Annotated in this window: 96 protein-coding genes, 3 tRNA genes and 2 pseudogenes (2 of these 101 running past the window's edge); 54 read left to right on the top strand and 47 right to left on the bottom strand. The window is 55.6% G+C overall.

The annotated features are described in order from the left end of the window. Positions 1-261, bottom strand: the beginning of a protein-coding gene (locus tag HMPREF1292_RS05495) for a sulfurtransferase (RefSeq protein ID WP_023019067.1). The gene continues 630 nt to the left of window position 1, outside the view; the window shows 261 of its 891 coding nt (coding positions 1-261); it begins with the start codon at positions 259-261; its stop codon lies off the left edge, out of view. Positions 262-381: 120 nt separating this feature from the next. Between HMPREF1292_RS05495 and HMPREF1292_RS05500 the strand changes: the two genes are divergently transcribed. Then, positions 382-1,545, top strand: a complete 1,164-nt coding sequence (locus HMPREF1292_RS05500; protein ID WP_051137449.1) for a Cj0069 family protein — start codon at positions 382-384, stop codon at positions 1,543-1,545. Between the two features lie 17 nt (positions 1,546-1,562). Here HMPREF1292_RS05500 and HMPREF1292_RS05505 read toward each other — a convergent pair whose 3' ends face one another. The 11 genes from HMPREF1292_RS05505 to HMPREF1292_RS05550 all read right to left on the bottom strand — a co-directional run bounded on the left by HMPREF1292_RS05505 (position 1,563) and on the right by HMPREF1292_RS05550 (position 11,411). Then, positions 1,563-2,045 carry a DUF3151 domain-containing protein gene (locus tag HMPREF1292_RS05505; RefSeq protein WP_023019069.1) on the bottom strand — a complete coding sequence of 161 codons (483 nt, stop codon included), beginning with the start codon at positions 2,043-2,045 and terminating at the stop codon, positions 1,563-1,565. A 59-nt stretch (positions 2,046-2,104) separates the two neighbouring features. Then, positions 2,105-2,743: a nucleoside triphosphate pyrophosphatase gene (locus tag HMPREF1292_RS05510; RefSeq protein ID WP_024272631.1), complete on the bottom strand. Its 639-nt coding sequence runs from the start codon at positions 2,741-2,743 to the stop codon at positions 2,105-2,107. Then, positions 2,736-2,939 carry an acyl-CoA carboxylase epsilon subunit gene (locus HMPREF1292_RS05515; RefSeq protein WP_021351839.1) on the bottom strand — a complete coding sequence of 68 codons (204 nt, stop codon included), beginning with the start codon at positions 2,937-2,939 and terminating at the stop codon, positions 2,736-2,738. The genes HMPREF1292_RS05510 and HMPREF1292_RS05515 overlap by 8 nt, the downstream gene beginning before the upstream one ends. A 45-nt stretch (positions 2,940-2,984) precedes the next feature. Continuing rightward, positions 2,985-4,577 carry an acyl-CoA carboxylase subunit beta gene (locus HMPREF1292_RS05520; protein ID WP_023019071.1) on the bottom strand — a complete coding sequence of 531 codons (1,593 nt, stop codon included), beginning with the start codon at positions 4,575-4,577 and terminating at the stop codon, positions 2,985-2,987. Between the two features lie 52 nt (positions 4,578-4,629). After that, positions 4,630-4,848 carry an acyl-CoA carboxylase subunit epsilon gene (locus tag HMPREF1292_RS05525; protein ID WP_023019072.1) on the bottom strand — a complete coding sequence of 73 codons (219 nt, stop codon included), beginning with the start codon at positions 4,846-4,848 and terminating at the stop codon, positions 4,630-4,632. A 53-nt stretch (positions 4,849-4,901) separates the two neighbouring features. Further along, positions 4,902-6,521 (bottom strand): acyl-CoA carboxylase subunit beta, encoded by a 1,620-nt coding sequence (locus HMPREF1292_RS05530; protein ID WP_023019073.1) that lies wholly within the window; start codon positions 6,519-6,521, stop codon positions 4,902-4,904. Between the two features lie 160 nt (positions 6,522-6,681). After that, on the bottom strand, positions 6,682-6,855 hold the full coding sequence (locus HMPREF1292_RS11245) for a hypothetical protein (RefSeq protein ID WP_023019074.1): 174 nt from the start codon (positions 6,853-6,855) through the stop codon (positions 6,682-6,684). A 5-nt stretch (positions 6,856-6,860) separates the two neighbouring features. Continuing rightward, a complete protein-coding gene (locus HMPREF1292_RS05535) occupies positions 6,861-7,733 on the bottom strand; it encodes a carbohydrate ABC transporter permease (protein WP_023019075.1) in 873 nt (290 codons plus the stop codon). Continuing rightward, positions 7,734-8,792, bottom strand: a complete 1,059-nt coding sequence (locus HMPREF1292_RS05540; RefSeq protein WP_023019076.1) for a carbohydrate ABC transporter permease — start codon at positions 8,790-8,792, stop codon at positions 7,734-7,736. A gap of 1 nt (position 8,793) precedes the next feature. Continuing rightward, positions 8,794-10,026 carry an ABC transporter substrate-binding protein gene (locus HMPREF1292_RS05545; protein WP_232218038.1) on the bottom strand — a complete coding sequence of 411 codons (1,233 nt, stop codon included), beginning with the start codon at positions 10,024-10,026 and terminating at the stop codon, positions 8,794-8,796. Positions 10,027-10,289: 263 nt separating this feature from the next. Next, positions 10,290-11,411 (bottom strand): ABC transporter ATP-binding protein, encoded by a 1,122-nt coding sequence (locus HMPREF1292_RS05550; protein WP_023019078.1) that lies wholly within the window; start codon positions 11,409-11,411, stop codon positions 10,290-10,292. 32 nt (positions 11,412-11,443) lie between these two features. On the opposite strand from HMPREF1292_RS05550, the gene HMPREF1292_RS05555 reads away from it, so the two are divergent. The 7 genes from HMPREF1292_RS05555 to HMPREF1292_RS05585 all read left to right on the top strand — a co-directional run bounded on the left by HMPREF1292_RS05555 (position 11,444) and on the right by HMPREF1292_RS05585 (position 19,196). Next, positions 11,444-12,193, top strand: a complete 750-nt coding sequence (locus HMPREF1292_RS05555) for a biotin--[acetyl-CoA-carboxylase] ligase (RefSeq protein ID WP_021351829.1) — start codon at positions 11,444-11,446, stop codon at positions 12,191-12,193. Then, positions 12,193-12,708, top strand: a complete 516-nt coding sequence (locus HMPREF1292_RS05560) for a hypothetical protein (protein WP_021351828.1) — start codon at positions 12,193-12,195, stop codon at positions 12,706-12,708. The genes HMPREF1292_RS05555 and HMPREF1292_RS05560 overlap by 1 nt, the downstream gene beginning before the upstream one ends. A 158-nt stretch (positions 12,709-12,866) precedes the next feature. Continuing rightward, on the top strand, positions 12,867-14,114 hold the full coding sequence (locus HMPREF1292_RS05565) for a 5-(carboxyamino)imidazole ribonucleotide synthase (RefSeq protein ID WP_027017588.1): 1,248 nt from the start codon (positions 12,867-12,869) through the stop codon (positions 14,112-14,114). Positions 14,115-14,190: 76 nt separating this feature from the next. Beyond that, positions 14,191-14,739 carry a 5-(carboxyamino)imidazole ribonucleotide mutase gene (purE, locus tag HMPREF1292_RS05570; RefSeq protein ID WP_021351826.1) on the top strand — a complete coding sequence of 183 codons (549 nt, stop codon included), beginning with the start codon at positions 14,191-14,193 and terminating at the stop codon, positions 14,737-14,739. Between the two features lie 185 nt (positions 14,740-14,924). Continuing rightward, positions 14,925-15,920 carry a bile acid:sodium symporter family protein gene (locus HMPREF1292_RS05575; RefSeq protein ID WP_023019080.1) on the top strand — a complete coding sequence of 332 codons (996 nt, stop codon included), beginning with the start codon at positions 14,925-14,927 and terminating at the stop codon, positions 15,918-15,920. A 59-nt stretch (positions 15,921-15,979) separates the two neighbouring features. Then, entirely contained in the window at positions 15,980-17,605 is a 1,626-nt protein-coding gene (locus tag HMPREF1292_RS05580; protein ID WP_023019081.1) for a succinic semialdehyde dehydrogenase, read from the top strand. 280 nt (positions 17,606-17,885) lie between these two features. Then, complete coding sequence (locus HMPREF1292_RS05585; RefSeq protein WP_369707194.1) at positions 17,886-19,196, top strand: alpha/beta fold hydrolase; 1,311 nt, start codon at positions 17,886-17,888, stop codon at positions 19,194-19,196. A 36-nt stretch (positions 19,197-19,232) separates the two neighbouring features. Here the strand turns inward: HMPREF1292_RS05585 and HMPREF1292_RS05590 are convergent, their stop codons facing one another. The 8 genes from HMPREF1292_RS05590 to HMPREF1292_RS05625 all read right to left on the bottom strand — a co-directional run bounded on the left by HMPREF1292_RS05590 (position 19,233) and on the right by HMPREF1292_RS05625 (position 29,888). After that, positions 19,233-20,762 carry an ABC transporter ATP-binding protein gene (locus HMPREF1292_RS05590; RefSeq protein ID WP_023019083.1) on the bottom strand — a complete coding sequence of 510 codons (1,530 nt, stop codon included), beginning with the start codon at positions 20,760-20,762 and terminating at the stop codon, positions 19,233-19,235. Next, a complete protein-coding gene (locus tag HMPREF1292_RS05595; protein ID WP_023019084.1) occupies positions 20,759-21,595 on the bottom strand; it encodes an ABC transporter permease in 837 nt (278 codons plus the stop codon). Before HMPREF1292_RS05595 ends, HMPREF1292_RS05590 begins: the two co-directional genes overlap by 4 nt. Further along, positions 21,592-22,554: an ABC transporter permease gene (locus HMPREF1292_RS05600; RefSeq protein ID WP_023019085.1), complete on the bottom strand. Its 963-nt coding sequence runs from the start codon at positions 22,552-22,554 to the stop codon at positions 21,592-21,594. The genes HMPREF1292_RS05595 and HMPREF1292_RS05600 overlap by 4 nt, the downstream gene beginning before the upstream one ends. Next, positions 22,551-24,083, bottom strand: a complete 1,533-nt coding sequence (locus HMPREF1292_RS05605; protein WP_023019086.1) for an ABC transporter substrate-binding protein — start codon at positions 24,081-24,083, stop codon at positions 22,551-22,553. Before HMPREF1292_RS05605 ends, HMPREF1292_RS05600 begins: the two co-directional genes overlap by 4 nt. 30 nt (positions 24,084-24,113) lie before the next feature. Beyond that, positions 24,114-25,166 (bottom strand): LLM class flavin-dependent oxidoreductase, encoded by a 1,053-nt coding sequence (locus tag HMPREF1292_RS05610; RefSeq protein WP_023019087.1) that lies wholly within the window; start codon positions 25,164-25,166, stop codon positions 24,114-24,116. A gap of 75 nt (positions 25,167-25,241) precedes the next feature. Then, entirely contained in the window at positions 25,242-26,645 is a 1,404-nt protein-coding gene (gene brnQ / locus HMPREF1292_RS05615) for a branched-chain amino acid transport system II carrier protein (RefSeq protein WP_023019088.1), read from the bottom strand. A 106-nt stretch (positions 26,646-26,751) separates the two neighbouring features. Next, a complete protein-coding gene (locus HMPREF1292_RS05620) occupies positions 26,752-27,900 on the bottom strand; it encodes a MalY/PatB family protein (protein ID WP_034645920.1) in 1,149 nt (382 codons plus the stop codon). Between the two features lie 104 nt (positions 27,901-28,004). Next, positions 28,005-29,888: an ABC transporter ATP-binding protein gene (locus HMPREF1292_RS05625; RefSeq protein WP_027017597.1), complete on the bottom strand. Its 1,884-nt coding sequence runs from the start codon at positions 29,886-29,888 to the stop codon at positions 28,005-28,007. Positions 29,889-30,120: 232 nt separating this feature from the next. On the opposite strand from HMPREF1292_RS05625, the gene HMPREF1292_RS05630 reads away from it, so the two are divergent. Next, entirely contained in the window at positions 30,121-30,684 is a 564-nt protein-coding gene (locus tag HMPREF1292_RS05630; protein WP_023019091.1) for a hypothetical protein, read from the top strand. Positions 30,685-30,773: 89 nt separating this feature from the next. Here HMPREF1292_RS05630 and HMPREF1292_RS05635 read toward each other — a convergent pair whose 3' ends face one another. The 5 genes and pseudogenes from HMPREF1292_RS05635 to HMPREF1292_RS10830 all read right to left on the bottom strand — a co-directional run bounded on the left by HMPREF1292_RS05635 (position 30,774) and on the right by HMPREF1292_RS10830 (position 37,717). After that, positions 30,774-32,105, bottom strand: coding sequence for a carboxylesterase family protein (locus HMPREF1292_RS05635; RefSeq protein WP_023019092.1), 1,332 nt, complete (start codon positions 32,103-32,105; stop codon positions 30,774-30,776). Positions 32,106-32,108: 3 nt separating this feature from the next. Continuing rightward, entirely contained in the window at positions 32,109-32,873 is a 765-nt protein-coding gene (locus HMPREF1292_RS05640; RefSeq protein ID WP_023019093.1) for a hypothetical protein, read from the bottom strand. A gap of 5 nt (positions 32,874-32,878) precedes the next feature. Next, a complete protein-coding gene (locus tag HMPREF1292_RS10490) occupies positions 32,879-34,537 on the bottom strand; it encodes an LGFP repeat-containing protein (RefSeq protein ID WP_051137371.1) in 1,659 nt (552 codons plus the stop codon). A gap of 980 nt (positions 34,538-35,517) precedes the next feature. Further along, complete coding sequence (locus HMPREF1292_RS11065; RefSeq protein WP_021351808.1) at positions 35,518-35,769, bottom strand: helix-turn-helix domain-containing protein; 252 nt, start codon at positions 35,767-35,769, stop codon at positions 35,518-35,520. A gap of 668 nt (positions 35,770-36,437) precedes the next feature. Beyond that, a pseudogene (locus tag HMPREF1292_RS10830) lies at positions 36,438-37,717 on the bottom strand (IS256 family transposase). Between the two features lie 408 nt (positions 37,718-38,125). Here HMPREF1292_RS10830 and HMPREF1292_RS05675 point away from each other — a divergent pair. From HMPREF1292_RS05675 to HMPREF1292_RS05685, 3 genes are all read left to right on the top strand, one after another. Next, the gene (locus tag HMPREF1292_RS05675; RefSeq protein ID WP_023019099.1) at positions 38,126-38,380 is read left to right on the top strand and encodes a hypothetical protein; all 255 of its coding nucleotides are present in this window, start codon (positions 38,126-38,128) and stop codon (positions 38,378-38,380) included. A 293-nt stretch (positions 38,381-38,673) separates the two neighbouring features. Continuing rightward, positions 38,674-40,503, top strand: a complete 1,830-nt coding sequence (locus HMPREF1292_RS05680; RefSeq protein ID WP_023019100.1) for a long-chain fatty acid--CoA ligase — start codon at positions 38,674-38,676, stop codon at positions 40,501-40,503. 319 nt (positions 40,504-40,822) lie between these two features. After that, positions 40,823-41,506: a hypothetical protein gene (locus tag HMPREF1292_RS05685; protein WP_023019101.1), complete on the top strand. Its 684-nt coding sequence runs from the start codon at positions 40,823-40,825 to the stop codon at positions 41,504-41,506. A 22-nt stretch (positions 41,507-41,528) separates the two neighbouring features. On the opposite strand, the gene HMPREF1292_RS05690 is transcribed toward HMPREF1292_RS05685, so the two are convergent. Both HMPREF1292_RS05690 and HMPREF1292_RS05695 read right to left on the bottom strand, forming a co-directional pair. Next, on the bottom strand, positions 41,529-42,569 hold the full coding sequence (locus tag HMPREF1292_RS05690; protein ID WP_023019102.1) for a CNNM domain-containing protein: 1,041 nt from the start codon (positions 42,567-42,569) through the stop codon (positions 41,529-41,531). A 3-nt stretch (positions 42,570-42,572) separates the two neighbouring features. Next, positions 42,573-44,033, bottom strand: coding sequence for a hemolysin family protein (locus HMPREF1292_RS05695; protein WP_023019103.1), 1,461 nt, complete (start codon positions 44,031-44,033; stop codon positions 42,573-42,575). Between the two features lie 167 nt (positions 44,034-44,200). On the opposite strand from HMPREF1292_RS05695, the gene hemW reads away from it, so the two are divergent. The 4 genes from hemW (at position 44,201) to HMPREF1292_RS05715 (ending at position 48,576) form a co-directional block, all read left to right on the top strand. Then, positions 44,201-45,460 carry a radical SAM family heme chaperone HemW gene (gene hemW / locus HMPREF1292_RS05700; RefSeq protein WP_023019104.1) on the top strand — a complete coding sequence of 420 codons (1,260 nt, stop codon included), beginning with the start codon at positions 44,201-44,203 and terminating at the stop codon, positions 45,458-45,460. Further along, complete coding sequence (gene hrcA / locus HMPREF1292_RS05705; RefSeq protein ID WP_023019105.1) at positions 45,460-46,491, top strand: heat-inducible transcriptional repressor HrcA; 1,032 nt, start codon at positions 45,460-45,462, stop codon at positions 46,489-46,491. Before hemW ends, hrcA begins: the two co-directional genes overlap by 1 nt. A gap of 168 nt (positions 46,492-46,659) precedes the next feature. Beyond that, positions 46,660-47,805 carry a molecular chaperone DnaJ gene (gene dnaJ, locus HMPREF1292_RS05710; RefSeq protein WP_021351797.1) on the top strand — a complete coding sequence of 382 codons (1,146 nt, stop codon included), beginning with the start codon at positions 46,660-46,662 and terminating at the stop codon, positions 47,803-47,805. 30 nt (positions 47,806-47,835) lie between these two features. Further along, complete coding sequence (locus HMPREF1292_RS05715) at positions 47,836-48,576, top strand: 16S rRNA (uracil(1498)-N(3))-methyltransferase (RefSeq protein ID WP_023019106.1); 741 nt, start codon at positions 47,836-47,838, stop codon at positions 48,574-48,576. A gap of 98 nt (positions 48,577-48,674) precedes the next feature. Here HMPREF1292_RS05715 and HMPREF1292_RS05720 read toward each other — a convergent pair whose 3' ends face one another. Continuing rightward, positions 48,675-50,291: a cytochrome c biogenesis protein CcdA gene (locus HMPREF1292_RS05720; protein ID WP_023019107.1), complete on the bottom strand. Its 1,617-nt coding sequence runs from the start codon at positions 50,289-50,291 to the stop codon at positions 48,675-48,677. A gap of 239 nt (positions 50,292-50,530) precedes the next feature. On the opposite strand from HMPREF1292_RS05720, the gene HMPREF1292_RS11250 reads away from it, so the two are divergent. The 10 genes from HMPREF1292_RS11250 (at position 50,531) to HMPREF1292_RS05770 (ending at position 58,757) form a co-directional block, all read left to right on the top strand. Next, entirely contained in the window at positions 50,531-50,875 is a 345-nt protein-coding gene (locus HMPREF1292_RS11250) for a hypothetical protein (RefSeq protein ID WP_023019108.1), read from the top strand. A gap of 11 nt (positions 50,876-50,886) precedes the next feature. Further along, positions 50,887-51,468 (top strand): sigma-70 family RNA polymerase sigma factor, encoded by a 582-nt coding sequence (locus HMPREF1292_RS05730; protein WP_023019109.1) that lies wholly within the window; start codon positions 50,887-50,889, stop codon positions 51,466-51,468. Then, positions 51,461-52,189 (top strand): anti-sigma factor, encoded by a 729-nt coding sequence (locus tag HMPREF1292_RS05735; RefSeq protein WP_023019110.1) that lies wholly within the window; start codon positions 51,461-51,463, stop codon positions 52,187-52,189. The genes HMPREF1292_RS05730 and HMPREF1292_RS05735 overlap by 8 nt, the downstream gene beginning before the upstream one ends. An 84-nt stretch (positions 52,190-52,273) precedes the next feature. Continuing rightward, positions 52,274-53,233 (top strand): PhoH family protein, encoded by a 960-nt coding sequence (locus tag HMPREF1292_RS05740; RefSeq protein WP_023019111.1) that lies wholly within the window; start codon positions 52,274-52,276, stop codon positions 53,231-53,233. Between the two features lie 90 nt (positions 53,234-53,323). Then, positions 53,324-53,989 (top strand): rRNA maturation RNase YbeY, encoded by a 666-nt coding sequence (ybeY, locus tag HMPREF1292_RS05745; RefSeq protein ID WP_023019112.1) that lies wholly within the window; start codon positions 53,324-53,326, stop codon positions 53,987-53,989. Positions 53,990-54,073: 84 nt separating this feature from the next. Next, positions 54,074-54,955, top strand: coding sequence for a pyridoxal kinase PdxY (gene pdxY, locus HMPREF1292_RS05750; RefSeq protein ID WP_021351789.1), 882 nt, complete (start codon positions 54,074-54,076; stop codon positions 54,953-54,955). Positions 54,956-54,958: 3 nt separating this feature from the next. Further along, the gene (era, locus tag HMPREF1292_RS05755) at positions 54,959-55,885 is read left to right on the top strand and encodes a GTPase Era (RefSeq protein ID WP_023019113.1); all 927 of its coding nucleotides are present in this window, start codon (positions 54,959-54,961) and stop codon (positions 55,883-55,885) included. A gap of 3 nt (positions 55,886-55,888) precedes the next feature. Further along, positions 55,889-56,629 (top strand): DNA repair protein RecO, encoded by a 741-nt coding sequence (gene recO / locus HMPREF1292_RS05760; protein ID WP_082936022.1) that lies wholly within the window; start codon positions 55,889-55,891, stop codon positions 56,627-56,629. Between the two features lie 44 nt (positions 56,630-56,673). Then, entirely contained in the window at positions 56,674-57,411 is a 738-nt protein-coding gene (locus HMPREF1292_RS05765; protein ID WP_034645153.1) for an isoprenyl transferase, read from the top strand. Between the two features lie 86 nt (positions 57,412-57,497). Beyond that, on the top strand, positions 57,498-58,757 hold the full coding sequence (locus HMPREF1292_RS05770; protein ID WP_051137375.1) for a VIT1/CCC1 transporter family protein: 1,260 nt from the start codon (positions 57,498-57,500) through the stop codon (positions 58,755-58,757). Positions 58,758-58,869: 112 nt separating this feature from the next. Here the strand turns inward: HMPREF1292_RS05770 and HMPREF1292_RS05775 are convergent, their stop codons facing one another. Beyond that, positions 58,870-59,307 carry a Fur family transcriptional regulator gene (locus tag HMPREF1292_RS05775; RefSeq protein ID WP_023019117.1) on the bottom strand — a complete coding sequence of 146 codons (438 nt, stop codon included), beginning with the start codon at positions 59,305-59,307 and terminating at the stop codon, positions 58,870-58,872. A 13-nt stretch (positions 59,308-59,320) separates the two neighbouring features. Continuing rightward, positions 59,321-59,608 carry a metalloregulator ArsR/SmtB family transcription factor gene (locus tag HMPREF1292_RS05780; protein ID WP_021351783.1) on the bottom strand — a complete coding sequence of 96 codons (288 nt, stop codon included), beginning with the start codon at positions 59,606-59,608 and terminating at the stop codon, positions 59,321-59,323. 493 nt (positions 59,609-60,101) lie between these two features. Here HMPREF1292_RS05780 and HMPREF1292_RS05785 point away from each other — a divergent pair, with 493 nt between their 5' ends. Beyond that, on the top strand, positions 60,102-61,481 hold the full coding sequence (locus HMPREF1292_RS05785; protein ID WP_023019118.1) for a glycine--tRNA ligase: 1,380 nt from the start codon (positions 60,102-60,104) through the stop codon (positions 61,479-61,481). 44 nt (positions 61,482-61,525) lie between these two features. Beyond that, complete coding sequence (locus tag HMPREF1292_RS05790) at positions 61,526-62,113, top strand: hypothetical protein (RefSeq protein WP_023019119.1); 588 nt, start codon at positions 61,526-61,528, stop codon at positions 62,111-62,113. Here HMPREF1292_RS05790 and HMPREF1292_RS05795 read toward each other — a convergent pair. Next, on the bottom strand, positions 62,110-64,392 hold the full coding sequence (locus tag HMPREF1292_RS05795; protein WP_023019120.1) for a TPM domain-containing protein: 2,283 nt from the start codon (positions 64,390-64,392) through the stop codon (positions 62,110-62,112). The two genes, HMPREF1292_RS05790 and HMPREF1292_RS05795, sit on opposite strands and share 4 nt — an antisense overlap. Positions 64,393-64,442: 50 nt before the next feature. Here HMPREF1292_RS05795 and HMPREF1292_RS05800 point away from each other — a divergent pair, with 50 nt between their 5' ends. From HMPREF1292_RS05800 to dnaG, 3 genes are all read left to right on the top strand, one after another. Next, complete coding sequence (locus HMPREF1292_RS05800; protein WP_023019121.1) at positions 64,443-65,213, top strand: YdcF family protein; 771 nt, start codon at positions 64,443-64,445, stop codon at positions 65,211-65,213. Further along, the gene (locus tag HMPREF1292_RS05805) at positions 65,210-66,580 is read left to right on the top strand and encodes a deoxyguanosinetriphosphate triphosphohydrolase (protein WP_023019122.1); all 1,371 of its coding nucleotides are present in this window, start codon (positions 65,210-65,212) and stop codon (positions 66,578-66,580) included. The genes HMPREF1292_RS05800 and HMPREF1292_RS05805 overlap by 4 nt, the downstream gene beginning before the upstream one ends. Positions 66,581-66,705: 125 nt before the next feature. Continuing rightward, positions 66,706-68,610, top strand: coding sequence for a DNA primase (dnaG, locus tag HMPREF1292_RS05810; protein ID WP_021352368.1), 1,905 nt, complete (start codon positions 66,706-66,708; stop codon positions 68,608-68,610). 141 nt (positions 68,611-68,751) lie between these two features. Here dnaG and HMPREF1292_RS05815 read toward each other — a convergent pair whose 3' ends face one another. Continuing rightward, on the bottom strand, positions 68,752-69,036 hold the full coding sequence (locus tag HMPREF1292_RS05815) for a hypothetical protein (RefSeq protein ID WP_023019123.1): 285 nt from the start codon (positions 69,034-69,036) through the stop codon (positions 68,752-68,754). A gap of 549 nt (positions 69,037-69,585) precedes the next feature. On the opposite strand from HMPREF1292_RS05815, the gene HMPREF1292_RS05820 reads away from it, so the two are divergent. Further along, positions 69,586-70,065, top strand: a complete 480-nt coding sequence (locus HMPREF1292_RS05820) for a hypothetical protein (RefSeq protein ID WP_023019124.1) — start codon at positions 69,586-69,588, stop codon at positions 70,063-70,065. Between the two features lie 480 nt (positions 70,066-70,545). On the opposite strand, the gene HMPREF1292_RS05825 is transcribed toward HMPREF1292_RS05820, so the two are convergent. Further along, positions 70,546-70,618: transfer RNA gene (locus HMPREF1292_RS05825), tRNA-Asn, on the bottom strand. Between the two features lie 324 nt (positions 70,619-70,942). On the opposite strand from HMPREF1292_RS05825, the gene HMPREF1292_RS05830 reads away from it, so the two are divergent. Continuing rightward, positions 70,943-72,325, top strand: coding sequence for an NAD(P)/FAD-dependent oxidoreductase (locus tag HMPREF1292_RS05830; RefSeq protein WP_023019125.1), 1,383 nt, complete (start codon positions 70,943-70,945; stop codon positions 72,323-72,325). A 120-nt stretch (positions 72,326-72,445) separates the two neighbouring features. Next, positions 72,446-72,519: transfer RNA gene (locus tag HMPREF1292_RS05835), tRNA-Ile, on the top strand. Between the two features lie 180 nt (positions 72,520-72,699). Here HMPREF1292_RS05835 and HMPREF1292_RS11385 read toward each other — a convergent pair. Beyond that, complete coding sequence (locus tag HMPREF1292_RS11385) at positions 72,700-72,912, bottom strand: excalibur calcium-binding domain-containing protein (RefSeq protein WP_232218039.1); 213 nt, start codon at positions 72,910-72,912, stop codon at positions 72,700-72,702. Here HMPREF1292_RS11385 and HMPREF1292_RS11390 point away from each other — a divergent pair. Further along, entirely contained in the window at positions 72,822-73,016 is a 195-nt protein-coding gene (locus HMPREF1292_RS11390; protein ID WP_023019127.1) for a hypothetical protein, read from the top strand. The genes HMPREF1292_RS11385 and HMPREF1292_RS11390 overlap by 91 nt on opposite strands. 523 nt (positions 73,017-73,539) lie before the next feature. Here HMPREF1292_RS11390 and HMPREF1292_RS05850 read toward each other — a convergent pair. After that, positions 73,540-75,135 carry a glutamate-cysteine ligase family protein gene (locus tag HMPREF1292_RS05850; RefSeq protein ID WP_023019129.1) on the bottom strand — a complete coding sequence of 532 codons (1,596 nt, stop codon included), beginning with the start codon at positions 75,133-75,135 and terminating at the stop codon, positions 73,540-73,542. Between the two features lie 134 nt (positions 75,136-75,269). On the opposite strand from HMPREF1292_RS05850, the gene HMPREF1292_RS05855 reads away from it, so the two are divergent. Next, positions 75,270-76,442 carry an AAA family ATPase gene (locus tag HMPREF1292_RS05855; RefSeq protein ID WP_023019130.1) on the top strand — a complete coding sequence of 391 codons (1,173 nt, stop codon included), beginning with the start codon at positions 75,270-75,272 and terminating at the stop codon, positions 76,440-76,442. Between the two features lie 27 nt (positions 76,443-76,469). On the opposite strand, the gene HMPREF1292_RS05860 is transcribed toward HMPREF1292_RS05855, so the two are convergent. Continuing rightward, positions 76,470-76,979: a DinB family protein gene (locus tag HMPREF1292_RS05860; protein ID WP_023019131.1), complete on the bottom strand. Its 510-nt coding sequence runs from the start codon at positions 76,977-76,979 to the stop codon at positions 76,470-76,472. A 46-nt stretch (positions 76,980-77,025) separates the two neighbouring features. Here HMPREF1292_RS05860 and HMPREF1292_RS05865 point away from each other — a divergent pair, with 46 nt between their 5' ends. Beyond that, the gene (locus HMPREF1292_RS05865; protein ID WP_023019132.1) at positions 77,026-77,349 is read left to right on the top strand and encodes a hypothetical protein; all 324 of its coding nucleotides are present in this window, start codon (positions 77,026-77,028) and stop codon (positions 77,347-77,349) included. 384 nt (positions 77,350-77,733) lie between these two features. Here the strand turns inward: HMPREF1292_RS05865 and HMPREF1292_RS05870 are convergent, their stop codons facing one another. Then, positions 77,734-79,098 (bottom strand): CitMHS family transporter, encoded by a 1,365-nt coding sequence (locus HMPREF1292_RS05870; RefSeq protein ID WP_023019134.1) that lies wholly within the window; start codon positions 79,096-79,098, stop codon positions 77,734-77,736. A gap of 213 nt (positions 79,099-79,311) precedes the next feature. On the opposite strand from HMPREF1292_RS05870, the gene HMPREF1292_RS05875 reads away from it, so the two are divergent. From HMPREF1292_RS05875 to HMPREF1292_RS05885, 3 genes are all read left to right on the top strand, one after another. Beyond that, complete coding sequence (locus HMPREF1292_RS05875) at positions 79,312-80,520, top strand: bifunctional alpha/beta hydrolase/OsmC family protein (RefSeq protein ID WP_023019135.1); 1,209 nt, start codon at positions 79,312-79,314, stop codon at positions 80,518-80,520. A 38-nt stretch (positions 80,521-80,558) separates the two neighbouring features. Beyond that, positions 80,559-81,380, top strand: coding sequence for an enoyl-CoA hydratase (locus HMPREF1292_RS05880; RefSeq protein WP_021352384.1), 822 nt, complete (start codon positions 80,559-80,561; stop codon positions 81,378-81,380). A gap of 69 nt (positions 81,381-81,449) precedes the next feature. Continuing rightward, positions 81,450-82,280 carry a serine hydrolase gene (locus tag HMPREF1292_RS05885; RefSeq protein WP_021352385.1) on the top strand — a complete coding sequence of 277 codons (831 nt, stop codon included), beginning with the start codon at positions 81,450-81,452 and terminating at the stop codon, positions 82,278-82,280. Positions 82,281-82,354: 74 nt separating this feature from the next. Here HMPREF1292_RS05885 and HMPREF1292_RS05890 read toward each other — a convergent pair whose 3' ends face one another. Together HMPREF1292_RS05890 and HMPREF1292_RS05895 are read right to left on the bottom strand one after the other, a co-directional pair. Beyond that, positions 82,355-83,284, bottom strand: a complete 930-nt coding sequence (locus tag HMPREF1292_RS05890) for a PHB depolymerase family esterase (RefSeq protein WP_023019137.1) — start codon at positions 83,282-83,284, stop codon at positions 82,355-82,357. Between the two features lie 398 nt (positions 83,285-83,682). Then, a complete protein-coding gene (locus HMPREF1292_RS05895) occupies positions 83,683-83,940 on the bottom strand; it encodes an acyl carrier protein (RefSeq protein ID WP_023019138.1) in 258 nt (85 codons plus the stop codon). A gap of 355 nt (positions 83,941-84,295) precedes the next feature. Between HMPREF1292_RS05895 and HMPREF1292_RS05900 the strand changes: the two genes are divergently transcribed. Further along, positions 84,296-87,652 carry a SpaA isopeptide-forming pilin-related protein gene (locus HMPREF1292_RS05900; RefSeq protein ID WP_023019139.1) on the top strand — a complete coding sequence of 1,119 codons (3,357 nt, stop codon included), beginning with the start codon at positions 84,296-84,298 and terminating at the stop codon, positions 87,650-87,652. 178 nt (positions 87,653-87,830) lie between these two features. Here HMPREF1292_RS05900 and HMPREF1292_RS05905 read toward each other — a convergent pair whose 3' ends face one another. Further along, positions 87,831-88,427, bottom strand: a complete 597-nt coding sequence (locus HMPREF1292_RS05905) for a hypothetical protein (RefSeq protein WP_021352390.1) — start codon at positions 88,425-88,427, stop codon at positions 87,831-87,833. A 330-nt stretch (positions 88,428-88,757) separates the two neighbouring features. Continuing rightward, positions 88,758-91,529, bottom strand: a complete 2,772-nt coding sequence (gene aceE / locus HMPREF1292_RS05910; RefSeq protein ID WP_023019140.1) for a pyruvate dehydrogenase (acetyl-transferring), homodimeric type — start codon at positions 91,527-91,529, stop codon at positions 88,758-88,760. 336 nt (positions 91,530-91,865) lie between these two features. Between aceE and HMPREF1292_RS05915 the strand changes: the two genes are divergently transcribed. Together HMPREF1292_RS05915 and HMPREF1292_RS05920 are read left to right on the top strand one after the other, a co-directional pair. Further along, entirely contained in the window at positions 91,866-92,309 is a 444-nt protein-coding gene (locus tag HMPREF1292_RS05915) for a DUF3052 domain-containing protein (protein ID WP_023019141.1), read from the top strand. A 95-nt stretch (positions 92,310-92,404) separates the two neighbouring features. After that, positions 92,405-92,477 (top strand) — tRNA-Val (locus HMPREF1292_RS05920). A 72-nt stretch (positions 92,478-92,549) separates the two neighbouring features. On the opposite strand, the gene HMPREF1292_RS05925 is transcribed toward HMPREF1292_RS05920, so the two are convergent. Then, positions 92,550-93,731: an IS481 family transposase gene (locus HMPREF1292_RS05925; protein ID WP_023018532.1), complete on the bottom strand. Its 1,182-nt coding sequence runs from the start codon at positions 93,729-93,731 to the stop codon at positions 92,550-92,552. A 653-nt stretch (positions 93,732-94,384) separates the two neighbouring features. Here HMPREF1292_RS05925 and HMPREF1292_RS05930 point away from each other — a divergent pair. The 5 genes and pseudogenes from HMPREF1292_RS05930 (at position 94,385) to HMPREF1292_RS11090 (ending at position 102,567) form a co-directional block, all read left to right on the top strand. Next, complete coding sequence (locus HMPREF1292_RS05930; RefSeq protein ID WP_023019142.1) at positions 94,385-96,016, top strand: SpaH/EbpB family LPXTG-anchored major pilin; 1,632 nt, start codon at positions 94,385-94,387, stop codon at positions 96,014-96,016. Between the two features lie 198 nt (positions 96,017-96,214). Beyond that, entirely contained in the window at positions 96,215-97,210 is a 996-nt protein-coding gene (locus HMPREF1292_RS05935) for a class C sortase (protein ID WP_023019143.1), read from the top strand. A gap of 10 nt (positions 97,211-97,220) precedes the next feature. Then, positions 97,221-98,030, top strand: coding sequence for a hypothetical protein (locus HMPREF1292_RS11085; protein WP_051137377.1), 810 nt, complete (start codon positions 97,221-97,223; stop codon positions 98,028-98,030). Position 98,031: 1 nt separating this feature from the next. After that, positions 98,032-101,202: a hypothetical protein gene (locus HMPREF1292_RS05945; RefSeq protein WP_023019145.1), complete on the top strand. Its 3,171-nt coding sequence runs from the start codon at positions 98,032-98,034 to the stop codon at positions 101,200-101,202. 292 nt (positions 101,203-101,494) lie between these two features. Then, positions 101,495-102,567: pseudogene (locus tag HMPREF1292_RS11090) on the top strand (IS3 family transposase). A gap of 109 nt (positions 102,568-102,676) precedes the next feature. On the opposite strand, the gene HMPREF1292_RS11095 reads toward HMPREF1292_RS11090, so the two are convergent. From HMPREF1292_RS11095 to HMPREF1292_RS11395, 5 genes are all read right to left on the bottom strand, one after another. Further along, complete coding sequence (locus HMPREF1292_RS11095) at positions 102,677-103,129, bottom strand: hypothetical protein (RefSeq protein ID WP_126850232.1); 453 nt, start codon at positions 103,127-103,129, stop codon at positions 102,677-102,679. 263 nt (positions 103,130-103,392) lie between these two features. Continuing rightward, the gene (locus tag HMPREF1292_RS05960) at positions 103,393-104,271 is read right to left on the bottom strand and encodes a DNA-processing protein DprA (protein WP_023019148.1); all 879 of its coding nucleotides are present in this window, start codon (positions 104,269-104,271) and stop codon (positions 103,393-103,395) included. 378 nt (positions 104,272-104,649) lie between these two features. Next, positions 104,650-104,832 carry an integrase core domain-containing protein gene (locus tag HMPREF1292_RS11590; protein ID WP_126850237.1) on the bottom strand — a complete coding sequence of 61 codons (183 nt, stop codon included), beginning with the start codon at positions 104,830-104,832 and terminating at the stop codon, positions 104,650-104,652. Between the two features lie 53 nt (positions 104,833-104,885). Continuing rightward, entirely contained in the window at positions 104,886-105,149 is a 264-nt protein-coding gene (locus HMPREF1292_RS11260) for a DDE-type integrase/transposase/recombinase (RefSeq protein ID WP_161970040.1), read from the bottom strand. Between the two features lie 253 nt (positions 105,150-105,402). Beyond that, a complete protein-coding gene (locus HMPREF1292_RS11395) occupies positions 105,403-105,927 on the bottom strand; it encodes a hypothetical protein (RefSeq protein WP_232218013.1) in 525 nt (174 codons plus the stop codon). Positions 105,928-106,136: 209 nt separating this feature from the next. Between HMPREF1292_RS11395 and HMPREF1292_RS10855 the strand changes: the two genes are divergently transcribed. From HMPREF1292_RS10855 to HMPREF1292_RS06005, 6 genes are all read left to right on the top strand, one after another. Beyond that, the gene (locus HMPREF1292_RS10855; RefSeq protein WP_161970039.1) at positions 106,137-108,158 is read left to right on the top strand and encodes an LPXTG cell wall anchor domain-containing protein; all 2,022 of its coding nucleotides are present in this window, start codon (positions 106,137-106,139) and stop codon (positions 108,156-108,158) included. A 2-nt stretch (positions 108,159-108,160) separates the two neighbouring features. Further along, positions 108,161-108,940, top strand: coding sequence for a class E sortase (locus HMPREF1292_RS05980; protein WP_023019152.1), 780 nt, complete (start codon positions 108,161-108,163; stop codon positions 108,938-108,940). A 507-nt stretch (positions 108,941-109,447) separates the two neighbouring features. Continuing rightward, positions 109,448-111,106, top strand: a complete 1,659-nt coding sequence (locus HMPREF1292_RS05990) for a SpaH/EbpB family LPXTG-anchored major pilin (RefSeq protein WP_023019154.1) — start codon at positions 109,448-109,450, stop codon at positions 111,104-111,106. A gap of 180 nt (positions 111,107-111,286) precedes the next feature. After that, positions 111,287-114,328: a hypothetical protein gene (locus tag HMPREF1292_RS05995; protein ID WP_156912292.1), complete on the top strand. Its 3,042-nt coding sequence runs from the start codon at positions 111,287-111,289 to the stop codon at positions 114,326-114,328. Next, entirely contained in the window at positions 114,329-115,258 is a 930-nt protein-coding gene (locus HMPREF1292_RS06000; RefSeq protein WP_023019156.1) for a class C sortase, read from the top strand. 10 nt (positions 115,259-115,268) lie between these two features. Beyond that, on the top strand, positions 115,269-115,343 hold the 5' end (the start) of the coding sequence (locus tag HMPREF1292_RS06005) for a class C sortase (RefSeq protein ID WP_023019157.1). It continues 798 nt past the right edge of the window; 75 of the gene's 873 nt are visible here — the first part of the coding sequence; it begins with the start codon at positions 115,269-115,271; the stop codon falls past the right edge of the window.

Consider the following 115,343-nt stretch of genomic DNA (forward strand, 5'->3'; position numbering starts at 1 on the left):
GCCAATGCCCAGGCGGGATAACAGCGCGGAAAAACCCTCGCCGTCGATAATGTCCAAGGTCGTGGGGTCAATCAGCTCGTCGGGGTTGATGCGCAGGGCGGACGGCAAGTGCCCGATGTTATAAAGCACGGAGTCTTCATTACACTCAACGACGTGCAAACCTTTTACGCCCAAGCGTGCGGATAGCCACGAGGCGGAAACTAACCGTCCAGGTTCCGCATATTCCCGAAACGAGGGATGGTTATCGAATGCAATAGCCACGGGTTAGCCTTTCAGACGGCGGGAAAGTACACCATTAAATCTTATCGAAAACTTCCTATGCAAGGAGCAGCCATGAGCACGGACGCCCAGAAACCTGACACCACGCGCGCAGCAGACGCAATCCACCGGGCCGTCGTAGTCTTTGAAGTGGAAGGCGGAAACGACAAAACCATCCACGGCAACCGCGTCGATACCCAGCCCATTCTTGATGCTTTGCGGGCGCAAGGCTGGCACGCGGAAGTGGTTGTGTACCGCCCGGAGTGGTCCGATAAATTATTCGACTACGTGTCCGGCTCCTTCGATGCCTATATCTCGCGAGTAAACCCGGGCAATATCCCTGGTGGCGAGGAAGGGTATTTTGCCTTGTTAGAAAGGCTTGCCGACGCCGGTCTGGCCGCATTCTCCCGCCCAGCAGAAATGCTGGCGTATGGCGCGAAAGACGCATTGGTCAAGCTGAATGACACTCCGCTGGTTCCCGCAGACACCGCAGCGTATTACGACGTAGACAGCTTCCGGCAGGCTTTCCCAATGTCCCTAGCTGGCGGTGAGCGTGTGCTCAAGCAAAACCGCGGCTCTACCGGGGAGGGCATTTGGCGGGTACAGCTTGCCGACGAATCTGCGCGGCCTGGGTCTGGGCAACCGGTGGCGGGCGGTGCCCGGGTCACCTGTACCGAGGCCGTGGACAACCATACTGAAACCCACACGCTGGCGGAATTCATGACGCAGTGTGAGGCCTATCTGGAGGGCGACAACGGCATGCTCGTAGACATGCGCTTTTTGCCGCGCATTGTGGAAGGCGAGATCCGTGTCTTGGTTGTCGGTGATACTCCGGTTTCGGTGATTCACAAGAAGCCTGCTGCGGGCGGCAACAACTTCTCGGCGACGCTATTTTCTGGTGCGCACTACACCCATGATGCCCCGGAGGCATGGCCGGATTTGTTGGCCGTGTTTGATCGTTTCCGCCCGGTGCTTGCTGAGCGTTTGGGCGGTGAATTGGGTGGCACGATGCCATTGCTGTGGACCGCTGATTTTATTCTGGCCGACGGCGACGATGGAGCAGAAAGCGTGCGTACCGAAAACACGGGCGCCGAGAGTATTGGCCAAAACAAGCAAGCCCGCGATGCTTACGTGCTCGGTGAAATCAACTGCTCTTGCGTTGGTTTTAGCTCGCAGCTGGAATCTGGCATTCAAGAAAAAATCGCCGCCGAGGTTATCTCCCGTGTGGAGGCCCGGGCGGCGAAGGCAGCGAAGGCAGCGAAGGCAGTGAAGCCAGCGAACAGCTAAACGCTGCGCGTTGAGGTTCAGCTGCTTTCGCCCAGCAGCTTTTCGACGCTGCCAGGATCTGCATCAGAAAGCATCTGGCGGCAGCGATCGTATTCGTCGTCATCACCAATGGCCTTCGAGGCCAGTGCCAGCGCGGCGATCGCACGCAACACACCCTGGTTGGGCTCGTGGGAAAACGGAACTGGGCCCCAGCCCTTCCAGCCGTTTGCACGGAGACGGTCTAGGCCACGGTGGTAGCCGGTGCGGGCGCAGGAATAAGCAATTAGTTTAGTTTCGTTCCGGGATAAACCTTCGGAAGTAGATTGTGAAGCCCACAAGGAAGAAATGGACTCGGCTTCGTCGTCGCTGATCATTTTCAGCGTCTCTTCGGCCCGGAAGGCCCACACCAGGGGGCTTTCTGGGAATTTCAGTGCGGTTTCTGCCGCTTGTAGATCCTGTGCCTGTGCCGGATCGGCAGGCAATTTCAATGGCTCTGGGGCAAGCATGTCTTTCATTTCCATGCCCATAGACTACTGGAGATTCCGCAAGAAGATGCCGCAGGTTGCGTGGTTAAAGGTGGTTAAGCATTCCAGAAGTCAGAAACGCCAAAGCCAAAGCGATACAGCGCGCGGCGCACGACTGGCAGCGATAAACCAATTACTGATGACGGGTCGCCGTCGATACGATCAATAAACCAACCACCGAGTGCTTCGAGTGTGAAAGCACCGGCGCATTGCCATGGCTCACCGGTCGCCGCGTAGGCAGCAATATCAGCTTCACTGGCTTGTGCAAAGGCGATGTCAGTTGTGGCGGCCTCAGTGTATGCTTCGTCGCCAAATATCAGGCAATGCCCGGTCAACAGCTGGGCGTTGCGGCCGGCTTGGGCACGCCACCGCGCTATCGTGGCTTGTTCAGTGTGCGGTTTACCTTGCAATACGCCGTCGAGAAGCAGCATGGAATCACCACCGATGACCACATCATTCGGGTAAATTCGCGCGATGGCTTGTGCTTTGGCGTGCGCCAGTGCAGTCACGATTTCACTGGGGCTGGCGTTGCTAAGTTCAGCCTGGATGGCGTCTTCATCCACATCGGCGGGCTCTATCACGGGCTCGACGCCGGCCGAACGCAAAATCCCAGCGCGGGAAGGCGACTGGGAAGCGAGAACTATACGCGGTACGGGATGTGCAGGCTGTGCGGGTTGTGCGTTGTGTTTAGTCAAAGTGCGCATTCCGGTAGGCGGAAGGGTTATACACTGGGCGGCCAGCAAGGGTGCGTCCCGTGCCCCAGCGGTTATGCGGGGCATAGACCCCGGCGGCTTCCGCACGGGCCCGGGCATCGACTTGTGCGAGAACGGCCGACAAAGCAGTGAGCTCACTGTCGTTTGGGGTGCCGTTGACGATAGAAAAAGATTCCACAGCTTCTCCAGGTTCTTGTAGCACGAATGCTTGTAACGCGAATTTTTATAGTGCGATATTGCCGTGTTTTTTCGGCTGTGTCGTTACCACCTTGCGGCCCAGCATGCGGAGAGCTTCTACTAGTTGGCCACGGGTTTCATTCGGAGGGATGACAGCGTCGACGTAGCCACGTTCGGCGGCAGCGTAGGGGTGGATGAATTTTTCTTCCAGCTCTGTGGCCTTTTCTGCCAGGCTCTCGGCACCGTCTGCTGCGTCTTCGAATTGGGCACCATAAATACCGCGTGCAGTTTCCTCGGCTCCGGCGATGGCGATCTGGGCGGTTGGCCACGCATAGACCAGGTCTGCGCCCAAATCCTTCGAACCCATGAATACGTACGAGGTGCCGAATGCTTTGCGCAAAATCACTGTGACCTTCGGGACTGTCGCTTCGGCATAGGCATAAGCCAACTTAGCTCCGCGGCGCAGCAGCCCGGCGCGCTCTTCGTCGGCGCTATGTACGAAGTCTGCGGAGTCCACAAACTCAATGATTGGGGTGTTGAAGGCATCGCAGGTGCGGATAAAGCGGGCGGCTTTTTCGGCTGCTTGGGAGGTGAGAGCACCGGATTGGTGTGCGGACTGGTTCGCGATAATTCCCACGGCGCGGCCTTCGACGTGTGCGAAAGCGGTGACGATATTCGGTGCGTATTCTTCTTGCAGCTCGAAAATGCCATCATCGGTGACGATATTAAGTACCTCGCGCACATCATAGGCGGCGAAGGTGTCATCTGGAATGAGATCGTCCAATTGGTAATCGGTGTCTGTGACGTTGTCTTGTACGGAGCCGACCTGGATTTCTGCTTCGGTCCGCAGCGCTTCTGCCATGTTGTTTACTGGCAGGTAGTCGACGACGGTGCGTGCTAGTTCTAATGCTTGCGCGTCGGATTCAGCGCGCAGGTGGCAGGTGCCGGACTCGGTGGCATGTACCTGTGCGCTTCCCAACGCTTGTGTATCCAGGCGAGTTCCGGTGGCATGAGCGATGGCTGCTTCGCTCGCGTGGTGCAGGCTGGCGTCGCCATCCACCATGATCGTGACATCTGAAAAAGCTGGGCCAAATGCATGCAGCCCAGTGGTTTGCCCAGTGACCACCGAAATTTGTGGGATTACGCCCGATGCTGCGGTCATGTGCGACAAGATCTTGGAGTACATCGCGAGGGTGACAATCCCTTCGGCAAAGCGCGGGCCGGTGCCTTCGTGAATAGCGATGATTGGCTGGCCGGTTTTGGTGGCCAGCTGGTAAATCTTGCAGATCTTTTCGCCATAGACTTCGCCGAGCTGCCCAGAGAAAACAGTGTTGTCTTGGGAATAGACGCATACTCGACGCCCGCCGATGGTGCCGTACCCCGTGACTACGCCATCGGTGAGTGGCTTGTTGTGCTCTAAGTCGAAATCGCTGACCCGGTGTCGAGCAAGTGCGTCGGTTTCGACGAAAGAATCGGCGTCTAATAGGCGCTCGGCACGCTCACGTGCGGTGAGTTGCCCGGCCTCGTGGCGCTTGTCGACGGCCTCAGCCCCAACGGGCCGCGCTGCGTTTTCTAGCCGCTGGGCAAGGTCGGCGAGCTTGCCTGCGGTGGTAGTCATATCCGGTTGGGAAGCAGTCATAATCTTCTAGTTTAGAGAACAGGAACCAAACCAGGAAATGATACTGGAATATTTAGTAGAAACGTACATGCGGGAATTGTAGTGGCTGGTACTCGCGTCCAATGTCGGCCACAAGGCGTCGGGTCTGTGGGGTGCGGGCTGCTGTGGTGCGGGTGGGGCGTGCTGCCAGTGAGGATACGATTGCAGATAGCGCTGCTAGCTGGTCGTCAGAAGGGTTTCCTTTGGTGATGGAAAACAGTGGGGAGCCTGTGGGGGTTACTGCGGGGAACATGGATTTGATTATCCTTTCGGAAAGCTAATTGAAAATTACGGTGGATGGCGAAATTACAGTGGTATGTTGCCGTGTTTGCGTGCCGGGCGGGCGACAGATTTATCCGCGTATAAACGCAGATTGCGTGCGATCATGCCGCGTGTTTCGCTCGGCAGGATCACGGCATCAATCAAGCCGCGTTCGGCGGCCTTGTAAGGATTGAGCATGAAATCTTCGTACTCGCGCTCAAATGATGCGGCCAGGGCAGCGGTATCCAGGCCTTCGTCGGCGGCTTTTTTCAACTCTTTGCGGTGGATGAAGCCCACGGCTCCGGCTGCGCCCATGACTGCGATCTGCGCGGTTGGCCAAGCCAAGTTCACGTCGGCTCCCAGGCCTTTCGAACCCATGACGCAATACGCTCCACCGTAGGCCTTGCGCATGGTAACGGTGATCTTGGGAACGCTGGCCTCACCATAGGCGTATAGCAGCTTCGCGCCTCGGCGTAGAATGCCGCCGTATTCCTGTGAGGCACCGGGCAAGAAGCCCGGGACGTCGACAAGCAACACGATGGGGATATTAAAGGCATCGCAAGTGCGGATGAACCGCGCGGCCTTTTCGGAAGAATCAATATCCAAACAACCTGCATAGACCTGGGGCTGGTTGGCGACGAAGCCGACGGTTTGGCCTTCGATGCGACCAAAAGCAATCACCACGTTTTCGGCGCGCTTTTCCTGGATTTCTAGGTATTCGCCGTCGTCGGTGAGCGCTTCGATAACATCGCGGACCTCATACGGCTGGGTAGGGGAATCCGGGATGATGGAATCCAGCGCTTGGTCGGCAGCAGAAAGGTGTTCTTCGATAGCGCCAGTTTCCGGAATATGGTGTTCGCGCGGCGGGCTCACTCGGTTGGATGTCGGCAGGTAGCTAACCAGGTCATGTACCCAGTCGAGGGCTTCTTCATCAGTTTCGGCGGTGAAATGTGAATTGCCGGCCAGGCCCATGTGGGCGGAGGCGCCACCGAGTTCTTCTTGCGTGATTTCCTCGCCGGTAACAGTTTTGATGACGTCCGGCCCGGTGACAAACATCTTGGATTTTTTATCCACCATGACCACGAAATCTGTCAGGGCCGGGGAATAGGCGTTGCCGCCGGCACAGGCCCCCATGATGACCGAAATCTGTGGCACGACGCCGGAGGCTTGGATGTTTTGATAAAAAGTCTGCGCAATCCAGTCCAGCGAGACCACACCATCTTGGATGCGGGCGCCAGCGCCTTCGTAGAGACCGATGAGTGGGCGGCCAGTGGTGATAGCTAGTTCTTGAATTTTCACCATCTTTTCGCCGTAGACCTCACCGAGTGCGCCGCCAAAGACTGTGCCGTCCTGCGAGAAGATGCAGACTTCGCGGCCGTCGATGGTGCCCCAGCCGGTGACGATGCCATCGGTGACTGGGCGGCGTGCCCCCATGCCGAAGTCCTGTGTCCGGTGGCGGGCGAGTTGGTCGGTTTCGACGAAAGATCCTTCGTCGAGTAGGTAATCCAGCCGGTCACGTGCGGTCAGCCGCTCTTGCGAGCGCACCTTCTCATGCGCGGCTGGGCCCATCGGCGCGTGGGCTTCTTCCCGACGGCGTTTGAGGTCAGCGATCTTTTCCGCGGTGGTTTCCGCAGCCAAGTTCTCTAAAGGTGAGGAAATAGTCATGTTTAGACTATAGGCTGGTTTTGTAAGAGAAAGCACGTTTTTCTGTAGGTGAGTTTAGTCACAAAACAAAACTGTAGCGTTCGTGGTTTCGTAGTGGGGAAGGTGAGCCACGCCAGAATCGTGACTGGAGATATGTGGCTGGAGATGTGTGGCTGGCGGGTTATGGTCGAGTACGCCAGACCAAGAAACTCAGTACAAGCATGCCTGCAAACAAAAGTGCCGGCACAACCCCCGGTTCGTCCTGGAATATGTTCCAGACTGCCTGGATGCCGGACAGCACGGTGAAAAAACCGACAAAACCGGCAATGGCTTGCCACGCGAGGTCTTCCCGCATCAGGTTTAGGCTTTCACTCCGCCGGCAGTCAGTCCAGAGACGATGCGGTGCTGGAAGACTAACACCATGATGATCAGCGGGATTGTCACCAGTGCACCAGCAGCCATGGTGGCGGCGTACGGGTATTCGAACGCAGAAGGTCCGGAGAAACGCGCGATAGCCACGGTCACCGGTTCGGTATCGCGGTTGGAGAGCTGACGCGCCAGCATAAATTCATTCCAGGTGGTGATAAAAGCGATAATTGCCGTGGTAAACAGTGCCGGGGCAGCCAGCGGCAGCAGCACCAAGCGGAAAGCTTGCCCGCGCGATGCGCCGTCGACACGCGCAGCTTCTTCCAACTCCCACGGCAGTTGTCGGAAGAAAGACACCAGCGTGTAGACGGTTAAAGGGAGAGCGAAAGAAATATTCGGGATAATCATCGCCCGGTACATCCCGATCCACTCCAGATCGCCGAACAGTTGGAACAACGGGGTAACCAGGGCGATCGCGGGAAACATGGAAGCTGCCAGAATCAGGCCGGTGATAAAGCCTTTGCCCGGAAACTCCAGACGCGCAATCGCATAAGCAGTAAACACACCGACAGCGACGGCCAGGCCAGTCGTCGCCAAGGAAATCAACAACGAATTGAAGATCGCGCCTAGGAAGTCGTTGCCCTTGTCGGTGGCCAAAGCATCGGCAAAGTTATCCAGAGTGACGTGTGTGGGCCACGGTGTAGTGTCGAAGGTGTGTTTGGAATCGCGTAGTGCGGTAACCACCATCCAATAAAACGGTGCCAGGCCCCAAAAAATGATGAACGCTAAGCCCAGGTAGTGCCATAGTTGCGAAGAACCGCGGCGGGCACGTGCGCGTGGAACTGCCTGAGATCGTGCCGTGCTCATTTAAGACACCTCCTGCGGTGTTGCGGTGCGTTCCTGTTTTGCTTGCCCTTGTTTTGCTTGCCGACGGGCAGCCTTCGCGCGTGCGCGCCGACCACGGTCAGGGCTGGTTCGACCACGTGGGCTGCCGGAGACATTAGCGCCGAAAAAGCGGATCATGAAAAACGCCACCGCGAAGATGAGCAGGAAGATCAGCGTGGAAAGGGCAGAGGCGGAATTGAAGTTACCCTGGCGCATATCTTCCACGACCAGCTGGGAAATCACCGCCGTTGGAGAATTCGAGGAACCAGAAATCATGATCACTGGCAGATCGTACATACGCAGTGCGTCTAGGGTGCGGAACAATATCGCGACCATTAGTGCTGGTTTCACCAGCGGCAATGTGATGCGAACAAAGCGTTGCATACGGCTTGCGCCGTCGACTTTGGCGGCGTCGTAGACCTCATCGGGAATCATCTGTAGACCAGCGAGGATCAACAAAGCCATAAACGGCGAAGTTTTCCACACATCGGCGATGATTACCGCGAATCGTGCAGCCCACGGGTCCGTCGTCCAGTGAATATTGGCGTCCAGCAACGAATTGACTATGCCGTGGTCTGCGAACATAAACTGCCACAACTTCGCGGTCACAGCTGTCGGAATTGCCCATGGGATCAACACAGCAGCGCGCACTAGCCCGCGGCCGCGGTATTTCCCATTCATGATCAGCGCCATCGCCATGCCCAGAATGATTTCCAGGCTGACCGTGACGACGGTGAAAAAGAGAGTAATCCCCACCGCTGGCCAAAAATCCGTGGCCAAAGAACCCGGTGGGCAGGTAATCGCCGTGCCGTCTGAACCCATGCATCGGCTATTGACCCAGTACAGGTAATTCTCTAGACCGGCGAAACCGCCTTCGGTAAAAAGCCCGGTTTCCGGGTCGAGTCGGCGGTTACCTTGAAACGACAAGAAGATCGCGCGCACCACCGGATAACCAATCACGATGGCGAGCACGATCAAAGCTGGGGCAATGAGCCAACCAGCCTGCCGAAGTTGCGAACTCCAGGTAGTGCGTGCAGGCATTTTAGTTGGAAGCGGCCTCGATAGCCTTCTTCATGTCAGCAACAGCCTGGTCCACCGGCTTGTCGCCCTGCAACGCAGCATAAGCGTTGTCCTGGATAGCCTTCGAAATGGCCTCGTAGAACGGCGAAACCGGACGTGGTGCCGCGTTCTCCAGTGATTCCTTCAGGGCTGGCAGGTATGGGAACTTCTCTACCAGCGACTCATCTTCGTAGATCGATGCCAACACTGGTGGGAAGGAGTTTTCTGCGAATGAGGTCTGGTTTTCCTCGCTGATGATGAACTTCATGAAGTCCAAAGCAGTCTTCTTATGCTCCGAATTGACGTTGATGCCGTTGTTGTAGCCACCCAGCGTGGACACACCGACGCCATCCTTGCCGACGAGCGGGGATACCTCGAAGTTGTCAGCGGTGGCGCTGGCTTCTTCAGCGTTGGTGTACATATATGGCCAGTTAATGGCATAGGCGGTCTCGCCACCGGTGAACGCCAGGTTGGTTTCTTCTTCGGTAGCAGACAGTGACGACGAGGAGATGGTGCCGTCTTCGAAGGCATCAACCAGTGCTTGCAGGCCAGCTTCGGCTTCGGCGCTATCTACGGTGACGTCGTCACCATCTAGGACAGAGCCACCCCAGCCTTCGATAAAGCCAATGGTGTTGACGGTCAAGCCCTCGTACTGCTTCAACTGCAGAGTCAGGCACTCGGCAGAATCGTCGAGATCGGCGCAGGATTGCGTCAGATCAGCAAAGTTTTCTGGTTCGGAATCCACCAGCTTGGTGTTACGGAACAGCAGTTGGCCGTTGGTGTTTTGCGGTAATGCGTACAACGTATCGCGGTACGTGGCGGATTCCACGGTGGCATCCAGCAGGTTCGAGGTATCAACCTCAAAGTCGCCCTCGAGTGGTTCCAGCCATTGGTTGGCAGCAAAATCTGCCGTCCAGACCACGTCCAGTGCCATAACGTCGTAATCCGAGTTGCCAGCCTGCAGCGACTGCACCAGGGTCTCGCGCTGGTCGTCGGCTTCACCGGCGAGTTCTTCTAGCGTGACCTGCTCATCGGGATGCTCTTCGTTCCACTTCTCGATGATGGGGGTGAGCTTGTCGGTATCGTTTCGGCCCATCGCGAAGGTGATCGGCCCGCGACCTTCTTCACCCGAAGCCGATTTCTCTGCCTTGCTGTCTGTGGAGTCTGTCATGGAGTCAGATTCTGCGGTATTTTCCACGGAACAAGCAGTAAGCATCAGCGACGATGCGAAAACCGTGGCAGCGACCTTTCCCGTGCGGCCGGTAGCGAGCGCGCGGAGCGATGGCAGCGTGGTGGTCTTGAGTGGCTGGGAAGTCATGGAAGAAGCACCTTTCTTATGGTTCTTGTGTGACGTGCCGTACGGGTGGCTCGCAAGTGGCTGTGTACACACAGGTGTGGTCTAACCTTAAGGCGAACCCACACGGGTACGAGAAGATTTCTGGCAAATCACCCCCGTGTGGGGTGTGTTGCGGTAGGAAACTAGTGGGGCTGTTGGAGCGCCTGCCCGGTTTTGGCATCGAAGCGGTGAGCTTTCGCCGGGTCAAAAGACAACGTGACCTTTTCGCCGCGTCTCGGGCGCGTATCGGCGGTCCATCGTGCGACAAAACACTCGGGGGCACCGCCCAGGGAAGCCGCAGGCCCGTCAGTTGGGGAGACATAAATATAGGATTCAGCGCCGAGCTCTTCGACAATCTCGATGGTGCCGGCGATGGTGTCATGTGCACCGGGAATCGTGCTCGCGCCTGCAACTTCTTTGCTTGCGTGAATGTGCATATCTTCCGGACGCACGCCGAAACGAATGCCTCCGCGCTCCCCGACGCTGCCGGTCGCGCCGGGGCTGTCGGCAGCGCTGCTGCCGGTGTCGGCTGAGAAAATATTCATCGCTGGTGAACCTATAAACCCGGCGACAAATTCGTTGGCCGGGTGCTCATAGAGCTCACGGGGCGGGGCAACCTGTTGTAACAAACCGTCTTTCAACACCGCCACGCGATCACCCATGGTCATGGCTTCTACCTGATCGTGGGTGACATATACCGTTGTAGTACCTAGGCGTCGTTGCAAAGCAGCCAACTCAGAACGTGTCTGCACCCGCAGCTTTGCATCCAGGTTAGATAGCGGTTCGTCCATCAAAAAAGCTTTCGGTTCCCGCACGATCGCCCGGCCCATGGCTACGCGCTGGCGCTGGCCACCGGAGAGTTCCTTCGGCTTACGCTTGAGGTATTCCGTCAGCCCTAAGATCTCCGCGGCGGCGGCAACCTTTTCGGCGATTTCACGTTTCGGCACTTTCGCCAGTTTTAACGCAAAGCCCATGTTTTGTTCGACGGTTAGGTGTGGGTACAAGGCGTAGTTCTGAAACACCATTGCTATATCGCGCTGCCCAGGTTCGGTGCCAGTGACGTCTTCTTCTCCAATGAGAATGCGTCCGGAGCTGATGTCTTCCAGCCCGGCCAGTGCGCGCAAGGTGGTGGATTTGCCGCAGCCTGATGGACCTACTAACACCAAGAATTCGCCGTCGGCAATCTCTAGATCCAACCCGGCGACCGATGGGGATGCTGCGCCGGGGTACTGGATAGTGACCGAATCAAACGTGACTTTTGCCATGCAAGCAATGTAGCACCAGTAGAATATTGACCATGAGTTTTGATGCCCACCAGCTTGCCGACGCACTCGAGTTCGCCACTGTTTCCTATGCGGAATCCACCGAATCGACGAATACCGATTTGCTTGCCGACGCCGACGCTGGGCCGTGGACTGTGCGTATCACCACTAATCAAACCGCTGGCAAAGGTCGTTTAGGGCGTGTGTGGGAAGCCCCAGCCGGGGCAAATCTGGCGATGTCGGTGCTGCTCACGCCTACCTCTCTGGACCGCATTGGCACTATCCCACTGGCTGCCGGGCTAGCAGTAGCAGATGCGATCGGTGGTACCCGGCTGAAATGGCCCAATGATGTGCTGCTAGGTGAAAAGAAACTGTGCGGCATTTTGGCAGAAGCTGGTGCCAGTGCGACGGCACCAACGGCAGCCCGCGTGGTAGTCGGCTGGGGCATCAACGTGGCCCTAAGCGAGGAGCAATTGCCTGTTCCGCATGCAACTAGTTTGCAGATTGCCGGAAAAACGACAGATCACACGCAGATCGCGGCAGATGTGTTGCGTAACTTCCACCAGCGCATGCAGCAATGGCAGGATAACGACCCGCAGTTGCTGGACGATTACCGCGCGGCATGCGCCTCAATTGGAGCGCGGGTGCGCCTGGAAACCCATTCGGAAGCCATCGAAGGCACTGTCGATACCGTCACCGATGATGGCCGCATCAGCATCGACGGCAACGCGTTTTCTGCCGGTGATGTCTCCCATTTGCGCCGTAAAGATGGGAACTATAGCTAATGGCGGGCATGCGGAAAGGCGGTAGCCGTGGCCTGTCCATAAAGCCAGACGAACAAGTGCTGGTAGATATGACCGCGCCAAACAGCAACCTGGTTTTCCCGTTTTTGGAAGTCGTGCTGCTTACCGGCCTGGCGTGGATGGGGATTGGCTGGTTGGACAATCCCCATAACCTCGCACAGTTGAATACCGAGCTGCTCGATCCGGCGCTGCTACACAACAGCGTGGTGGCGGTGTGGATGCTACTGGTGGTATGGCGTTTTGTGCTGCCACTGCTGCGCAACCGCAAACAACGCTTCATCGTCACTAACCAGCGGATCGTCGCACGCCCCGCGAAGCTGACCGCGAAAGTAGATTCTATTCCTTTGCATCAGGTATTGGATGTGGCGCGGCGTCGCAAAGGGATTTCTTTGGCAGTGCGCGGGTTTTCGTATCCGCTGTATTTCGGTGGGGTACCGAAATCGAAAAAGGTGGTTGGTGAAATCAAAAACGCCTTGCACCCGAGTCCATATTTTTAGGCCGAGTTTGTACGCGGGTTTGTACGCGGATTTTCCGCTGTCTTTTCCGCATAGTGCGAGCACGATTACAATGTGCAGTTGTGACTAACCCATCCCAGAATCACTCCTCCAATAACGTGCAAGAGAATCCGGGCGAGGCCGCCCGTGCCGCCCGGGGCGTGCCGACGCCTGCTGCTGATCTTCCTGTTGTCGCCGTCGTCGGTGATGGGCAATTGGCGCGCATGATGGCTCCGGCAGCTAGCGAATTAGGCCAATCCTTACGCGTGCTGGCAGGCAAACCTGATTCTTCGGCTGCACAGGTCACCAGCGATGTGTTTGTGGGGGATTACCGCAACCTGGATGACTTGCGCTCGGTTGCCCATGGTGTTGATGTCATTACCTTCGACCACGAGCATGTTCCACTTGCGCATCTGCGCACGCTGCAGGCAGAGGGTGTGAATATCCAACCAGGCCCCGAGGCTTTGGAAAATGCGCAGGACAAACTGGTAATGCGGCGTAACCTGGAAAAGCTTGGCGTGCCGGTGCCAGTCTTTGCGCCGATCACGGATGCCAAAACCGCCCGTGCGTTCTGGGATGAGCACGACGGCAAGGTCTGCCTGAAGGCCTGCCGTGGTGGCTACGATGGCAAAGGCGTGTGGTTCCCAGAATCGGTAGAGCACCTGGAAGCTCTTGTCGACGAATTGCTGGACGAAGCCGTGGAATTATTGGCAGAAACCAAGGTGGATTTCGTCGGCGAGCTCTCTGCCATGGTCGCGCGTGCGCCATCCGGGCAGGTGCAGACCTGGCCGGTCGTGGAATCGGTGCAATCTGGGGGAGTATGCGCCGAGGCCATCGCACCCGCTCCTGGAATCTCCGAAACACTGCGTCGGCAAGCTGAGCAGCTGGCGGTGACAGTCGCAGAAAAACTGGATGTCACCGGCGTATTAGCTGTCGAGTTGTTCTACTACCGGGATGCAACCGGTGCAGAGCAGTTGAGCGTCAATGAGTTAGCGATGCGCCCGCACAATACCGGCCACTGGAGCCAGGATGGGTGCGTGACTTCCCAGTTTGAACAGCACCTGCGTGCGGTGATGGACTATCCGCTTGGTGCTACGGAACCTACGGCGGCGGTGACTGTCATGGCTAATGTGCTGGGTGGGGAATCTGATCCCGAGATGCCGATGCGCGAACGTGTGCGTGCAGTCTGGCAGCGTTTTCCGCAGGCCAAGGTGCATTTATATGGCAAGGATTATCGTCCAGGTCGCAAGATGGGGCATGTGAACATCAGTGGTGCTGTTACTAACCCTGGCGATGCCGCAGATGCTAACCCAGGCGAAGCAGCAGACGTTGCGGAAGTTCGTCGGCAAGCCAAGCTGGCTGCTAATTTCGTGGTTAATGCCAGGTGGGACGACGGCTATACCGGCTAGTCTGAACATCAGCTAGACAGCACGAACACAGATACGGCGGAAAAGACGCCACTGTGAGCACAAGAAGGAGCCAGAGATGAGCCAAGAAGCTGCGCAGAAGGAAACGCCAAAGAATAATGGTCCTGTAATCGGGCTCATTATGGGGTCGGATTCTGATTGGGACACGGTGAAGCCTGCCGTAGAAGTCTTTGCGGAGTTCGGGGTGCCTTTTGAGGTCGGTGTGGTTTCCGCCCATCGCACCCCGGAAAAAATGTTGGCCTATGCGAAACAAGCGCACACTCGTGGCATCAAGTGCATCTTGGCCTGTGCTGGTGGCGCTGCGCATTTGCCGGGCATGGTGGCGGCGGCAACCCCGCTTCCGGTGATTGGTATTCCACGAGCGCTGAAGAACTTAGATGGTCTGGATTCCTTGCTATCTATCGTGCAGATGCCGGCCGGGGTTCCAGTGGCTACGGTCTCGATCGATGGGGCGAAAAATGCTGGTTTGTTAGCAGTGCGGATTTTGTCGGCGGGGCAGCCGGAACTTGTCGACGCCATGGCGGAATATCAGGAGAATATGGCCGCTGAGGTAGAACGTAAAGATCAACGCCTGCGCGAAAAACTCGAACGCATGGCCGATGAATAATGCTGATCTCGATTGACTCTGCAAAGACATCGTAGACAACCCGGGGGGGTGAGCACCGGGCAAGCCCAGGCATTACGGTGAGACCAAGCGTGCGCAACAAGGGGGATCGGCACTCGGTTGAATAAAAATACCCGGAAAATTGGCTGTGAACTGACACTGCGCGTGTGATCCGTCATACTATTTGAATGAAAACCTCCGAGGACCGCTCCGCAGCCATTGCCGTGACTGCCTTTCCGGCTTTTATTCTGGTCGGAACCATCATTGCGTATTTCTTCCCCGCACCTTTTGTACCTTTGAGTGGGGCGATTACCTATTTTCTGATGGTGATCATGTTTGCGATGGGGCTGACATTGACCATCCCAGACTTTCAAGAAATTGCACGTAGACCGTGGCCCGTGTTCATCGGTGTGGCGGGGCAGTTCGTGATTATGCCGCTATGTGCAATTGGTGTCGCCAAGCTATTGGGGCTGCACCCGGCCCTTGCCGTGGGGTTGTTGATGCTGGGGTCGGTGCCGGGTGGTACTTCGTCAAATGTGATCGCCTACCTTTCACGGGGCGACGTTGCGCTGTCGGTGGCGATGACATCCGTTTCCACGTTGCTTTCACCGATTGTGACTCCTCTGCTTATGCTGGCTTTGGCTGGGGAAGACATCGCTATCGATGGTGTCGGTATGGCGCTAACCTTGGCACAGACGGTGCTGGTTCCGGTGGTTGGTGGCCTGATTCTGCGCTGCATCTTTGACACTGTGATTGCGAAACTTACCCCTATTCTTCCGTGGGTATCCATTCTCGGCATCGGGGGAGTGGTGTTTCCTACAGTCGCTAATAACGGAGAGCGGCTTGCGCAGGTAGGCGTGATCGTCATTATTGCCGTTTTGTTGCACAATGTTTTTGGCTACCTCTTAGGCTATGCAGCTGGAGCTTTATTGAAGATGCCGCCATCCTATAACCGAACGATGGCGGTGGAAATCGGAACCCAATCAGCCGGATTGTCTTCGGGCATGTCTGCGAAATTTTTCACCCCTGAAGCAGCCTTGCCTGGTGCAGTCGCTGCTGTGCTGCACAACATTACTGGAGCTTTGTATTCTGCGATCGTGCGACGGTTTTCTAGCGAAATCCCGGAAAACTCGGGTAGCAACGATGCCGATGTGGTTGCTCCGGTAACACCTACAAGCAATTAAAGAAAAGTGCTTCATAAAAAATCCGGAGTAGTAGCTGGTGCCAGCTATAATTGCGGGGCATGACCTTCCAACGTGCCGTCCCGAAACGCTTGTCTTTAGAACCATTGCCGGAGAAATTCGCGGAACACCTACGTTCTTTTGCGTTTGCGGGTCACGATTCTGTAGACATGGCAGCGCCGGAGCGCATTGACGTAGCAGCGCCGGAGCGCATTGACATTGAATCCCCTTTATTGCAGCAGCCACTTGGTTGGGTGCCGAAAGTTGGTGCCGACGCCACCTGTGCTGCTTTTCGTGCCGCGCGTGCTGTGCAGCCCGAATGGCACCAATTGGGAGTGAAGAAGCGCGCGAAAATCATATCGAAGTTTCATGATCTCGTGTTCAGCAACCGTGAGCTGATCATGGACCTGGTGCAGCTGGAGACGGGCAAAGCCAGGGCAGGAGCGTTCGACGAAGTTACCGATGTGGCTAATAATGCTCGTTATTATGCCGGGCAAGCACCGAAATTGCTGCGCCCACAGAAAAAGCGTGGTGGAATGCCGGTCTTGACCAAAACCTACCTGCACCATGATCCGAAAGGCGTGGTCGGGCAGATCAGCCCATGGAATTATCCATTTAGCTTGGGTATTTCTGATGCAATTCCGGCGTTGCTGGCAGGCAATACGGTTGTTGCCAAGCCGGATTCACAAACTCCATTCACTTCCTTGCTGATTGCACATTTGTTGTCTGTAGCAGGGCTTCCCGACGGCGTGTTTACTGTGGTAATTGGCTCCGGCGGGGTAGTGGGTACCGCGATTGCCGAGAACTGTGACTTTTTGATGTTTACTGGATCGACCGCCACTGGGAAGGTTTTGGCGGAGCAAGTCAGTAAGCGCTTGGTGGGGTTTTCTGCGGAATTGGGTGGCAAAAACCCGATGATCGTCGCCAGTGATGCCCACCTGGATACCGCGGTGCGGGCGATAACGCACGCATGTCTGTCGAATACCGGCCAGCTTTGTGTGTCTATTGAACGTATTTATGTCGACCAGGATATTTACCAGGAGTTCTGTGAGCGGCTCGCAGATTCCTTCCGTGCACAAAAGCTCGGCGGCGCGTTGGACTGGAAAAACCAGGTGGGGTCGTTGGTTAGTGCAGGGCAGCTGGAAACCGTGGAAGAATTCGTCGCCGATGCCAAGCGCGCCGGGGCCCGCGTGCTCACTGGTGGGAAACCCCGGCCGGATTTGGGGAAGTATTTCTATGAGCCGACGATTCTGCTCGATGTCCCAGACAGCGCCAGGCTGCTGCGCGAAGAAGTCTTTGGCCCAGTCGTGTACATCCAGCCGGTGGCGAATGTTGACGACGCCGTCGCAGCGGCAAATGGCACCTGTTATGGGCTGAATTCTTCGATATTTGCTGCACCAAAAACTGCTTGGAAGCTCGCCCCACGTATTCATGCCGGATCGGTCAATATCAATGACGGTTATGTGGCAGGGTGGGCCTCTATTGATAGCCCCATCGGTGGGTATAAAGAATCGGGGGTGTCGCGTCGGCATGGTGCAGAGGGGTTATATAAATACACGGAGCCGAAAACAATCGCACAACAACGTGGTTTCCCCATTTGGGGGCCACAGTGGTTATCGCAAAAATCCTGGTCAAAAGTGTTGTGGAGGAGTCTTTCTTTAGGCAAGAAGACAGGTTTGCTGCGATAGCATCTTTTCGTTATAGTAGGAAATGTCTTCACAGGCCGTGGCCTTGGCCACCACCCCCCCCGAGTGGCCCTGGCCCTCCTGTTGGAGGCGCTGCCCCGTGGAATTCACCCCCCCCGAAATTCCACGGGGCCCAAAAATTTCTCTGGCCTTCCGCCCCCAAGTATTCCCGGGGCGGTGCCGCAGAGGGCGAAGTGGTGCATACTGCAGGCTCGAAGAAGAGTCCGGGCCGAACTAAAACCTTGACGCGTCGCGTATGCATCACTAGACATAAGTTATGTCTCTGAAAACCACTTCCAGTCGTCATTTTGGTCATAACCTCAAAGAACACACGCTCACCGTCCCTTGGGACCCACAGAATGCCTCCGCTGGCAGCTTCGAGCTCTACGCCCGCGAAATTTACGCCGACGGCAATGAAGATAAACCCGCCATCGTCTACCTGCAGGGTGGCCCGGGATTTCCCGCCCCACGCCCCTTTGGTGGTGCAGGTAAAGTCGCCGGTTCAGATATCGGCGGGGTGATAGGCAAAGCCCTGGAAGAATTCCGTTTCATCCTGCTAGACCAGCGCGGCACCGGCCGCTCCCACCGCATCGATAGCGCCAGCCCAGCCGAAGACTTAAGCGTCGAACGCCTATCAAAACTCCAGCAAAACTATATCGTCGACGATGCCGAAGCCCTACGGAAAGCTCTGGGCATCGAAAAATGGTCCTTGTTCGGGCAATCCTTTGGTGGCTTCTGCATCACCTCCTACCTCTCGCGCTACCCGGGGGCAATCGAGCACGCGTACCTCACCGGTGGCCTACCCGCCACCAGCGTGGGCATCGATGATGTCTACCGTTCCACCTTCGACAAAGTGCGGGCTCGCCACCACGCCATGTATCGCGAGTACCCCTGGATCGATGAGCGCATCCGGGAGGTTTGCCACCACCTGGATCAGTCCCAAGAACTCTTGCCGACGGGCGAGCGGCTGAGTTCACGCCGCCTGCGCACCGTCGGTATTACCCTGGGGCAGGGTCCGGGATTCCACACCTTGGCATACTTATTCGAAGATCCATTCCGCACTGTCGGCGGCGAAAAGCGGCTGAAGACAGACTTCTTGACCAGCGTCGCCGGCATGGTATCTTTCGCTGATGGTCCGTTGTACGCCGCGATCCACGAGTCCATCTATGGCGGTGTGGTTACCCCAGGCGCTACCAACTGGTCCGCGCACCGCATCCGCGAAGAAATCCCAGGTTTCGAAGAAAATGCCGACCCTCGTTCGCAGGAACCGTTCTACCTCACTGGCGAACACGTCTTCCCGTGGCAATTCGATGAGGACCCTGCGTTGCATGCCTTCCGGCAAGGTGCGCACGACCTGGCGCAGCATGATTTCCAGACCTCGCCTTATGACCGGGAAATTTTGGCAACTGCCCCAGTCTCGGCCGCAGCTGCATATTTCGATGACATGTATGTGCCATTCGAACTGTCGTATGACACCGCGCGTGCTTACGCGGACTGCCGCCTGCACGTGACCAACCTGTATCAACATGACGGCATCGGCTATGCTGGCGCAGAAATCTTTGACGTGTTACGCGATAAGGTGCGCGATTTTTAAAGCCGCTGTGCAAGCCTACTGTGCAGGCTATTCCGGCTATTTTCCGGCTGCTTTGCGGTATAGTGCAGCCGCTAGCAGACGGGCGGTGTAATCCTCAGCCGGATCCTGCCAGATCTTGTCGACGGCGCCGGCCTCCACAATCTGCCCGTCGCACATGACAATCACCTCATCGCAGATCTGGCGCACTACGTGCAGGTCATGGCTGACGAATACCAACGTTAGTCCGTAATCATCGACCAGCGAATCGAGCAGGTCGAGCACTTGGCAGCGCACAGAAACATCGAGTGCGGAGACAGCTTCGTCGGCAAGCAGAATATCCGGGTGACCAGCAACGGAACGGGCAATGGAAATGCGCTGACGCTGGCCGCCGGAAAACTCGTGTGGCAGACGTCCGGTGGCATCTGTTGGCAGACCGACCTCGGCCAGAATCTCGCCGCTGCGCTCATCGCTGCCGCCACCCTCGGCAATGATGCGGCCAATGCGTAGCCGTGGGTTCAGCGAAGAAAACGGATCCTGGAACACCATCTGCACCCCGGCTTTGACCTCGATATTCCCGGTGGTCGGGGCCTCTAATCCTGCTATGAGTTTCAGCAGGGTGGATTTCCCGGAACCGGACGCACCCACGATTCCTAGACGCTTACCTCGGCGCACCTGCAGGCTGATATTGCGCAGCACCGGAGTTGTGCCATAGGCGTGTGTGACTCCCTCCAGTTCGATGATCGGGTCGGCCTTGGCCAGGGCACTGAAGGAACCCTGGGAGCCCGATTTTGTGCCTGCCGTGCGGGCGGGGAGCTGATAACGAGACGCCGCCAACAGCTGTTTCGTATAAGGCTCACGCGGACTCTGGAATACCTGTGTGCTTGCACCACGCTCCACGACGTGTCCTTTGTGCAGAACGAACACGTCGTTGCACATGCGCTGAATAACATCCAAGTCATGGCTGATGAATAACAACGCCATGTCACGTTCGCGAACCAAGCGTTCGATAACACCGAGTACCTCATCTTGGGCAAGGACATCCAGTGCCGTGGTCGGCTCATCACAGACCAGGATGTCCGGATCCTGGGATATAGCCAGTGCCAACAACACCCGCTGACGCTGACCACCGGACAATTCGAAAGGGAAACGGGAAACAAAATCCGGTTCTAGACCCACCTCGGCCAACAGCTGGCGGGCATTGTGGCCTAGCATCCGACCGATTTTCATCAAAGGATCCAATGCGCTCATTGGTTCCTGAAAAACCATGCCGATGCGTGTCCCGCGTAGCTGACCCCAGCGCTTCTCTTGCCTACGGGCACGCCTGCGCACAGCCAGCATTTCCTCACCATCGATGCAGATCGAGCCGGTAGCTTGTACGCCACGCGGGCACAGCCCCAGCAGGGCCAAAGCCGTCAGTGATTTTCCCGACCCAGACTCCCCAATGATCCCAAGACGCTGACCCGGTCTAAGAGAAAAACTGAGGTCGTTGACCAGAACCTTATCCCCAGCGTGAACCTGCAGTGCATGCACGGCTAACAGACTTGGTGCCTGCGCCCGGCTCATCGTGCTTTCTTGTGCACTCATCATCGCGTCCTCCAATGTGCTGCACGGCGTGGATCCAGAACGTCGCGCAGGCCGTCGCCAAGCAGGTTAAAGCCCAACACGGTCAGAGCAATTGCCAACCCCGGCCAGACCGCCAGCAGTGGAGAAGTACCCAGTTGGGTCTGCGCTGCCTGCAGCATTAACCCCCATGATGGATGCGGTGGGCTGACACCCAGGCCTAAGAAACTTAGTGCGGCCTCGGCCAAAATCGCCAGGGAAAACGCCACCGACGCCTGCACAATGGCCATCGCGCGAATATTTGGCCAAATATGGCGCCATGCGATGACCAGCTCTGGAACCTTGGAAATGCGCGCCGCCGAAATATAATCCTGCGTGAGCACTTGCAGCGCGCCAGCACGCGCGACGCGAGCAAAGCCTGGAACCCCAGAGACCCCAATGGCTAACATCGCGGTAAGCACCGATGGCCCGAACACCGCCGCAGCAACAATCGCCAACAACAGCGCCGGGAAGGCAAGCAGTAAATCCGCACCTCGCATAATCACCACATCTGTCCAGCCACCACGCATGGCTGCCCACACCCCAAATGGAATACCCAGTAATCCAGAAATGCTCACGGCAATGACCCCAACGAATAGGCTCACCTGCGCGCCCACGAAAAGACGGGAAGCAATATCGCGGCCGAAGCGGTCCGTGCCCAACCAGTACTGTGCCGATGGTCCGTGCAAGCGATCAGCTGGGACAGCCTGCACCGGGTCGTGTGGAACCCAAAACAACGAAACCACCGCCAGCACCACGACCACACCTACAATGCTGGCCCCCAAGTAAAGGGAGAAACTTTTCTGTATGGCTGGATTCATGATGCACGCACCACCTTGCCACGCCGCAACCGCGGATCAATAAACCGGTAAGCGAGGTCCACACACAGGGTGACCGCTAAAGTGAAAAACACCAACACCATCACCAGCGATTGCACAGTTGGTAAATCCCGGGAATTGACCGCATCCAACAACATGGAACTCAAACCGGGAAGGACAAATACCCGTTCTATGACCACAGCGCTGGCCACTAGCGTCGCAAGTTGCACCCCGGCTACCGTCAATACCGGCAGGGTAGCGTTGCGCAGGCCATGCCTGCCTAAAGCCTGCAATTGGGTATACCCACTGGCCCGGGCGGTACGCACGTAGTCCTGTTCGATTACTTCTAACACGGCAGAGCGCACATAGCGCGTCAAAATTGCTGCCTGCACCAAAGCTAAAGCCACCACCGGCAACCCCAGGCGTGCCAGGAAACCAGCAAAACCATATTCCGGCGGTAACCAGCCACCAGCCGGTAACCAGCCCAAATGCACAGCAAAAATAGCGACGAGCACAACCGCTAAAAGAAACGACGGCACTGCGATGCCCAATTGCACCAGTCCGGACAACACCGCGGCATCCGGCTTACCATGCCGATATGCCAGCCAGGTGCCCACTGGTACCGCGATCACCAAGGACAACGTCATGGCCAACCCCACCAAAATCAGCGAGACCTGCGCACGGTCCCAGACCAGGGGAGTGATGTTTTCTTGCGACACCAGCGAAGTACCGAAATCACCACCGAGCAAACCGGTGATCCAATCGAGGTACTGCACCAGCAATGGACGATCCAGCCCGAGTGCCGCAGAAAGCTTCGCGACGTCTTCGTCACTAGCAGAAACCCCAAGGGCCACCCGCGCCGGGTTGCCGGGGGCTGCGCGAAGCAACAGGAAAATTAGCACTGACGCTAACGCCAACAAGACCGCGAACCGTGCGAAAACCCGGGCCAGGGCACGAATCATGATGCCTCCCGAAGGCGAGCTAACTCAATCGCATCGGTGACCATCGTTGGCTGCACCCCAGAAATTGCTGGAGAAGAAAGCACAATATTGGGCAAATTTGCAATGCTCAGTGCACCGGCATCTGCCATGATCTGCGCGATAGCCTCGGTTATTTCTTCCGCAGGGGCGGAGCTACGTCCTGCGGCGTCGAAAAGCTCGCGGACGCGAGCATTGTCATAGCCCAAATAATAATCTGGGTTGCCGAACATGTGCTCAGTGTCCCGGGCTTCCATATGCGCGATGATGGAGGCCTGATAATCCGCCGCGCCATGCACCTGGTTCAGCCACACCGCGGGAAATTCGACGGTTTCCACCGCCACGTGAAAACCCACCTCGCGCAACTGGGAATACACCAATTCTGCCAGTAATTTCGCATACGGTAGCGACGGTACAGTCAACGTCACTAGCTCTCCGTCATAGGAACTTGCAGCAAGTAATTCTCGCGCACGGTCTGGGTCGAAAGGATAAAAATCGCCAGGAGCGGAGCTTCTGGCAAGCACATCGGTGAACCACGGGTCCGTGGGCGAGACCGGCGCGCCCGCAGTATCGGTGGCATAACCAGAAAAGACCACCTCGTTGGCGGCTTGCCGGTCGATCGCGAAGGCTACAGCCTGACGCACGAGAGGATCGTCGAAAGGCACGGCGTTGTTATTCATTGAGAAAATGACCTCGCCATTGGTAGTGCCGATATCGACGTTGATCTCACTATCGAGTGAGCCCAATAGCTCGGGAGCCTGCATTGCCCACACCAGATCGACTTGCCCGGACTGTAAAGCGTTTACTGAAGAGATGGCATCGGAAAAATAGCGGATCTCCACCGACGAGCTGGCAGGAGTGCCCCAATAATCATCCCGTGGGCGGAATCGAATTGACTCCCCTGTGGCAAAACTTTCCACGAGCAAAGGGCCCGTGCCGACGGGATCGCTGGCTAATGATTCCACCCCGGTAGGCGACATCATAGCCCCGATAGTGGTGCCCATTGACCACAGCCATTGCGAATCCGGATGCTTTAGCTGCACGCGCAAAGTGTGCTCGTCCAAGGCTTCGGCCGCAGCGACGACATCCATGCCGGACTTCAAACCATTCGTCCACTCATTTTGCACATAGTGAATGCTAAAAGCTGCTGTTTCGGCAGTAAAAGGCGTGCCATCCGAAAACTTTACGTCGTGGCGCAGCTGAAAAACATACTCGGTGCGATCATCTGAAACCTGCCAATCGGTGGCCAAAAACGGGGCGATTTCGCCTGCGCTATCGATGCGTACCAGGGTTTCGTATACGTCGGGAAGCAGTGCGCTCGGAGCCGCAGAACCACCGGCGTTGGTGAAATCAAGAGAGCGTGCTGCAGAGGTGGAGGCCAACACGATCGCATCCGCGCTTCCGGGTCGCGCATAATTGGCGGTGCTGCCAGCGGAGCACCCCGCTACTAGCAGGGCAGTGCTAGCTAAGACAGACAACCAGCGAAAGCTGCCGGTGCTGAATTTCTGTGACATTGCAGATGATTCTGAGTTGATGACTCTGAGTTACAGCTTCCACGTATTAGCCAAATGCTGCATGCTAGCCGCTGTGTGCTCGTAGCTCGGGCCTTGTAAGGAAACCATCAACTCGTCAGCAGATGCGGTGGCAGCGAACTCCTGCAGATAGGCACGCACCTCGTCTTCAGTACCCATGGCCGTGTAATGAAGCATCGAGATAATTTGCTGGCCCTGCGGTGAGTTCACCAGATCGTCGAGCTGGGTATCGGTAATTTTTGCGCCCCGGGCCGCGAACATCCGCACACGTTTTCGCGCAACCTCTTCGAACTGAGCCTGGGCGCGCTCTGTCGTCTCATCAGCAACGACGTTAACTGCAGCGATGACATAGGGTTCGGCAAGATACTCGGAAGGCTGGAAGTTCTCGCGGTAGTAGCGTGTGGCGTTTTCCAAATGCTGCGGCGCAAAATGTGAGGCGAAAGCATACGGCAGGCCATATTTCGCCGCCAGGGAAGCGCCAAATAACGAAGAGCCCAAAATATAGAGCGGCACGTGGGTGTTCCGGCCCGGAATCGCGACGACTCCGGGTACTGGGGAATCTTCCGGGGCGCCCAAATAGCCCTGCAATTGGCGGACATCGTCCGGGAAGTTTTCTGCTGCGCGCGGATCGCGGCGTAAAGCACGGCCCAAAGTGTGCATATCAGTGCCCGGTGCGCGGCCGAGGCCGAGGTCGATCCGGCCAGGGTACATCTCAGCCAGGGTTCCGTATTGCTCGGCGATGGAATACGGTGCGTGGTTTGGCAGCATCACGCCACCAGCACCCAGCCGAATGGTCTCGGTATGTGCGCCCACATGCGCCATAATCAGCGAAGGCACAGAAGACGCAATCTGTGGCATGTTGTGGTGCTCGGCGTACCAAATACGCGCAAAGCCCAGTTTTTCTGCAGAACGGGCAAAATCCACTGAACGCCTCATAGTGGCGGCGGTGGATTCGCCGGGGTACATCGTGCAGAAGTCGATCAGGGACAGGGGAATGTTACGCGCGGAATCACCAGGGGTAGTGGTTGGATTAGCGGCAGCGGAGGCAGATTCGGGCTTAGACATAGTGTCCGCCAAATTAGTCCGCGTTTATGCTCCGCGCAATGTTGGTTTATGCTCCGCGCAATGTTGCACAAAGTTTTAGGCTTCGTGTACTGCTTCCTGGCGCACAGGAGCTTGCTCGCTGGCTTTGCGAGGTTTCGACATATCCAGAATGACACCGATGATTACAGCGACAATAACCGGCAACAGCCAGCCCAAGTTCACGCCGTGCAGTGGGGTCCAGCCGATGATCGGCTCCAGGCCCTCGGCGCCCTGGGAAACAGCCACCATGATCGCGGACCATACAACTGCGGTCCACAAACCGAGGCGGAAAGTGAAATAGAACTTCAGCTTGCCGGCGAAGATTGGCTCGATCAGAGTTAAGAAAATCAGGGTGATTGCTGGCGGGTACAGGAAGATGATGATTGGGACGGCGATGTTCAGCACGAAATCCAGACCCTGTGCGGCCAGTACCAGGGAGATCACGGTGAAGATGATCGCCCATGTGCGGTAGCCCATCTGTGGGGTCAGCGTGGAAAAGAACTCAGAAGTTGACGAGATCAGGCCGACGGCGGTGGTCATACAAGCCAGCAAAACGATGAAAGCCCAGATGATCTGGCCGGGGGTGCCCAGCGCGGATTCCGCAGCAGCAGACAAAATTGCAGCACCTGAATCATGGTCTGCCGCACCGGGAAGCATTTGGCCGATATAGCCCAGGCCAATGTAAATGACGGCCAAGAAAGCACCCGCGATGATACCCGTGGTGATTGTGCCGCGAACCAGCTGGCCACCTTCGGAAAAACCTCTGGTGCGCAGCGTGGAAATGATGACGATGCCGAAAGCCAGACCGGCGATGGAGTCCATCGTCAGGTAGCCTTCGAGCAGGCCGGTGGTGAATGCGGACTCCGAATATTCTTCGGAAGCCGTCAGATTTTGCGCATCAAAACCGGTGATCGCAGAGATCACCAGGATAACCAGCAAGATTGTTAAAGCTGGGGTCAAAATACGCCCCAGGGTGTCCATGATGGTGGTTGGGCGCCAGGCCAATGCCAAGGCCACACCGAAGAAAATTAGGCAGAAAACCCAGTTCGCAGCAGTGCCTTCGAAACCCAAAATCGGGGTGATCGCGGTTTCAAAGGATACGGCTGCGGTACGAGGTAATGCATAGAACGCACCGATAGAAAGGTAGGCCAACAGCGAAAAGACCAGGCCGAAGATTGCTCCGCCACGAGCAGCTAGGTCGCGGACGCTGTGACCGGAAATGGCGATGGCGATAATTGCGAGCACCGGCAAAATCACACCAGAGCCGACAAATCCGAGGATCGCTGGCCAGAAGTTTTCGCCGGACTGTACGCCTAGCATCGGCGGGAAAATCAGGTTGCCGGCGCCGAAGAACATCGAAAACAGCATCAACGAACTGAAGATGATGATGCTGATGCCGGGACCGGACTTCGCAGAACCCCTGGAAGAGCCCTGCGGAGCCTGGGTAGCAGCTGTAGCCATAGTGTGTCACCTTAACTTTTTGGGTGAGTAGTGATGAAGAATATTCAGAATACTGTACACAGACCCTAATCAGTGTGCGGTGATGGGACTAACAGATTGCCATATTTTATTCAGCAGCCCGCTTGTCGACGGCTGTTTTGATGCGAGCGATTGCCTCTTCCAAGATTTCCCGCGAGGTCGCGAAGTTTAGGCGTGCGTGCCCAGCGCCACCGGTGCCGAAGTCCGTGCCTTCATTCAGACCGACCTTCGCGTGCCGACGCAACCACTGCGCTGGGGTATCCAGATCGCCTAACGCGGTGTCACGGAAATCTAGCCACATCAGGTAGGTAGCGTGCGTGGCAGAAACCCGCAATCCTTCGACGGCCTCCGGCAAAGCCTGCACTAACCAATCGCGGGTGGCACGCAGATACTCCACCTGCGCGTCCAACTCGCCACGGGCGTCGCGGTAACAGGTTTGCGAGGCTACGATGCCTAACGTGCCGGTGCCGTCTTTGGCGACGCCGGTTAACTGTGACCATTGTTCGCGGTCTGCGTCATTGGAAAAGATGATCTGCGCGCACTTTAGCCCGGCGATATTCCAGGCCTTTGATGCGGCCGTGACGGTGAAACACACCCGGGCGGCTTTCTCAGATAGCGAGGCCGCCGGTACATGTCCGCCGTCATAGACCAGCGGTGCATGGATTTCGTCGAGTAATAACCGTGCGTCGTAGGCGTCGGCAAGCTCTACCAAGCGGGTCAGGGTTTCGCGGGAAAAGACCTCGCCCAGCGGGTTATAGGGGTTCGACAGCACCAGTGCACCGGCGCCGTTGCGGAAGGCACGTTCGATCTCATCGAGATCTAGCCCTCCATAGGCAGAGACTTCAATTTTCTCGCGGCCCGCGGTGCCCGGCAGTTCCAGCAGCGGCGGATAAGACGGGGTAGGGATAATGACCGCGGAATCCTCGCGCGTGAAATACTGCAGTCCGAGCAGCAAGCCACGCACGACATCCGCGCACCAGACGATATTGTGCGGGTCGGGCCGCCAACCAAAATAATCGGCATAAAAATCCGCGACGGAATCTGCCAGATGTGTTGTGTGCGGCGCTGGGGAATAGCCGAAGGTTTCTGCTTCTACCGCATCCCGGATGCGCTGGTGCACCGGCGCGGCGGTGGGAAAATCGCTCTCGGCGACCCACAACGGCAGCACGTCGTTATCAAAAACCGTCCACTTGCGGGTGCCACGAGCCCGGAGCTGCTCCAGATCCGGGAAGTTCAACTGGGGTTTTTCTTGCTGGTTTAGCTGTTGTTTCTGGTGTGTAGTCATGCATTCCAGCCTAGTGACAGTCGCGCATGAGCTCAGCTGGGAAGCGCTGCCACCACTTAGTTAGTGCTGTCGTGCACCATGCCGTAGCGCTGAAAATGCTGGCGTTGTTCCTCTGTGACCTGCTTATCTGGGTTTGCAGAGACCGATTCTGAAAGCTTCAACAACTGTGCATATATTCCACCACTGCGCGCCAATTCCAGCGGCGAACCTGACTCGACCACCTTGCCTTTTTCCAAGGTGAAGATCGTATCGACGTCCGCGATGGTGGACAGCCGGTGCGCGATAATGAGCGTGGTGCGATCTTTCATCAGCTCTTCCAACCCGGCCTGCACGCTGCGTTCTGCCTTGGTATCCAGCGCAGAAGTGGCCTCATCCAGGATCAACAGCGGGGCATCTTTCAACATGGCGCGCGCGACGGCCACACGTTGTTTCTGCCCGCCGGATAGTCGCAGGCCACGCTCGCCGATCACGGTGTCGTAGCCATCCGGGAACTCCGAGATGAAATCGTGTGCATTGGCCCGACGCGCCACCGCAACAATCTCGTCGTCACTGGCATTAGGCTTGCCGTACGCAATATTTTCGCGGATAGTGCCGGAAAACAGGGATGGTTCCTGGAACACCACGCCGACGGACGAACGCAATTTCTCCGGGCTTAACTCTGCGGTCTCGTGGCCAAGCACGGACACGCTGCCAGCTTGCGGCTGGTACAACCCCAGCAGCAAGTTCACCACGGTGGATTTACCGCCGCCGGATTCGCCGATCAACGCGATCTTGCTACCCTGCGGTGCCGATATGGAGATATCGTTGAGCACGGGTTTGCCTTCTTCATAAGCGAATTTCACGTTGCGGAATTCGAAACCGGGCTCGGTTTTTTGCTGCTGCAGCGGTGCCGGGATTGCCGGATCCACCTCGGGTACGTCTGGTGCGTCGATGGTGTTGCGCAGTTGCGGGTTGGCGCTGTCGTCAAGCTCTTCGTCCATGATGCGGAAATAATCCCGCGAATTGGCCATGGCTTTTTGCGCGGCGTCGACCAGAAACGACAGCATAAACACCGGGGTCTTCGCCATGTTCATCAGCTGAATGAGCATGACCATTTGGCCGAGCGAGAAATGACCTTCCAGCGTGCGCCAGAAAATCAGGGCGTAAATGCCGAAAAACAGCACGGCGGTGGTCAACCCACGCGCAATATCCATCGAATGCCACCAGCGCGACTGTGGGCGAGTGATAGAAACTGTACGACGATAACCGTTGCCGAAACTGGCCAGCTCGCGTACCTCAGAAACGAAAGATTTGGTGATTTTCACCTGGCCGATGGCCTCGGCAAAGCGCGAGTTTGCAGTATCGATTTCTTCGTTTTTCTCGTGTTCATAGCTTTGCCAGCGCTTGGACGTCAATGCGGTTAGCCACAGGTACGTGGGGAACAACAGCGCCAACAACACCGCCAATGGCCAGTAATAAAAAATGGTGATGCCCAAAATCACGAACAACTGAATGATGATCGTGAACATGTTGTTCGAGAAATACTGGATAAACTGCGTGACCGCGTGGATGGAACGATCCAGCCGGGCGATAATTGCGCCGGTGTTCTGGTTATCGTGAAAGCGCTGCGGTAATGCCAACAGCTTCGCGTAGTAGCGCGTCGACAAGATCTGCCGCAGGCGTGCCGACATCATGTCTCCCCAGTATCCGCCGAGGTTGTCGACCAGCACGCGCACCGCATCGGCGGCAAACAGCGCGACGGCCAGCCAGAGTACCGTCGTCAAGATTGCGGAGGTATCGCTGCCTTCGCGGATCCCCTCGGCGATCACGTCTGTGGCCTGGCCGACCAAAAACGGCCCGATCATCGAGACCACCGCGACCACGACTGCGGATACGATAACGCCTAAATACAGTGGCCACAGCGCCGAGGCACTGCGCATGATGCGGAAAAGGGAAGACACGAAAAATTCACGCTTTCATAAGGGTTTGCTGATCAGTCAGGGTGCAGAACTTACCATTGTGCCACTGTCCGCGAACATCTGTTGTGCTGCAGTATCCGGTTATAGCTTTCGGTTACCATAGACGGGACGTAGGAAGACATAAGACACTCGGGCGGCGAGCCCCGCCGGGGTCTCCGGCCCTCACAGTTACCTAGCAGGTGCTGAGAGGCAGTGGAAAGGCAGTGGAAAACCAATGGTGAAACCAATCGCGAAGCCACAGACAACGACGCGGGCCTGGTTCGTCGGTGTCCTTGGCACCCTGACGTTGGGCCTGGCGGCCTGTGGGGATCCGAATGGTGGTAGCAGCGCAGACCCAGCCAGCACTATTGAAGTGGAAGAAACCGAGGAACCGGATTACAAATCCAAAGATGTCGATCCGATCACACCCGACAACGTCAATGCCCAGGTGGAAGACCCAGGCTACGGGGTGAGCTTCACTTACCAGGGCGCGGTGTCGGCCTCGAATGGTGGCACGGTGGTGACCATCGCTGTGCGCAACGACAATGATGTGACCCTGCCGCCGGATGCGTTCGACGAGCCGACCCTGGAAACCGGCAACGGCGGTGGAAATTACAGCAAGGTGGATTTATTGCAATCTAACCCAGAGGACGGCGAGGCGCTCGGCGGGTTGGATCTGCCGCTGGGCGTTGGCGCCACGACGAACTTGCAGTATGTCTTCGACACCACCCCTGGCGCGCTGTGGGACGCGCGCCTGACCATTGGCAACGTGGTGTATGAAGGAAACCTGAGCAACTAGTGGCTGGTGCCTGGTGCCTAGTGGCGGGTGCCTGGTGGCGGGAGTCCAGCATCTAGTGCCTGGCGCGCCGGGGTTGTTCCGTTCTAGCCTTACTGCCCCCGGGATTCCGTAGGGAAGTATTCGGCTAACCGCGGGATGCGAGATTCTGCCATGATGGCTTGTCCAGTGCCGAAATCCAGCCGCCAGGTGCGCCCAGTGGTCGAATAACTGTCAAAGCCGGGGTTACCGGTGCGGGCGAACGACAATAAAGCCTCGTGTAGTCTTCTGCGCCCGGCATGTTCACTGGCGCTGTCATTGTCGCCGTCACTGACACCAAATAAGTACGCGATATCAGAAGAATGCTGCACGGCACCCGCGGTGCTGCGGTAGTACTCGGACAACCAGACTGGCCCGGTGGCTTTGGTGATCGCGCTGGCCGCCCAGCGTCCAATGAGAGCATCCGTGAGCAACCGGCCCATTGGGCGGTAAGGATCCAGCGCGAGCACACCTTCCATCCACGCGTCAAAATTACGGGAAAGTTGCAGATCCCGTGCGGTCTTTTTAAACAGTGCTTTGGAGCCTGGCACACTGCGCACCCACGGCTTGCTGTCGGTGGCCGCCAGCGGGTGGTGGTGAAATTCATCGTGGGTGGTAGATACCCACAGTGGGACGTCGGCAAGCTCGCCTAATTCGCGCAAGTCCGGGCCCAGTGCGACATCATTAATGTGTAGGTATTTGAAGCGCTGGTAGCCGCGGTCGAGTTTTTTCTGCGGCAGTTCGGCCAAACGGCGGCGAGTCAGCGGGACTTGCATGGCCATACGCAGGGTAGAAGTGCGGGCTTCGATTGGTTCACGCGGTGAGGCCGGCGACATAGCAATTGCCCGGCGGAACCCACCCCGATAATGATCTGGGCGGCAGAGCCACAGCACTAAATTGGCCCCAGCGGATTGTCCGGCCAGGGTAACGTTTGTGGGATCACCGCCAAAAGATTCAATATTGCGCTGAATCCATTCTAGGGCCAGTAGACAGTCGTGTACCCCGCGGTAATGACCGGGGGCATCGTTATTGAAGCGTGCAAATCCAGGTAATTTCTTACGGTAACCAATATTGACCTGCACGCAGCCAGCCTGCACGTTGGCGGTGGCATCGTGGCGCGGGTCATCGTGCGAACCAGTTTCGAATGATCCACCGTGGATAAACACGATGACCGGAAGATCGTCGTGATCGTGGGCATCGGCCGGGGTTGCGACCGTCAATGCCACAGCATCTGGGGAGGGTGTGCTGGCATCCACATCGCCGTTGGCAGTGCGCAGTTCGGCGTCGTCAAATTCCCCGGAGAAATTTGCATACGGAATGGAATAAAAGCGCCGCACCGTGTGGTTGTTGCTCCAGGCCCCGGTGATCATGCCAGTGGGAGTAACGACGTGTGGTTGTGATGTCATAAACTAAGACACTAGCTTTATCCAGTTAGGATCGTTAGCGATGTGGGAGGGATCGTCCTGGATGGCTTTCTTCTCCGGGAAAATGATTGGGGAATAAGGAAAATTATTCTGCAAGAAGTCAGATTTCCAGGGGAGCTTTACTTTGATGTAAAACATATCTCTACTGCGCACAGTATATTGAGGAGAATAATGCTGAGTAATGTTGCCTTCAAGATCTTGGTGATAAGAGGTCTCTCGTGGAGAAATTATTCCACGTTTATAGCACCGCAATAGATGCCTAATATAATCCTCATCGAAAGATGCAGCATAAGGCGCTAACGAAAATAGGTCGAAATCTTCATCTGACCGATTATCAACTTTCTCGTTTAGTTCGTCGAGGGTGGTTATGTTCTGTAAGTATTGGTTGAATCGTTCCAGAAAGTAATCAATCCGTTCTTCCTGTATTTGTTTGCCCAGAGCCCCTGCGCGTAACAATAAAGAGATTTCTTGTTTTTCCCTGTTTTGCTTCTCACAAGCTGTTGGAGGCGCAATTATCATGATGTATTCGCCTAGCTCGATGAGGAAATCCGAATCAGGGGTTTCCTCATCGAGCAGTGCGTGACCTTGGGCACGTGTGGTATAGCCGCATTCGAACATGCACCGACTGGATGTCCATCGCGGAGCTAAATCCACGACGCAAATCCGTTCGCTCTGATCCAGAAATTTGCTCTCGTAAGCCTGAATATCTTTCGTGGTGCGAAAATCTGGGTAATTTGCAGAAGTAGACATGGAAATTACTTTCTTCCTATACATTTGGTTTTGTGGGCTTTCGCAGTTTCAGCTACCGCATGAAGTGGGTCACCATAGGCTTGTTTTATTACTACCTTGGTAATGCCTTTATATGTAATTTTACCTTCTCTTATACAACGATATTCAATATCCTTTTGTTGGAATTTGATTGCGGCACCGCTGGCTACGCGTCCGCTGTCCAGCGGGACTTGCAGCCAGAGTTCTTCACTGTCTCCTAAATACTTGAGTGTATTAGTGTGTGTGACCGTGATTGCTCTGTCTGTTGTGCATGTGGTTTGGGGCTTCCAACCGATTTTCCAGTCTGGTCCGCTCTGCGGTGAACGTTTATGTATATTGTCCATCCTTACAGTGCAACGTCCGCCGAAAAGATATCCACCCATAAGGTTCGCTATCTCGCCGAGGAGTTGTCGCCGTCGCGGTTGATCACGATCATTGCGGGTATTGCGTGGTAGGAATTCATCCCGCAATTGTTCAACTTGATTGAGTGCACTATAAGCGAATTCAAAGAATTCATCGGCTGCTTCCTGAGTTTTGAAAGGCAGGAAAACGTGAGACATGACATCACTCGCTAAGTTACCAAAACTTTTTCCGTTTAGGGTTTGGTGCTCAAACACCTGGCTAACCCTATTGCGTGCGGTTTTTTGTGGTGCTTGAGTGGGGAGGCCGATCAATTTATCGTTCTCAAAATCCGTGATCCATTGGTCGAAAACTTCACCATAAACAGGTAGGGCATCACGGTGTTGGTCGGAAATGGTGATTCCTCCAGTGAAAACCTGTGTCCGCCCTTCAGGGTAAAAGGTTTCGTTGGGTAAGCCGAGTGGGTAGCCAAGTGGGCCTCGTTCGGCGCCTTGGAGCTCCCAAGTTCTGAAGGCATCGTTGAACATGGCAGATGCTCCGGCCAGAGTGAGTAATGCAGCCCCATGCTGGAAACGTTGAGAAATTGCTAATCCTTCGGTCCGGAGAATCTCTGAAGAAGCAGGATAACCTAGCATTCCAGTTTCCCAGCCGAGGTTGCTCCAGATTAATGAGGCATGGGTGCTCACAGGGTGTGCCCCAGTGTTGGGGTGCCAGTATATGAAACCATTTGCAAAACGTTGCCGGTACCCCTGAAGATCAGGGTTTATCGACTCAGCTTCAATAGGGAACAGTAGCCAACTTGTCATTCCGCCGAGTTGTTCATAAGCCTGTAATATGGCACCGCACACGCGGTGGGGTGATGGCCAAAATATCCTGCACCGTGGGGCTCGTGATTGCCAGCGACTAGCTACACCGGATTCTTGTTCTTCTGCGATCATTAATTCCGCTTGGTCTGCATCTTCCTTATCTACTGCATCGGGTAATTCAATGGAATCAGACCACATTTCACCTGGAGTCAAAGTTTCTTGTGCAGTTGTCTCATCAATATTTTGCTCGACTGTGCGAAAGAACTCTTGCATTTCTGCAACTTCTTCTTCTGAATAGCCGCCTACTCCGTCGACCGAAAGCGGGGGAAGATCACTGGCAAGGGTGACGGTCTCTGGGTCTTGGCTAGCTGGGACTGAAGGATCCGCATAAGCGATATTTGTCGTTGTTGCAGACCCGATAAGCGCTAGGAGCGCCGTGAGCGTTGTGAAAAGATGCCGTTTTAACATGTGATCCCTCATGTCTGCTTGTTATCTGTATCTCAGTTTATTTAAGTATGCCAGATGGAGCACATATTGTGTTGAAAAATTACAGATTTATGCCAGCTGCTTGGTGAAGCCCTAATGCTGGCGAGGGGCTAATGGCAGCCTTTAACAGCTCGTTGGTGTCGCGTAGCTTGTGATTTTCACGACGGTAGCCTCGCGTTCTCAGCGGCTGAATTCTTCAGGCACAGGTTCTGGATGTTTCCCGCACAGCGGGCAGGTTTAAGTCCAGTGACGGGCCGTGTGTCATGAAACTCCCAGCTTTAAAGCTACTGCCTAGCACGTGGCGTGCATTGAGATGTTTTCTGCCAAGATGCGGTCTTCTGCGAGACGGACCACACGGTCTTTGGCATCCTGGTCAATTTTTCCTTGGCATGTTCGAAGATTTTCCTATCTATTCAAACGGAACAAAACCTAGGGCACTTCACGGTGATGGATCCGTTCCACGTCGTGGATCTAGCCGCGGGCAAGCTCAACTGGCTGCCGGCAAAGACTCCAACGTGAGACCACCGAGGCGGCGTGGACGCAAAAGGAACGATCCGCTGTACACGCACCGGCGGGTCCTGCTGCCCCAGGAGGAACTACCTCACCGAGCGGCACAGCAGACAGCTGGGCCTTGTTGTGAGCCACCGATGACGAATACGTAGCACTCAAGATCACGTGGATGTTCTATCAGGACATGATCCAGGCCTTATGGGCACCCGAGGAAAACGGAGGGCAAGAAGTTGATGGAACGGATCATCAACACCCTGTATAAAAGGGCGTGCCGAAAAGGTCTGGAGGAGCTGGCACAGCTGGGCTCGGGCGTTGCGGCGTCGGCGCGAGGATGTGCAGGCTTACTTGAGGCATCGCAGCGTCCAGATGAACCGGTCGAGGCCATCAATGGCCGGTTCGAGCATCTACGGCGGAACCGCCCTGGGGTTGTGCAACCTCGAGCACTACATCGTGCGGTGCTTGATTCACTCCGGGCAGCTGCACACTCGGATCAATGCACTCCAAAACACGAAGAGCTCGTAAATAGTGGACTTGCTAATGCCCAGCATTTTCGCCACTTCCATCACCGTGTACGTCTCCGCACCCGGCTTTGATACACTCATGGCTAGTTCTCGTTCCAAAGAGCTTCCAACCCCGGTCTGCTGCCACAGGCTGGGGGCCTTCATGATTGAGGGGTGCAGGTGTCGCTTCAGCCCAGAGTTGGTACGGGCCGTCATGGGCGGACCTTGGCGCGCAGCGCCCTTCACGCTTAACACCCCAGCGTGCGTGCGAGGACTCGAACCCCGAGAAATGTACCTGTCACGCACCACCCCCGAAAATCACTCCACTAGACAGGCAAGGATGCCTTGCCGCACCATCGACTCCAAGAGACATGAACCACAGAAAAGGGGAACACATGTCTACCGCACTCAAGTCCACAACGGCTGTGGCTATCGCCACCTACCGAACCTGCATCGAGTGATGCAGGTTATTCGTACGCTGGAATGCAAAGGTGAAGCGGCAGTTACAATCAGTATGTCGCCACCCGTTCAGGACGGTAGTGAATGGGTATGCAACTGGAAAATTGACGGCTTAGATGTCCCAGCAGATTCACTTCGTTGCGTCGGCAGTGACCCAATGGAAGCGATGATATTCGCGCTCGCAACCATTGGTTCAACCATAAAAGCGTCCCCAGATGCCAAGCATCTAACATTCCTTCATCACCCAGCCTTGCGAATGTTAGAGCTAGATAACTCAGACCCTAGCCGACTTAAGGTAGGTGGAGAATTTCCCACAGCCACCTCATAGAATGCACACGGGGCAATATTTATCTATTACCCCCGTGTGCATCATCTCAAGTTCGAGCCAAGCAAGGGCGTCAGTCCGTTTGTGTACGAGGACTGATTTACAAGTATGCGGTGAACCTGTCGGGGTAGGCCACGGATAGCTGATTGATTGCCTGCTTCCAGTTGCTGGTTTTGCTGCCTTCGACAAGTTGCCTGGCTGAAGCAGACACCTTGGCACTTTCTTTAGTGCGGCGGGCAGCACGACGGTCCTCGATGTTACAGATCATTAACCACAGCGTCTTCACTGCCGCTGAATCCGACGGGAACTGAACTCGGTTTCGCGTTGCTTTCCGCAGCTTACTGTTCATCGATTCGGTGGAATTCGTGGTGTAGATAACCTTCCTTGCCGCTGGCGGGAACTGCAGGAACGCAATGAATTTGTCCCACCCGTCGCGTCAGACGTTCACTGATTACGGATACTTCTGGCCAAGCTCGCTGGCCTCAAACTCATCGAGTGCACTTCGAGCTTCATCCTCGTTGACGAGCGGTATAGATGCCTCGTAGATGCTTCGAGACCTCTTTCCGGTTGCCGTAGGCTACCCACCTGTTAGCGGCACGAATCAGATGCACCATGTTGGGTGTGGATCATGGAGTCCGGCCAGGTTGCCTGGATTGCTTCGGGAAAGCCTTTCAGTGCGTCACAGTAGATAATAAAGACATTGTTGACCCCGCGGTTGGCGATTTCTGCGCACACTTGCGACCAGAATGCTGCACCTTCATTGGTAGCTACCCACAAGCCCAAGATGTGCTTGATGCCTTCCATGTCCACACCGACAGCCATGTAGACCGCCTTGTTGACGACGCGTTCGTTGTCACGGATTTTTACACGTAGGGCATCAAGGAAGATGACTGGATAGAACTCGTCGAGTTGCTTGGTCTGCCACGCGGTGACTTCCTCTCAGACCGCATCGGTGACCGCGCTCATGGTATCTGGCGACACGTTCACGCCGATGGTGGTAGCTAGATGATGTTCGACGTCACGCACGGTCATTGCGCCCGCATACAAACTAATGATCATGTCATCGAGGTCGGTAAGTTTGCGGCTGCTCTTGGGAACCATGCGCGGCATATAGGTGCCTGCTCGATCTCAAGGGACACTGATATCAACTGGTCCGTATGCCGAGTCCACGGTTTTGGGATAGGAGCCGTTACGGCTGTTGGCTTGGCCGGCAGTTTCCTTAGCAGCCCGGTCGCTATTGGCGTAGCCTAGGTGTGCATCCATTTCCGCGCTGAGCCCACTGTTAATCGTGGCCTGCAGCAAGCCACGTACTAGCTCGTTGGCGTCGGTGGTTGATTGACCTAGCTGCTGGATCAGCTTGGCGGTTTCTGGGTTCTCCATCAGTCGGCGGCTGATATCGGCGACGCGCTCAGCGTCACCATGTTTCTTCGGGGACTTAGGCAGTCGTTGTTGCGCACTCTTCTTTGTGATTGAGGATTAAACCTCATACACAAAGCTTCCGACACCCTCGGTGCATCAACAGGGAGATTTCTTGTTTTTCCCGATTCTCTCTTTCGCACGCTGTCGGAGGTGGAACTATGTAGTATCCACCATGTTCCACAAGGAAATCTGAGTCGGGAGTTTCCGAATCATATACGGCTTGTCCTTGGGACCAGGTAACATATCCGCATTCAAACAAACACCGACTGGATGTCCACCTTGGTGCGAGGTTAACCACCCAGATGTTTTCGGAGCCGCCAGGACCTCCGTCCTTCCACCGTGTGGGGCCCTATGTCTAGAATAAGTGCAATGGACGATGCACTGATAGCCAGCACATCGCTAGCTGAGGGGACGCTAGCAGGAATAACGCAGCTGCTGGTATCGCTATCGCCGTGGTTGCAGATGCCGATTGTCGTGGTGGTCGCAGGAATCGTGGCGGCGGTCTTGGCGACGGTAATCGTGCGCGGTTTGAACTTTGTGGTAGCTGCCTGGCTGTCATTGCGGGGCAGCGCACGTGGTAAACCAGCAGCGAAAGCACAGGACAGCCAGTCGGCTGCCAGGTGACGGATTAAGCAGTGACAGGTTAGGCTAGTGGCATGGCGAAGCAGAAGAAGTACCCGCGTTCTCGTGTGCGTTTTGCACTTATTACCTTGCTGGTACTGATTGTCCTGGTGTATTTGTTCAGTCGTATTTAAGTTGTTTTTAACTACGGGCGTTTTTAACTACGAGTTTCAGTGCGAACGCCCGGTATGCGGGTGTCGGCCCGCACTAGCACGTCCGACTTCGAGGCAACGCGGGGTGGGGAGTACAGTTGCCCTGAGAGTAAGTGGAACGGCGCGTAACCACCTAGGAGAACTGTGCGAGAAGCCTTCAGCCCCGCGAAATACACCATTGAACCAGGCCAGACACTATTGACCCTGACCATCGATGCGGTGAAAGCCCAGCCGAAAGCGGAGATTTTCAGCCGTCCGAAAAACCACACTTGGGTTTCGGTGTCGCGCCAGGAATTCCTCGATGAGGTCTACGCGGTGGCCAAAGGACTAATCGACGCCGGGGTGGAACAAGGCGATCGCGTGGCGCTGATGTCCAATACTCGCTACGAGTGGATGCTCAGCAATTACGCCATCTGGGCCGCCGGTGGTGTGGTGGTGCCGGTGTATCCGTCGTCGTCCCTGTCGCAGGTCCAGTGGATCATCGAGAATTCCGGCGCAGTGCTAGGCATTGGTGAGACCCAAGAACACACCGAGATCCTGCGCATGTTGCAGCTTGCCGACGACGGCGAGCCGCGTGTGAAAGATTCCACGTCGCAGATGCGTGCGTTCTTCGAAATCAACGGCGGCGCAGTCGATGTGTTGCAAGCGGCAGGCAAGAATATCGATGATGAGGTCGTCGACAAGCGCATAGCTGCGACAGCGACGGATGATGTGGCTTCACTGGTCTACACCTCGGGTACCACGGGGCGGCCAAAAGGTTGCATGTTGACCCACCGCAACTGGAATGCGCAGATTCTAGGGCTGCTTAGCAATCCGATTGGTGGGATCGCGCGCCCCGGCAAACACGTGTTGACATTCTTGCCGCTCGCTCACGTGCTGGCGTTTTCAGTGTCCGCAGCTGCGATGATTAGCGGGTCGACGCAGAATTTTTGGCCAGATTTTGCGACCTTAGCGACGGAATTTCAGCGGTCCAAACCAAACCTGATCCTGGGCGTGCCACGGGTATTTGAAAAAGTTCGCAATGGTGCGCGGGCGAAAGCACATGATTCTGGTGCTATCCAAGGAGCATTGTTCGACCGGGCAGAAGCGACTGCAATTGCTTATTCTCGTGCGTTGGATACAGAAAAAGGCCCATCGCTGGCGCTGCGCAGCGCCCACAAAGCCCTGGATAAATTGGTGTTGTCCAAGATCCGCGCTGGCATGGGCGGCGAAGTTGACTACTGCATTTCTGGAGGCTCGGCAATGAGCCCGGAATTGATGCACTTCTTCCGCGGAATCGGAGTGCCGGTGTACGAAGGCTACGGTCTGACAGAAACTGCCGCGGCAGCGACAGTGGATTTTGAAGAGCAAAAAATCGGCACCGTGGGCCCGCCGCTGGGGGGAACCCGTGTTCGTATTGCACCAGATGGTGAGCTGCAGTTGGCCGGAGACTTAGTCTTCGCGGGATACTGGCGCAACGCGGAAGCTACCGACGAAGCCTTCGACGGCCAGTGGTACTGCACCGGTGACCTAGGTGAGATTCTGCCTTCCGGGCACGTAAAAATCGTCGGCAGGAAGAAAGACTTGATCGTGACTGCCGGCGGAAAAAACGTCGCGCCGGGTGGAATGGAAGACGGCTTGCGGTCCCATCCGCTGATTTCGCAGGCGCTCGTCGTCGGGGATGGTAAGCCGTTTGTCGCGGTATTGGTGACCTTGGATGAAGAAGCACTGGGACGTTGGAAATCGCAGCACAATATTGATGCTTCCCGCAGCGTTGCGGACGTAGCGCATGATGCCTCACTGCGTGCAGAGATCCAGGACGCCATTAATGCGGTGAACGCCACGGTTTCACACGCGGAAGCGATCAAAAAGTTCTACATTCTTGACGACGACTTCACCGAGGAATCTGGCGAGTTGACTCCGACGATGAAAGTGAAGCGCAACGTGGTGGTCGAGCGTTATTCGGAGGTTCTGGATAAACTGTATTCGCGGTAAAACGCGGAATCGCGGGTTGCGTATTTTGGGCTGTATATTTCGGGTTGCGTATTTCGGCACCGTGAAAGCCTGCCACCAGCCCCTTTCGAAGCCAGTCTCCCGCAGCCGTCGGCAAGCTTATAATCTGCTGAGTTTTTCCGGCGAGTCGAACCGTTTTTGCGCCGCTGCTGCAATAGGCTACAGCGCAGAGAAACTCTCAACCAGTACTTCAGGTTGCGAGGTTTGCAGGCTGCCTTGTGTGGCGTTGCGGGTCGAGCAGCGAGTGCGGTTGGGGATTAGGGTATTCGGTCGCGACGGTCTAGAAGGAGGCAGCCCCCTAATGCGCAAAATTGCTGCTGAACTGCGCCATCGTGAGCTCACCCAAGAGGTGTACAACATTGGCGACGAAGTGGCCGAATACATTGAGCACGTGATCGAAGCGATCGAGGATTACGACGCGGAGCTCGTCGAGGATTGCTTGGCGGAGTTGGCAGAGATCGTGGAAGATGCGCGCCGTGATTCCCGGGACGTCGTCGGTGAGCTGATTGGTTTGCGGCAGGCATTGGTATCCGGGGTAGCGTCGGGAAGTATCTCTGCGGCTGCGGATGGTATGAAGCGTTTGCGCGAGCCAGAAGCGGTGACGGTGGATTTGCTGGAGGCGTTTTTCCCACTGTCTGGCCCACCGGTCGTGGTCAACGAGCTCGTGCACACTCTGCATGAGCGCACCACGCACACCGTGGATTTCCTGCGCGAACTCGTGGAATACGTGCTCGAACAGACTGAGGCCGTAGCCCGCGATTTGGATGCGGTCTCCCTGCCGCACCTATACAACAAAGTTGGGCGGATGGCTGCGACGGCGGCGCATGCGTGGGAAACCACTGCGGTTTCTGCGCACCCTGCTTTTGCCCGCAGCATGCGTGGGCGCAAACCACCGGAATTTTTGGAAGAGCGCGCCCGCATTGACCGGATCGTCGCCAAGGTTGCCGCAAAGCGTGCGCGCTTACGCGCCGCAAGCGTGGGCTAGTCAGCGGCGGGCAGCCGAAATTCTAAGCCTCGCGCTCCAGCTGTTTCGTGATCTCTGGCCACAGCTGGCCCATGATGTCGTCCCAGTTCAGAATCCACAGCGACTCGCTGTTGTTACCGCGACCGACCACGACGATTTGCTCGCCGAGTGCGCGCATGTGCTCGATAGCGTGCTGCACCTTCGTGGAACCAGCCAGCGACAAGGCCGGGCGGGCGACATCGGCGGCTGGACTATCTGGGTCCTGTAGCAACGTATCCCGTACGTGTACCACCCGGGGCACGGCAGATTCCGCATCCGAGATCACCACGCGCAAACGATTCATCGAGCGGCTCGCCTCTTGCACATCACGCACCGTCGCATCATGCGGCAGGGGAGTGATCTCCACGCCATGTGCCCGGGCCAATGCCGAAACCGTGGAGTTCTCCAGCTCAATCACACCACTGATTTGCTGCGCGGATTTCTGATCCATCGCGCCTGTCTGCCCGGAATGCTGCACCAACGTGCGCAAGGTATCTGTGTCGTAACCCTGCGCTCCAGCACGATCGACCGGCTGCACACCCGTAGCCGCCACCAATTTATTCGCGATCAGGTTGATCCATTTCAACAACGGCCGAAAGATCCAAATGAATCCGCGAGCTGGCAACGCAATGACCCGTACAGCAAGCTCCGGGTGTGCAATTGCCCACGACTTCGGCGCCATTTCACCAACCACCAGGTGCAAAAACGTCACCAGCAGCAAAGACACCAGAAACGCGATGGTGTCTGCCAGGCCGCCGGAAATCCCGACAGCCGCAAACCCGGGCATCAGCAAATGATGCATCCACGGTTTGGTGATGGCACCCAACGCAAACGTCGCCGCAGTAATACCCAGTTGCGCGCCAGCCAACATGATGGTCAGCTCATTCAAACTCCGCAACGCCGCGCGCGAGGCTGCCGAGGTTTCCGCGGTATCCTCCAGGCGGTGCCGTCGCGCGCCCATCAAAGAAAACTCAATGATGACGAAGAACCCAGACAGCACGACGATCGCCAGGCTCAGCGGGCCAGCAATGTACCATTCCTGCATTCCCTAGCCCCTCTCAGCTTGTCGACGATTGTTAGCTGCAAGATCTGTGTCTGCTGCATCCTTGTCCGCGCGGGTGCTGCGACCACCCTCGCCTCCTGCGCCCTCGAACTCCTCAACTAATTCCAGTGACAAACTCGACGGCACGTGCCGCTCTACCTCGTCCACGGTGATGATCAATTGGCGGTTCGGTGCGGCATCTGCATCCACCCAGTCCTCGGGCTCTGCATCCAACTCAATGGTGTGAGTTTCGCCCTCTTCCACCAATGAGCCCACTTGTGCAATCAGTAATCCAGCGACGGTCTCGTAGTCGCCTTCCGGCAGGTCGTGCCCGATGGCGCGTTCCACCTCATCCAGTGGGGTGTCGCCATCAACGGTCCAGTGGTCTTCGGCGGTTTCGGTAATCTCTTCCGATTCTTCCAGATCAACGTCGTGCTCATCGGTGACGTCGCCCAGAATTTCTTCTGCCAGATCTTCCAGGGTGACGATGCCGACGAAGCCGCCGTACTCATCAATCACACAGGCCATTTTCTCGTCGTTTTCCTGCAGCTCGACGACGACGTCGGGAAGCGGCATCAGCTCCGCAACCACTAGTGATTCGCGCATGAGCTCGGTGGCCAACGTGCTATCAGGTTTGTCGGTCAGCAAAATATCCGTTAGATGCACCACGCCGATCGGGGTGTGTTCGTCGTCGATGATGGGGTAGCGGGTGTGCGCGATTGCCATGAGCTCGCGCAGCTCGCCGAGGGTGGTTTCGGGATCGATGACGTCGACGCGCGAGCGTGGGATCATGGCGTGTTCGACATCGTGGTCTGGGAAATCCAGCAGGCGGTCGAGCACCATGAAGGTCTCGTCGTCGATATCACCGGAATCGTGGGAGCTTTCCACGATGGACTCGAATTCTTTCGTGGTTGCAGAAGTATCAATATCGGCGACTGGTTCGATACGCAATAGGCGCAGCAACGCGTTGGAAGAAAAATCAAAAAATTTAATGAGTGGCCCGAAGATGCGCAGGTACCAGGCCGTCGACCGCGACAGGAACAATGCCGATTCCATGGGGGCGGCGATGGTGTAGTTTTTCGGCAGCAATTCACCGAAGATCATTTGCACGATTGTGGATACCGCCAGGGCCGCTACCGTACTGATGGCCACGGCCGCGGTCACGGATAGCCCGGTGGCGCTCAGCAAGGTGCCCAGTGATTCACCAACTAGCGGTTCTGCCACATAACCGACCAGCAAGCCAGTGACGGTAATGCCCAGCTGGGCGCCGGATAGCATGAATGAGGTGCGATTGGTGATCGCCAACGCTCTTTTACTGGCTTCGTCGCCGCGTGCGGCATTGGTGTGCAACTGTGCGCGGTCGACGGACATGAAAGAAAACTCTTGGGCCACAAAATAGCCATTGGCCACGATGATGAGAAAAATCACCGCTAAGCCAAGAATGAGGAAGAACACCGCACTTAGCATGATCCCACCACCTGGGATTTAGCTGGTTTAGATAATTGTTCGTGCGGGACGTCGATACTTCGACTCGGAGGCTCCACCATCATCCTTTCTGCGTGTGGCAATCAGTCCAATAAATACGACCAGCGTACACCTTGGTTGGCAGCGCAAACAACTATTAGGCTGGTGCTATGCATTCGCAGTCGCCCAGTTCGCCGCCTAGTTCGTTACCTATTGCCTCGGCCCGTCAGCTGTCTAGTCAGTTGTCCACTCAACTCACCTGTGAGTCTTCTGCACCATTCGGCTTGTACATCCACGTCCCGTTTTGTGCTACGCGCTGTGGCTATTGCGATTTCAACACCTACACCCCGCGTGAAGCGGGCGGTGCAAACCCAGAAGGTTATTTGGATGCGTTGGATGTCGAGCTAGACCTGGCCGCCCAGCGCGTTAATCGCCGTGCGGACACAGTTTTTATTGGAGGCGGGACTCCGTCGCTGTTGGGCGCCGATGGGTTGAGCCGAATCTTGACGACGGTGCGCAACACTTTTGGTCTTGTCGACGGCGCCGAGGTCACCACGGAATCCAACCCGGAATCGACCTCGCCCGAGTTTTTCGCCGGGCTGCGCGAGGCTGGTTATACGCGCATTTCCTTGGGTATGCAGTCTGCTTCCCATGAGGTTTTGCAAGTGCTCGAGCGTGCTCATACCCCGGGCCGTGCCTTTGCGGCGGCTCGTGAGGCGCGGCAGGCTGGTTTTGAGCATGTCAACCTGGACATGATTTATGCGACGCCCACGGAAACGGATGATGATGTTGCCCGCACCTTGGATCGGGTGATCGAGGCCGATGTGGATCACGTTTCGGCTTATTCGTTGATCGTGGAAGACGGTACTGCGATGGCCCGTAAAGTTCGTCGAGGTGAGATCCCGTCCCCCCAAGAAGACGTGATGGCTACTCGCTACGAGATGATTGCGCAGCGCCTGGCCGAGGCCGGCTTGGAGTGGTACGAGGTGTCGAACTGGGCGCGACCTGGCGGCGAGTGTCAGCACAATTTGATTTATTGGCGCGACGGCGACTGGTGGGGTGCAGGCCCGGGTGCGCACTCACACTTGGGTATGCAGCGTTTTTCCAATGTGAAGCACCCGAACCGCTATTCCGCGGTGCTTGCCGACGGCGAGTTGCCGATCAGTCAGGTAGAAGACCTAACCCCGGCTGATCGTCATACGGAGCTGTTGATGCTGGGTTTGCGTTTGCGTGAAGGCATTGACTATTCGGCGGTTGGCGCTGGAGCTGCAGGCGTCGTCCAGAATTTTGTGGACCGTGGCTTGCTGCAATTCCCGCAGCCAGGGCGTTTAGCGTTGACGGATGCTGGTAGGTTGCTTGCCGACGGAATCATCACGGATATTTTGGTCGCCGAAGATGACACTACAGCGGATGGGGAAGCGAGGTCTTGATGGCTGGTACGACAGAAACGCGCCGGGCGGAAGTTCTGCGTGCGATCGTCACGGATTACATCGCGTCCCAGGAGCCTGTGGGATCCAAAGCACTGGTGGATCGACATCAACTGGGGGTTTCTTCGGCAACAATCCGTAATGACATGGCCGTGCTGGAATCGGAGGGCTTTATTGCCCAGCAGCATGCGTCGTCCGGAAGGGTGCCGACGGAGAAAGGCTACCGACGCTTCGTTGATGGTTTAGGTGAGGTCAAGCCGATGTCGGAGGCGGAAAAGCGCGCGATTCGTAGCTTCCTCGAAGACGGCGTTGATCTGGAAGATGTGCTGCGGCGTTCGGTGCGGTTGTTGGCGCAGCTGACCCGGCAAGCGGCGGTGGTGCAGTTGCCGACGTTGAATGTTTCGCACGTCAAGCACGTGGAGGTTGTGGATCTGACGCCGATGCGCTTACTACTGGTGTTGATCACGGATACTGGCCGGGTTGACCAGCGCAACGTGGAGTTGGATGCCCCGATCGGGGAAACGGAAGTTCATGAGTTGCGGCAACTTTTGAACCGCGCGCTGGCACGGGTGCCGGTAGGGCAGGCGGCAAATCGGGTAGCTGATTTGTTGGAGCATTCCCCGGCGGATTTGCGACACCACATGATCCGCGTGGCCACGGTGTTGATAGAAACTTTGGTGGATCAGCCCAACGATCGTTTGCTGATGGCGGGTGCGTCGAACCTGACTCGGGGCGGTAGGGATTTCCCGCAGGGGCTGCCGCAAATCATTGATGCGCTAGAAGAACAAGTGGTGATGTTTAAGCTGTTAGCGAACGTGCCACAGCTGGGGAACGTCGATGTGCTGATTGGCCAGGAGAACGAGGACGAAGAATTGCAGCAGGCGTCGATCGTTACCGCTGGTTATGGCAATGAATCCGCCGCACTCGGTGGGCTTGGTGTGGTGGGTCCCACATTTATGGATTATTCGGGAACAATTTCTTCGGTTCGTGCTGTTGCACGGTATGTCAGCCAGATTCTGGCAGGCACGAATTAGCCTGTAGGCTGGTAGATCGATTAATGCACAAAGATGCATGTGCATGTGCATGTGCATGTGCATGTGCATGTGCATGTGTATGTGCAGTTGCAGGCGCAGCGAGAAGCAGGTGCAGCGACAAAACAGAAAACCCTATAAACCAACTGACCCGAAGGAATCGATACAACAGTGGCTCGTGACTATTACGGAATTTTGGGAGTATCCAAAGACGCCAGCGAGGCGGAGATTAAAAAGGCGTACCGCAAACTCGCCCGTAAATATCACCCGGATGTGAACCCGTCCGATGAGGCCGCCTCGAAGTTTTCCGAAGCGACCGACGCTCACGACGTTTTGATGGATCCAAAGAAGCGCAAGATCGTCGACATGGGGGGCGACCCTATGGAGCAAGGCGGCGGAGCCGGGGGTGGTGGCGGCTTCGGCGGCGCCGGTGGCTTTGGCGATATCTTCGAAGCCTTCTTTGGCGGCGGTGCCGGGGGCGGTTCCCGTGGCCCTCGGTCGCGTGTGCAGCCGGGTAACGACGCGCTGCTGCGTACCTCGATCACGCTCAACCAGGCTTATACCGGCATGAAAAAACAAGTCACCGTGGACACCGCGGTGTTGTGTGATCGGTGCACCGGTTCCGGCTCGGCTGATGGTGAGAAGCCAGTGACCTGCGAGGTATGTAATGGTGCTGGTGAGATCCAGGAGATGCAACGCAGCTTCTTAGGCAATGTGATGACCACGCGTGCCTGCCACAATTGCCAGGGCTTTGGTGAAGTTATCAAGGATCCGTGCAATCACTGCGGCGGTGATGGCCGCGTGAAGAAGCGCCGTGATCTGACCATCAATATTCCGAAGGGCATCGACGACGGCATGCGCATCCGTATGGCAAGCCAGGGTGAAGTTGGTCACGGTGGTGGCCCCGCTGGTGACTTGTATGTGGAAGTCCGGGTGAAAAAGCACGATATCTTCACCCGCGATGCTGATACGCTGCACCTGTCCATCACCGTGCCGATGGTCGATGCTGCGTTGGGCACCACCTGCAATGTGGAAGGCCTGGACGGTGAAGCGATCGAATTTGAGATCGCAGCCGGAACTCAGCCGGGCGGGCAGATCGTGAAGGAAGGCAAGGGCATGCCGCGCGTGCGCACCGACGGGCAAGGCAAGATGATTGCGCATGTTGACGTCGCCGTGCCGACGGACCTGGACAAAAAGACCCGCCAGTTGCTGGAGGAAGTCCGCGACAAGCGCGAGGAATCTTCGCGTGTGAATTCCGAGGCCGACGGCCATTCGGACGGATTGTTCAGCCGGTTGCGTGGACGCTTCGGATTTTAAGTCCGGCTTCTAGCACACAAGGTTTTTGCCATGTCACTCCCGGTATTTTTTGCTTCCGCGCCGTTGTCACAGGTCGGTGAGGCCACGGAGCTTACTGGGCCAGAGGCCCGCCACGCCGTTACGGTCAAGCGCATCGGGCTTGGTGAGCGTATACAGCTCATTGATGGTGCGGGCCGCTGGGCCGAAATTGAAGTCACCGAAACCGTCGGCAAAGATCACCTGACTGGGGTGGTACTGAACGCTGGCGAATGTGAGCGCCCGGAACCCTACGTCATCGTCGTACAAGCATTACCGAAGGCCGAGCGCAGTGAGCTAGCCGTGGACTTGGCGACGCAAGCCGGAGCCGACGAGATCATCCCGTGGCAAGCCGCCCGCTGTATTGCGAAGTGGCAGGGCGCCAAACGCAGCAAAGGCGTGCAGAAATGGCAGTCCGCGGCGGCTGCGGCGGCGAAACAATCGCGCCGGGTGACAGTGCCGGAAGTCTGGGAGCCGGTGAGCACCGCGCAGCTCGCGCAGCTGATCGACGGACACACCGCCGTCGTTTTGCACGAGGAAGCCAGCCAGCCGCTAGCCCAGCTGGCTCCAGAGTTTTCCGGGACGGTGTTTCTTATCGTCGGGCCAGAAGGCGGCATCGGCGATGACGAAGTAGCACTACTGCGCAGCGCCGGTGCGCAGCCAGTGGTTCTGGGGCCACAGGTGTTGCGCACGGCTTCTGCGGCGATGGTTGCGTTGTCCGTCATCGGTGCAGCCACTAGCCGCTGGGGTGGGTAACCCATGCGCTTATGAATTCTTATGAACTTTATGAAGTTTATGAATTTATGCGCTGAAGTGGGGAAACGGTGGCGAACAAGTGTTCGTGTGTCGCCAAACTATCCAAAAGTAAACGAATACAAGCTCAAACCGGGCGAGACCTCGACCTCCAGGATTCCTGCTTGTGCTTGGTCGGATTCCAGAAGATTTACTGTTCCGTCGTCGGTAACAGTGAACTCTTTCCCGTTGGCCTTGATGGTGCCCGTGCCAGACACCACTGCCTGCACCAAAGCTGCGCGGTAATTCAGTCGGATCTTGGCGTTGTCACCTGCCGTGATGTTTTCTCGGTCGATGGTCCAGTCGCCTTCCAAGGTGTATTGACCGATCTCCGGTTCTGGTCCAGACAAGGTGCCGGACTTGTAGGCCGAGTTGGCGTAGTAACGGGCACGCTGGCTGCCCAAATAGGTTTCTGGGTTGCGTTGCTGGGTGGTTTCGTCGTCGGAATCTTCCAGTGGGGCAGGAAGCTCCACCGATGGATCACGCTTCTGTAGTAATTCGCGCACGAGCTGCTCAGTGCGGGCGTAGGCACCCTCACCTTCGTGGATTTCCCGTACGGTGCCCTCAGCGTCGACAAGATAATGCGCTGGCCAATAATGGTTGTTGAAGGCCTTCCAGGTCGCGAAAGAATTGTCTTGGGCGACGGGGTAGTTGATGTTTTGCTCGGAAACCGCCTGGCGCACATTCGCGGTTTCCCGCTCGAAGGCATATTCCGGGGAGTGCACACCGATGACGGTGAAACCATAGTCGCGGTAGTGATCATAAAGTTTAGTGATGTGGGTGTTTGCTCGCTGGCAGTTGATGCAGGCATAAGCCCAGAAATCGATCAACGTGACATCACCAGAGGTACGCGGGTCGACGGGGGCGTCCGTGTTCATCCAGTTTTCCAGACCCACCAGCTCCGGGACGGTGCCGCAATTGCCAAGCTCACCGTTGCCGCGGCAATCTTCTAGTGAATCTGAACCCTCATTTTGTTGTGCCAGTTGTGCGGTGACCGTCTTTTCGGCATCGCCAGTCCAGTTAGGAAGCTTTTGTTGAATCCAGGCCGGTGCGCCCAGTGCCAGGGCACCGGCCATGGTGATGACGATGACGCCAGCGGTCGCGCGGAAGATGCGTTGACGCGACTGGAAGAAATCTACGCGCTTGCCCACTTGCTGGCCGCCCAGAGCGAAAGCCAACAGCGGGATGGCTACGCCAATGGCGAAAGAAACACACAGCACAGCGATGCGGGCATCGATTTCGCCCGTAGCACCCGCCACGGTGATTGCAGCCAATACTGGACCGGCGCAGGGCACAAAGACCACGCCCATCGCCAGGCCGACGGCGAACCCACCCTTATCGCGGGCGCGGGCCTGCAACTTGTGCGCCCGCGGCAGGAACTGGAACGGCCATTCCAATAGTTCCTGTAGCTTCGGGAAGATCATGCCCAAGCCGACGAGCACGAGTAGGGCGATGCCGAGCTTCCACAAGATATCCGCGGGTAATCCCAGGGCGTTGAGCAACGTGGTGGCAAAAAGCGTGACGACGGTAAAGCTGGTGACCAAACCGCCGATAACCAGCCATGGTCGAGATTTGGAGCCTTGGGATACCGCCAGCACAAGCGGCAGGATGGGCAATATACACGGTGAAATACCGGTGATTAGGCCACCGATAAAACCGATGGCGATGGTACTGAGCATGATTGTGCAGCCTTTCTCAATGGGGTACTCGCGCATTGGCGTCTGCGTAATACGTGCGAGCCCGCAATTTCTCGGTCATTGTCTAATCCGGAGCGAAGCGCTGGAGCGGATTGGTCTTTGGTGGTGTTGATCGTGTGATAAAAATTTTTTATTTTTTCCAATCCGGTCAGGCAGGTGGTTTCGCAGTAGTAGTTGAAGGCAGAAAAACTGCTGAAACCACTAGCTTTGAGGAGAACCCAATGCCTGCACATACTTCGATGAAGAAATTTTTAATCACCGTCGCTGCTGTTGCGATGAGTGCGGTGGGCCTGGTTGCGTGCAGTAATGATTCTGCTGAGACTCCGACGAAGTCCTCAGAAACGAGCACTGAGATGACTTCAGAAAAGATGAGCTCAGAAAAGAAGAGCTCAGAAAAGATGAGCGATGAGAAAATGTCTGACGATAAGATGCAGCACGACAAAATGGAAGGTGATTCCATGATGGGCGGTGACGGTGACAAAATGGAGCACGACGACAAGATGGAACACGATGACAAGATGACTGGCGACAGCGACAAGATGAGCGATGACAAGATGAGCCAGTAGTATGTAATGCTGTGTCTAGTTGCAGCCCCGAAGAGCATGCTCGCCTCGACTCGCTCGTTGCGGGCGTGGCCAGCGGGGATCAGCATGCCTTTGCACAGCTTTATGATGCGCTTTCTCCGCTGGCGTTCGGTGTGATCATCCAGGTTTTGGGGGATAACTCGCTGGCAGAAGAAGTGCTTCAGGAAGTGTTCGTGGAAGTCTGGAATAAAGCAGATAGCTTTGATCCAGAGCGTGGTCATGCTCGCACGTGGGTGGGCCGGATTGCACATTCTCGCGGAATCGACAGATTACGCGCTCATAATGCTAGTGTTCGACGCGATGACGCCGAGTTTGTGCTTGGCGAACGCATCCGAAGCATCGATGTGGAAAACGAAGCACTCGCCAATGTGGAAGGCAAGCGCCTGAGAGCAGCCGTCGACACGATTGGGGAGCCGCACCGCACGGCCGTGTTACTGACCTTTTTCGACGGGCTTAGTCACGCGGAACTGGCAGAAACCACCAATGTTCCATTGGGCACCGCCAAAACGCGGGTGCGTGATGGAGTACGCAAATTAGCAGCTGTCTGGGGAAGGGGTGAAGCCCACCATGAGTGATCGCACCGTGAATAACACGGATGAATTCGATGATGAGACTTTCGAGTCTTTTCTCGACGCTGTCCCGGAACATACCCCACCGCCGGAAATAAAAAACCAGCTGCTGGCGAAACTTGGCCATTCGAATGCGGAAACAACCAACGTGGTGCCGTTGCAGGCACGCACACAACCAGCGCAAACAGTGCAGAACCGTGGCCGCACCGCTTCGGAGACGTCGAGAAAACCCTGGGCGGTACTTGCCGGGGTCGCGGCCGCGGCACTGCTGGTGGGTATTACGGTGCTTACCCCCGTTCTCAACAACACTGCGGATGATGCTGGTGAGGGCGCCATCGTTGCGGAAAAAACTCAATCCGCGCGCGGCGTACCGTCGACGGCTGGGCATGAGCAGATGCATGAGATCATGTCCGCTGCAGACATGGTCAGTGGTGCCACAACTGCGGAGGGAGCGCGTCTAAAAATTGTTTCTTCCAATGAGATGGGCAAAGCCGGTGCGATGGTGGATGGCCAGCCGGAACTTGCCGACGGCATGGGCGCGCAAGTTTGGGCCGTCGACAAGCATGGGGTGGTTCGTTCTGCCGGCGTTATCGGCCAGGATCCACACCAGGATGTATGGATGCCGTTCGACGCCGCAGCGCACAAGGTTATGATCACTGAAGAGCCTGCTGCTGGTAGCGCTAGCCCGAGCGGGCGGATGCTTGCCGAAGTTGAGTTGGAAGCCTAAACCCGGAACCGGAAAGCGCACAAGCAGAGAGCACAGAAGTGGAAAACTTCGTGGAAAGCTCGTTTCAGTTGGTAGGCTAGCGACGTGCACATTCAAACCCGCAAGATCGACCTGGACCCCGTTCACGCACGCACAGTATTAGGTAATACTGATGAAAACCTGCGCGTGCTGGGCAATCAATTAGACGCGGATATTTTTGCCCGCGGCACAATGGTGAAAATCACCGGCCCGGATTATGAGGTCGCGCGCGCCGTCAAGGCCTTCCATGAATTGGAATCTATGGCTCGACGCGGGCACACCGTTAGCCCGGATGGTGTGAAGCACGTGTTGTCGCTGTTGAGTGAAGATTCACCGGTATCCGTTGCGCAGGCACTCGGCGGGAGCATTGTTTCGCGCCGGGGCAAAAAAATTCGCGCGAAAACCGTTGGTCAAGCCGAATACGTGGACGCAATTGATGAAAACACCATTGTCTTTGGTTTGGGCCCGGCTGGTACGGGCAAAACCTACTTAGCGGTGGCCAAGGCGGTGCAGGCCCTGCAGAACAAGCAGGTGCAGCGCATTATCCTAACCCGCCCGGCAGTGGAGGCCGGTGAGAAGCTGGGATTTTTGCCGGGCACGTTGAATGACAAGATCGATCCGTATCTGCGCCCGTTGCACGATGCTTTGCGGGACATGCTGGATCCAGAGGCCATTCCTCGTTTGATGGAAGCAGGGATCATCGAGGTGGCGCCGTTGGCGTATATGCGCGGCCGTACGCTGAACGACGCCTTCGTGATCTTGGATGAGGCGCAAAATACTACTGCGGCACAGATGAAGATGTTTTTGACGCGTTTGGGCTTTGGCACCACCTTTGTGGTCACCGGCGATGAATCGCAGGTGGACTTGCCGCGTGGGCACAATTCAGGGTTGAAGACCGTGCGTCGTATTTTGGGCGGGGTCGAAGGGATTCACTTCGCTGAACTGGGAGCCGACGACGTTGTGCGCCACTCGCTGGTGGGGCGCATTGTGGATGCTTATGACTATCACGAGCAGGCGGAAAGTTAGCTGGCTAACCAGCTGGCTGGGCAACTAATTAGCTCAGCAACTAGTTAGCTAGGCAAGAAGCGCACAGAGAAAGCACTGAGGAACCCGCATATGAGTATTGAATTTTTCAACGAATCTGGCTTCGATGGCATCAATGAGGAAATGCTGCTGGATGTTGCTGCGTTTTCCCTGGCAGCCATGGATGTGAGCCCGGACGTGGAAGCCACGATTACGTGTGTGGATGAAGACACCATTGCTGAACTGCATATGCATTGGATGAACCTGCCAGGCCCAACGGATGTGATGAGCTTTCCGATCGATGAGCTGACGCCGGGGTTTCATACCCCACGGCCGGATGGGGAAACCGTGGGCCCGGCGATGCTCGGCGATATTGTGCTGTGCCCGGAATTTGCGCAGAAGCAAGCAGATGCGGGCGGGCATAGTCTGGCGCATGAGCTAGCTTTGCTGACTACCCACTCTTGTCTGCATTTATTGGGCTATGATCACGGCACTCCGGCAGAAGAAAAAGAAATGTTCGCCCTGCAAAACGAGATTCTCGCGGACTGGTACGACGACGTCTCTCGTCGTGGGAAGAAATTCCCGCCGAAGCCGACTGGCCCGCAGGCTTTCCCGTCGGCAGCGGATCGTGCTGATTTGGATGAGCAGTTGGCTAGCCAATCGCTTGCCGACGGCCACATCCCAGCCATTGCGCAGCCACAGGAAAAAGCAAGCGAGAAGCCTAATGGTGAATCCCGTGGCGCAGGCGAAGAAAACTAATCAAGCAGTATTGCAAGCGAATATTGCATTAGAAGATTGCAATAAAAGATTCTGCGCTATTTCAGGTTAAAGAGGTAACCGCTTATGAACATGAACACCGTGTTGTCGATTCAGTCGCATGTGAGCTTTGGCCACGTGGGTAATTCCGCAGCCGTATTTCCCCTACAGCGCGCTGGCTATGAGGTATGGCCGGTACACACCGTGAATTTTTCTAATCACACTGGCTACGGCGACTGGGGCGGTCCGTTGCTTCCCGCTGAGCAGGTTGCTGATGTTATCAATGGCTTGGAGCGCCGGGAAGCTTTCGACAAGATCGACGTGATCCTGTCTGGTTACCAAGGCAGCCCAGAAATCGCTGGCGTGATTACAGATGCGGTGCAGCGCATTAAACAGCAGAATCCGGATGCGTTGTATGCCTGCGATCCAGTCATGGGCAACGCGAAATCCGGTTGCTTCGTGGATGATTCGATCCCGCCGCTGCTGCGCGACAAGGTCATCCCGGTAGCGGATATCGCCACCCCAAATCAGTTTGAACTCGGGTACTTGACTGGCAAACCGGTAGAAACTTTTGCACAGGTGCTGGAGGCAGTGCGTGCGCTACAGAAAATGGGCCCGCGGGTGGTGCTGGTGACTTCGCTGGTGCGCCCAGAAAACCCGGCTGATGTCATCGAAATGCTCGCAGTTGATGGTGACGAGGCCTACCTGGTGCAAACCCCGTACCTGGATTTCAAACGGAACGGATCAGGCGATGTTACTGCGGCGCTGTTTAGCGCTCACTACGCCTACCATGGCGAGGTTTCACAGGCCCTGGAGGCCACCGCGGCTTCGGTGTATGAGTTGCTCGAGACCACTTACAAGCGCGGTTCTGCGGAACTCGACCTGATTTTTGCGCAGGAGTGTTTCGTGCAGCCCAAGCAGTATTTTGACGTCACGGCCGTAGACAATTTACCAGCAGGTGAGAAATAAATTATGAGTCTGGATAGCTACCTCGATGTGCCCGAAGGCTTCCGTTCTGGTTTTGTCAGCTTCGTTGGGCGCCCAAATACCGGAAAATCGACGTTGACTAATGCCTTGGTGGGGCAGAAGATCGCGATTACCGCCGACCAACCAGAAACCACCCGGCATGCTATTCGCGGGTTGATTCACCGCGATGATGCGCAGGTCGTGGTCGTAGATACCCCAGGTTTGCACCGCCCGCGCACGCTGTTGGGCGAGCGGCTTAATGAGCTGGTGAAAGACAATTATTCGGATGTCGATGTAATCGGTTTTACCGTGCCTGCCGACGAGAAAATCGGCCCCGGCGACCGCTGGATTCTGGAGAATATCCGCAATGTAGCGCCGAATGTACCGATCATTGGGATTGTCACCAAGCTGGATAAAGTGGGCAAGGATGCCGTCGGCAAGCAGCTTATTGCGCTGCATGAAATGCTTGGTGGTGACAGCGAGGTGGTGCCGGTTTCTGCGACGAAACGTACGCAGATTGATGTGCTGACGGACGTGATCGTGCAGCAGCTGCCGGAAGGGCACAAGTTTTATCCAGACGATCATATTACGGATGATGACAATTTCACCCGCATTAGCGAGCTGATCCGGGAAGCAGCTTTGTCGGGCTTGCGTGATGAGCTTCCGCACTCGGTGGCCGTGGAGATCGACGAGATTCTTCCCGACGAGGACCGCCCGGGTGTGAGCAATGTGCACGCGGTGTTGTATGTGGAACGCCCTGGCCAGAAGAAGATCATCGAAGGTAAAGATGGTCGCCGTTTTGGCCGCATTGTGCATAACGCGCGCAAGCAGATTATCGAGCTGTTAGGGCATAACGTGTTTTTGGATTTGCGTATCAAAGTGCTGAAGAACTGGCAATCGGATCCGAAATCGCTAGGTCGGCTGGGCTTTTAGACTGTGGCGCGGAGCAAGCCTTACCGGGAAGATGCCATGGTCGTGCGCACCTATGATTTTGGCGAAGCCGACCGCATCATCGTGCTGTTGACGAAGCAGCACGGGGTGGTGCGCGCGGTGGCCAAAGGGGTGCGCCGGGCGAAATCACGTTTTGGCTCGCGCTTAGCACCGTTTGTGCACCTGAATGTGCAGTTGTACCCGGGCCGTAGCCTAGCGACCATCACTGGTGCGGATACCGTGGCGTTTTTCGCTACCGGCATTATTGACGACTATGAGCGTTATACCTCTGGTTGCGCCATGCTGGAAGCTGCCGAGCGCTTAGCCCAGCCAGCAGATACGGCGATGTTTGATGCCTTGCTGGAGGCCCTAGGGCTGCTTGCCGACGCCCGGGACCCGATTGCGGTACTGGATTCTTTTTTGTTGCAGGCAATGGATTTTGCCGGTTGGGCACCGGTGTTATTCGAGTGCGCCCAGTGTGGTCGGCCCGGCCCGCACCATGCTTTTCACCCTGGGGTCGGTGGCGCGTGCTGCCACGAGTGTCGCCCGAGCGGCTCGGCGGATATCAATGAGGAAGTGCTGCATTATATGTGGCTGCTTGCTGGACGACACTGGGAGAAAGCCGCAGAAATTGCTCGCGCACACCCGGATTATTCCAGCACTGCTCACCGGCTGGTGCGTACGCATTTGCAATGGCACATGGAGCAGAACGTAAAAGCGTTGCACATCATGGAACAATCGCTGTAGCCAAGCATTCCTTGCGCGCTACCCGCGCACTAGACTGTGATGCGATGAGTATTTTTGACACGGACCACCAGATCCCGCAGCAGTTTATTCCGCGTCACATTGCCCTGGTCATGGACGGAAATGGCCGGTGGGCGCAAGAGCGTGGCATGGAGCGCACCGAAGGCCACAAGCGTGGCGAAGCAGTGCTCATGGATGCCGTTGACGCGTGCCTGGAACTGGGGGTGGAATATCTTTCTGCGTACGCGTTTTCGACGGAAAACTGGCGCCGTTCCGCCGGCGAAGTGCGCTTCCTCATGGGCTTCAATCGAGATGTGCTGCGGCGTCAACGTGATGTGTTGCATGATAAGGGTGTGCGCGTGGTCTGGGCGGGGCGCCGTCCGCGGCTGTGGCGCAGCGTAATTAACGAGTTGCGTGCGGCTGAAGAGTTGACGAAGAACAATACTCGGATGACATTGGTCATGTGCGTGAACTATGGTGGTCGCGCTGAGCTTGCCGACGCTATGCAGTCAATGGCCCGGGATATCGAGGCCGGTACGTTGCGCGTCGGGGAGATCAGTGAGAAAACCATTGGGCGTTATTTGTATGATCCCGGAATGCCCGATGTGGATTTGTTTTTGCGCCCGTCGGGGGAGAAGCGGACCTCGAATTTTCTGCTGTGGCAATCGGCGTACGCGGAGATGGTGTATCAGGATAAGCTGTTTCCGGATTTCACCCCGCAGGATCTTTACGACGCCGTGGCGGAGTACGCGCGGCGTGACCGCCGCTTCGGGGGAACGAAGTGAATCCGGACAGCAGTGGTGGTCGGAGGCGACCAGCACTACCAGGACAGCAGGTGCAACATGCGCAGCAGGCGCAGCCGACGCGGAGAATGCGACCACAGCAAGCAGGACTACAAGCACAGTCTGTGTCTGCCGCCGCGCCCTCCGAGGAACAACTGGAACGCTGGCGTCGCTATCTAGCTAATGAGCGCTCGGAGGCAGCGGTGTATAAAACATTGGCTGCCCGGCAGAAGAACCCGGAAGATCGCGAGATTCTCAGTAAGATCGCGGAAGCGGAATCGCGGCATCAGCGTTATTGGCTCGATAAGCTCGGCGATCAACTTGGCGCACCGCGGAAAGCCGATTTTAATACTCGTTTATTAGGCTTTTTGGCGAAAGTTTTTGGTTCCGTGTTTACGCTCGCTTTGATGCAGTCTGCGGAATCGCGCAGCCCCTATCTTGCCGACGAAGACGCCTCTGATCAGTTGGCAATGGATGAAAAGGTCCACGCAGAAGTGGTGCGTGGCTTGGCGACGCGTTCGCGCGAGCGAATGTCAGGGACTTTCCGTGCTGCGGTGTTCGGTGTAAACGACGGATTGGTATCCAATTTGGCGTTGGTACTGGGGGTTTTAGGATCCGGTGTCGGCAGCACGGTGGTACTGATCACTGGTGTTTCCGGATTGCTCGCAGGCGCATTATCCATGGCAGCCGGTGAATTTATTTCTGTGAGGTCGCAAAATGAGTTGTTGGGTGCTTCCACCCCGCAGACGTCCTCGTCAGCGATGGCAGCCAACGTGGACGTGGAGGCTAATGAGTTGGCCTTAGTCTTCCGGGCCCGTGGCATGTCGGAGGCTGAGGCGCAGTACAAGGCGGATCAGCTGTTTGCGCGGATCTCCCATTCTGCAGAAAGTTATGCAGAAAGGTTTAGCGGTGGCGGGCACAGCCCGGAAAACCCCAGTCCGGAAAATCACAACCTAGAAAATCCCGGCTCGGAAAACCCGAGCACGAAAAGCGCCGGCCCGGAAAATCCGAGCGCGGAGGTCCGTGGTGGGGAAGCAGCAGAAGATGAGGAGTTCGCGGAAGCGCACACGCCAGGCGGTGCATGGGAAGCGGCTATCTCCAGTTTCTGTTTTTTCGCCGGCGGAGCTCTGTTACCGATCTTGCCTTTTATTTTTGGTGCCTCGACCACCCTGGGTGCCGTGATTGCTGTGGTGCTGGTGTCGCTAGCACTGCTGATGACAGGTGCGGTAACCGGGATCTTGTCCGGGAAACCGCCGGCCTGGCGCGCGTTGCGACAGCTGCTGATCGGGCTGGGTGCAGCTGGCATCACTTATTTGTTAGGCCTGGCCTTCGGCGGAGTGGTTGGCTAAAGCTGCAAGTCCGTCGCATGCGGAGGCAAGCTCGCCGCACGCTAAGACAGAGTCCGACAGAGTTGCGTACCGTGCGATAGCTACAGCACGATAGCGACGGTGGCTACCGCAACTATTTGTTGTTGCCGTCTTTCTTACTACTGCAGTCCGCACAGATGCCGAAGACTTCGGCATCGTGGCCAGTGAGCTGAAAACCGTAGTCGGCCACTACATCGCGTGCCCAGCTTTCTACTGGGCCGCCGTCGATTTCTTCGGTGCGGCCGCATTCGGTGCAGACTAAGTGGTGGTGATGATGATGAGATTCGCAGCTGCGGTACAGAGTTTCGCCGGATGGCATGTGCAGCACATCGACGGCATCGATTTCTGATAACGATTGCAGGGTGCGATAGACCGTCGTTAAGCCAACCTGGTTTTCGCGGTGCACTAATTCATGATGAATGGTTTTCGCGGACGCGAACTTGTCTAGGTCGTTTAACACCTGAATAACGGCGGTTCGCTGGCGAGTATTACGCGCGCCTAGTTTCGGGATGGCGGACTGTACGGAAGACATTGCTCCAGTCTATTTAAGGAGCGATGCTAGCCGCAATGGCTGCGATGTTGAGGGCTTCACGGCGGGTCAGTTGGTAGGTGACTTCGCGTCCACAGGCGTGAGAGCTGACCAGACCGGATTGCTTGAGGATGCGCAGGTGCTGGCTTATCAGTGGTTGCGAGCGTCCTAGTTCGCGGACGAGTTCATAGACACAGCAGTCGCGCTGGCTTAAGCAGTGCAGGATTTGCAGGCGTAGCGGGGAGTTGAGTGCGCGAATAATAGTCGCAGCAGCGGTGGTGTTCGCGATAACGTCGGTAGGCATCACGAGTCCTTCCTGGTGGTTCTTATCTGCCGACACCGATGTGACGAGAGATAGCAATCCCGTGCATAATGGGATCGATCTTCAATAAAAGTTATCTTAAATCTTAAGACACTTCAGACGCCTGAACAAAACTAACCAAGTGTTACCTTATATTTGCAGGGGGTTCGGGTTTTCGTCTCCACCCCCATACGGGGATATTTATGTATCGGGAAGGCGGCCCCGGCAAACCCGCCCCCGGCAAACCCGCCCCCGGTAATCCGCGCCTGGAAAACCCGCGCTCGGTAGCCCTGGTCCGGCAACGCTGGTTCGGCAGTGCTGGTTTGGCAAACTCATATCGGCGTTGTGCAGCGGCGGCTTGTCTGGCGCCGCGGACGCAAACACAAGAATCGAGAAGTTCGGCAGTCTGGACTACCTAACTCAGGTATGTTTTCCGATGCACGGTAGGATGGCCTGCGAGAACCGACTTATCCCCTACCAGAGGAGTCCTTTTACAATGGCGAATGTCATCGACACCGTCGTAAACCTATGCAAGCGTCGCGGCCTGGTCTATCAAGCAGGTGAAATCTATGGCGGCTCGCGCTCGGCATGGGACTACGGCCCGCTCGGCGTCGAATTGAAAGAAAACATCAAACGCCAGTGGTGGCGTCACATGGTGCAATCCCGCGATGACGTCGTCGGCATTGACTCTTCCATCATCCTGCCGCGTCAGACCTGGGTCTCGTCCGGCCACGTTGAAGTGTTTACCGACCCGTTGGTGGAATCGCTGTATACCCACAAGCGTTACCGTGCTGATCATCTGCTGGAAGCCTATGAGGAAAAGCATGGCCACCCACCAGAAAACGGCCTGGCAGATATCAACGATCCAGAAACCGGCCAGCCAGGTAACTGGACTGAGCCGCGCGCGTTTTCTGGATTGCTGAAGACCTTCCTAGGCCCAGTCGACGACGAAGAAGGCCTGCACTACCTGCGCCCAGAAACTGCGCAGGGTATTTTCGTGAACTTCAAGAATGTGCTGACCTCTTCGCGCATGAAGCCACCATTCGGCATCGCGAATATCGGTAAGTCCTTCCGTAACGAGATCACCCCGGGTAACTTCATCTTCCGCACCCGCGAGTTCGAGCAGATGGAGATGGAATTCTTCGTCGAGCCTGGCACCGATGAAGAATGGCACCAGTACTGGATCGATGATCGGCACCAGTGGTACATCGACCTGGGCATTAAGCCAGAAAACCTGCGTTTGTACGAGCACCCACCAGAGTCGCTGTCGCACTACTCCAAGCGCACCGTCGACGTGGAATACGCTTTCGGTTTCCAGGGCTCCAAGTGGGGCGAACTGGAAGGCGTGGCCAACCGCACTGACTACGACTTGCGTGTGCACCAAGAAGGCTCGGGCGAAGACATGTCGTACTACGACCAGACCAAGGAAGAGCGCTGGATTCCGTACGTGATTGAACCTGCCGCTGGCCTGGGTCGTTCCATGATGGCTTTCCTTGTCGACGCCTACCACGAGGAAGAAGCACCTAATGCCAAGGGCGGAACCGACAAGCGCGTCGTGCTGCGCCTGGACCGTCGCCTGGCTCCGGTCAAGGTAGCGGTTTTGCCGTTGTCCAAGAAGGAAGAACTGACCGGCCCAGCCAAGGAATTGTCGCAGAAGCTGCGCCAGCACTGGAATGTTGATTTCGATACTTCCGGTGCTATCGGTCGCCGCTACCGCCGCCATGATGAGATCGGTACGCCGTTCTGTGTGACCTATGACTTCGATTCTTTGGAAGACGGAGCCGTCACCGTGCGCGAGCGCGACACCATGGAGCAAGAGCGCGTGGCCATCGAGGATCTGGAATCCTACTTGGCTGCACGCCTGGTCGGCTGCTAAACGCTTATAGCCCCGTAAAAGGGGCTCGATAGAAAGGCACGCGCATGCGCTACACCAGTTGGGACCGTAATGACCGCAATACCCCGGTGTTGCTGGAAGAAGACGGGCCAAACCGTCTGGGAGTGTTCAGCGATGAGCTGGCGCAGCTGGACGGGGCCAACTGGCAGCTGCAGGTAGAGCAGTCTCGTGGGATTGAAGCTGTGGATGCTGAAAGCTCGCAGCTGAAGCTGTCTGTCGAAGGCAACCTAGCGCGTGCATCGCGTTTGCTTGCCCGCGTGGGCGAGCGCGAATTTACCTTGATCAATGAATCCGGCAAGAATTGGATCATTGACGACGAAAACGGCAACAAGGTTGCCCAATTCAGCGGTGCTAACCGGGGAGTGCGCCGCGCCATCCTGGAATTCGATGGACCTACAGCTGCTGGGGCAGCAGCCAGTGGACCAGCAGGTGCTGGGGTAGGAGCCAGTGGGGAAGAAACCCGTGGGGCAGAAGCATTGAGCCGCGACGAAATCATCGCGCTGAGTTTTAGCGCACGCATGATCCTGGAATCACGGCTGTCGTCGTCGGCAGTAGGCATCATCGCCACACTATTGTTATGCACAATCGTGGCGATCCTGGCCTTCTTGTTCTAGAACGAGCCGCCGGAGTGACCGCCACCGAAGCCACCACCCCCACCAAAGCCTCCGCCGCCACCGAAACCGCCGCCGAAGCCACTGCTGCCGCCGGATCCGCCCAAGATGGACCCCAGCACCATTCCGGTTAACAAAGAACCGGTGGAGCTGCGACCACGGCGGTAACCATAGCCACCGCGTCTGGTGGGGCCACCGGGGCCGCCAAAACCACCGTGCTCATTCATCGACCGCTGGTGGTCTTTCACGTCGTCTTCAGCGCGCTTAATCGCGGCTTGTGCCGCCTGACCGGCGCCACGGGCAGCCTCAATGCCTAAACGCGCATCCGTCTGACGCAACTGCAGGGCCTCGGCGTGCATGCGTTGGGCGTCGGCAAGCGCGGTCCGAGCCCCGGATTTCACGATTCGTCCGCGGGAAGAAATCAGATCCTCTGCAGCCTGAACTCGCGAATTCGCAGACTCTAGCTGTTGTTGCAAAAGCTGCAACGTGCGCTGGTGATCGGCGGATTTCTCGCGCACCCGGTCCAGCTTGTCGTCCAATTCGGTATCAGCATCCAGTAGGTGGTTGTAGCTGCCCAGCGGATCGCTGTCTTTATTTTCTTTGGCGTGCGCCAGCGCTTGTTGTGCGTTGTCGACCACGGAATCGAGCCGGTCCCAATCTGCCGGAGTGCCATCGTGCGAGCCGCGTTGCTTCAACTGCGCGGCCTCGTCGATCTCTTCTTCTACTTCAGCAATCAGATCGTTGATACTGGATTTCGCGGTGGCGATATCCGAACGCGCGTTTTCCACGCCGTCGAGAAGCCGGGTGGTGACCTCCAGCGCATGTTCTGTTTCGCGGATGGTTTCTACTAATCCCTGCTGCTGACCAGCCGGCTTATCCTGCAGCTCGTTAGCGTGCGAGAGCAAATCTTCGGCTTCTTCCAAAGAAACCTCGGCCATCTCTGGGTTATCGGCGATGGTGTGCAACACATCTTCTGAGTAGCTTTCCCGCAACGATGCCATGGTGGATTGGGCTCGGTGTAATTGGGAGCGTGCAGCGACGCTGCGCTGGGTAAGTTCAGAAATCTTGGAGTCCGCCTGGGCCAATAAGTTGCGCATCTCCGCGAATTTTTCGGCCTGGGAATCCAACTCACGGTCGGCCTTGCCACAATCGGAGATGATTTCCACCAACCGTGCACGACGCTGATCTTCCGGCAGGGCGTTATGCGCGTCCAACTCTTTTTTCGTGCGGAAGGCGCGCTGCATGACAGATTTAGAATTGTTCATCGCGCGCGTGAATTGTCGGACACGGTCGGCACCGAATTCTGCGGTTGCCAAGTCCAGCTCTTCCTTCGCGCGCCGGATGGACTCATCAGTCGAGGTGATTTCTTCATCGGCGCGCTCTTCCAACGTCGCCGCCGGCAGGCGCAGCAGCGAGCTGGTGTCGTCCGGAGAAATTCCGCGCGCATCGGAGAGCAGCTGGGAGGAATTTTGTTGGGTTTTCCGGCGGTTGTAATACCACACACCACCGCCACCTGCGACGGCTGCGAGACCACCGGCTGCAAGCCAGCCCGCCCCAGACGAGTCGCTGCCGCCAGCATTACCAGCGTCGCCAGCAGAACCCGTGCGCACGGCTTGCGCAGCAGCGAGCCCGGCGCCGGCGAAGTTGTCGTTAATCAACTCGTCGTACGCGGCGGCGGAAGCAGCATCGAGTTTGTCTTGGCTCCAGGTGCCACCCGGCGAGGCGTAGACATCGTATTGGCTGTCGTCCACGGCAATGGCCAGCACACCGACGTTGCTGCCCTGGCCGCCACCGTTGGCCGCGGCGGTGGTCTCTGCGTATTCCTGCGCGCTCATCCCGCCGAAGGTGTCGGTGTAGACGATATAGAACTGAATGCGATCCGACTGTTGCAACTGTTTGAGCTCGTCGTTAATTGCTTGCTCGTCGTCCGCGGACAGGATGCCGACGCCGTCGACCAGCTGGCTATTGAGCCGCCCCGCATCGACGGCCTGGGCAAGAACCGTGGTGTGGGCGGGCAATGGGCGCTCGGCGGTTGCCGCTAGGTGCGTTTCGGCTAGCGCGGGGGATTCGGTGGCAGCGCTGGCGTCGGCAGCACCCATGCCGAACGACGCAGCCCAGCCTGTTGCCGCGAAAGCCGCCGCAATTCCAGCAGTAGTTCGAAATCCACCGCGGGCACCGGAGCCGAGCAGACGGTGTCGAAAAGCGATGGCCGGACGGGCACCGGAAGCCTGTGCGTGCGCTGTAGACGTTGAAGACTCGAAAGAAGTTGAATTCTGCCGCATGACGACGATGATACCCGCGAAGCCAGGACGGTTAAGGCAGACTAGAGGGCGTGAATTCACTAAAAATTGCACGGAGGGGCCTGGCTGCGCTGGCGGGTACGTCGTTGCTAGGGGCGGTTGTACAGGCCAGCCGGGTGCTCACCGTGGCCTATCGGCGCCGTTACCTGCCGGTCTACGATCCCGAGGCCATCGTGGTTTTAGGCACTGCGCAGTACAACGGAACCCCGTCGCGGCAATTCGCGGCGCGTCTGGAACAAGCGGTGTTTGCTGCGCGTATTTTCCCCGACGCTCAGGTGTTGTGCGTGGGCGGCGCGCTGCCGGGCGATACCGAAACTGAGGCTGCGGTTGGTGCAAAATATTTGCAGGCACGTGGGATTGTCCGGGCGGAAGGCATTGGTGTGGGCTCGGATACTGCAGCGAGCCTGGCGGCGACGTTCGACCGCTACCCGGAGCTGCGGGGCCGTGATGTGTTGCTGGTGACTGATCCGAACCATAGCGCGCGGGCGGAAAAAATCGCGCGGCGTTTTGGTGTGTTACCGCAGGCTTTTCCCACACCGTATTCACCTTGCCAATTTCCGGGTTTGGCTTGGTGGAAATCGTTGTTACACGAGATCGGCGGGTTGACCGTGGCGGATGTGCATGTGCTGGCGGGAGCATCGGCGGCGGTTAGGCTAGAAAGTGTGCTGCGGAAAGCGCAGGCGCTGGTGTGGCCCTCGCGGCGCATGCGCCATGAGTATTTGCGCGCGCAGCATGAGCATGAGCAGGCGCGGGTGCAGGCGCAACAGCAATGCGGAGAAAACGGACAGGAGAGTAGCCAGTGACAGCAGCCGGGAAGGTCTACCGCTACGGCGTCGCAGATACGCAGCGTCGTTATGCAGAACAGGCGAAACAATCGCACTTGTCGACGGCTACTACCACCAGCACCGGTAGTTTGCTGGATCCGGCGAGCGTAGAAAACGCAGAACAGCGTGACGAGTTTTCCCGTGATCGTGCCCGCGCGCTGCACTCGGCTGCGCTGCGTCGGTTAGCGGATAAAACCCAGGTGGTGGGCCCGCGCGATGGGGATACTCCGCGCACTCGCCTGACACATTCCCTGGAGGTTGCGCAGATTTCCCGTGGCATCGGCGAAGGCCTGGGCCTGAACCCGGATTTGTGCGAGATGGCAGGGCTCATCCACGATATCGGCCACCCGCCGTATGGTCACAATGGTGAGACCGCGCTCAATGAGCTTGCCGACGAATGCGGCGGCTTCGAAGGCAATGCGCAAACCTTGCGGATTCTGACGCTGTTGGAACCGAAGATTCTGGACGACGCTGGCACAAGCCGCGGGCTGAACCTGACCCGGGCGGCACTTGATGCGGCGTGTAAATATCCACGTACCAAGACCAATGCGGATGGCAGCACCAACCGAAAATATGGCTGCTATGACGAACAAGCCGACGTGCTCGATTGGATCCGCGCCCATGATCCGGCGGGAAACCACCGTAGCGGCCAGGCGCGGCCCACGATGGAAGCGCAAACCATGGACTGGTCGGACGATATTGCTTATTCCGTGCACGATGTCGAAGACGGCGTGGTCGCTGGGCGCGTGAACCTGGCGGTGCTGTGGGACCTGGTGGAGTTGGCCGCGTTGTCCGAAAAGGGAGCCAAGGCTTTCGGCGGGGATGCCGAAGAACTTCTCGACGCCGCCGGTGCGCTACGCGAATTGCCGATCATCAATGCCGCAGTAGATTTCACCCCGAGCCTGCACGGGTACGTACAGCTGAAAGCCATGACTTCCGAGCTAGTAGGCAGGTACGTTGGCGCGACTATTGCGGCGAGCCGGGAGCACAACGCGGAGCTCGTCGGCAAGGGCGAACTAGGGCGTTACCAGGGTGAACTGCTGGTTCCGCGACAGGCAGCGGCCGAGGTGAAGCTATTGAAAACCCTGGCTGTGCTGTACGTGATGGATGAGCCTTCGCACTTAGCGCGGCAAGACCGCCAGCGCGAGCGGGTCTATAACGTCTACGACTACTTGGTGGCTGGCGCGCCGGGTTCGTTGGACCCGATGTTTGGGCTGTGGTGGCGGCAAGCAGAGAACTCAGCACAGCGGCAGCGCGTGATCATTGACCAGATTGCCTCGATGACGGAATCGCGGTTGGAACGCTTGGCCCAGCAGGCCGCGCAGCTATCCGGGTTTTTGCACTAGCACTAGCGTGCTGCCCGGCTATCCGCGAGCAGTAGGCCCACTCTTGGTGGCCAGTATCCTCGAGCATTCGGCCCAATCCTGGTGGCCAGCTACGCTGTCGCGCCCGGAAAAGGTAGTCTTTGGGCATGGCTCAAGGACGGATCCCCGATAGTGATATTCAGGCAATCCGCGAACGTGCAGCTATCGACGAGATCGTCGGCGAGTACGTACAACTAAAAAACGCGGGGCACGATTCACTCAAGGGGCTGTCGCCGTTTAAAGACGAAAAGACGCCGTCGTTTCATGTGCGTCCGCAGCGCGGCTATTATCACTGCTTTTCCTCAGGCAAAGGTGGCGATGTTTTCAGCTTCCTCATGGAAATGGAACAGCTGACCTTCCCGGAGGCTGTGGAAGCCGTCGCGGAAAAGATCGGTTATCACATCACGTATCAGGGCGGAACCACTGGTGGTCGGCGGGAAAAACCTGGCACCCGCCAACGCCTGATCCAGGCCAATCGTGTGGCGCACGAGTTTTATCGTGAGCAGCTCGAAACCGAGCAAGCGCGCACTGGGCGGGAATTTTTGCTGGACCGCGGGTTTTCCCGCGAGCAGATCTACGAGTTTGAAATAGGTTATGCCCCGGCAGGTTGGGACACAATGACCAAGCATTTGCTGCGCAAGGGCTTCGAGTTTGATGAGCTAGACAAGGCAGGCCTGTCGAAGATGGGCAAGCGCGGCCCGATTGACCGTTTCCATCGCCGACTGTTGTGGCCGATCAAAGATATCGCCGGCAACGTGATTGGTTTTGGCGCCCGCAAGCTTTTCGACGACGACAAGTTGGGCAAGTACATGAACACCCCGGATACCATGCTGTATCACAAATCAAAGGTGTTGTTTGGCCTGGACATGGCGAAAAAGCATATCGCTGCTGGGCATCAGGCGGTGGTCGTGGAAGGCTACACGGACGTCATGGCGATGCATGCCGCGGGAGTGAAAACCGCGATCGCTGCCTGCGGTACCGCTTTTGGCCAGGATCACTTGCAGGTGATTCGCCGGTTGATGCTGGACGATAACTATTTCAGCGGTGAGCTGATTTATACCTTCGACGGTGACGAGGCTGGGCAGAAGGCTGCGTTGCGCGCATTTTCCGGCGAACAGAAATTTTCGGGACAGTCTTTCGTAGCTATTGCTCCGCCGGGGATGGACCCGTGCGATCTGCGCCTGGAACGTGGCGACGCTGCGGTGCGGGATCTGGTGGCTGACCGGATCCCGATGTTTGAGTTCGTGATTCAGTCCATCCTGGCCAGCCACAAGCTGGATACTGCTGAAGGGCGCCTTCAGGCTTTACGACGCACCGTGCCGGTGGTTGCTGGTATTCGTGACAAACCGCTGCAGATGGAATACGCACGGCGCTTGTCCGGGTGGGTCGGCTGGGATAGCCCGGATGAGGTCGTCGCGCAGGTGCGCAAGGAATCTGCGAAGGTACAGAACCCACAGGAAACGGTGAAACGTGCGCGTCGGTTTGATAATGACAGCCAGCGTGATGCCCGGCAGGACAAGCCCGGCATCGTCGCGCCGAACCCGCGGGATACTTACTTGTGGCCGCAGCGGGAATCGCTGAAACTGGCGCTGCAGTACCCGCAGCACGTCGGCGAGTACTTTGATGGCTTGGGTGAAGATGTCTTCAGCAACGAGGCTTACCGCGCGGTGCGTGCCGCGATTTACCAAGCCGGGGGAGTAGCTAATGCCAGCGACGGCGTCGACTGGATTGCTGCGGTTGCTGAGCACATGGCGGACCTGGTGGGGCGTTCGCTGGTTTCAGAATTGGCGGTGGAAGAAATTCGCTATGCAAGTGCGGGGCTGGAAGCCTACGTTGACATGGTGTTATCCCGGTTGCAGGAAGCCCGGGTAGGCGATCAGATCGCGCAGTTGAAAGCACAGTTACAACGCATGCGTCCGAGTGATGATGAGCAGACCTATCACTCGTTGTTTGCCGATTTGGTGGCCTTGGAGCAGGCGCGCCGGGACCTGATTGCTCGAGCGTTCCGGTAGCTAGGTGCTGCGGGGTGCGCGCGTCCCGGGGTAGTGGGGCTGCTAGTTAGTCGCCGTCGCGCTCGCGCTAGTCTTTGCGGCTGGCACTAGTCCTCGTCCACTTGCTAGTCTTCGCTGCGCTCGCTATCCCTCGTCGGTGCGCTAGTCTTCGTCGTGTTCGTAGATACGGTCTGCTGCTGCGCGGCCGTCGTACTCAGCATCGTTGCGCTTGCCATTTTTGCCGGCGCGTAAGTCTTTGACCTCGCGCATGCGTGGTTCCGGGTCCAGCTTGTTGGCGATGGCCTTGCGGGTTGAACGAGCCACGGATTGGGTGACTGGGGAGTTGATCGCCTTTTCGTAGGCGCCTTTGATTTGGTGGAACCGCTTTCGGCCCGCCTTCGTGCCGAAGACGTATCCCGCGGTGGCACCGACGACGAACTGAATCATGGTGAAACGTTTCCCTTTTCCTCGCGTTTGTTGTGCACGTGCTCGCGCAGGGGCGTGCAATGAACTGTGCTCTAGCCTACCTGCCTCAGCTTACTAGTTTAGGTCTACTGACTTGGTCTGGTTGTTTCTTTGGTTGGCGCGGCCTAGTTGGTTCGGTCTAGCTGTTTAAGTTTACTGGCTTGGTCTGGTTGTTTCAACCTAGTTGTTTCGGTGGCTTTAGCTGGTGCGGGGGTGACGGGATTCTACCGCGGCGTGGTGGTGCGAATAAGGGGTTTTCTTGTGCACACTAGTTAAATCAGATTTTCTGGTTCGTGTGCCCAAAATCCTAGTTTTTTGAGCGTTACCTAGTAATTTTAAGGCAAGCGTAACCACCGTCACTAGGTAGCTTGCCGTGATATGTGCCCCACATTTTGGGGTTTAGGCACCTTGTTGACGTGTCACTATAGGTATACTCACTAAACGTGTCGAGCTGGAGTTCTCAGAGGTTAGACACCGCCTCCCCAGCAAACGCTGGGAAAACTCACAAGACTCACAAGAAGGGTTGAAGACATGAAATCGAATACTTTCCGCCGCGTTTCCATCGCGGCAGCCACCGCCGCTCTGGGCCTGACCCTGGCAGCCTGCAGCAATGGTGGCAATGGTGCCCCAGTGACCGTCACTGAAACCGCAGCACCAGCACAACAGAATAACCAGAACAACCAAAACAGTGGCCAGGAAACTGTCACCGTAACTGAAGGTGCTGGCGCTAACGCTGGCAACAACGCCGGTGCCGGTGCCGGAGCTGGCCAGGCGGGTGGCGGCGCTGCCACCAACAACCTGCCTACCGATATCACTGGCTACACCGGTGAAGCAGAGCGTGACCTGACCGAAGAGCGTCTGACTAAGGACGAAGTAGCTCAGGTTCTGCAGCGCGCCCACAATGGTCAAGCCAAGGTTAAGTGGGACAACGACGGCTACTGGGAAGTTGAATCTGGTGGCATCGACATCGACATCGACCAGAACGGTTTGATTCTTAACGTTGACCGCTAAATAGGTCACCTCGGCTTCTGCATAGCTTTTGTGACTATGCAGGGCATTCACTAATTGGTTCTTTTGGGAACCCAGCGAAACCGCCCGATGCGCGCATAGCGTGCCGGGCGGTTTTCTTATGTCGTGGTGGCGAGGGGGCCCATCGCCAGCAATCATTTCCCGCGGGAGTCATGTCGCCGGGGATCGTCGTGCGCGGGAATCATGTCGCCGGGAGGCATGTCTATTGTGTCTTTTTTACAAATAGGCCCGCTGAAAGAGGCCGTTTTCGTTCACTATTTGTAAAAAAGACACAAAATATCTAGATCCCGACACCGGGCAACAATCCCGGACACACTTTTGCTACTTAACCCCGCACTTTTGTGGCACAGCCCATTTGTCACATATCCCGTATATCCCGCCCTCGCATAAGCCTAGTCGGATTCAGGCACGGAAAAGCCCCGCAAGTCAGTGCATTTACTGACCCGCGGGGCTGAAATATTGCTCCTCCAACTGGGCTCGAACCAGTGACCCTTCGATTAACAGTCGAATGCTCTGCCAACTGAGCTATGGAGGATTATTTTCTACGTCTTCTGGCTTGACCTTTGGTTCTGATTTGCTCTGAACCTTTCGGCCTGTGCCTTCCGGCGCAACGATGATTAACTATATAAGTGTATTTGGTGTAGTGCAAATCGCCAGCGCATAGGCGTTTTTTGGCCGAGTTTGTAGCCTTCTTATCTGTAGCGTTCTTATCTATTGTGATGACTGTAACCTGCCAGGCGGGAATTATCTGGGATTCCTTGTCGTTGCGGAGGGTAGTAACACCGATTGGTGCCGATTGAAGGCAATCGGCGCTAATCGGACAGATTTACCGAATGAACGAAGAAAGGCCTAACAACGAATGACTGAAAACATGAAGGTCGACGTTCTGGTTATTGGTTTCGGCAAAGCCGGTAAAACCATCGCTATGAAACGAGCCGCATCAGGTGACCGCGTGGCGCTCGTTGAGCAATCCAGCGCCATGTACGGCGGAACCTGCATCAACATTGGCTGCGTGCCGACGAAAGCCCTGCTCACCGACGCAGAACGTCACCACGCCAAACCCACCACTGATGATTCCACGGCTTTTTCGGAAGCCATCCAGCGTCGCGGAACGCTGACGTCGAAGATGAACCAGGTGAACCTGGACCTCGCGGAAGGCAAAGGCGTCATTGTCGTCGACGGTCACGCTAGCTTCATTAGCGAAAAGACCGTGGAAGTCACCGGCGGCGAAGAGCGCATGGAAATCACCGGAGAGACGGTCATCATCAACACCGGCGCTGAGCCCGTCGTCTTGCCGTTGCCAGGCGCCGACCTGGAGCGCGTCATCGACTCCACCCAGGCACAGCGGTTGGACGAACGCCCAGACTCCCTGCTGATCGTTGGCGGCGGCCCTATTGGCATGGAATTCGCAACCTACTTCGCCAAGTTCGGCACGAAAGTGACCGTGGTCGATACCGTCGACAAGCCATTTGCCAACTTTGATCGCGACATTGCAGAACACGTCGGCACGATCATGGACAACTTGGGCATTACTTGGATCACGGGAGCCCAGGTCACTGAATTCCGCGAAAGCGGCGCCGATGCTGTCACTACTGTGTGGAAAGACGGTGACGGCAACGAACAAACCGCGGATACCGCGCAGGTACTGGTCGCCGTCGGGCGGAAACCAGCGACGAAAGACCTCGGTCTGGATAAGGCAGGCATCGAGCTCACTGAGCGCGGGGCAGTAGCCGTCGACAAGCACCTGCGCACCAACGTCGAAGGCATCTACGCCGCGGGTGACGTCAATGGTGGGCCGCAATTTACCTACGTGTCGTTTGATGATCACCGCGTAATTCTGTCGGACCGTTGGGGCGATGGCTCCCGTACGACGGACAACCGTGTGGTGCCGACGACGACGTTCATCGACCCGCCCTTGGCGACGGTTGGTTTGGGTGAAGATGCTGCCCGCGAGGAAGTCGAAGCACGCGGCAACACTCTGGACGTCAAGGCAGCGGATATCAAGGATATTCCGATCATGCCGCGCCCAAAGATCCTGGGTAAACCTGAAGGGCGCGCGAAGATTTTGGTTGAGCGCGAAACCGACCGCATCGTGGGAGCAACCTTGCTGTGCGTCGATGCCCAGGAGCTGATTAACACGCTGGCGCTGGCGATGTCTGCTGAGATTCCAGCAAGCACCGTCGGTGGTGGAATTTACACTCACCCAAGCTCAAGCGAGGTTTTCAACGCTTTGCTGGGGTAGTGGTAGACGGCGATTAATTTGCCGTTATACTTAAACGATAGTTTCGGTACTTCGGCTCGGCTGCTCCACCGCAGAGATTTTGCGGTAGAGTCCTCGGGCCGTGATGTGCGGGAACTGGAAGGGGCTATAGCTCAGTCGGTTAGAGCAGTGGACTCATAATCCATTGGTCGCGGGTTCGAGCCCCGCTGGCCCCACAGTATGGCATCAGTTGCGTCCTAGTTGACACTAGGAGTCACAACATGGTGGACATGCCGGCGGTATCTGTTTTGATTCAGGTACCGCCGGTTTTTCTCATTTTCGCCCAGATTTCCTGGGCGAGAGTTGAGCAGTCTATTGCTCGGTAGCAAGCAGGGTATTCCCAAAAGTTAAGGTTCTTATTCGCAGGCTACTCCGTCACCGTCGCGGTCCAACTTGGTGCTATAGCCTGGATTTCCTCGGTACAGTGGGGCAGCGCCAGCTGCACGTGCTGCAGCGCAGTTAGGGTAAAAGGCGCTCGGTGCTGGAGCTGGCGCTTCGGCTGGAGCTGGTGCTGGTGCAGGCGCTGGAGCTGGCGCTTCCGCAGGTGCTGGTGCCGGTGCCGGTTCAATATGCTGTTGTTGCTCTGCTGGCTCCGAAGGGAGTATTGGGCTTGGCTCGTCGACATATTTTTCAGGTACATGAGAACCACCAGTGGTGCTTGTCTTCGTGCTAGAAGACTTGGTGGAAGACTTTGTAGTTTTCCGAGTCGTGGAACTTGCGGAAGTTGTGGTCGTTGATTTTCTAGTAGAGGATTCCGTCGGGGTACTCGATGAACTAGTTGTAGTAGCAGGCTTGTTTTCTGGTTGCTTTGATTCTTCAGTTGACGGAAACAGAATCAATCCCAGTACAAATAAGAGAACGGATACAGGGGTGACGATCTTCCAATGCCGATTAAGTGCTGAGGACGGGTTTGAGCGATCTCGACGTTCATGCAACAAGAACCAGGCCCCGGGGATTGCGATTGCCAGTCCAATTAAGATGGCTGCGAAGAAGCCCGCAAACCCGCCGTACGTAGGTGAGGTGATAAAAAACAGGATTCCGAGTCCAACGGAAACCCAGGCAAGAGTCATTTTGATGCGAGAACCATTACCAGGTCGCTGGGTAGAAAATTGTCCAGGGGTGGTCAACGTAAGGCCTTTCAATTAATTGCCAGGAACTCGAACAGAATACCCTAGAAAGTAAAGCTAAAGTTACGTTTAGCTGATATTGGTGGACCAGGTGTGCACCGGCTCGCCGGATTTCTGATTGTCGATATAAGCGCTGAGCATGCGCGCGATGGCTTGCCGACGCAGCGTGCTATCCGGGCCGTCATGATCCTTGGCAGGCGCATCGGTAGTCGCATTGACCGTAGCATCGGCCGTGGAAACGGCGGCAGAAACATCGCGAGCATTAGCGTCGTGACCAGCCTCGGCCCTAAGGGCAGCGGTCGCGTTGTCGAGTGCTGCTAGCTGCCAGGTCGCACCATTCTGTCGGTTCCGTGCGCGCCCTTCGATGATCCCCAGATGCTTCTGAATCAATGCCGGGTTCACCTCGAGTTGCTCCAAGCCCTGCTCGGCTTGCTCCAACAAGTGCTCGGTCACCAATTCGGCGACGGGGATAGTTCCCAGTGTCGGCCAGGTCATGTTTGCGTGGATGCCATCGCGGGCTCCCGCGAAGAAGTTGTTCGCCGCGTTGTCGAAAGACAACCGTGACCACACTGGTCGTGTCTGGCCGACGAGGAAGTTCACCAGGCCGTAGTAAAAAGCAGCATCGGCGACGATATCCGCCACGGTGGGGCCGGCGGGCAACAAGCGGTTTTCCACGCGGATATGGGACAACTCGGTGTTCGGATCATAAATTGGGCGGTTCCAGCGCCAAATCGTGCCGTTTTGCATATTCAGGTAGTGCAAACCAGGCTTGCCATCGGTGACAATCGGAGTGCCGGATTCCACGCGATCTTCGGGCAACAGTGGAGAGAAGTAGCGCACGTTTTCTTCAAACAGATCGAAAGCGCTGGTGATCCATCGCTCACCGAACCACACGCGCGGGCGCACACCTTGCGTCACCAATTCTGGGGTACGGGTATCGATGGATTGCTGGAATACTGGGACGCGGGATTCATGCCAGAGTTTGTGCCCGGCGAAAAGCGGGGAATTCGCGCTCAGCGCGGTTTGCACACCCGCGATGGCTTGCGAGGCATTCCACGCGGCCGCGAAATGGTTCGGGGAAACCTGCAGGTGTAGTTGGATCGACGTGCAAGTGGATTCTGGGGCGATATCTTCGAAGCCGTGCCGGTATTTTTCCTGGCCTTCCAGCTCAATATGGACGAGCTCGCCACGTGATTCCAACACAGAATTCGACAGCGCTTTGTAACGGTTCTCCGAGGTCATCCAGGCTGGATCTTCCAGAAACTCCGTGGTTACGCTGGGTAGGGTGCCGATCATCGCGACTTCCGCACCAGCTTTGTTCGCGGCCATGCGCACAGTGTTGAGCCGCTGGTTCAGCCCGTCTTCCAGTTCTTGCAGGCCGGTGCCAGAAATCGATAGCGGAGGGTGGTTCATCTCCACGTTATAGGCGCCGATTTCCGACTGGTATTCGTCGTCAAGCGCAGCCAACACGTCGCCGTTACATGTCTTTGGCTGCATATTCTTGTCGACGAGGTTGAGCTCGAGTTCCAACCCGATGGTGCCCTGATCGATGAATTCGGCCTGTTGCAAATGGCGGTCGAAGACCTCGAGATCGTCGATCAAACGTTGGCGGTAGCGCGTGCGCTGGCGCGGCGTATAGGACTCGGAATTAACTGCATCACCCATGCTGGCCAAGTATAGACCGGTGTGCGCTGGGGATTCCGACTTTTATGCAGTGCCGGGAAGGGTGAGGTGGAATGGGGCGACCTTATACTTCTTTATACTTTCAGGCAATTTATAAATAAGTATAAAGTGGGGGCATGCAGGAAAGTCCATATACCCCAAGTTCAATTGCTCGTGATCTTGTTGGGCGCGAGCAGCAGCTTCGCCGTGCTCAGATGATGCTGACATCTGTCAGTAGCAATAAACTTGCGGAAGAACTGCAGATTTACGTTGGTCCTCGCGGGGTCGGGAAAACATCTTTACTGCGATCAATTCAATCTGCAGCCCAAAGCCAAAGCTTTGAAACTGTGTGGGTAACAGCAGGTGACGGTGTCGTAATTGACGAATTGGTGTCAGGTATTGAAAAGCTCTTGAACAATCATGCGCGACAAGTTAGCACTGCATTGTGGGACATGATTAAAAACATCAAAGTTAGTATTGCCGGAGTGAGTGTCTCTGGTCCTGGCTCGAGTGAGCTTAAAACTGCAAATATGGGGCCTTCTTCGCATTCGCTTGGTAGGCAATTGCAGGACATTCTCGTAGCGGTGGGTAAGGACTTACAAGGAACCGAGAAAAGTGCCGGACTTGGCATTTTTGTCGACGAGATTCAGCTTGCCGACGGCCCGAGCATCCGTGCATTGGCTTATACCTGGCAACATCTGCAATCAGAAGGTTCGGAATTGCCACTGTTTTGTTTAATGTCTGGTCTTAGCCACAGCCAAGATGTGATCACTGAATATGCGAGCTTTGGCGAACGGTTTAATTATATTAATCTCTCCAATTTGGATGAGGCTAGCTCAGCGGAAGTTCTGCGTCGGCCCGCTGAGAAAATGGGGGTGAAGTGGACGCCATCGGCATTGTTGGATGCTGCTAATACTGCCGCTGGCTACCCATATTTTTTGCAATTAATCGGGGAGTGTTCGTGGGAAGCTGCCGGCCTTCCAGAACCAGGTGGAGTGATTTCTCCTGAGGTGTTAGTGCAGGCAAAATCTATATTCCACAATCGATTGCAGCAATTTTATCGATCACGCTGGATGAAAGCCAGTGAGTCCGAGCAGGAGATCATGGCTGCTATGGCGCAGTATGGGGATGAGCCGGTGAGGCGAGGGAGTATTGCCCAAGAACTTGGGAAACCATCGTCAGCGCTAAGCATGCAGCGTCAGAGTTTGATGGATAAAGGCTTAGTAGAAAGTACAGGATGGGGCATGATGTCTTTTACGGCGCCTGGTTTCGGGGACTTTATCCGCAAGCTGATCGGCGCCGATGAATAAAAGCTGCCCAAAGTAGGTCGACGGTTGCTATCCCGACATCCCGGCGACATAAGTGGCTTGCGCTAGGTGTGCGGTGGCGTCGTCGATAATTGAAACTAAGCGGGTGCCGCGGCTGATCGGTTGGCCTTCATATTCGGTGATGATGTCACTGAGATCATTATCAGCGAGGCTGCCGCAGTAGGCGGCTAAGGCATCGAGCGTTGCGGCGACGTAGCTGCGCAGATGGTCGAAGTCTGCAGCATCATGGAGCTGGATCTGTGCGGCATCGTCGGCAGAATGACCGTAACCCAGGCTGTCGCCTACGTCGCCAAGCGACAGGGCAGCCCGCCACTGGCTGGAATGCCACAACTCGTCGTCGCCGGTAAGGGTCGACAGCTGTACATCAATCTCGCGGCCGGTGTGCCAGAGCAACCAGGCGATGGAATTGGGGTGCCCCTCGGGATGCTGGTTGAGCTGCTCGGCATTAAGGCTGGGTAGCGCGGTGAGCACGTCTTTCGGGCGGGCTGCGAAGTCAAGGAGTACGTCGATTCCGTTCATTCGCCCCATAGTAGTTCTGACTAGTTATCGCGGCAGCAACTCTGCAATGCCTGGGATTGTGGATTGGGGCAACCTTGGCAGCGATGAATTGGGCAGCCCTGCTGATGCCGAAGTTTTGCGGGCAATCGGCGGCAGCGGTTTGGGTGCGCGGCGGGAGTTCGTGTCCGCGCCGCGTTTGGGCGGGGGCGTGAGGTGTTTGGACAAAAGCGAAGCCGAGGGCATCACCGCTGAAATTTATTGCAGCGGTTCACCTGTCACTGGGTCTAACCCGTCGTACCGTGTTCCATCAGGTGCGACGTTGCAAAGCTCTGGTGGACCAACACACGACCGAGATTCTTCCTTGATGTACTCTGGCCCACCATTTTGGTGAAAGCACCAGTCGGAATACTGGGTCGAGCCATCTGACATTAATGCAGGCCCTGGGGTGCCTTCTAAACATTCGACGACAACAGGCTCTGCTGGAGCAACTGGTTGGGCCGGTTGCTGGACTGGTATAGAGCTTTGGGGAGCTTTTTGAGATGGTTCCGGCGGTGTTGCGGAACTAGAAAGTGATGCTTTCGGTGTGGCGTTTGTGCTGGTTTCCGAGGCCGTCGTTGTGCTGCTTGACGACGTCACGGTCGAGGTTGTGCTAGTGGCTGATCTGGTTGTTTGCGACGTCGAAGATGATTCTGTTTCCGCAGTACCATTGCTGCACGCTGCAAGTGTGAATGAGGCAGCTGCGAGAGTTATTATTAGCCGTTTCATCCTCGCACCCCTACGCCAGCAATCCCGTGGCAAAGGCAATGCCCACGATAATTACGGAGAACACCCACGCGATCGGGAAGGCCAGCTTCAGGTAGCGGCCCATCTGCGCGTTTGCCAGGCCGAGTGCCAGCCACAGAGCCGGGGAGAACGGCGAGACGAACGTACCAATCACATTGCCCAGAATTAGCGCGCTGGCAGCACCCAGGCCGGAAATATCGTAGACGGCGACGGTTTCTTGCACGATTGGCAGCACAGAGAAGTAATACGCATCAGTCGAGGTCAACAGATCCAGTGGCACACCCAGCATGCCGACGGCGACATGCAGGTACGGCCCGGCGGCTTCTGGCAGCACGTTAATCAGAGAAAGCGCGATGGCTTCCAGCATGCCGGTTTCGTTCAGCACGCCCAGGAACATTGCGGCGGCGATAATGATTCCGGCCATCGACAGCGCGTTTGGTGCGTGCCGCTTCAGTGCGTCTGCTTGCTCCGCCTGCGAGGTGAAGTTGATGATCAACGCTAGCGTGGCAGCAATCAGGAACGTCGGTGCAGGAGGCAACAGCCCAGCCAGCAACACCACCAGGGCTGCCAACACAACCAGCACATTCAGTACCGTCGGCATGGTGCCGGAGTGGAATTTGTAGCCTTGTTCGAGCTGTTTTTCGCGTTGTTTCTGCTCAAATTCGTCGGCAATGGCGTGCACGTCAATGTTGTCAGTTACAGGAAGCTCACCAGCAGCCTGCAGCGCGTTAATCCGGCGCTTTTCGCGCACACCCAGCGCAAAAGCGATCGTCACCACGAACAACAACGCCAGACCCTGCATTGGGATCAGGTGCATCCACACGGTGTTCGTGTCTTGTGAGATCACCGCACCCGCGCGCCCCAGCGGCCCGCCCCATGGCACCATGTTCATCACGGAAGCTGCCAGCGCGACGATGGTCAGCAGCACATACCGCGACATATGCAGCGCCTGGTAGAGCGGCAGCAGCGCGGGGATCGTGAGCAAAAACGTCGTCGAGCCTGAACCGTCCAGGTGTGCAACCACACCAATCAAGCCCGTGCCGACGGCTACTGCCACGACGTTTCCGCGCGTGGTTTTGATCAGCGTGCGAATGATCGGGGTGAACAGCCCGACGTCTTGCAGGATGCCGAAGAAGATGATCGCGAAGATGAACATCACGACGACCTTCATCACGGAACCCAGGCCCTCTTCGAAGAACGTCGAGAGGTCTTCCAGCCCAAATCCGGTGATAAACGCACCGATGACTGGTACCAGCGTCATTGGGATTAACGGGTGGGTCTTGCCGCGGATCAAAATGCCGACGGTAGTGCCTACAATAAGCAGACCCATTAGGGTCAGGCCGAGTTCTGATTGCATGGCATCAGATTAGCGGGATGGGATAGCCGAGGAGCCGAAAGTAGCTCAAGGGTGCTGAAAGTCTCAGATGGGGCAAGCACGTTGCCGCGGATACTGAAATTATCGTTGCTTTGCCAGCCGGATTGCCAGCCAGGTTCCTAACCGCATTGCCAACCAGGCTGCCAGCCGGATTGCTGGCGGCCGCGGCCAGCAAAACGTCGTATCCTGGTGGCCATGACTACTAGCGAAAACTTCACTATTGAAGGCCACAGTGGCATCCAGTTGGCGGCGCGGTTGGAAAGCCCGGCCAACCCGAGTGCGTATGCCTTGTTGGCGCATTGTTTTACCTGCTCAAAGGATTCCCCGGCGACGTCGCGCATCGCTAAGCAGTTAGTGCAGGAAGATATCGCGGTGTTGCGGATTGATTTCGCTGGTCTGGGGCATTCCGAAGGCAATTTCGAAGATTCTACGTTTTCGGGCGACGCCCAGGATGTGGTCGCGGCCGCGGAGTGGTTGGAGGAGCATTATCAAGCCCCACAATTGCTGATTGGTCATTCGCTTGGTGGCGCGGCAGCGTTGGCTGCGGCTGCCGATATTGATTCGTTGCGTGCGGTGGTCACCATTGCCGCGCCATACGATCCGGAGCACGTCACTGGTTTGTTTGCTGGTGCGCTGGACGATATCGCTGAAGATGGCTCGGCTTCGGTGAAAATTGGTGGCAAGACTGTCTGCGTGGGGCAGGGGCTTGTCGACGACCTGCGCGGATTTGATCAAAAAGAGCGCATTGCGGCGATTGATGTGCCATTGCTGGTCATGCATTCGAACGCGGATGAGTTGGTGGATATTCACAATGCGCAGGGGATTTATCGTGCGGCACGCACCGTGAAGTCGTTTATCATGCTGGACGGCGTGGATCACTTGCTCAACAAGGACAAGCAGGCACAGCACGCCGCGCAGATGCTGGCTGGTTGGGCTCGGCCATATTTGCCGGATACCCCGGATGTGGACCGCGACGACTGCGCCGATGAGCGCTATAGCTATACCAAGGAAGGCGTTGTTGAAGCGCGACTTACCGGTGATGGTGATTTCGCCACCGAGCTTCGCGCCGGAAATCATCGCTGGATCGCAGACGAGCCGAAGAGTGTGCCCGGGGCTAAGGACACTGGCCCGAACCCGTATGACATGCTGCAAGCGTCGCTGGCTACGTGCACTGCGATGACGATGGGCATGTATGCGCGCCGCAAGAAGTGGGACATGGGTGATACTAAAGTCACCGTGACCCACGAGCGCGATAAGCAGGGCGTGACGACGTTCACCCGCGTGCTGCATTTCGACCCTGCGCTGAGCAAGGAGCAACAGGAAAAGCTGACCGCGATCTCTGAAAAGTGCCCAGTGCACAAGACGTTGCATGGAGAGATTCATATTGCGACGGAAACCAGCTAGTTACATATATGACCACGTTTCACAAGGAGGAGAGCCTCATGGCTACAAACAACGACATCACTGCACATAACGATTCGACTGCACAGAACGATTTTGAAACTATTCAGACGGAGACCCGCGGCCGAGTAGGCATCATTACGCTGGATCGCCCCAAAGCATTAAACGCTTTGAATCAGCAGCTCATGCTCGAGGTCATTTCCGCAGCACAAAAGTTTGACGGCGACGACGGCATCGGGTGCATCGTGCTCACCGGATCCGAGAAAGCCTTTGCAGCCGGCGCTGATATCAAAGAAATGGCAAATAAATCTGCCACTGAAATGTACATGTCGGATTGGTTTTCCGAATGGGAGCAGCTGACGCAAATACGCACACCGTTGATCGCGGCCGTGAATGGTTATGCGTTGGGCGGTGGCTGCGAGCTGGCCATGATGTGCGATTTCATTATCGCCGGGGACAAGGCAAAATTTGGCCAGCCAGAAATCAACCTGGGGGTCCTGCCAGGCATGGGTGGTACGCAACGGTTGACCCGCGCCGTCGGCAAGGCAAAGGCAATGGAAATGTGCCTGACTGGCCGCATGATGGAGGCAGAAGAAGCCGAGCGTGCTGGTTTGGTTGCCCGCGTTGTCGAGGCAGACAAGCTTGTCGACGAAGCCGTATCGGTTGCCGAGACCATTGCGAATAAGTCGCTGGTGGCAACAACGATGGTGACAGAAGCTGTTGATGCAGCATATGAAACCACTTTGCGTCAGGGGCTGCTGCAGGAGCGGCGTTTGTTCCATTCTGCTTTTGCTTCGGAAGATCAGAAAGAAGGAATGGATGCCTTCGCCAACAAGCGTGATCCGGAGTTCAAGCACCGCTAGTGCGCGGCGCATGCTGCGTAATGTAATCGCCGCCCGCTGGATCTTCTGCTGAGGTTTACACTGGTGAGCATGACTAACCAGGAACCACTGACATCTTTCGAAAAAATCGCTGACTGGCCGGTTGATAATGTGGCTGCCGCGCTGATTCGGGACGGCGAACTCGCCCACACACTGGGCGACGACGAGCACGTTTTTGCTGTGGCATCGGTGACTAAACCGGTGGCCGCGTATGGCTTTGCCATGGCGGTCGAAGAAGGCGTGTTTGAGTGGGATACGCCGGTGGGCCCAGAGGGTTCGACCGTGCGGCACTTGCTCGCACATGCCAGTGGGATCGGGAAAGATGCAGCAAACCCGGATCGTGCCCCGGAGGACCGCCGCATTTATTCGTCGGCGGGATTCGAGGTGCTGCAGGAAAAGCTCGAGGAAGAAACCGGCATGGATTTTGCCGAATACCTCAAGTTAGGGCTGTTCGAACCGTTAGGCATGAACAACACTGTGCTGAAGGGGTCGTCTGGTTACGCATTGGAAACTACCGCGGCTGACCTGGCCCGATTTGCCCAGGAAGTGCTGGCCCCGAGTTTGCTGGACCCATCGACGGTAAAAGAGATGCTGACACCGCAATTTGCGGACTTGCGTGGACTTGTTCCCGGCTACGGGATGCAGAAACCATGCTTGTGGGGGCTGGGCTTTGAAATTCATGGCACGAAGGATCCGCACTGGATGGGCTCGGAGTTGCCGGACAATGCAGTTGGGCACTTTGGCATGAATGGCTCTTATATCTGGTTGCTGCCAGATGAAAAAATCGCGTTGCTCGCTCTCACCGACAAAGACTTCGGCGAGTGGGCCAAGCCGTTGTGGGCGGAAACGAACGACGCGATCTGGCAGGAGCTGCAGGGCTAGCTTCCCGGGGAGGTTTGGGCGGCTAGCGGCAGAGGCTAGGAGCAGGGGGCAGAACCGGGTGCTAGAAACCGGTGCTAGGCCTGGTTTTTAAAGAACTCCCACACCAGCAGGTTGGCTGATGGTACGGCCTTGAACCAGGTATGGCCGTTGTTCACCTGCGGGCTGACAACGGTGGCGAATTCCGTTGCAGCGCGGCAGTTGCTGCCGGAAACGGTATGGGCACCAACGATCCAGTTGTTGACGTTGCCGCCTGGTGCGCAACCGTTGCGGGTGGCGAATTCATCGAAAACTTGGCGTGCGGCTTTGTAGTGGCCGCCGTGATCATTGGCGCCACCGTTGATGTTGATGACGTGATCGTCTTTGTGGTGCATGATCAGCGTGGGCACGGCGGCGTCGGGCACACAGTTAGAGACTGTTGCGTCGTAGTAGGCACCGGCAGAGCTGGCCACTCCGTCGACAAGATCTGGTGCATGACACGCCAGACTGAGTGCTGCACCGCCGCCGTTGGAAAGCCCGGTGGCGTAGATGCGGTTGGTATCCACGTTGTACTTTCCGGCTAGATCAGCGACGAGTGCACGGGCAAAAGCGGCGTCATCCTCGACACTTTGCGCGGCGTAGTGTGGCCCGCCCCAGGCTGGTTTGCCCTTGAGCTTGTCGGTGACGCCTTGCGGGTAGGCGACGATGGCATCACTGCCCACGGCTTTGTTTAAAAAGGAATGCCCGCGGAAAGCGTCTGCCGTATCCCAGGCGCCGGAGTAACCGAGCACCACTGGGTAGGCGCGGTTCGGGTCGTAATTGGCGGGCAGATCCACGATGAAGTGGCGTGGGGTGCCGTTGACATCAATCGTCCGCGTTTCGGTGGGTTGCCCAGCGATGGCGGAGGAGATCTGCACCAGCGGGTCCGTTGTCGATTGTGCATGACTGACAGGGGCAGTGAGAGCCAGCAGGCCGCCGAGGGTGCCGGCAGCGACAGCGGCGCCGAGAGCGCGGAAGGATGATTTCATGAAACCGTAGCCTACGTTATGTTCTGGTCAGATACCAGCCTGAAAGTTCCCCAAAGCTGACTACCCACGTCAGGTGCGAATGTTAACTAGTGGGATTACAGTGATGTAAGTTTCTGAACTGCGCCGATGGAAAAACCTTCAAGCAGTACTTCAGAAAACGGGGGGTTCAATGGCGGCTTGAGGGTTGCTGGTGTGACTGGTGGGATAGTTGAATCATTTGTGGCGCAAGCGAGGGTGGGCACGTTGGGGAAGACGATGCTCGCTTAGTGAGCGGCTGGTGCGCGCTGGCGTAGGGTGCTCGCTGCGATGGGGAAGTCGCGGTCGAGTGCCCTATTACCATGGGCGTGCCGCCAGCGCTGGCTCACTAGGTTTGCTCGCTAGTGCCGAAATTTGGTTTGTTAGTTTGCTTTTTCGCCGTGCTCGTCAATATAGGCAATGACATCGGAGACGGTGTCCCAGTCCTGCACAATGTTTTCTTCCAGCCGCACTTTGAATTCGTCTTCAATCTTGACGACGAGCTCGATCATCGATAAAGAATCAATCGCCAGATCGCGGAGGGTGGCATCCCTGGTGATGTCGTCGGTATCTGCCCCGCTGGCGTCGTCTAGTAGGGGAACCAGGCGGGCGAAGGTGTCGAGCTTATCGGTGAGATCCATGTTGTCAGTGTAGAACAGTTACGGTGCCTGGCGTGCTGTGACGAGTCTAGGTTTGGATCTTGGATTTCGTCACATTTCAGACTTTCAGGTTCTTAATTTGTAACAGGAGTTATATATTAAAACGATATTAAACCCTTCAATATTTGTTGAGGGATTCCAAAATAAACGCCACAATAAAACATCGCAGCAACCGGGTTTTGGCCTGACTTGGATAATATCGTCTGCACTAAGTCTCTGAAGACGAGCTGCGCTTGTTCTAGGGGTAAAATCCGTGCGGAGATTTCTATCTAATTTTATGCGTTTTTAATGCGGCGAAGAACTAATTAAGCATAGAGAGTAGAAAGAGTTCACGACGTTGAGCCGCATAGCGCAAAGAGTCATTATCGCTGCCTGTATTTTGATGCTCATTTTAGGGATTGTTCCTTCGCTGGCACAGCCCCATGTGGCCGGGAAGTACAACCCGATTGCTTCCGCACAAACAGCTTCTGGGGAGTCAGTGGTTATTACTGATATCAGCACAACTGGCGCCGCAGAGGAAAACGTCGTTATGACCTTGTCGGCGTTAGCACCAACGAAAATAGGACGCGTGCAGGTGACTGCAAATTCAGGTTTCGGCGTCGTCGATGCCCCGGTAGTGCAGAGTTTGACAATTGCTGGTGTTGCGTATCCTGTCGGCTGGGTGCAAACAGCGGCTGATCGGCTGACGATTGAAGCAGCTGCCGAGATCAACTTAGAGTCAGGCGCGGAAATCGTTATTCAGTGGACTAAAGGAGAAGAAGTTCTTCCGCCTGCAGAATCTTTCCGAGCAGTGATGGAACAAGCGCCGTGGCTCGATACTGAAGCCTTGCCTAACGGTAATGAAACACCAGCGAATTCTGACGTGGCTGACGGTGTGGATCTGCGATCGCGTGCAGCAATATCTGGACCCAATGCGTTGGACCGAGCTGCCGCGGCCCAGGGGGATCCTTTTTCGCGCGCTCAGTATGACGAGATCCCAATACTTGATAAGCGGCATAAACATAATACGTGCAAAAAATCGGGAAACACCTTGAAAGTTAAGAGGTGGTGGGAACCCGGAACCCAGGAAGCTGTAGACCTTGTTGAGGTTAAACTGCCGGACCGAGCAAATGTTGACCTTGATGCGTCTCCGGTAGAGCTTTATTTTGGGTCTGACGCGAAATGGGGATGGGGGCGAATTAAGCTGCAGAAGGAAGTGGATTATTCAGTCTGGCGCCATGGAAATTCCGTCTATTTTGAGTTAACTCGTACCCATATGCGTGCGCCAAGCACACAAAAATCCTACGACGTAGAAGTTGAGTTGCCTTATTCCGGTGGCCCACGGCGACTAGACTGTAGCATTCAGCTCTACGGAAAGCAGTCGTCCTTACCCGAAGATCCAGCACAGTTTAATCCGACGAGCCCCAAGAATTTTGATCGTTTGGATTACTCGCATGCTAAAGATACCTGTACAAAATCGGGAGAAATGGTCACTGCTACTTCCAAATGGGGAAATGACTTAGAAATATTGCGTCAAGGCGGTGTTGATGTGGTTGAGGTGAAACTACGTGGGGCGCAACATCTTGCTAGTCGCGTGAAAATTACCGATTCGAAGATGCAATTGCGCTTTGGATCCGACGCTGGTGGCTGGAAAACGCTAAACAAAGACAGCGACTATTCGGTATCTGTCAGCGGCAGCAGCGTGTATCTCACACTGAAGAAGATACAAAAACATGCCAACCGAACTGACTATCATGTTCAGGCGCAGATCCCATTATTAGGATCGTTTGAGGGTTGTAACGTAGAGCTATGGAGACAAGGGCCGGAATGGTTCGATCGGACAACACCGGACCTTGATCTCAGAGCTGCGGAAACCCCACGCGAAGCCTTGCAATGGCTTCCACCATCCGCGAAAAATCCGGCTTTGCCACAGCGTTGTGGGGTAGACGTTGCTCTTGTTTTTGATACGTCTGACTCCTTACTCCAGCACCAGCAAGGGCCGAAGGCCAGCCGTGCCGCAGGTCTTAGCATTATTAATGCGTTGGAGGGCACTGGTAGCCACATGGCTATATACAATTTTGCTTCACCAGCTAGGCGAGTGAACGATATTCATGCAGACAAACAAAGCTTGAATGATGAAGAAGGTGTGAAAAAACTCCGTGCAGCTGTGGATGGGTTTAATACGACTTTTAAGCGAAGCGAACACGGTGGAACAAATTATCAAGCAGGATTAAAGCAAGTACCTAAAGGCGAGTTCGACGTCGTTTATTTCATCACAGATGGACTTCCCACCACTAATAATACTGATTACCCCGGGCAGGGTTTCGACAACGGAAACCATATCAATAAGAGTGATCTTTCATTAGCTGTGGAAGCAGCAAATGAGCTTAAGGCGAATGGCGCACGCATTGAAACCGTCATGGTGGGTGTCCCGTCGATCACAGAACACATTCTCAATGATGGGTTCTTTAACCTGAACCGCGTTGGTGGAAAACCCGAGAAATGGGAAAAATATGATGACTACGGCTATCCGAGTTATGTAGATCCGCAAAAAGGCGCGAACAACGATATCCCTTCCGATTCTGTGCGCGAGATGATCGAGATCGGAGGCCAGATCATGATGGCGGATAAGCCCGAATTTGATAGACGCCATTTCGAGATCACTAACCGCCCGGATATTTGGCGCGCCGGCATCCGTAAGACAGAAAGCATTGCCGCGGATATTTCCAGCCCCGACGCCGTCACGTTGGTTGATAAGTTCAGCAAACTGGAAGATAGCTTGAGAGAGCTCGTACTGAAGAATTGTTTTGGTTCGATTAACGTCACTAAGTTGATCAGAGGCGAGAACAATAAGGTCTCTCCAGGTCACGATTGGACATTTGAGACCTCAACAGAAGACGGCAAGAACAGTATCGTCAACGGAGCAGATGGTAAAGGACGAGAGAGCCGGGTAATCGACAAAACTAACGAACATGGTAATTACGGTCGGAAACTCGATCAGAAGAATCAAAAAGCTCAAACAGCCCAGCGGGTAAAGGTCGTGGAACAGCAGCAACCAGGTTTCGTGTTGCAGCCTTACTCTGAGAACAAAAACGCTACGTGTACCGCTACAGTTTTTGATGGCAGAAACAACAAGTGGAAATCTCAAAGTGTCGAGATTGAGAACGTCGATGACGCGGTGAAGCCAGGTTTTACAGTTGCCGTGCCAGCTAGCGCTATCGTGAATTGTAGCGTCGTCAATGCCCGAGTATCAAAGCTCTCGTTGACTGTGAAGAAAGTCAGTTTTGGAGATGACCCGAAGCCGTTGGATGGTTCTAAGTTTGAGCTGTACAAAGTTGCCGGATCTGAGCGCTCACTGGTTAGCAAACTGGAGGGCGAGAACATGGATATTAGGGACCTTGAATTAGGGAACCGATATGAACTCGTCGAAACCCAGGCTCCAAAAGGCTACCAACTGTTAGCTCGACCGATCACTTTCGACCTAGTCAGAACTGCAACTGGTGTGCAGCAAGTGCAGCTAATAGGCGGAGCTGCGCAGTATCCGGAAGTGACCGTCTCCCAAGGAACTGAGCGTAATCAACTGATCATGCAGGTTGCGAATACCTCTAAGCCTGAACTGCCTCGGACCGGAGGACCCGGGCTTATTGGCCTGTTGATGATTGGGGCTGCGGTGCTACTAGTTGGCATTATGCTTACGCGGCGTGCAAAGGCATAAGACAGCAATTATTGTGTGCTGAGCCAGACAACAGGGCCCTTGCACATTGCAATTGTGGGTTGGTGCTACGGATGTTCTGGAGTCTAGCGAATACGCGAGGGAAATTAGCAGACGATAACAGACGACTAGCACTAAGGTGCCGCTGCATTAACTGGGTGACGTGCCTCTACTCGGCTCGTTACTCCAGTAAACGTTTCCACCAATTTTCCTTCCCATTAGCTCGACGAATTTTTATCGATGACCATGAGATCGTCCCGGTGAGAATTACGCGTGGAGCATTCGGGTTCGGGTCGGTGTGGTCAATATCGAATGTTGAAGCAATATTGTTCGTCATACGGTTTTCGAATGCGACCCCCGCGGGAGCGAGAATGTGTATCGTCGCCATTCTGCCCGTAATGTTGAACTCAGTAACTAGGGAGTCTGCACGCGCCTGGCGGAGATCAATACGGAGAGTGCCTGCATTTACAACAAACTCTTGGCGCTCAGGAACCCGCCAATTCCCGTTTAGATCTATCGTGCCCAGAGTCGTCTTCAGTGGCACCGGAGAAGACAACTTGCCAGTATTAGGCCTAACAGCAGCGCTAGCATGCTGATGCGGCTGTGCAACCTGCCCCAGATAATCCCGCCGGATGAAGTCAAAATCTGCCAACGACTCTGATGACCACACGATGCCCATCAAATAATCGAATTGCTTGATGTTGATGCGCCCCGTGCCCACCGCACGGGTGAGTTCATCTTGCAGTTGTTGGCGCTGCTGCGGCGATGGGCTAGACATCGTTTCACGAATCCAATTCTTTGAGCAATTTGGGGATAATACGTTGTTTTATATTACGGGGTGCAACGACATTTTATGGGCAAGGACAAGACAGGCCTTCGTTATAGACCTGTGCAGGTGCGGTAGCCAGGTTTAGCTCTTGGCACCTTGGCCGGAGATGTACATAGTAAAACCCCGGAAAGAGGACTCTACGCGGTGAATAACGCGAAAGCCTCCAGCCGGGGCACAGCTGCTGGCCTGGTTAGCTAGGCTGGCCAGCCAGCAAGCACGCTGGCCAACTAGCCAACTAACCGGCAAGACCTAACCAGCTACAGCCTAGGCCTCAGCATCTTAGGCCTTGGTCGGATCATCCAAGTGGAACTTCTTGGCTGCCTTCTCGGCAACTTCTTCGTCCACGGTGCCTTCCTTGGCCAGGTTCAACAGAGTAGCGACGACGATGGACTCGGCGTCGATGTTGAAGTAGCGGCGTGCAGCCTCGCGAGTATCGGAGAAGCCGAAGCCGTCTGCACCTAGTGCGGTGTAGGTGCCCGGCACGTATGGGCGCAGCTTCTTCTGCAGGTCGGTGCCGAAGTCGGAAACACCAACGAATGGGCCGTCGAAGCCTTCCAACTGCTTGGTCACGAATGGCTTTTCTGGGTTGATCTTGCCCTGCTGCAGCGCTTCTTTGTTGCGTGCGGCAGCTTCGCGGGCCAGCTCGATCCAGGAGGTCACGGAGAATACCGACGCCTTGACGTCGAATTCTTCGGCCAGGATCTTCTGTGCGCGCAGGGCTTCGACCATGCCCACACCAGAGGCCAAGATGTTGGCTGGGATGGAGCCGGATTCGGCCGTGTTGTAGTGGTAGATGCCGCGGTGTAGGCCTTCCACGTCCAGATCTTCTGGCTCGGCTGGCTGATCCATTGGCTCGTTGTACACGGTGAGGTAGTAGATGACGTCCTCGCCGCCTTCTGGGCCGTACATGCGGTCGATGCCGCGGTGCACCAGGTGCGCGATTTCGTAGGCAAAGGCTGGATCGTAGGTAACCACAGCTGGGTTGGTGGCGGCCAACATTGGCGAGTGGCCGTCCATGTGCTGCAGGCCTTCACCGGTCAGGGTGGTGCGGCCTGCGGTGGCGCCCACCAGGAAGCCGCGGGCCATTTGGTCGCCAGCTGCCCAGATACCGTCGCCGGTGCGCTGGAAGCCGAACATCGAGTAGAAGATGTACAGCGGAATCATCGGCTCGCCATGGGTGGCATAGGAAGTACCAGCTGCGGTGAATGATGCCACCGAGCCGGCCTCGTTGATGCCTTCGTGCAGCATCTGGCCGTCTTTGGCTTCGGTGTAGGACAGCATCAGGTTGTGGTCCACTGGCACGTAGTTCTGGCCGTGTGGGTTGTAGATCTTCAGCGTTGGGAACCAGGAGTCCATACCGAAGGTGCGGGCCTCATCTGGGATGACCGGAACCACGCGCTTGCCCAGTTCTTTATCACGCATGAGTTCTTTGAAGGTACGTACCAGCGCCATGGTGGTGGCAACCTGGTTCTTGCCGGAACCCTTGCGCACGCTGCGCAGTTTGTCCAGCGGTGGTACCTCGATTGGCGAATACTTCGTGCGACGCTCCGGCAGGTAGCCACCGAGTTCTTTCCGACGCTCCAGCATGTACTTGATCTCGTCGGAGTCTTTGCCTGGGTGGTAGTACGGTGGCAGGGCTGGATCCTTCTCCAGCTGCTCGTCGGTGAACGGGATGCCCTGCTTGTCGCGGAACTGCTTCAGATCGTCCAGGCCGATCTTCTTCATCTGGTGGGTCGCGTTGCGGCCTTCGAAGTTGTGGCCCAGGCCGTAGCCCTTGATGGTCAGTGCCAGGATGGCGGTTGGGCGGCCGTCTTTCTTCTCGGTGGCGCGCTTGTATGCGGCGTAGATCTTGCGGTAGTCGTGGCCGCCGCGGCGCAGGGCCCAGATCTCGTCGTCGCTCATGTCTTCAACCAGCTTGGCGGTGCGCTCGTCGCGGCCGAAGAAGTGCTCACGCACGTAGGCGCCGTCGTTGGCCTTGAAGGTCTGGTAGTCGCCGTCGGCGGTGCTGTTCATGATGTTGACCAGCGCGCCGTCTTTGTCGGCGGCGAACAGTTTGTCCCATTCGCGGCCCCAAACAATCTTGATCACGTCCCAGCCGGAGCCCAGGAAGAAGGACTCGAGCTCTTGGATGATCTGCGAGTTACCGCGCACTGGGCCGTCGAGGCGCTGCAGGTTGCAGTTGACGATGAACGTCAAGTTGTCCAGGCCGTTTAGGGCAGCGAAGTGCACCAGGCCGCGGGATTCGGCTTCGTCCATCTCGCCGTCGCCCAGGAAGGCCCAGACGTGCTGGTCAGATGTGTCTTTGATGCCGCGGTTTTCCAGGTATTTGTTAAAGCGTGCCTGGTAGATGGCGTTCATTGGGCCCAGGCCCATGGACACGGTAGGGAATTCCCAGAACCAGTCCATGCCCTTCGGGTGTGGGTAGGAAGGCAGGCCGTTGTTTGGGCCACGCGAAACTTCCTGGCGGAAGCCGTCGAGGTCTTCTTCATCCAAGCGACCTTCCAGGAAGGCGCGCGCGTACATGCCTGGCGAGGCATGGCCTTGGAAGAAGACCTGGTCGCCACCGGATGGGTGGTCTTTGCCTTTGAAGAAGTGGTTGTAGCCCACCTCATAGAGTGGGGCAGCGCCAGCGTAGGTGGAAATGTGCCCACCGACGCCAATGCCTTCACGCTGCGCACGGTGCACCATCACGGCGGCATTCCAGCGCATCCAACGGCGGTAGCGTTTCTCAATCTCCTCATCGCCCGGGAATTCTGGCTCCTGGTCGGTGGGGATGGTGTTGACGAAGTCCGTAGAAGTCAGCGACGGCAGCGGTACGCGTTTCGCCGAGGCGCGCTCCAGCAGGCGCAGCATGAGGTAGCGTGCACGGTCAGAGGAGGCGTTTTCTAGCAGCCCGTCGAGCGAGTCCATCCATTCCCGGGTCTCTTCCGGGTCTTGGTCGTTCAGGTAGGAGGCAACGCCGTCCCGGATGAGTGGGTGGTTGGATTCGTCGCTGCCGAAATCCTGCGCGGGGTTTTTGCTGTTTGCAGAATTATCAGAGTGATCTGCCATGTGGTTCTCCTTGCACAGATATCTTGACCAGTTGTGTACCAGTACGGCGCGCGGGCGCCACCAATACTGGGGTATGCCCTGGAGGCGGCTACCAGCCAAATTTTGGTTGATGCACCGTTCCAGTCCGCGTTGCGAGAGCACGCGGTTGTTGTTTACATGCTACCTGGCGCGACCGATGGTTGAACAACCCTAAGTAATTACGGCGCAATATTCACGCGTATCTCACATTTTTGGTGCTAATCGTTGTAGGGTGTGGCTTGAAGCGGTCTTCAGGCTGTAGCCGAGAAGATCGGGGGAAACCCAGATAACCGAGAAATCTCAGGAAGGATTAACACAGTGGTAGACACTCCGGGTGGCGAGGAGCGCACCCAGGACCTTGCACAGCGCCTTGGCATCGAAAAAGGCATGGTGGTGCAGGAAGTTGGTTGGGATGAAGATTGCGACAGCAGCATTTCTGAGGCCATTGAGGACGTAATTGGCGAGGAGTTGTTGGATGCAGACACCGACGAGCTTTGCGACGTCGTCCTGTTGTGGTGGCGGGAAGACGACGGGGACCTTGTCGACGGTTTGGTGGACTCGATCACTCCGCTTGCCGACGGCGGCTGCATCTGGTTGCTGACCCCTGGCGCGCAAAAGCCGGGCACTGTGGAACCTGGTGTGATCTCTGAATCTGCCCAACTGGCCGGAATGGTGCAGACGAAGGCTGACCGCTTTGGTGATTGGCAGGCTTCGTGCTTGGTGGGCCGCGGCTATACCAAGTCCAAGGGCGCTACAGTATAACGTTCTATAACTCCATAAAATGACGCATAACCTGGCGATTTGTCAAAGTTTATGATGATCATGTTATGGTATACCAGTACCTCGCACAGAGGGATGCGGCTTTAGCTCAGCTGGAAGAGCAACTGGTTTACACCCAGTAGGTCGGGGGTTCGATCCCCTCAGGCCGCACAGATGTGAAGTCTCGAGACATCGTTCCTATTTCGGTGTCTCGAGATTTTCTTCGTTTTGGGGGTTCGTTTTCTAGATTTCACCGAGTTGGTTGCGGTGGTATTTTTTGGTTTTGTCTAAGTGGTATCGGCCCCAGATTTCGCCTGTGTGGGGGTTAATGGCGGTGATGTCGTTGTTGATGCAGATGAGCATGATTTCTTTGGTGCGGTGTTTTCTTCCGACGTAGAGTTTGCGCATGTTGCCGGCCCAGCGAAGGGTTACTTTTCCGTCGTTGTCGACTTTGTCTCGCCGTAGGCGATTGTCGGTGCCAATGGGGATGTCGAGTGGTGGGGCTTTGGGTAGTCGGTTGTAGGCCTGTGGTGGTGTTTGTCTGTTGAGTGCTCGGTGGGGTCGGTGGTTGTTGTAGTAGTCGATGATGTCATCGAGTTGTTGGTTTAGCTCGCCGATGTTGTGGGCGAATGGCCTTGCGTGCAGGGCTTTTTGGAGTGTTTGGTGGAAGCGCTCGACTTTTCCTTGGGTTTGGGGATGGTATGGAGTTCCATTCTTTTGTTGGATGCCCATTTGGAGGAGTAGCTGTTCGAAGCCGTTGCGAGTGTCGGCTTTTCTGTAGAGCTTTGTGGTGAACACGCTGCCGTTGTCGGTGAGGGTGGATTTGGGGAATCCATGTTTGTTACCTGCGGATATGAAGGTGTCGATGACGTTGGTGCCGGTTTCGTGTTCGAAGGCTTTGCAAGCGATGACAAAGCGTGAGTGGTCGTCGATGATGGTCAGGATGGCTACGCGTTGGTTGTTGTTGAGGTAGCAGTGGCTGTAGTCGAGTTGCCAGGTTTCGTTTGGTTGGTCTGCTTCGAATCGTTTCCAGGAACTGCGTGGCCTTTTGTGAGGTTGTTCGATGACGTAGCCGTGGCGTTTGAGTATGCGGTGGATAGTCGATGCTGCTGGTAGTGGGGTTATTTTTTGTTGTTGAAGATGCCATCGGATGGTGTGGGCGCCGTTGTCTTGGCCGGTGTTTTCAAGGTGTTGTCGGATTTCGAGGATGGTTTTGACTGTGCTCTCTGGTACCTGTCTGGGGTTGGAGTGCGGGGCCCGGGAGCGTGGTTGTAGTGCTTGGTAGCCACCTTCTCGATAGCGGTGGAGTAGTTCGCGGATCCAGCGGGTGCTGACGTTAAAGAGTGCGGCGGCATCTTTATGACTCATGCCGGTCGCGAGGATGGTTTCGACGATGACTTTGTTGGAAGTGTGTTTCTTGCCCATGCTCTATTTTGGGCGGAAGTATGTCTCGCTACATCCTAAGGTGGTGCGTGTGTCCTCATTGTCCCTGTTGGGGTGGTTGTGTGAGAACAGCGGAACGATGTTGTGGCACATCAGAGCCTTGAGGGGCGGAAGGATGTCGTGAGACAGAGCGGAACGATGTCATGGAATCAGACACCTGATGGCGCACAGATTGAAATCTCGAGTCATCGTTGAAAGACGGTGCTCGAGATTTTTGTGGATTCGGGGGAACTTTCGTAGAGCTCGCGGATGGCTAGTGCAGGCGTTGGCGATTTTGTTGTGGTGTATTCGCTTGCATTCGCCCCGTGGATTGTCTATGGGCTTGGTTGCTTGGAGGCGGTTCTGGGAGCAGATGTTTAATTCGCACTATGAAAAAGTTTGCGAACTCTTGTTTTCTGTCCATTGGGGGTGTTCGACGGGGGGGGGGGGTAAATGTGAGTCCGTCGAACGATGTTGTTATTGCATCAAGCAAAACCTTAAAATTAACCCCGAATGACCGTAAAACGCGGTCATTGGTTGATTTAGATTCATGATGACACTGCTGAGAAGGCAGGAAAGAGCCTGTTTCCGTTAGTGGAGAACTTGTGGTCCTTTCAGTTCCTTAGCGTCAGTGTTCTTGCTTGAAAGGACCTTACATGGCAAAAGCCATTTCGAAGCCGCTCGCTCTAGCAGTTGCAGTCGGCTTGACTCTCGGTGGATCGTTCGGCGCTGGCGCTCCTGCGTTCGCGCAGAATGCAGTGGATGCGCCGCAGACAGCCGAACAGGTGCCGCCAGCATCCACGATTCCGGCAGGGAATAATTTCTCACTGACGATCCATAAGCGCGTCAACTCTCAAACCCTGCGGCAGGGTACTGGACAGCAGGACGATCAAGTCGGTGGACAGCCTCTGCAAGGCGTCGATTTTAAAATTCAGAAACTCGCAGGGGATATCCGCGAGCAAAGTGATTTTAGTCGGCTTGCAGCATTGGCAAAAGAATACAATCAGCCACACGCATCTGCTGATGCACCCGCACTTGATGATAGCTTCACGGAGCAAACGAGGACTACAACCGCTGCCGGAGAGGCGAATTTCAGCAATCTTCCTGCAGGTGCGTATTTGGTAACAGAGACGAAAACTCCAGATCCTGAAGGTGCGCAAACATTCGTTGCGAGCAAGCCTTTCATTGCGTTCGTACCAATGACGAACCCACAAGGTAATGGATGGAACTCCGATGTGCACGTTTACCCGAAGAATTCTGAAGTTCGGGTTACCAAGCAGGTCGACGATGCCAATAAACACGCATCGAACCAGACTGACGGTCGCAATGTCGACTCCAAGGTTACATATACACTGGACGGACTTGTGCCTGCAGCTCCGGCTGGTCGAGTATTGCGTGATTTCAAACTTACGGATGCTTCGAAATCTGACGAGCTTTCTTTTGGTGAAAACTTTGTTACAAGCGTCGTACGTATCCCAGCGGGCGGGACTCCAGACCAAGCAGTTCCGTTGACACCTAATCAGCATTACACCGTAAATTCAAACGCTAGTTTGCCAAACAACACCACGAATATGGCTAATGGTGCGGACCAAGCGTTCGATATTGTAATCTCGGATCCTGCTGCTGCTGGTTTACAACCTGGCGACACTGTCCGAGCAGTCGTTGAATCCACAATGTTGCAAGCACCGGATCAACAAATCGAGAACTCCGTCAATGAATCTGGTGTTTTCCGCGATCCGTCAACTGGCGCAGACGATCAACCGTTTGAAACCCCAAACGATAAGGTAGTTACCTATATCGGTAAGATCCGTGTTCTAAAGATTGAAGAACGGGCGGATGACGCTGAAGGTGAACCAAAACCATTGGCGGGTGCAAAGTTTGATCTGTACAATTGTGAGACTCCGGACAATGTTCTGCAGTCAGGTACTACCAACAATCAGGGGACACTCACATTCGAAGGAATTCATGTCAGCGACTGGGTTGATAATGAAAGCCCAGAAACAAACGTTGAATACTGTTTGAAAGAGACCCAAGCTCCAGCAGGGTATACAACTCTCACAGAAGAAACCCGAGTTACGTTATTACGGGAATCGCAGGGCACGATTGGAGAGGGCCCGGAGGCTCGTCAAGTCCGCCTTGTTTCGGCAACTATTCAGAACCGTCCGACCTCTGAGGTTCCAATCCTTCCATCCACTGGTGGCATGGGTATCTTGCTGGTAGCTCTGCTTGGTCTTGGAATCATCGCCGGTGGTGTTTACGCCGCTCGTCGTAACTCCGCAAAGGCCTAAGAGCTCTGTTAGCTCGTAAAGCTTGAGCTGAAGCGTTCGTCTTCACGTGCAGGGTAGTCACTGTTTAGCTGCCCTGTAAACGAAGACAACTATATGCCCGGCGCATAAAGCGTCGGGTTTTAGTGAATCCATAACAAATTTTTACTATAAAACTTTATTAATTTAGCCATTACCCAGAAAGACCGGGGTTTAGCCACAATGACCCTTGCCACCCGTGAGCCTGCAACGCCTGACCAGTCAGAACAAACGTCGGTATTTCGGCGCGTAGTAGTACCCGCGATTATCATCCTGGTGGGAATATCCGTACTTCTCTATCCAGTAGTTTCTACCCAGTGGAATAACTACATTCAGCGCAAAGTTGTTGAAGATTACCAATCACAGCTTCAGGATATTCCCGAGGAGCAACGGAGTGCAGCAATAGAAGCAGCACACGAATACAACGCCAACTCTATTGGTGGCCCAATCCTGGACCCCTGGTTGTCGCGTGTGTCTGAAGACAACCTGGATTACCAGCATTACATGGAACAGCTTTCTGGTTTGCCAGCGATGTCACAGGTGTCGATACCTTCAATTGAATCCTCTTTGCCGGTCTATCACGGCACGACGGAAGAAGTGTTGCAAAAAGGTCTAGGTCATCTTTACGGAACCTCATTGCCCGTTGGTGGGGAGGGCACGCACTCGGTTATTACGGGGCACACCGGCCTGACGACGTCAACGATGTGGGACAACCTCATTGATATGAAAGAAGGCGACGCGGTTTACATCAACACCTTCGGCCAGAAGATGAAGTACCAAGTGACCTCTACAGAGGTAGTCCTGCCACACGAGACGGAAAGTCTGGCACAGCAAGCCGATAAAGATCTCATTACTCTGATCACCTGTACGCCGTATGGCGTGAATTCCCACCGGTTGCTTGTCCACGCTGAGCGCGTACCACTGGATCCCGAAGACGAAGCCGCATTCAACCAGAAAAACGCCATCTTGCAGTGGTGGATGTGGGCATTGTTGATCGTCGCTGCGTTGGCTATCGCGTTTTTGATCCATTGGATCCGCAAAGAACGTCGTAAAGCAGCTGCGGCTAACGGTGATGACGCCGCCGGTGATGTGGAAGGCGCGGGGTTGACCAGGGCGACGCGCAAGAGCTTGAACGCCACCGAAATGCCTAAGACCGGAAGGCATCGTCGTGACAATTAATCTTCGCAAAATGACTGTGGCCGTAGCAGTTGCTGCGTCACTTGGGCTGTCCGTACCGTTTGCGGATGCTGACCAACGTGTCATTAGCGGTAATGATAAGAACTTGTCGGCAGACTCGATGGATGTTGCTCGTTCCCAAACGCTGAACATTAAGAAGTTGCCGCGGAATCCCCATGATGATCCGATTCCAGGTGCGAAGCCGTTTGGTGGGGTAGAGGGGTTGACCTTCCGCTTGTCAAAAGTCAACGGAGTGGATGCGACAACCGAGCTTGGCCGTGAAGCCGCGAAGAAATATACGGTGCAACGCGCACGCCATGAAGGTTTTAGTGAAAGCCGCGAAGAGAAAACTAATGCTGATGGCATCGTAGAATTTCGAGGTTTGGGGCCAGGACTGTATCTGATTGAGGAATTCGCTCCCGACGACGCGCATGAATGGCGGCTTTCCAGCCCACAGCTGGTGATTTTGCCGCTGGGTGATGTCATGGGCGAAAACTACAGCTACGAGAATGTTTTGGTTACTAAGCCCGAACCTACAGAGCCGCCGACGACTCCACCCGCAACGCCTGAGGATCCGGCAACACCGCCTGCTACTCCGGGGAAACCTGGTACTCCACCGAGCACATCAGAAGAGCCGGGAGAGCCAGGGGAACCCGGAAGGCCGGATGATCCGGAGGCTCCAGGTAATCCTGGTGGTGGAGAGAAAACCCGCACTGGTGGCGATGGTGAGTTGGCCATTACCGGCGCAAATGTGCTTTGGGCATTTCTAGCCGGTGTTGGGCTAATCGTGTTCGGGTTCGTGCTTATGCGAAAGAAAAATTAACATGAAAAAAGTAGATTCGTATTCGACGTATTCGCGACCCAGGTTGAATTTAGCCGCTGCGTTCTTGGTTATTTGGGGCTTGCTGGCGTCGATTTTGGTGATTCCTGCATTTGGTCAAGAAGAAACCCAGTCGCCAGAAACTAGCCTTGAAGAATTTAGTGACAATGAACAATTAGTCGACGATTCAGCAGCTGAAACCCAACTGAGTCCAGATTCTGAAATTGCCGAGACAATCGCACCTTTTGACACCACGACGAGCAATTCCGCAGGCGAACCAACCATTCACGTTGTTAGGTCTGGAAGCACTGATGAGATTACTGTTCATGAAGATGAAGGCGATATGCTGCAGTATTTATCGTCTGACATGATTTTGGGTCTCGTGCGTGACGGAGTCGGAGAAATCTCTAGCGTTGACAAGATTAATGCAGATGGTTCAGAACTTGAAGCGACAGCATACACTGTTATGCAGCATGATAGTCGAGAACTCATCCTGATCGATGCTGAATCACTGTCTACAATTCCGCCCCAAAATATGAGTTTCAACGTTGAGGCTGATTATGAAGCAGATTATCGAATGGCGTTGTTACACGAATTGCCGAGCCGATTTGATCTGCAGGAGCAGGGGATTTTTGCCGAAGAGCATACAATTGATTCGCAAGTTGATCTTACCCACCGCTCCGCCGCACAATGTGAGCCGACAGGTACTAAAACCTTTCAATCTCAAGGGGCGACTATTGCTGGTGTATCACCAGAGCGCGGCAATGTAAGGCGAGTTACCTTGAGGGGGTTGCAGCCCGGCAGTATTGTGAACGAAATCCAACTGAGATTACGTTCAGGTGTATTTATAGCAACTCCATCAGCATCGTTAATTCGTGACCGCGACGGAAAACTAATTGCCGGGAACGGTCCGGCTTTTGGTGTCGATAGTCAGATCTCTCGTGATAGACGGACGGTCACCCTTAGGTTTAGTAACCAAGAGGTGGGCAACGAAGGCAGGATTGACGTTCTCGTCCCTTCTTCTACTCCCCGTCAGCGAGATTATTTATCAGCTCAGGTAACCACTGCTCCGCGTCTTGGAAACCCTTATCATTCACCGAAAAGAGAGGAAGATTTAGCATCCCCTGCAGGGCCCCGATTGCTAACAGAACGAGAAAAAAAAGAAGGCACGAAAATTTATGTATCGGTCTCACGAAATTCGCGAGATGCGAACGACCGGAACCGTGACAGAATGGATCAAACCGTCCTAGCTATCCAGGAACACGGACAGGGTGACTTTACTGAGCGTGGAACTAGTGGCTGGATATACAATGCTTTAGCGTATGATCCAGACGATGATTGGCTATATGGTGTAAGCCAGTACCGAGGGAAACCGGAAAACTCATGCTTTCCTCCGGGGCATTTACTTCAAATCAACCCCGTTGATGGTTCGGTGCGAAACCTAGGTCCTCTGTTGGATTCTAATGCCAACGATATATTCGTAAACGAAGGCGACCGGAAGCTATTGAATGCCGGGGCGATCTATGATCGACACCTTTATGTATCCAATTCGTCAACTTCGGGCAGCAGAACAATGTATAAAATTCCCCTTCCGTCGAACGGCAATTTTACTGCTGGCAAACCTCGTATTGAAAAGCTAAATTATCGGGTTTACTCCGAAGACTACGCAAGGCTGTCCTCGCACCCCCAATATGTATGGGGCCTGGTGAGTCCTGGAGCGTTGGGTGATAATGGGGCAGACCACCTCAAGAAGTATCCAAAAAATCAGGTTGTGGTGGAACGCCTAGATTTGCAAAATGGTAACGTTCAGTATTATCCGCTGTCAGATTCACAGTTGACTGCACCAAATGGTGAAAAACTTATACAACAGACAACTTGGGGCAAAGCATGGACGTACGGAAATGGCAACCTCGGGTTCGCCCCCGGTGGGCAGTCCAGGGGAGTCGGGGGCGCTCAAATCAGCGTGAAAAATCCAGTTGGCGGTCCCGAATTTAAAGTTGAACAGATCCTATGGAACCTGCCGTTTTCTTACAACACAGATGCATCGAGTAACGCGAACCGCTATCCAGCCCCAACCAGTGATCTGACTGTGAATAAACGTCACCTGGGCGGCCAACTCGACGTAGTGGATAATGCAATCCTGCAGCAGTTAAAACGCTACCTTTCCGACCGACCTGGATATAACTATTGGGCAATTGAATTGAAGAATTCCGGCGATACCGTGGTCTCAGGCTCTTCAATTAGAGAACATTTACCTGATGTATACGATCCACAAACACTGGTTGCTAGTTACCTCACCGTGGATAATCGCCTTGAGCCGGTCAATCCAGGGGTCCCGGTTCGAATATCTAAGGAATATCTGGAAAACGAGGACGGGTCGAATACAGCTCAGTTCGGTGTTGGACAAATCCAACCTAATCAAACGGTGAGGGTCTACATCGCGGTGCGGTTTAAACAAGGGAGGAATGAATGCAAAGCTAATACAGTCAGCGTTCTAAACAACGACCAAGATAGCAACCCAGACGACAACCAATCGACAGCAGCTTGTGTTCAGGACCCAAAGATCGGGTTTGAACTTCACAAAGTTGACGCCAGCGAGCTTGATAGCTCATTGCCTGCTCAAAAGTTAACCGGCGGTAACTTTATACTGCTTAATGCGACGAAAGAAGATGGCAGCGTCAAAGCTGAAAGTGAGGTAAATTGGCAAGCGGCGACGCATCCTTCGAACCCTGACGTCACAGAGATAAGAGAATCGGAAGAACAGCCCGGGGAGTATCGTGCAACGAATGATCTGGAAATTGGGAAGTATTATTGGCTGATTGAAACACAAGCGCCAACTGGAGCCGATGGCAAGAGGTATAGCTTGTTGGTGAAGCCCGTATTATTTCAGTTAGTGCGGGATCCTAATACTGGCAATGCACGTGCCCTCTTTTTCGACGAGACAGCTGCGAATACTGGCCGTCAAGAGTGGACAAATAAACATCCCGTGGCAAATATGTATTCTGGGCAGCAAGCCAAAGACAAAATAACGATTAAACTAGCGAATATTCAACAAGGAGAAATGCCACTTACTGGTGGTTCCGGAGTTTGGCGGCTCACCAGCATTGGCTTACTCGTTATCTTGGTCGGCGTGTTCGGTGCGATTAGCCGTCGAAAAACGGCAATTTTCGGCTAGTGCTGTAAGTCAAGTATTTGGTTGCTCTCATTTCAATGGACTAGAAGGTTTGAAACGGTAAGAGCTTAAATCTTCATGGCCTCGCCGCGAGGCCATGAAGAGCCCTAGGTCTTAGGCCCAGGTGGTTTGAGTGTTGCCCCTGCCGCTCTGCCTGCGGGGGAGAAAATAGAGCAATGAGCCGTCTTAGAATCGGTGGCAAGCAAGCTATGGGACGATGACAAAAGCGAAACTAAGGGACTACTGAAGCGTCCTGGGTTTAGTTCCTACCTCAGATAAGGAAGGATTAGGCACTATGCCCAGAAAGTATTCCTTCGAGTTTAAGGAAAAGGCGGTCCATCAGATCATTGAAATGGTCTGCTTGGAGTCCTGCTCACTACAGTGCGCCTGAGAACAGGTCGGCGCGCTCTTCGGCGTATCACGCCATACTTTGCCGGCGTGGTATCGCGACAGTGCCTTCAGACGAGATGGCCACGCAACGCCGGATAGTAAAACATTGGAAGAAGAGCTTGGGGCGTCTGCGCCGCGAGAACCATGAACTGAAACGAGCACACGGGATTGTCGAAACTGCTTCGGCTTTTTCGCAGCGGAACTCGACCGACCCTAAGACCACATGATCTCCTATATCGACGCGAATAAAGATCAGTCTGGGCCCGGGGCCATCTGCCGAGTCCTTCGACAGGCAGATCGTGGATTTATCACCTCACGCGGCTACCGGAAAGCCTCTTAACGTATCTCAAGTGCGAAAGTGTTAAGCGATAGCCTGCTCATTCCAGAGGTTTGGCGTGTAGATCCGGAGAGTTTTTCGGTCTATGGTATTCGAAAAATGTGGCACGCTATGAACCGTGAAGGCTTTCATATTGGCTGCGATAAGACTGCCCGGTTGATGAAGCTAGCAGGTGTTTCCGGTCGCAGACGTGGACGAGACCCGGTAACAACGGCCAAGCCCAAAGACACCTGATTGTTGCCCGGACCTGGTGCAGCGAAACTTTCGTTTGCACGCACCGGGCAGGCTTTAACCACTGCTGGAAGAATCCATGGCACCCAGTTGATTCACCATGGTGATCGGGGCAGTCAGTACGTGTCGTTGAAATATTCTACGGCTTTAGCTGAGTCTGGAATTCGCCCGAGTGTGGGAACAGTCGGCGACTTTTATGACAACGCATTGGCGGAGGCGGTCAATGGATTCTACAAAGCTGAATTCATCTACCCCAAGGCCTGTGGACGTCGGTGGGGGAAGTTGAGTTGGCGGCCTTGCGGTGGGTGTATTGGCAGAATACCAAGTGCCTTCACGAAGCATTGGACTACGTCACCCCGCAGGAAGTAGAAATCGAGTACCATCTCACCCAGCCCGTCAATACGGGGTAGTAAAAGAAGCGGAACTGAACCCAGGACGCTTCAAACGACGAAAGCGTCAGCTTTTGCCAGGGTATAAGTTGTTGTCGCGTCATTTATAACACACAGCGTGACAGTAGGTCTAAAAGAAAGAATAGTTTTTGAAATTTACTCTTTTACTAAGCGCCGTTTTCATAATGTCATTCTCACGATATTCATTGCCATCTTTGAGCCAACGAGCCAAGGAAAGACCGATCACACTTTGAGCTCCGCCTTGGCGCAAAGCACCAGTAGCAGAGAGAAAGTGTCCACCGGATGCCCAGGTATCATCAATGAGTAGAATATTTTTTCCATGAACGACAGTCTCCTGCGTCTGAAAGTTGGACGTAGCATAACCTCTCGGATTGTCCATGCCAGACCCGGCCTTTAGTGCCTCCTCAACATTTCCCCTATACCCCGTCTTTGAAGCTGCCTGATTGATAATCCGCGCCAGGGGATGCGGCCCTTTCCGATCGCTGAGACTGGGAACGAATGTAATCACATCAATTGGAAAGCGTTGCATAGCTTGCCTCACCCCCATCATTGCAAGAGCCAAGACGATGGTTTGGTGCAGAAGTACAGGTTGCTCTCCCTTGTACCGTCTCATAACTGACCCGCTCTGCTGTCCGGCCTGGGCATAGATACCGAACCCCATCGCGTCAGGGAATGCGTTAGGTGGGTAGGCTCGTTCGCATTTGTAACACCTCGCAAATCCCGACTTCACAGTACCGCGACATTTCAAACAAGTTAGATGTGGTAGGTGGATAGCGGGGGCCAAGTAATTCGCCTGTCGATTCAGGTACACGTGCGCTGCGACCATCAGAATAGCTTCGTCTGCTCATCGTAGCCGCGAGTTACTTCAACAGAAGCGTCTACTGCTTCAGTTAGAGAAGTCACACGAATAGCCTTATTTTCATCTACAAGCTTTCTCGCCCACTCAACACTATTGGCAACCGTGCCTGTAAAAATAACTTTTCTACCATGATTTAACGCTGCCTTAACTTGGTGGCGAGTGCCCGATTTCTCAGTAGCCGCCATAACAACTGTGGCCAAACCATAGCCGGACATAACCGCATTTCGCATCGGGAAGTTGTACCTTCTGACTGGCGAGTCAGGCTCAAACTGGGAAAGTACTAGTCCTCCATGAGTTTGAATCCTGTCACGCAGACTGCGGTTAGTTACAGGGGAAGTGCGATCCAGCCCGGTTCCCATAATTGCGATAGTTCGACCGTTCACACTGAGGGCACCCTCGTGGGCCGCTGTATCTATACCTCGCGCAAGCCCAGAGATGACCGGTATTCCCTGCGTTGCGAGCCGCTGCGCTAGTTGGAAGGAAGCTTGGACGGCCTGGGGAGAGGCGTCTCGGGAGCCGACTACGCTAACTCCTACCTCCTTGGGCTTAAGTTCGCCTTGCCAGTAGAGAATTGCCGGGGATTCTCGTACATCACGGAGGATAACTGGGTATTCGTCCTCGAGGATGTTTACCAAGTTATAACCTCGAGCTTGCCAGTCAATAATTTCGCTGTATTCGGATGCCTTTGATGCAAAGATTGTTTGAATATACTCATCAATTACAGCCTGTGGGTCCCCCATTCGCACGAGCTCATCAGTTTTTTCAATCTGGGAAATGCCAAGTTCAGACCGCAGAAGACGTAGAATATTTGCGTTTTGCTCCAGAGGCTTGGCGAGAGTGTGCATAACAAGAATGTTACCCAGCTAGACGGCAATTTAGTAGTCATCCAACAGAGTTTCTTCTAACAAAGATATTAGAAAGCACCTCACGTTGTAGATATTTCTTCTTCCCATCGCAATCTCTCAGAGAGCTTATCTTCTCTCTTTCTGCCCATTTCCGCAGAAGTTCTGGGCTGATGTTGTGGCCTTGCTGTCTCAGTTTGTAGCAGATGGTTCGTGCCGTGAGCCAGACTTCTTGCGGCTCTCCTATTGGTTGTGGTGGTCGTGTTCGGCGTAGTTTGTGGCTGAGTTCTCGTATTTGGTGTTTGAGTTCGTCGAGCATGAGGGGTGCTACGTCGAGTTGGCTTATGGGGCCGGCTTTCGGAAGTGCCCCGGGTTTTGTTCCTAGGCATTTGCCTTGATTTCTATTATTGTTTGGAGCGAGTTCTGCTTCCAAAACTCGGTTTCCACTTCGATAGGGATGCGGTATCCCAAGCTTTGATGCAGCCTAGTCTCGTTCCACCATGACACCCACTCGAATGTCGCGATTTCTACCTCGACACCGTCATCCCACCTGCGAGTATGGATTAGCTCACCTCTTGTGAGGGGCCGTTCACGTTTTCAGCCAGAGCATTGTCATATCAGTCGCCAACCGTCCCGGTGGAAGCAGTGATCCCGTGCTGGGAAAGTCGCTGATTGTAGACCACGCTGATATGCTGCGATCCGTGATCTTCAATGGTGCACCAAACCTGTTGTTTCTTCAGCACACTTGGGTCACCTGGTTGAGAGCTTGCAGCGGCAAAGCCTGAAGTGCGCATGGAATCTGATAACGCCCACCCAACAATCCGCCGGGAGTAAACGTCGGTGACAAACGCGGTGTACACAAAGCTTTTCTTCGTGCGCACATACGTAATGTCGCCCCGCCCGCAGTTTGTTCGAACCCAGGGTTTTGAATTCACGCTCGACCAAGTCTGGGCGCAGATCAGGCACGTGAGCTTTTCGGGTTGTGATAGGTGATCTGCCTTTGCCTGTGCCAGAAACACCAGCCGGGCGGTGTGTTCACGACCGATATCAATTCCATCACGGCGTAGAGCTTGCCACATTTCCGCACATCGTAGACATCGTAATTAGCTTGATGAACGGCACTAATACGTTCAATCAGCACAGCATCGCGAAGGCGACGAGCGCTGAGCCCACGGGCTTTGGATTGGCGGTAACCACGCGAGGTGATAAACCCGCCAGCCCGGTTATATTCTTCAACGTCTTACAGATGAACTCGACTGAGAAACGATCCCGGTATTCATCGATGAATCGGATCATAACCGAGATTTTGGGTCGAGTCATGACGCGAAAAACCGAGGTAACTTGCAACAACTCATTGGCATCGTGTAGCTCTTGGTTTTCACGGTGCGGCTTGGCCACCTCTGCAAAAAGATCTTCAGGCACAGGATTAGCGCCACATCCTTCGTGACGAGCTGCTTGTGTCCATTGTCGGGCAGTATGCCTCGAAACACCCAGTTTCGGTGCCGCGGTCTTGCACGCTTCCTGGATGGAAACATTTTCTGCCAGAGTTCGGCCCTCCACCAAGCGAATGACGCGGTCTTTGGCATCCAGGTCAAATTTTTGGGCAAGTTCGAAGATTTTCCCATCTACTAAAACGGAACAAAACCTGAGACACTTCAACTCGGTGCACTAAAGCGCCTGTAATCGGCTAAGCTATGGACAATTGAGTTTTGCGAGGCAGTAGTAATTCCTGGCCTTAACCAATAGCTGCGAATGGACAATAAACAATGGGGCAGACTGCAAGGCAGTTAACTTCAAGGAAACGGCGCCGGCCTATCGCGACCACGTTAGCTTTGGTTACGGCGTTTGTTGGGCTGCCTCAACTGTTCGTGCCCCAGCAAAGTTACGCGTATGACGTCCTAGAAACACATCGCGAAATCCGTAATGTTCAAACAACTTTCCCTGACGCTGAGGGATCGACCGAGGCAGACATTGCTCCAGACAAGCAGGGAAATAGGGGTATACACTCACCCGAGAGCTCAACCCTGGGTATTGAAGGCCCAGACGAAACTTCAGAATTAGAGTTTTCGCCCTCGGATCTGCCTGAGCTCGGCGAAACCGAGAGCCGGATTGAAGGAGCACCGGCTGAAGACAACGTAGACAGCGGACTGCAATGGTTCGCATCGCCCGTCGTCGGTGAGCGTCGACTATCGATGGCGCCCGCGCGTTTTTCTCATAGTGGCCGCCGAGGTGGAGTAACCAGTTATGTGCGGGGACCGCAGGCTAACAGAGATCTAAAAGTAAAGCGCATTCGAATTACATTCACACGGACTGACGGACAAGACCGGCGTTCGCTCGAAGTGAAGAACGCGCGCTTCATTAAAAACGGAAGTACGTGTCGCGGAAGTAATGTAACAACCCAGAGTTTCGGCAACAAAGTCGTCGAATTTGACGTTTCCCGCTGCAACGTCAATATCTGGGAAGGCTCCAACGATGAGCTCCGCGTCGAGGACATAGCACTATCCGGTGGCGGCCAAGTGCCACCAGACGCCTTCGCCATGAACGTGTGGGTCGATGACATCTTCGATCCAGGCGATGCGAGAGAGTGGACCACACAAGCCGAAAATGGTGTACTAACCACGCTTATCGAGCCCGAAGATCGCCTGGAGACCTCACGAGTGCAAATGAGACGCACCATAGAACGCGCAGCAAAGATCAAAGGTCCGTTCGTTGCGCGGCTCCAAAACCAAAACGGCTTCGACGTCGATGGTGGGCAGGAACTCGCAGAGCTGCGCATCATCGGCCCGCGGGGCGAAACGAGATATTCGAAGCGGATCAACGCGAACGACGGCCACGCAGAGGCATTAGAACCGGGCAATGGATGGGGTGGTATTGACTTCAAAGAAGACCGCGAATTTACCGTGCCTGCGGGATCACGAGTAGAAGTCGATATGGTCTTACACGGGCGAAACAAGCATGGACGAAACCTCAAAGAACCGAATACGCGCTCGCCGCTTGGCCCAGGTGCGTTGGAATTTGCTACTACACTGCTAGAGCAGCGTCGGCAAATATGCGTCGAAGCACAAGAAAGCGCTCCGATAACAGGGTTCCAATTGCAGCAACGGGGCGGACTCAGCGGTGGAATTCGTCGTATAGAGTCCGCGAGTTTTGGATCCGACGAGGCTGCACAGCAAATTACGGTACCGCTGAAAATTACCATCGACGGGCTGAATGCTAGGGGTAAATTTCAACCGCTGGTAGAGCAGCCAACGCACCAAACCCAGGACTCGCAAGAAAAGCGTCATTTTTGCGTGGAACTGAGCTTCAACGCTGATCGCGATGTGTCGCAAGAGCAGATGGATCAGCATTTCGAGCTCACTTTGAGTTACGCGCTAATTCCGCTGCAGGTGCAAGCCTTTGACTACGACGAACGCGGTGATGTAAATAAAACGGTGCTGGTCGGAGCTGAATTTGCTGTGTATGCATCCAAGCCCGCCGACGGAGCAGCCGGATTGGAGCCCGCAGACCAGCCAGACTGGGATAAACCAGTATGGCGCAGCCGTGATGGAGACTCCGCAAAGCTAGCACCCGGGGTCTATTACTTGGTGGAAGTGCAGGTACAAGGGGCGAATTCGCGACCATATTCTCTTTTACCTGCGCCAGTTCGCTTTCGGTTGAGCTATGGTGAGGAAAACTCAGATGGTTTTGACATTCACGTGCCACCTACAGCGGAGGCACCGTTTGTGCTTGCTGCGAAGGTAGAGAATGGACGCGCGATCATGGAAATTGGCAACATCACCCGTGGTGAAATGCCACAAACCGGCGGTCACGGTATTTGGGTCTTTGTCATTGTTGGTGTTGTGCTAGTAATTGGTGGTGGGTTGGCTATGCAAAGACGTCGGGAAGCATAAACGTGGAAGCTCAATTTAGTCTTCGACGGTTGTTGGGCGAGATCCTGCTGACCGCCGGGGCGCTCATCGTTTTGTTCGTGTTCTATGAGGTGTATTGGACGAACATGAAATCTGGCCAATTGCAGGCGCAGGCGAATGAGCGCATGGAGCAGCGCTGGCAGAAAGCAGATGCCGGTGGCACTGGGGAGGGGGTGCCGGAACCGGATAGCGGGCAGGCGTTTAGCCGCATCTATATTCCGCGGTTGGGGTCGGATTATCAGTACGCGGTACTAGCCGGGACTTCGCAGGACGTTTTAGCCGCCGGGCCTGGGCATTATATGGACACGCAGGCGCCGGGGGAACTCGGCAATTTTGCAATTGCCGGGCACCGCATGGGGCAGGGAGCGCCCTTTATACACCTGGAAGACCTGCATTCTTGCGATGCCATCGTCGTCGAGACTGCTACGCAGTGGATTACATACCGGGTGCTGCCAATTGACGCAGGCGCCAACGGTGGGGCGGAGTGTTTTAGCGAGGAGCAACGCGCCAAGCTTGCCGACGACTATGCTGGAATTTCAGGCCGTCACATTACGCACCCTGGCGATGTTGGGGTGATTGCACCCATCCCGGGAGTTGATTTCAGCAGGGAAGGAGCCCCGCAGCCGAGTGAGTCGCTGGCGACGTTGACGACGTGCCACCCGTGGTATTCGAACTCGCAGCGCATGATCGTGCACGCGATGGAAGTTGAAGTGCTGGAGAAAGCCGAAGGTCAGCGCCCAGGGGCGCTTGCTGAAGTGGTGTAATTGGCTCGGTAATTCTGGGTGGTGTACCGGAGTGTTGGTGCACTGGGAGTTTGGGTGCTGCAACCCGGAAATTCGTCGAAAAGCTAGGGATATGAGGTAGTTATGTATCGCGGATTGTGGAATTTGCTGCCGGGTGGCGTTGTACTGAAAACTCTGCTCGCTGTGTTGCTAGCGGTGGGGGTGTTTTTCCTGTTGATGGAAGTGGCGTTCCCCTATGTTGCAGAATTGATGCCGTATTCGGACGTGTCTGTTTAGACGCTAGGATCTGGTTGCCGACCGGGTTGATTGTGTGTTCTTGAATACCTTTGGGTTAGGTGGCAGTCGCCAGACCTTGGAGGAAGGGATTTGAAGCTGTGAGAAGCTTGTTTCAAGCGTAAAAAGTTGTTAATTTAAGCTGGGTTCGCTGCAAGGGTTCTCGCTAACCTGTGGTTTCGACAATGAAATCATCTCGGTCGGTGATGGTTGGGCAGCCTCAGAGTAACTAGTCACCTCATAGGAACGGACATCATGGTCTCATTCAAGTCGCGTGTAATTGCAATCTGTGCTGCTGGCACACTTGCCATCGGTAGTGCTGCAGTAGCAGCGCCGATATCGTTTGCCCAGGATGGGGATGCTGCAGTCACTGAAGATGGAGCCGCTGCTGGCGCTGTTGATCGCCCATATGGTGCTCCTGCCCCGGCTGGTGCTGACCTTGCGGCACCGGAGTTGGACGAGACGGACCTTGTTGATGCAGCTGAGACTGGAACGTTGACAATTAAGAAAATACTTGGTGATCCACAGCTACAGGACGGACAAACGCACAGTGGAGCACCTACCGGGGATGCAAATTGGCTTGAGGGAGCGCAGTTTAAGATTGAACGACTCGCGCTCGATCTTACCCAACAAGAAGGTTGGAGGAAGCTTAATTCACTGGTGAAAAACCCTGGGGAAGTCGCCGGCGAAGAGCGTCACAATGATCAGCCGTATCCGACTCCAGTGACAACTAACGCGCAAGGTGAAGCGATATTCTCCGAACTGCCGGTGGGGGTTTACTATGTAACCGAGTTGCCGCGTGATGGGTATTCGGCCTCTGCACCGTTTTTGGTCTCTTTACCATATTCTGATGGCAACACAGGTAAGTGGGAATATACTCGTACTGTTTACCCGAAAAACCAGGAACTCCGTCCAAACAAACAAGTTGATGCGCAGGGTGCAACTTTGGGCAGCAACATGAAATACACCATCAATACGCCGATCCCAGCTGGTGATCTGTCTAAGCTTAAGATTACTGACCAGCTCAAACCGCAGCTATCACTGGTGACCGGTAACGGCGATGGTGGGCCGGCCCCGAAGGTGTCTTTTTCTGCGGGGAACGGTACACCGACCGAGATGGCAACGGATGATTATACTCTAAGGACTGAGAACAACACCCTCGTTGTGGAATTCACTGAGCAGGGCCTTTCGAAACTCGCGGAGCAGCGCAATGGGCAGCCGAACCTGCAGGTTCATGTGGAGTTTTACGCTAAAGTTGTTTCTTTGCCTGGACCAGGCGAGTCTATTACTAACACCGCTGAGGTGGAGTATCCGAATGATGTCACGATCACTACTGACAGTGGTGACACCCCAGAGAATAAGCGTCCGACGCAGACGGAATACGCCAATCTGACGATTACCAAGTACACGGATGATCAAGAGGGCGACGTAGATCTTTCTGGTGCTGAGTTTAACTTGTACCGCTGTGAAGCTGGAGAATTGCTTGGTGACCCGATTCCGGTTGCGACGACCCCGGAAATTGATCCAAATTTTTCGCACGCAGACAACGCGGCAACCCTGACTACGGTGAAAAGCGATGAAAATAACCGCGAAGGTATTTTCCGCGGGTACGGAGTCCCGGTCAGTACTTTTGCAGCCGGGAGCACAGCTGCACAGCAGTACAACTACTGCGTGCTCGAAACGAAGGCGCCGACTGGATTTGTTCGAAACCCAGAAATCCATGAAGTCGAGCTGACGGGCGCAGATGATGAGGCGAAGCTGCTGAGCGTACGCGTCGAAAACCAGCGCGATAACTTCCTTAGCTCGCTTCCAGCTACCGGTGCATGGGGCATCATCCTCGTGTTCTTGGTTGGTTTGGGACTTCTGGCACGTGGTTTCTACACCAGCCGTAAAGATGGTCGAGCTGCCGCGTAAGCTTTAACCATTGCACATGGCTTCCACGCGGAGCCACACAACATTGGCGGGTGGCTGAGAAAGTCTCCCGCCAATCTTGTCTAAACATTCTGCTGCGTTGCACCCTTGGGCATTCATAGGATCGAAATGTACTCTTTTTCCCGCCGTTCGCTTTCTTTTGTGTCCGTCTTAGTTCTCATAATGACATTGCTCGCGGCACCCGTAATAGGGCTACACACCGTGAATGTTCCAGCAGCGCAAGCTCAAGAGCCTGGGTTTGATGCCCCAGCACCAACTAACCTTCTCGAAGGATGCACCTATCGTGGTCGCGGCCCAGGCAACGACAGCAATGCGGCAGGTCGTTTAGCCGATTCGCTGTGCTGGCTTCCCGCTGACAAACTGGCATCCGGTGAACCAATTACGCTCGGCAACTACGAGCTTCGGTACAACATTCACATCGATAGGCCAATCGAACGCTTCTCTAATTCGACGTACGAGGAAGCATTCTTTGGTAATCCAAATCCCAAAAGAAGTAATGGCACAGGGGTATTTATTACCGAACCAAACGGCGTTCATGATGTGATGACTTTCCGCAAAGAGCGGAGTAGAAATGACGAACGCGCAAAAATTAGCATCACTAACATAAAACTGGTCGATAAAACCACCGGGCAGGAAGTAGCGCAATCAGAATTTTTCCTGGCCGCTGCAGATGCAGAAACCTCGACTACGAACCAAGAAAACTGGGGTTTTCAATCAGATGTCGAAGTCCTAGCATTGCAAAAAAACTTAGGCACGTCGCGGTTTGGGCACAATCGATCCTGTGATCGAGATTTCAGAGGTCCATTAACAGGCAGAGGTTATATCAACCTCGATGACAACCAGTTGTATTCGTTGATTTGTGCGCCGCGCGCACACACTCACCGCGGTAGCTTCGTGGCGGCAGCGAAGAAGCCAAGCCGTTTTGAAATCACCATGGGCCTACCTAGAAATGGTGGTGAACAGGCTGTAGCTTTTGCTTTGGTGCTGGATCGAATGGGGGGAGATGTTCATCCAAAGGCACAAGAGCACCCAATGCTTGGTGAATATGATACTGCCCTGACTAGCTTGGAAGCTGGGCTAAGCGGAGGCGCCCGAACGGGATTTAATCTGACTGCCACCTACGAAAATGAGAGCAATAGCAGCAGGGACCAATTGCTTGGCAATTTCGGGCGCTACTTGCCAACCCCGCGTGTAGTGAACACAGCACCAGGCAGTAACGAGCCGATCCAGCTGGAAAATACCGGAAAAACCCTTGTCTATCGCTCGCAAGCAGAGAATTCAGATCCGGTGCAAGCTATGAAGCGTTACCGGCCGGAATGGGTCTGTCGAACTCCTTCGGCAGGACAGGTTCGCATTCGCGAGGCCGTGCATCAAGTGCGGGAAAACCCAAACGAGGTGAATCCGCAGCCAGGCAGCGAGCAGTTCCGGGCACCGACGTTCGGCAATGACCACTCGAATAAAACGAACATCACCCTAAATAATAAGCCCGAAACTGGCGTGAGTGAGCTGCGTATTCCTTCGAATTTGCATCAGCAATTTGGAGGTATATATTGCCGGGTGGACTGGCAACCACGCTTTCGGTCTGCAGCTCTCAACTTCAGTAAAGCGGTCGTCTCAGACTGGCCTGACAACGGCTTTGGCGATGCTGAACGAGTATTCCAACTAGGCTACGCATGTCGTGTGGACCGTGCAGCGACTTCCACTTCATACTCGAATGAAGAATTCATCGATGCATACGCTGCGGAGTCTGAATTGGTCAGCGATGCTGAGTATCCGGTTAAAGGAGCTGTTTCACTGAAGCGGGATGAACAACAAAGTGTCGTCGTTCCAGAACGTATGCAGTGTCAATTCTCGGAAATGCTTCCGGAGATTGACCGAGAAGTCCCAGGCCAAACGGTAACTCCCGGCGTTGTTATCGAGGGCAATCAGTTTCGAGGCGGCCAGCCGTTTCGTGCGCCGCATCTGAGCATAAAAGACAACAACGATCTCTGGTTCAGTTTCCGTGGAAATGAGTACCCGCTAAACCTCGCAGTGATTGACGTCAACGGAGATTTTTCTAGCCGGACACCCACCAACTATGACATTGCACTGACGAATAACTACCGGCACGCAAAAACAGCAGCCTTTCTTGACAACAACATCAAATCAGGGGAGTTCCCGGTCAACGTTGTGGAACCTGGTGAAACAAAAATCATCAAGTCCCATTTAACCTGCCCGGGAACACCATTCAACGAACAGATCGAATTTCCCGTCACAAACAACGGTGCTGAGCTGCAATATCAGACACGGCACGACATTTCCGGAGCTCCCGCGGGACGCGATTGTGTTTTAACCGCAACTGACGACGGCGGTAAGCCGGTGATCTCACGCGAATTGCAGCTCAATGGTGAACAAGTGCCACCGGCAGAAACTGACGAAAACGGCGTCGCGCTTAGTTTCCAGTTCCGTTTCCCACTACCCGAAGGCACCCGCGCAGCGGAACTGCCAACGCTAACCTTGATCTCGAATTATGTCGACGATCGTAAAGCGGATTTCGAGGTCTCGAAATACATCGAAGGTGTCTCTGATCCGCGTGGTGCCTTGAACCCCGGCGGAGCCGTGCTGCCGAGTGACGCAACCGTGATGCCGATGCGCCTAGGAATCACTAATAGCGGCGACCTTCCGTTGCCCCTTGTTCACGAACGCTTCCACATGAGCGATGCAACCCTGGCAGGCAAGACACTGACAATTGGTGGTGTGATTGAGAACTTCCAGGTTAGCGGCGGCACGCAGGTGGTTGTGCCCGCTGATGGGAATCTTGGCGAGATCTACAACGAATTGCAATGCACAATTAACCGTCCCGATGCTCCCCAGCCTGACGTTGCCCAATCCGCCCCAGAGAACGGCGCAACCGACAGTCAGGTTCTGGCACCGGGGGACAGCCTGGACTGCACCTTCGCGGTACCTATTGAAGCCGAAGCAGGTGAAGCTTATAGCTACCCGGAAGACAGTTCGACTCGTGAATTCTACGTAAGCTACCAACGCGAGGGGCACGAAACCGTAGAAAAAGAAGCCAAGTACAGCGCAACACGTCTGAGCAAACTCATCGACCAGATGCTGCCAAACACCGGAGTGCAAACCATGGTCTGGATTTTGGGCCTTGGCCTGTTAGCATTGCTGTACGGATTGTGGCGGTACCTTCGTGATGATAAAGAGGAAAACTAAATGACCCTCCTTGCACAGCAGCCCTCCGGCGGTGGGCAGCCGCGCCAGCAGCAGAGTGCGCGGCACACGAAGCGCAAAAAATCCAACAGCGCCATCTACCTCATCCTCGGCATCGCGGTGCTGCTGTACCCAATTTTCGCGACCATCTACAACGACTATCAACTAGACGCGCAAGCACGCAGCTACTCCGACAACATTGAGAAGATCCAGCCAAGCGAGCGCGTCGCCAAGTACCTCGAAGAAGCCCGCGAGTACAACGAGCGCCTAGCGCGCCAAGGCCACCACGCCATGCCGCCAGAAGAAGGTGTGCCGGGCTTCGACGATTACATGTCGACGCTCAACGCTCCCGAAACTAACGGTGTGATCGCGCGTATCACCATTCCGTCGATCGACGTTGACCTGCCGGTTTATCACACAACCGCGGATCACGTGCTTTACGAAGGTGCTGGACACATGTTCGGTAGTTCGCTGCCCGTCGGCGGTCTGGGCACCAACTCCGTGATCTCCGCGCACACGGGAATGGTCAACGCCACCATGTTCGACAACCTGCCGCGCATCAAAGACGGCGCCGATGTCTACATCGACATCATGGGCGAAAAGCTGCGCTACCAGGTCAACGCACGCGAAGTCGTCGGACCGAATGACTATGAGGCCGTGACCTACGAATCCGACAAAGACAAGCTGACGCTGGTGACCTGCACCCCGTACGGGATTAACACAGACCGGCTGCTAGTCAACGCCGAACGCGTACCAATGGACGAAACCCAAGAAACCCACACATCGTGGATGCCGCACCTGAGCTGGTGGATGTATCTTGATTTGTTCATCATCCTGGTGGTGCTCGCAATCGTTGCTTATCGCGAATGGAAGAAGCGCGCCGCACGCAAGGCAGCAGAGCGCGAAGCCGCAGAGCTAGAAACCATCGCCTAGGCCCGGGCGCATGCGCACCAATCACAGCACGCGGCAAAAACCGTGCAGGCGCTACCGTTCGGTCGTGTACTTCCTGCTAGCGCTG

This window comes from Corynebacterium sp. KPL1995 (genome assembly GCF_000477935.1).
Lineage (GTDB): Bacteria > Actinomycetota > Actinomycetes > Mycobacteriales > Mycobacteriaceae > Corynebacterium > Corynebacterium pseudodiphtheriticum.

Excerpts from the sequence above, each read along its gene's own strand:
- HMPREF1292_RS05505 (WP_023019069.1), bottom strand. The coding sequence starts at position 2,045 with ATGGAAATGAAAGACATGCTTGCCCCAGAGCCATTGAAATTGCCTGCC.
- HMPREF1292_RS05520 (WP_023019071.1), bottom strand. The coding sequence starts at position 4,577 with ATGACTGCTTCCCAACCGGATATGACTACCACCGCAGGCAAGCTCGCC.
- HMPREF1292_RS05525 (WP_023019072.1), bottom strand. The coding sequence starts at position 4,848 with ATGTTCCCCGCAGTAACCCCCACAGGCTCCCCACTGTTTTCCATCACC.
- HMPREF1292_RS05530 (WP_023019073.1), bottom strand. The coding sequence starts at position 6,521 with ATGACTATTTCCTCACCTTTAGAGAACTTGGCTGCGGAAACCACCGCG.
- HMPREF1292_RS11245 (WP_023019074.1), bottom strand. The coding sequence starts at position 6,855 with ATGCGGGAAGACCTCGCGTGGCAAGCCATTGCCGGTTTTGTCGGTTTT.
- HMPREF1292_RS05535 (WP_023019075.1), bottom strand. The coding sequence starts at position 7,733 with ATGAGCACGGCACGATCTCAGGCAGTTCCACGCGCACGTGCCCGCCGC.
- HMPREF1292_RS05540 (WP_023019076.1), bottom strand. The coding sequence starts at position 8,792 with ATGCCTGCACGCACTACCTGGAGTTCGCAACTTCGGCAGGCTGGTTGG.
- HMPREF1292_RS05545 (WP_232218038.1), bottom strand. The coding sequence starts at position 10,026 with ATGCTTACTGCTTGTTCCGTGGAAAATACCGCAGAATCTGACTCCATG.
- HMPREF1292_RS05550 (WP_023019078.1), bottom strand. The coding sequence starts at position 11,411 with ATGGCAAAAGTCACGTTTGATTCGGTCACTATCCAGTACCCCGGCGCA.
- HMPREF1292_RS05555 (WP_021351829.1), top strand. The coding sequence starts at position 11,444 with ATGAGTTTTGATGCCCACCAGCTTGCCGACGCACTCGAGTTCGCCACT.
- HMPREF1292_RS05560 (WP_021351828.1), top strand. The coding sequence starts at position 12,193 with ATGGCGGGCATGCGGAAAGGCGGTAGCCGTGGCCTGTCCATAAAGCCA.
- purE (WP_021351826.1), top strand. The coding sequence starts at position 14,191 with ATGAGCCAAGAAGCTGCGCAGAAGGAAACGCCAAAGAATAATGGTCCT.
- HMPREF1292_RS05575 (WP_023019080.1), top strand. The coding sequence starts at position 14,925 with ATGAAAACCTCCGAGGACCGCTCCGCAGCCATTGCCGTGACTGCCTTT.
- HMPREF1292_RS05580 (WP_023019081.1), top strand. The coding sequence starts at position 15,980 with ATGACCTTCCAACGTGCCGTCCCGAAACGCTTGTCTTTAGAACCATTG.
- HMPREF1292_RS05590 (WP_023019083.1), bottom strand. The coding sequence starts at position 20,762 with ATGATGAGTGCACAAGAAAGCACGATGAGCCGGGCGCAGGCACCAAGT.
- HMPREF1292_RS05595 (WP_023019084.1), bottom strand. The coding sequence starts at position 21,595 with ATGAATCCAGCCATACAGAAAAGTTTCTCCCTTTACTTGGGGGCCAGC.
- HMPREF1292_RS05600 (WP_023019085.1), bottom strand. The coding sequence starts at position 22,554 with ATGATTCGTGCCCTGGCCCGGGTTTTCGCACGGTTCGCGGTCTTGTTG.
- HMPREF1292_RS05605 (WP_023019086.1), bottom strand. The coding sequence starts at position 24,083 with ATGTCACAGAAATTCAGCACCGGCAGCTTTCGCTGGTTGTCTGTCTTA.
- HMPREF1292_RS05610 (WP_023019087.1), bottom strand. The coding sequence starts at position 25,166 with ATGTCTAAGCCCGAATCTGCCTCCGCTGCCGCTAATCCAACCACTACC.
- brnQ (WP_023019088.1), bottom strand. The coding sequence starts at position 26,645 with ATGGCTACAGCTGCTACCCAGGCTCCGCAGGGCTCTTCCAGGGGTTCT.
- HMPREF1292_RS05630 (WP_023019091.1), top strand. The coding sequence starts at position 30,121 with ATGGTGAAACCAATCGCGAAGCCACAGACAACGACGCGGGCCTGGTTC.
- HMPREF1292_RS05635 (WP_023019092.1), bottom strand. The coding sequence starts at position 32,105 with ATGACATCACAACCACACGTCGTTACTCCCACTGGCATGATCACCGGG.
- HMPREF1292_RS05640 (WP_023019093.1), bottom strand. The coding sequence starts at position 32,873 with ATGTCTACTTCTGCAAATTACCCAGATTTTCGCACCACGAAAGATATT.
- HMPREF1292_RS10490 (WP_051137371.1), bottom strand. The coding sequence starts at position 34,537 with ATGAGGGATCACATGTTAAAACGGCATCTTTTCACAACGCTCACGGCG.
- HMPREF1292_RS11065 (WP_021351808.1), bottom strand. The coding sequence starts at position 35,769 with ATGACGGCCCGTACCAACTCTGGGCTGAAGCGACACCTGCACCCCTCA.
- HMPREF1292_RS05675 (WP_023019099.1), top strand. The coding sequence starts at position 38,126 with ATGGACGATGCACTGATAGCCAGCACATCGCTAGCTGAGGGGACGCTA.
- HMPREF1292_RS05685 (WP_023019101.1), top strand. The coding sequence starts at position 40,823 with ATGCGCAAAATTGCTGCTGAACTGCGCCATCGTGAGCTCACCCAAGAG.
- HMPREF1292_RS05690 (WP_023019102.1), bottom strand. The coding sequence starts at position 42,569 with ATGCAGGAATGGTACATTGCTGGCCCGCTGAGCCTGGCGATCGTCGTG.
- HMPREF1292_RS05695 (WP_023019103.1), bottom strand. The coding sequence starts at position 44,033 with ATGCTAAGTGCGGTGTTCTTCCTCATTCTTGGCTTAGCGGTGATTTTT.
- hemW (WP_023019104.1), top strand. The coding sequence starts at position 44,201 with ATGCATTCGCAGTCGCCCAGTTCGCCGCCTAGTTCGTTACCTATTGCC.
- hrcA (WP_023019105.1), top strand. The coding sequence starts at position 45,460 with ATGGCTGGTACGACAGAAACGCGCCGGGCGGAAGTTCTGCGTGCGATC.
- HMPREF1292_RS05715 (WP_023019106.1), top strand. The coding sequence starts at position 47,836 with ATGTCACTCCCGGTATTTTTTGCTTCCGCGCCGTTGTCACAGGTCGGT.
- HMPREF1292_RS05720 (WP_023019107.1), bottom strand. The coding sequence starts at position 50,291 with ATGCTCAGTACCATCGCCATCGGTTTTATCGGTGGCCTAATCACCGGT.
- HMPREF1292_RS11250 (WP_023019108.1), top strand. The coding sequence starts at position 50,531 with ATGCCTGCACATACTTCGATGAAGAAATTTTTAATCACCGTCGCTGCT.
- HMPREF1292_RS05735 (WP_023019110.1), top strand. The coding sequence starts at position 51,461 with ATGAGTGATCGCACCGTGAATAACACGGATGAATTCGATGATGAGACT.
- ybeY (WP_023019112.1), top strand. The coding sequence starts at position 53,324 with ATGAGTATTGAATTTTTCAACGAATCTGGCTTCGATGGCATCAATGAG.
- pdxY (WP_021351789.1), top strand. The coding sequence starts at position 54,074 with ATGAACATGAACACCGTGTTGTCGATTCAGTCGCATGTGAGCTTTGGC.
- era (WP_023019113.1), top strand. The coding sequence starts at position 54,959 with ATGAGTCTGGATAGCTACCTCGATGTGCCCGAAGGCTTCCGTTCTGGT.
- HMPREF1292_RS05765 (WP_034645153.1), top strand. The coding sequence starts at position 56,674 with ATGAGTATTTTTGACACGGACCACCAGATCCCGCAGCAGTTTATTCCG.
- HMPREF1292_RS05770 (WP_051137375.1), top strand. The coding sequence starts at position 57,498 with ATGCGACCACAGCAAGCAGGACTACAAGCACAGTCTGTGTCTGCCGCC.
- HMPREF1292_RS05775 (WP_023019117.1), bottom strand. The coding sequence starts at position 59,307 with ATGTCTTCCGTACAGTCCGCCATCCCGAAACTAGGCGCGCGTAATACT.
- HMPREF1292_RS05780 (WP_021351783.1), bottom strand. The coding sequence starts at position 59,608 with ATGCCTACCGACGTTATCGCGAACACCACCGCTGCTGCGACTATTATT.
- HMPREF1292_RS05785 (WP_023019118.1), top strand. The coding sequence starts at position 60,102 with ATGGCGAATGTCATCGACACCGTCGTAAACCTATGCAAGCGTCGCGGC.
- HMPREF1292_RS05790 (WP_023019119.1), top strand. The coding sequence starts at position 61,526 with ATGCGCTACACCAGTTGGGACCGTAATGACCGCAATACCCCGGTGTTG.
- HMPREF1292_RS05795 (WP_023019120.1), bottom strand. The coding sequence starts at position 64,392 with ATGCGGCAGAATTCAACTTCTTTCGAGTCTTCAACGTCTACAGCGCAC.
- dnaG (WP_021352368.1), top strand. The coding sequence starts at position 66,706 with ATGGCTCAAGGACGGATCCCCGATAGTGATATTCAGGCAATCCGCGAA.
- HMPREF1292_RS05815 (WP_023019123.1), bottom strand. The coding sequence starts at position 69,036 with ATGATTCAGTTCGTCGTCGGTGCCACCGCGGGATACGTCTTCGGCACG.
- HMPREF1292_RS05820 (WP_023019124.1), top strand. The coding sequence starts at position 69,586 with ATGAAATCGAATACTTTCCGCCGCGTTTCCATCGCGGCAGCCACCGCC.
- HMPREF1292_RS05830 (WP_023019125.1), top strand. The coding sequence starts at position 70,943 with ATGACTGAAAACATGAAGGTCGACGTTCTGGTTATTGGTTTCGGCAAA.
- HMPREF1292_RS05850 (WP_023019129.1), bottom strand. The coding sequence starts at position 75,135 with ATGGGTGATGCAGTTAATTCCGAGTCCTATACGCCGCGCCAGCGCACG.
- HMPREF1292_RS05855 (WP_023019130.1), top strand. The coding sequence starts at position 75,270 with ATGCAGGAAAGTCCATATACCCCAAGTTCAATTGCTCGTGATCTTGTT.
- HMPREF1292_RS05860 (WP_023019131.1), bottom strand. The coding sequence starts at position 76,979 with ATGAACGGAATCGACGTACTCCTTGACTTCGCAGCCCGCCCGAAAGAC.
- HMPREF1292_RS05865 (WP_023019132.1), top strand. The coding sequence starts at position 77,026 with ATGCCTGGGATTGTGGATTGGGGCAACCTTGGCAGCGATGAATTGGGC.
- HMPREF1292_RS05870 (WP_023019134.1), bottom strand. The coding sequence starts at position 79,098 with ATGCAATCAGAACTCGGCCTGACCCTAATGGGTCTGCTTATTGTAGGC.
- HMPREF1292_RS05875 (WP_023019135.1), top strand. The coding sequence starts at position 79,312 with ATGACTACTAGCGAAAACTTCACTATTGAAGGCCACAGTGGCATCCAG.
- HMPREF1292_RS05880 (WP_021352384.1), top strand. The coding sequence starts at position 80,559 with ATGGCTACAAACAACGACATCACTGCACATAACGATTCGACTGCACAG.
- HMPREF1292_RS05885 (WP_021352385.1), top strand. The coding sequence starts at position 81,450 with ATGACTAACCAGGAACCACTGACATCTTTCGAAAAAATCGCTGACTGG.
- HMPREF1292_RS05890 (WP_023019137.1), bottom strand. The coding sequence starts at position 83,284 with ATGAAATCATCCTTCCGCGCTCTCGGCGCCGCTGTCGCTGCCGGCACC.
- HMPREF1292_RS05895 (WP_023019138.1), bottom strand. The coding sequence starts at position 83,940 with ATGGATCTCACCGATAAGCTCGACACCTTCGCCCGCCTGGTTCCCCTA.
- HMPREF1292_RS05905 (WP_021352390.1), bottom strand. The coding sequence starts at position 88,427 with ATGTCTAGCCCATCGCCGCAGCAGCGCCAACAACTGCAAGATGAACTC.
- aceE (WP_023019140.1), bottom strand. The coding sequence starts at position 91,529 with ATGGCAGATCACTCTGATAATTCTGCAAACAGCAAAAACCCCGCGCAG.
- HMPREF1292_RS05925 (WP_023018532.1), bottom strand. The coding sequence starts at position 93,731 with ATGGGCAAGAAACACACTTCCAACAAAGTCATCGTCGAAACCATCCTC.
- HMPREF1292_RS05930 (WP_023019142.1), top strand. The coding sequence starts at position 94,385 with ATGGCAAAAGCCATTTCGAAGCCGCTCGCTCTAGCAGTTGCAGTCGGC.
- HMPREF1292_RS05935 (WP_023019143.1), top strand. The coding sequence starts at position 96,215 with ATGACCCTTGCCACCCGTGAGCCTGCAACGCCTGACCAGTCAGAACAA.
- HMPREF1292_RS11085 (WP_051137377.1), top strand. The coding sequence starts at position 97,221 with ATGACTGTGGCCGTAGCAGTTGCTGCGTCACTTGGGCTGTCCGTACCG.
- HMPREF1292_RS05945 (WP_023019145.1), top strand. The coding sequence starts at position 98,032 with ATGAAAAAAGTAGATTCGTATTCGACGTATTCGCGACCCAGGTTGAAT.
- HMPREF1292_RS05960 (WP_023019148.1), bottom strand. The coding sequence starts at position 104,271 with ATGCACACTCTCGCCAAGCCTCTGGAGCAAAACGCAAATATTCTACGT.
- HMPREF1292_RS05990 (WP_023019154.1), top strand. The coding sequence starts at position 109,448 with ATGGTCTCATTCAAGTCGCGTGTAATTGCAATCTGTGCTGCTGGCACA.
- HMPREF1292_RS05995 (WP_156912292.1), top strand. The coding sequence starts at position 111,287 with ATGACATTGCTCGCGGCACCCGTAATAGGGCTACACACCGTGAATGTT.
- HMPREF1292_RS06000 (WP_023019156.1), top strand. The coding sequence starts at position 114,329 with ATGACCCTCCTTGCACAGCAGCCCTCCGGCGGTGGGCAGCCGCGCCAG.